Origin of the sequence: Aeromonas sp. R7-4, assembly GCF_040908055.1 — a bacterium.
GTDB lineage: Bacteria > Pseudomonadota > Gammaproteobacteria > Enterobacterales > Aeromonadaceae > Aeromonas > Aeromonas sanarellii.
In genome coordinates this window covers 1-113,363 of sequence record NZ_JBFODA010000067.1, presented here as the reverse complement: position 1 = coordinate 113,363, position 113,363 = coordinate 1, and the positions used below count along the sequence as shown (strand labels likewise).

The window sequence follows — 113,363 nt, the reverse complement described above, 5'->3', positions numbered from 1 at the left end:
ACGCCACCTCCATCAATCCGGTCGACACCAAGGTGCGCGCTCCCAAGGACAAGGTTGAAAGCAGCCCCCGCGTCCTGGGCTGGGACGCCGTGGGGGAAGTGATCGCCGTCGGCAGCGACGTCACCCTGTTCAAGACGGGCGACCGGGTCTGGTACGCGGGCGACATCAGCCGCCCGGGCAGCAACAGCGCCCTGCAACTGGTGGACGAGCGCATCGCCGCCCTCGCACCCCGGACCCTGAGCGACACCCAGGCCGCCGCCCTGCCGCTCACCGCCATCACCGCCTGGGAGGCCCTGTTCGAGCGCATCGGCCTGAATCTTGAGAGCCAGGGGCGCCTGCTCATCATCGGCGGCGCAGGTGGGGTCGGTTCCATCGCCATCCAGCTGGCCCGCCAGCTCACCAATATGGAGGTGATCGCCACCGCCTCGCGGCCTGAAACCCGGGAGTGGTGCCTGGCCATGGGCGCCCACCGGGTAGTGAGTCATCACAAGCTGCAGGCAGAGCTGGCCGCCCTTGGCATCAGCCAGGTGGACGCCATCTTCTGCACCAATGCCACCGAACAGCACTGGGACGCCATGGCGAGCCTCATCCGCCCCTTCGGTCACATCTGCACCATCGCCGAATCCAGCGAGCCCTGGGACCTGGCCCGGCTCAAGCCCAAGAGCGTCACCTTCAGCCAGGAGTTCATGTTCACCCGCTCCCTGTTCCAGACCCCGGACATGATCGAGCAACACCACCTGCTCGGCCGGGTCGCGGCCCTGGTCGACGAGAGGGTGCTCAAGACCACCCTCACCAGGACGCTGCCCGAGCTGACCCCCGCCACCCTGGCGCAGGCCCATCGCGAGCTGGAGGCCGGCCGCATGGTGGGCAAGCTGGTGATCGACATGAGCGGTTTCGATCGCTGAGGCAGTGCAAGGCCGGGCTTGATAGCCTCTATTCCCTTATGGGTAAAAAATGCACCATCATGGGGTGAAATCACCAGTGACAAGCCCCAAGAGTGCACAGCTGCGGCAGGCCCTGCCCCCAGATAGCGGGGCTTTCCCGGCAAAAATCATAAAAAAAGGGGCCATCCCGTTGGGATGGCCCTAAAAAACCTGAACGTTGGGGTAACAATCACACACATATCCTTATGCAGGACATATCCATCTTTGCAGATAGCGTGCCAATACCTTATTTTTACCGCCAATTCGCCGATATTCCCCGCCTTTCCATAAAAAAAGCCACCCGAAGGTGGCTGAAAAAAGATGACGGAACTTCATAGAGCAAAGCATTCAGCGGGAACAAGTTGCTTCCCGTCACCCAGTAGGGAATACACTAATCGTGCCAACTTGGCAGAAGTGCCCTCCTTCCCCATGCCGCCACGGGCAGACCACGACAGCACAGGCCCATGATGGTAGAATCCCGCGGTTTCACATTTATGAAGAGTCGACGCCATGCCCTGGATACAAATTCGAATCAACGCCACCGCCAAGACCGCGGACAAGGTGAGCAACATGCTGCTGGGGCGTGGAGCCCAGGCGGTGACCTTTATGGATGCCAAGGATGTGCCCGTCTATGAACCCATGCCCGGCGAGACCCCGCTCTGGGGCGAGACCGAGGTAATGGGGCTGTTCGACGCCGAAACCGACCCGGCCCCCACCATCGCCTTCTTCCAGCAGATCTTCGGTGAGGATGTGGGCTACAAGGTCGAGCAGCTGGAGGACAAGGACTGGGTGCGCGAATGGATGGATCACTTCCACCCCATGCAGTTCGGCGAGCGGCTCTGGATCTGCCCGAGCTGGCGCGACGTGCCCAACCCCGATGCGGTCAACGTCATGCTGGACCCGGGCCTGGCCTTCGGTACCGGCACCCACCCCACCACGGCGCTCTGCCTGCAGTGGCTGGACGGGCTGGATCTCGCGGGCAAGACGGTGGTGGACTTCGGTTGCGGCTCCGGCATCCTCGGCATCGCCGCCCTGAAGCTCGGCGCAGCCCGGGTCATCGGCATCGACATCGACCCGCAGGCCATCCAGGCGAGCCGTGACAACGCGATGCGCAATGGCGTCGCCGATCAGATCGAACTCTATCTGCCGGCGGATCAGCCGCAAGATGTCGAAGCAGACGTGGTGGTCGCCAACATCTTGGCCGGCCCGCTGCGCGAACTGGCCCCGCTCATCGCCGGCCACGGCAAGCCCGGCAGCCTGATGGCGCTCTCCGGCGTGCTGGAGAGCCAGGCCCAGGAGCTGGAGCTCATCTACGGCCAGTGGTTCGACATGGACCCGACCGCGGTGAAGGAGGAGTGGTGCCGCCTCTCCGGCCGCAAGCACGGCTAAGGGCGGCGCCCGCCATCAGGGCGGCAAGCGGGCATGTTTATCAAACAAGAGCACCGGACGGTGCTCTTGTTGTATCTCCCCTTTGCCCACTCTGGGGGATGGCTCACGCCTCTCTGGCCGCTGAGGGATTAACATCGAGCGTCCCCATCATAGAGGCCCAGTCATGACCGAATACCAGAAGATGATCAGCAGCCAACCCTACAACTGCATGGCGCCGGAGCTGGACGCCTTGCGCCGGGAGACGGCGCGCCTGTATCGCCGCTTCAATCAGGCGGAAGATGAGGCTGAACAGCGGGCACTGCTGGCGGATCTGGTTGGCGAGCTGGCAGAGAACGCCTTCATCTGCCCACCCCTCTACTGCACCTATGGCCGCCACATCCACCTGGGCAAGGGCTCCTACATCAACATGGGCGCCACCCTGCTGGACAACGCCCCCATACGCATCGGCGCCAACGTCATGATCGGGCCGAACGTGCAGATCTATACCGCCGCCCACGCGCTGGACGCCGATGAGCGCATCCAGGGAGTGGAGACGGCGCTGCCGGTCACCATAGAGGACAGGGTCTGGATAGGCGGCGGCGCCATCCTGCTGCCCGGAGTCACCCTGGGGCGGGAGGCCATCGTCGGCGCCGGATCTGTGGTGACCAGAGACGTACCGCCCGGCGCCCGGGTGGTGGGCAACCCGGCCCGGGTGCTGACAGCCAGGGCAAAGCACAGCGCCCAGTAACCCCCATCACGCTGATCTCAAGACCGCGCCATCTGTCAAAAGGGTTGCCCGCCAAAAAGCGCAGATAAAAATAAAGCTCGATGTCATCAAGACCGAGCGGGTTTGTAAAAGGGCTTGCTTGCCGGGGCTACGAGACGAATGGAGCCGACACCTGAAAAGCGCGGATAAAAATGAAGCCCAATGTCACCGGGACGTTGGGCTGTAAAAAGGTGCTACGGAATTGCGACTCTCATCGCAGAAAATTAGAAGGGGTCACCTTCTAAACTGGCACTGGGATAATAGCGGGGCGCAAACGTTTTACATAGCGTAATCAACCGGGATTGAGAAGAACCTCTCACTATTTAAAAAATGTTCGTCCGGCCCCCTTCTCCCCCCTTGGCAAGCGCCCAATTATCAGTACAGCCTGATGCCGATGCGAAGAAACAAAAAAGCCCTGAATAATCAGGGCTTTTTTGCATTTATCCTGACTCAGAAGCGGCGCACGAAGTCCGCCATCGGCAGTTCGCGCAGCTTGCGGGCCTCCAGCATGGGGGTGCCAAGGTAGAGGAAGCCCACCAGCTGGTCCTCGGGTGCCAGCCCCAGTCCGGCGTTGATCTGCTGATCGAAGATGAACCAGCCCGAGCGCCAGATACCGTTGAACCCCTGGGCCTGGGCCGCCATCTGCATCGCCATCAGGGCGCAGCCGGCGGAGAGCTCCTGCTCCAGTTTCGGCACCTTGGGGTGCACCTGATAGCGGGTCGCCACCGCGATCACCAGGGGGGCGCGCAGGGGGGCGGCACGGCTCTTCTCGATGCCATCCTCGTCCTCGCCGCGGGCACGGGCCGCCTCGGCCAGCAGAGAGCCCAGTCGCTCCCGTCCCTCTCCCTCGAACAGGATGAACTGCCAGGGGGTCAAGGTGCCGTGATCCGGCGCCCGCAGCCCCGCCTTCAGGATGTTGTCGAGCACCTCGCCGCTCGGGGCAGGCTCGGTCAGGCGGCCACAGGAGTGGCGATTGAGTAACAGATGGAGGGCGTCCATGGGCAGTTCCTTGTCAAAGGCGATGATGGCGCTACCTTAGCACAGCACCGGATGAAGAAAACCCCTGGGTCTCAGGGGTTTGTCGCGATCCCATGGGGTTGTGCAGCCACCGGTGACAGGGTGGAGAGCGGTCAAATGACGGCTGCCAGCTCGGCCCCTTGCCGGATGGCTCTCTTGGCATCCAGCTCGGCGGCCACGTCCGCCCCGCCGATGATGTGTACCGGCTTGCCCGCCGCCTGCAGGCCGGCCTGCAGCTCCTTGAGGGGCTCCTGCCCCGCGCAGACGATCACCTGATCCACCGGCAGGCACTGCTTGGCCTCACCCACCTGGATGTGCAGCCCCTGGTCGTCGATGCGCAGGTACTGCACCCCGGAGAGCATCTGCACCCTGCGGTTCTTGAGCACGGTGCGGTGGATCCAGCCTGTGGTCTTGCCAAGGCCGTCCCCCACCTTGCTCTCCTTGCGCTGGAGCAGCCAGATCTGGCGCTCGGGGGCGTCGATCTCGGGTTTGATCAGACCGCCGCGCTCGCCGAGCTGCCGGTCGATGCCCCACTCCTTGAGCCAGTGATCCCGCTGCTGCACCGCCTCACCCTCGGCTCGCTTCTCCACCAGATATTCCGCCACGTCGAACCCGATACCGCCGGCCCCGATCACCGCCACCTTCTCGCCCACCGGCTTGTGATCTCGCAGCACGTCCAGGTAACTCAGCACCTTGGGATGCTCGATCCCCGGGATGTTGGGGGTGCGCGGGCGGATGCCGGTGGCGAGGATCACCTCGTCAAAGCCGCCGCCGAGCAGGCTCTCGGCGCTCTGGCGCTGACCCAGATAGAGCTCGACACCGCACTTCTCCAGCCGCCTGGCGAAGTAGCGCAGGGTCTCGTGGAACTCCTCCTTGCCCGGGATCTGCTTGGCGAAGTTGAACTGGCCGCCGATCTCGCTCGCCTGATCGAACAGGCTCACCTGATGGCCGCGCTCGGCGGCGTAGCAGGCGAATGCCAACCCCGCCGGACCCGCCCCCACCACAGCCAGCTTCTTGGGCTGGGGCACCCGGCCGAAGGTGAGCTCGGTCTCGAAGCAGGCTCGCGGGTTGACCAGACAGGAGGCACGCTTCTGCTTGAACACGTGATCCAGGCAGGCCTGGTTGCAGGCGATGCAGGTGTTGATCTCGTCCGCCCTGTCTTCGGCCGCCTTGATGACGAACTCGGGATCCGCCAGGAAGGGGCGCGCCATGGAGACCATATCCGCCTCGCCCCCCGCCAGGATGCGCTCCGCCACCTCCGGCGTGTTGATGCGGTTGGTGGTGATGAGGGGCACGGTGAGATGCTTCTTCAGCTCGGCGGTCACCCAGCTGAAGGCGCCGCGCGGCACGCTGGTGGCTATGGTGGGGATGCGGGCCTCGTGCCAGCCGATGCCGGTGTTGATCAGGGTCACCCCCACAGCTTCCAGCGCCTTGCCCAGCGCAATCACCTCTGCCAGGGTCGAGCCCTGCTCCACCAGATCCAGCATGGAGAGGCGGAAGATGATGATGAAATCCGGGCCGACCCGCTCGCGGATGGCGCGCACTATCTCCACCGGGAAGCGCATCCGGTTATCAAAGCTGCCGCCCCAGCCGTCGGTACGCTTGTTGGTGCGCTCGCAGATGAACTGGTTGATGAGATAGCCTTCCGACCCCATCACCTCCACGCCGTCGTAACCCGCACTCCTGGCCAGGGCTGCCGTGGTGGCGAAGTCGCGGATGGTGCCGCGGATCTGCCGCTCGCTCATGGCGCGGGGCTTGAACGGGGAGATGGGCGCCTTGAGTGCGCTCGGCGCCAGGCTGAACGGATGATAGGCGTAGCGGCCGGCATGGAGGATCTGCAGCGCTATCTTGCCCCCTTCCCGGTGCACCGCCTCGGTCACCTTCCTGTGCTTGGCCACCTGCCAGGGGAAGCTCAGCTGGGTGCCATGGGGCACCAACCGCCCCCGCAGGTTGGGGGCGATGCCGCCGGTCACGATGAGACCGACCCCGCCACGAGCCCGCTCGCCATAGAAGGCGGCCAGCTTGTCAAAGCCCCCCTTCTCCTCTTCGAGGCCGGTGTGCATGGACCCCATCAATACGCGGTTGCGCAGCCGGGTAAAGCCGAGGTCGAGGGGGGTCAGCAGCGTGGGATAACGGCTCATCATGAACTCCTTGTCGGGGCCGGGCTGGAGGCACCCCGCCCTGATCCGGCCATCGCCCAAGGCCAGGGCGACGTCGGCAGGATGGGCGTGTGGCTCACGGGGCCTCCAGTTAATTTTTTGTTATCAAACTGGGGCTAGAGTAAAGAATCAAAAATTCTTTTTCAAACAATTGTTTGGACATTTTTTCAGCGAACAGCCGTGTTCCGAAGGCGGGGCAGGCGATCGTTGCCAAGGGGAAATGGCAATTAACGGTGCAACTGGTTAATAATGCCCTTCTCTACCCATTAACAGGGCGACAACGCAGCCATGTCTATTTTCAAAGGTCTGGGGTGGCTATTTCGCAGCCTCTGGCGTCTGCTCAACTTTACCCGGTTGATGCTGGTCAACCTGCTGTTTCTGCTCGTCGTGCTGGTCATCGCCTTCAGCGTCGGCCAGAGCGAGACCCCGGACACCCCCATCGAGGGTGCCCTCACCCTCAACCTCTCCGGCGTGCTGGTGGAGCAGCGCACTCAAACCGATCCGACCGTGCAACTGCTGCGGCAGATGGACAGCAGCGACGAGCAGCCGAGCGAGATAGTGCTCTCCGATCTGCTGTGGGCCATCAAGAGCGCCGGGGATGACGATCGCATCAAGGCGCTGGTGCTCAAGCCCCAGGGACTGCAGGGAGCCAGCCTCTCCAAGCTGCAGGAGGTGGCAGCCGCCATCGACACCTTCAAGGAGAGCGGCAAGCCGGTCATCGCCATGGCCGACTACTACAGCCAGGGAGCCTACCTGCTCGCCGCCCACGCCGATCACGTGCTGCTCAACCAGAGCGGTGCCGTGCTGATCGAGGGCCTCGGCGTCTACCAGACCTATTTCAAGTCGGCGCTGGAGAAGCTCAACGTCACCCCCCACGTGTTCAAGGTCGGCACCTACAAGTCCTTCGTCGAACCCTATACCCGGGACGAGATGTCCCCCGAGAGCAAGGAGGCGAACCAGCGCTGGCTGGATCAGCTGTGGCAATCCTATGTGGCGGACGTGGCCGAGCAGCGGGAGATCGAGCCCGATGCGGTCGCACCCAACAAGGATCACTTCCTCGAGCTGCTGCGCAAGGCCGGTGGCAACGCCGCCAGCTACGCCCTCGACAACGGCCTGGTGGATCAGCTCGCCACCCGCGACGAGATGACCCAGGCGGTGATCAAGGAGGTGGGCGAGAGCGATGATCACGGCTGGAAGGGGGTGGGCCTCAAGGAGTACCTGGCCGCCATTCCGGAGCAGTATCCCCAGAGTGGCAAGGATGAGGTGGGCCTCATCACCGCCAGCGGCGCCATCATGGACGGCGTGCAACCCGCCGGCACCATAGGGGGCGACAGCCTGGCCGATCTGCTGGCCGAGGCCCGCCGCGACGACCAGGTGAAGGCCGTGGTGCTGCGGGTCGACAGCCCGGGGGGCAGCGCCTTCGCCGCCGAACAGATCCGCGCCGAGCTGCTGGCCCTGAAACAGGCGGGCAAGCCGGTGGTCATCTCCATGGGCAGCTACGCCGCCTCCGGTGGCTACTGGATCTCCGCCGATGCGGACAAGATCTTCGCCTCCCCCACCACCCTCACCGGATCCATCGGGGTGTTCGGCATGTTCGCCACCATCGACAAGGCGCTCTCCCAGTACGGGGTGCATACCGACGGCGTGGGCACCACGGACTTCGTGGGGATCGGGTTGACCCGGGCCCTGCCTGAGCACGTGGGCGAGGCCATCCAGCTCAGCGTGGAAGACACCTATCAGCGCTTCGTCGGCCTGGTGGGCAAGGGCCGCGGCCTGAGCCCGGAGGAGGCGGAGAAAGCCGCCGAGGGCCGGGTCTGGACAGGTCGGGATGCCAAGGATCTGGGACTGGTGGACGAGTTCGGCAATCTGGACGACGCCCTCAAGGCCGCCGCCGAGCTCGCCAATCTCAAGCGCTGGCAGGTCACCCCCATAGCACCGGAAGAGTCCGCCCGGGACAAGTTCCTGCGCGAGCTGTTCGACAGCAGCGCCCGCATCCTGGCCCCGCACCTGCAGAGCTGGCTGCCCGCAGGCTTTGGCAAGGCGCTGCTGGAGATGAACCGCGGCCTGGATCCCCTGACCCGCTTCAACGATCCGCAGGGCACCTATGCCTTCTGCCCGGTCTGTGTCCAGTGACATGACTCCCCATAAAAAAACCGCCCTCGGGCGGTTTTTTTATGGGCGAAGAGAAGAAAGCCTCAGGCCAGCAGGCCGGACTCATGCCAGCGGTGCAGCTCGGCCAGCACCCGGGTCTCCCGCACCGTCCACTGGGGACAGGGGCCGGCCAGCTGGGTCTTGTTGGTCTGCAGGGCCTCGGCCAGGGCGAACCAGCCCGGGGCGAAGCCGAGGCGGATCTCGTAAGGCTGGGGACAGGGCTCGCTCCACCCCTCCCCCACCCGGCAGAGGTAATAGGACGATCGGATGCAGTAGGCGTCGTAGTCCGGCTCGCGGGCGGCGCGGTACTCCCGGGTTTCTCCCAGCAGGGGCCCCACCTCCAGCAGCTCGGCACCGCACTCTTCCCGCAGCTCACGGGCCAGGGCGGCACCGTGGCACTCCCCCGCCTCGACGCCGCCACCGGGGAACATGAGATCGCCGTTGACGCTGGAGTGCACCAGCAGCAGCCGATCGCCGCGCAGCACCACGGCCCTCACCGTGCTCCGCTCGAGCACCCGCCCCTCGCACTGGATCCGGCCGTGCACGAGGCGAATGTCGAAGGGGTGGGCCCACTCCCGGGCTTCTGACAGGGGCGGGATCATGGGGCCTGGTAGCTCCCCTGCTCGAGCGCGCCGACGATGGCGGCGGCCTGTTCGTCCAGCTGCTCCTGCCGCGCCTTGCCGATGGCGTGATAGAGGCCGAGCCGGGTGGAGGAGACCTCGGGGCTCTCCTGGAAGGACTCGCTCACCTTGCCCCACAGGTAGGCCTGGTCAAACGCCTTCTGCCCCATGTAGAGGGTGCTGAGGGCGGTGAGGATCCGGCTGTTGACCCTGTCCCCCTCCCCGTAGAGGGAGAGCGCATGGTGCATCAGCGTGATGGCCTTCTGTGGCTCGCTCTTGGCATAGATGCCTCCCAGGGCCAGTTGCAGTTCGGGCTCCTCGAGGGCGGGGGTGCCTTCCAGCGCCAGGAAGTCGGCCCGGGCCTGGGGATTGGTATTGTTGGTCCAGTGCCAGAGCAGCAGATAGGGATCCCGGGAATTGCGGGTCTGGGCATCCAGCTGCTCCAGCTGGGTGCCGGCGGCCAGCATGCCCTCCACCCGGGGGCTCTTCTGCTCGCGGGCCCGCTTGTACTCGATGTTGGTGGAGTGCTCGGCGCACTGCAGGTAGCGCTCCAGTCCGCGCATCAACTCGTACTGGCGCCTGTCCGTCCCCTCTTCCTGCAGGCGGTAGCGGGCGCGGATGACGTCGCTGCGCTCGTGGCGACACCAGCCGTCGTCCACCAGATCCTCACACAGGGCCGGGGATTGGGAACAGATGTTGTGGATCCTGTCGTCGTCGCAGGCCGTCAACGTCAGGCAGCAGGCGAGGGAGAGCAGTAACGGACGCTGTGGGAATAGGGTCATGGTTCACGTCTGGTCGGTAACAATCGCAACCCGCCCTGGCCACCGCCAACTAGCAAACAGGCTACATATCCATTACAATGCGCGCGCCGTATAAGGCCGCGACTGCAGAATAATATAACGAAACCATCAGCCCTACACTGATCTGCATTCGACGAATTTCAATTTGCCCAGGCAACTTGCTTCAACAACGTGAAATAAAGGATCTGGTTAATGACCCACGAGCACTACTTGCAGGCGTGGCAGGAGAGCCAGGAGCTCGCCGAAGCCATGCAACCCTTGATAGGCCGCCTCTACCGCCAGCAAGGGGTAGAGATCACCATCTTTGGCCGCCCCCTGCAAAACGCCTCCACCATCGACATCCTCAAGGCCCACCGGGTCGTTCGCCGCCACCAGGGCACCCCCCTCCCCATCCAGCACAGCTTCCCCCTGCTGCAAGCCATGGTCGCGCTGAACCCGACCGCCGCCGAAGTCGATCTCGGCAAGCTGGCGGTGGGTTACTGGCAGGATCATGAGGACGAGGCGGGCATCGAGGACTATCTGCGCGCCAAGCTGGCTCCGGCCCTGAACCGGGCGGGCGTGCCCGCTCCGACCGACGTGGTGCTCTACGGTTTCGGCCGCATCGGCCGCCTGCTGGCCCGGCTGCTGATCGAGCGCACCGGCGCCGCCAACTCCCTGCGCCTGCGCGCCATCGTGGTGCGCGGCGGCCGGGACGGGGATCTGGAGAAGCGCGCCAGCCTGCTGCGCCGCGACTCGGTGCACGGCCCCTTCAACGGCTCCATCGAGGTGGATGTGGAGCGCAGCGCCATCATCGCCAACGGCACCTTCATCCAGGTGATCTATGCAAACAGCCCGGCCGACATCGACTACACCGCCTACGGCATCGATAACGCGCTGATCGTCGACAACACCGGCGTCTGGCGTGACGAGGCGGGCCTGTCCGAGCACCTCAAGGCCCGTGGCGCCGCCCGGGTGCTGCTGACCGCCCCCGGCAAGGGGGAGATGAAGAACGTGGTGTTCGGGGTCAACCACGAGGTGATAGGCCCGGATGACAAGATCATCTCCGCCGCCTCCTGCACCACCAACGCCATCACCCCTGTGCTCAAGGTGATGCAGGACAGGTACGGCATCCGCCACGGCCACGTGGAGACGGTCCACTCCTACACCAACGATCAGAACCTCATCGACAACTATCACAAGGGCGAGCGCCGCGGTCGCAGCGCCGCCCTCAACATGGTGATGACCAGCACCGGCGCCGCCAAGGCGGTAGCCAAGGCGCTACCGGAACTCAAGGGCAAGCTGACCGGCAACGCCATCCGGGTGCCGACCCCCAACGTGTCCCTGGCCATCATCAATCTGTCCCTGGAGCAGGCGACCGACCGGGAGAGCCTCAACGCCTATCTGCAACAGATGGCGCTGAGCTCGGCCCTGCATCGCCAGATCGACTTCAGCGCCAGTACAGAGCTGGTCTCCTCCGACATGGTGGGATCCCGCTTCGCGGGCATTGTCGACTCCCAGGCCACCATCGCCGAGGGGGATCACTGCGTGCTCTACGTGTGGTATGACAACGAGTTCGGGTACAGTTGTCAGGTAGTGCGGGTGATGGAGCAGATGGCCGGCGTAGTCCGCCAGGATCTGCCGGTCTGATCCCGCAGTTTATGGCTCAATAGTTCAAGGAGAGGCCGGATGTCGTTTCAACAGGGTGAGTTTTTGCAAGCAATCAGGCAGATGCCCGAAGAGGTGTACGAGCGGCTCAAGACCGCGGTCGAGCTCGGCAAATGGCCGGACGGCAAGCCCCTCACCGAGGAGCAGAAGGCCACCTCCCTGCAGGCCGTGATGGCCTGGCAGGCGATGCACCTTGAAAACCCCGAGCACATGAACATTGGCCGTGACGGCGAGATAGTGATGAAGAGCAAGAGCGAGCTCAAGCGCCAGTATCGCGACGAGGAAGAGATAGTCCGTATCGAGATCAGTCACAGAGCCTGACCTGCCCGCAACAACTACAGAGGGGAGCCAACATGGCTCCCCTCTCTCTTTGCGCCGTGCAGCAAGCTTTACCTTCAGGGGGTCAGCTCCCCACGCAGCGACTGTTGCATCAGCTCGCGGATGCGCGGGGCCGGCAGATCCTGGCTCAGCAGGAAGTGCAGCTTGGTGAGCGCCGCCTCGGCGGTCATGTCAAAGCCCGAGATGACCCCGGCCCGGGAGAGGGCGTTGCCGGTGGCATAGCCCCCCATGTTGACCTTGCCGTGCAGGCACTGGCTCAGGTTGACGATGATGACGCCCCGGGCCGAGGCCTCGGAGAGCAGCGCCAGCATGGCCGGGTTCTGCGGCGCATTGCCCACCCCGAAGGAGAGCAGGATCAGCGCACGCACCGGCTGCTGCAGGATGTTCGCTATCACCTCCGCCGAGATCCCCGGGTAGAGGGTCACCACACCGATGGGCTGGGGGGTGATGTCGTGCAGCACCAGGGGGCGATCGGAGGGCATCCCCAGCTCACCGGCCTCCAGGGAGATGGCGATGCCGGCGTTGAGCAGCGGCGGGTAGTTCGGCGAGTCGAAGGCGTGGAAGCCGTCGGCGTGCACCTTCTTGCTGCGGTTGCCGCGATAGAGCTGGTTGTTGAAGAAGAGCGTCACCTCGTGGATCGGGTAGTTGGCCGCGATGTAGAGGGCGTTCAGCAGGTTCTGCTGACCGTCGGAGCGCAGCTCGGCGAGCGGGATCTGGGAGCCGGTGATGATCACCGGCTTGTGCAGATCCTCGAGCATGAAGGAAAGCGCCGAGGCGGTGAACGACATGGTATCGGTGCCGTGCAGGATGACAAAACCGTCGTACTGCTCGTAGTTGCCTTTAATGTCCTCGGCGATGCGCTGCCAATCCGCCGGCGTCATGTCGGAAGAGTCGATGAGGGGAGCATATTCGTGGATATGGTAATCCGGCATTTCCGGTCGATGGAACTCGGGCATCCGCGCCAGACAGTCTTCCATGAAGCCCGCCATCGGCACATAGCCGTGGTCGGAACGCTGCATCCCTATGGTGCCGCCTGTGTAGGCGATGTAGATGGACTTCTTCACACCCTCTCCTCTTTGTGGACTGGAAACCGGCAAATCATGTTGGGGCTCAACCGACACGTTCCCTCGTCACGCCCAGCATCCTGGTGCGGACAGGGGGAAATATGGGGCATCAGCCGCGTCCTTCACTTTCTGCTTCCCCCTGCGGGCTGGAAACGGGCGAATTATAAAGAGTGTCGCCCCAAATGACAGCCGAGACTGTATCACCGCCCTTCGCAGCGGGCTCCGCATGGCAGTGTTAAATTCCATGTTAACGTCTTGTTTTAATCATTAATGTGATGAACATGGATATAAACGATGTTTTTTGCTAATATCCGCCGGATTTCTCAAGAATCTCATCTGAACGCCCGTCGCTGACGGGCTCGTATCGTTCCCATTTTCGCGTGGGACGGGGCCCAGGCCCCCTCTGTAATTGGCGCCTTCGCCACTCTGTTTCATCCCGGCTGGATCTGTGCGTCTTTCTCGCCAAAGACACAGCCGATCAACATGGGAGTACCGAATGCTACAACTTGATTCTTACACCACCCTGGTCGCCGCCACTCTGGTGCTGCTGCTCGGCCGTCTGCTGGTCAACCGGATCGGGCCGCTGCGCACCTTCAACATCCCCAAACCCGTGGCCGGTGGCCTGGTGGTCGCCCTGATCCTGCTGCTGCTGCGCTCCACCCTGCAACTGGAGGTGCAATTTGACACCAGCCTGCAGACCCCGCTGATGCTGACCTTCTTCGCCTCCATCGGTCTCTCCGCCGATCTCGCCAGCCTCAAGCGCGGCGGCAAGGCGGTGCTCACCTTCCTGCTGGTGGTCACCGGCCTGCTGCTGATGCAGAACAGCCTGGGGGTGGGTCTGGCTACCCTGCTGGGTCTGGATCCCCACATGGGGTTGCTGGCCGGTTCCATCACGCTGTCCGGCGGCCACGGCACCGGGGCCGCCTGGGGCTCCATCTTCACCGAGAAGTACGGGGTGCAGTCCGCCGCCGAGCTCGCCATCGCCTGCGCCACCTTCGGTCTGGTGCTGGGGGGGGTGATCGGCGGCCCCGTGGCCCGTCATCTGGTGAAGAAGGTGCAGGTGCCCGGCGAGGAGCACAACCGGGACGACGCTCCCCAGGGCTTCGAGATGCCGGACATGGAGCGGCCGCTGACCACCTTCAGCGTGATCGAGACCCTGGCGCTCATCGCCATCAGCCTGAAGGGGGGCGAGATGCTCTCCGCCTACCTCAAGGGCGGCGCCCTGGAGCTGCCGGTCTTCGTCTGCGTGCTGTTCGTCGGCGTGCTGCTGCGCAACGTCCTGACCCTGCTGAACTGGCACGAGGTGAGCGATCGGGAGGTCTCCCTGCTCGGCAACGTCAGCCTGTCGCTCTTCCTGGCCATGGCCCTGATGAGCCTGAAGCTGTGGGATCTGGCGAGCCTGGCCCTGCCCATCTTCGTGCTGCTGGCGGCCCAGACGGTGGCGATGGCGCTCTACGCCGTGTTCATCACCTTCAGGGTCATGGGCAGCAACTACGACGCGGCCGTGCTGGCGGCGGGCCACTGCGGCTTCGGCCTCGGCGCCACCCCCACGGCGATTGCCAACATGCAGGCCATCACCCAGCGCTTCGGCCCGTCCCACATGGCGTTCCTGGTGGTGCCCATGGTGGGGGCCTTCTTCATCGACATCATCAACGCCGTGGTGATCAAGCTGTTCCTGGCTCTGCCCTTCCTGTAATTCCCGTCCTCTCAGACGCAATAGGCACAGGAACCCTCAACCCGGGGGATTCTGATGACCGAGGCCCCCTCTTTTTGCGAAGAGGGGGCTTTTTGCGTAATAGGAGTCAGACAGCGACCGCCTTGATCACCTTCCACTACTATTGGCTTACGACGTAGTCAATATGAGGTGATGTGGTGAGACTCAACAGTCTGCGCAATAAAGTGTCTCTCTATCTTCTGCTGCTGATCTCATGCGCAGCAGCCATCAGCTATGGCGTCAGCACGACAGTACTCTCTGCCAATACCCGGATTCTAAACGAGCATAATCAGCAAGCAGCCCTGGATCGTGCCCAGCTGTACATTGAATCCATGCACAAGAGCCTCATGATCAGCACACGAGACTATGCCGAATGGCGAGACTCCATTCGCTTTATCCATGGCAACTTGCCCACTTATCTCGACGAGAACTTCAACGCGGGAACACTGGATAACCTCAATGCCCACTTTGTCCTGTTCATCAGACCGGATCACTCGCTCTATCGTGTAATCGGTAGAGGGGGAGCGACCTACGTGACGCTGGGCAACACCCACCCCATCTGGTCCAAAACGCAGGACTATCTCACCCGCTACTGGTCATCACCAGGCACACGGGGATACACACTGAACGGCTGGTATCAAGAGCACCCCATCCTGCTAGCGGTTCATCCTGTTCACGACCCTGATGCCACCAACCCGCAGCTGGAGGGCTGGATAGCCATGATCCGCCAACTTGATGGGACAGGCGTGCAACAGATCCGGGACATGACCAAGCTGGACATCGAGTTTCTCCGAGATACAGGGGGGGCCCCCCTTGCCGAGCAGCGCGCTCTGCCAGACAGCGAGAATACCAATCGGCTCATACTGCGCATCCCCCCAGATCACCAATTGCTGACGCAACAGCGGCTCAGCAATCGCATGCTACTCATCAACTCAACCCTGCTCCTGATCGCCGCCGGCCTGGGCACTATTACCATTTATGAACGAATGGTGATGCGTCGGCTCACCATTTTTATCCGCCTGGCCGAGCAATACAGCAGCCTGCAGCCAACAAGCAAACATTGGCCTCTATCGGGTAACCCCGAGTTCGATACTCTGGCCAAGGCGCTCAATAGCATGGTGGAGCAGCTCCGACTCTCGGAGCAGGCCCTCTACGATGAGGCCAGACGCGATGGGCTGACCCAATTGGGCAATCGGAAATTTTTGAGCGAGCAGCTCAATCAGCATCCCTGCCTGCTCACCAAACATGACCGTTGCCGCATTGCCTTGCTGATGATCGATCTGGACGATTTCAAGACCCTCAATGACAGCCTGGGACACGAGACAGGGGATCGGGTCTTGCTAACCATCGCAGAACGCCTCAAGCAGGTGATTCGTGGTGAAGACATGCTGTTTCGCATAGGTGGTGACGAATTTGCCATCATCACCAAGATGGTCAGAGAGGAAGAGGGCGCCATTTCGCTCGCCGAGCGTCTGATGTTCACTATATCCGGCCAGCAAATCGAGTAGGGAGGGCGAAAAATCCAGGTCGGAGCCTCCATCGGAATCGCTTACGATGATGGTGCCATGAGCGCAGATGAGCTCATCCGGAACGCCGACCTGGCCATGTACGATGCCAAGCAGGCGGGCAAACATTGCTACCGCTGTTATCGGGATATACTGCATCAGCAGCTTTCACAGCGCATGCAGCTGGAACAGGCATTGCGGGAAGCGTTGCAACTGCGGCAATTTGAGGTCTGGTATCAACCCATAGTGGATGTGGAAGGTGGCAGCGTCGCCATGGTGGAAGCCCTGTGCCGCTGGCCCACCCCAACGGGGTTCTGTCCCCCCAGTGTATTTATCCCTCTGGCAGAACAGGCCGGACTGATCATCCCCCTGGGTAAGTGGATTGCCGACCAGGCGATGGGAACGCTGCGTGAACTGAGATGCGCCTACCCCGACCTGAACATCAACATCAATCTGTCGGTGCTGCAATTGATGGAGCCAGAGCTGGTGACACAACTCGCCGAGCTGGCCGATCGTCATCAGTTGCCGAGGAACGCCATCCATTTTGAACTCACGGAGAGTCTCTTTGCCGAGAATCACGGTCGCTTGGAAGATCAACTGCTGGCACTGAATCAAGCGGGATTCAAAATCCATCTTGATGACTTTGGCACCGGTTACTCCTCCCTGGAGCGCTTGCTGTCCCTGCCTATCGATGCGATCAAACTGGACTACAGCTTTACCCAGACGCTGCTGAAAGGGGATGAAAGGCTCGTCAAGGCGGCGCTTTTACTGGGACGCGAACTGGAGATGCCCGTCATTGCGGAAGGCGTCGAGACCGAGGAGATGCGCGTGCAACTCTACCAGTTGGGGTGCCATTTGATGCAAGGCTACCTGTTCGCGCATCCCATGAACAAAACCGATCTGACTCATTGGCTTGAACTAAAAGCTGGCAGGCCCCCCGCCTGATTGACAGAGACCTGCACCCAGCGGATGCCTTCGCTCGCTGGCGTCCCCAGGCGAGCACGCCAGGCACAACTGGCGTTTCGCCGCAAGCAGCGTTGACGACATACCCGCAGCCCCTGACGAACAAGCCCCGCGCTCTCTCGAGTGCGGGGCTTGTTTATGTCAGCTCGAACAGGCTGCGACTGGCGTCTTACAGGATAAAGGTCGACACCTGCTTGTTCAGGTCGGTGGCCCGCCCCTTGAGGTTGTGCGCCTGATCCAGGTCGCGCATGGCGGCGGCGGTGATCTCGTCGCTCACGTCCTTGATGGCGGTGGTGTTCTGGGTGATTTCGCCGGTCACCTGGGTCTGCTCCTCGGCGGCGGTGGCGATCTGGCCCGCCATGTCGGAAATCAGCGAGACGGCCTGGGTGATCTCTTCGAGCGCGGCGGCGGCAGCATCGGCGTCTTTCACGCTGTTGTCCGCCAGCCCCTGGCTGGTCTGCATCAGGCTCACCGCGCGGGCCGTGGTCTGTTGCAGCGTCTCTATGGTGGACTGGATCTCCTGGGTGGAGTCCTGGGTGCGGCGGGACAGCACCCGCACCTCGTCCGCCACCACGGCGAAGCCGCGACCCTGTTCACCGGCACGGGCCGCCTCGATGGCCGCGTTCAGCGCCAGCAGGTTGGTCTGCTCGGCGATGCCCTGGATGGTGGAGAGGATGCCGGAGATGGCCTGAGCGTGGCGACTCAGCTCGCCGATGACGCCGGTGGCCTGACCCACTTCCTCCGCCAGGTTGTTGATGGAGTGGCGGGTCTGGTTCACCAGCATCTTGCCCTGCTCGCTGCTCTGGGCGGATTGCTGGGCGGCGGCGGCGGTGTTCTCGGCGTTGCCGGCGATCTCCATGGTGGCGCTCGCCATCTCGGTGACGGCGGTGGCGACCATGGTCACCTCCTGCTGCTGGCGCTGCAGCTCTTCCACCGCGGCCTGGTTGGTCACCAGGCTGCGCTCCGCATCGGCGTTCAGCTCGTTGGCGAGCTGGCGGATGTTGCCGATCAGCTGGTGCTGGCTGCCCACGAAGCGGTTGAAGCTGTTGGCGAGCTGGCCCACCTCGTCGTTGGCGTCGATCTTGATGCGCTGGGTCAGATCGCCGTTACCGTCGGCGATGCGGGCCAGGGCCTGGGAAACCTTGGTGAGGGGGCCGAGCAGCAGGCTGACCAGCCAGGAGATGGCGAGGATACTGCCCACCAGCACCAGCAGGGCCAGGCCGAGCTGGGTCATCAGCAGGGAGGAGAGCGGCGCCTCCAGGGTCGCCTTGTCCAGCACCAGCACCAGCTCCCAGTCGGTGTTGGGGATATCCACCGCCCACAGCAGCTTGTCACGGCCCTCGTTGTCGAAGTAGGCCGGCACCAGGCTGTTGCCGCTCTTGCTCTGCTCGATCAGGGCGTTGGTCAGATCGTTGTCGATCTCGCTGGCCGGCTTCATCGCCTTGGCCGCGTCCTTGTAGGCGATGACGGTGCCGTCCTTGTGCATCAGGATGGCGAAGCCGTCCGCCGGCAGGGCCATCTTGGTGACGTCCTCCACCAGGGAGGCGATGGAGAGGTCGCCCCCCACCACGCCGCCCTGGGCCGGCTGGGCCAGGGTCACCACCAGGATGTTGTAGGCCACGTCCAGGTAGGGCTTGGTGACTATCATGCCGCCCTTGGCCATGGCTTCCTGATACCAGCCACGGGAGCGGGGATCGTAACCGTCGCGGTTGATGGAGGGGTCGGAGTCGTGCATCTTGCCGCTGCCCTCGCCGAAATAGGTGAGCTGGAAGCGGCCGGAAACCTGGGCCTGTTGCAGGGCGTTGAGGGGCTCGGGGCCGGCCTTGTTGCCAAGGGCCTGGATCACGTCACGGCGCGCGGCGAGCCAGTCGCTGACGCTGGCCGCCTGCTGGCTGCCAAGACGCTGCACCTGTTCCTGACTGCCTTGCAGCAGCAGGGACTTCTGACTGGTATAGCTCTGCCAGGAGAGCAGCAGGATCACCAGGGAGAGGGCGATGACCACAGACAACAGTATCTTCTGCTTGAGTGATAGGTTTTTCATCGTGTTTTCTTCTTGTGGGGTCAGGAACAGGATTGCTCGAGTGCACGGCACTATATGTTGTTAGCGGCCAGTCAGAGCAAAACTGAAGCTGAGAATGGCGCCACGGACGATATTTTGCCCGGAAATGAAGAAAATGGCCTGGGAAATCGGCGACGGAAGGCGACCGGGGCCAGCCAACCCTGTTTATTCCTTCTGCAATTGGCTAGAATATCCCGTTTTTAAATCACATCGACCCCGAGAGTTTTCACGATGTTTGAAGTCAATCCTGTATTAAACAAGCTTAAGGAGCTGTCTGAGAGGACCGAGCTGCTTAGGGGGTACCTTTGACTATGACGCCAAGAAAGAGCGTCTAGAAGAGGTCAATGCCGAGCTGGAACAGCCGGATGTCTGGAACGAACCCGAGCGCGCACAGGCGCTGGGCAAGGAGCGCGTCTCCCTGGAGAACGTGGTCAGCACCATAGACGTCTTGACACAAGGTGTTGAGGACGTCGAGATGCTGGTCAGCCTGGCGGTCGAAGGGGAAGACGAAGAGACCTTCAACGAGGCCGTGGCCGAAGCCGACGAGCTCGAAACCAAGCTGGTGGATCTCGAATTCCGCCGCATGTTCTCCGGTCAGCACGACGGCTCCGACTGCTACATCGACATCCAGTCCGGTTCCGGCGGCACCGAGGCCCAGGACTGGGCCAACATGGTGCTGCGCATGTACCTGCGCTGGGGCGATGCCCACGGCTACAAGCCCGAGCTCATCGAATGCTCCGAGGGCGACGTGGCCGGCATCAAGTCCGCCACCATCAAGTTCACCGGCGAGTATGCCTTCGGCTGGCTGCGCACCGAGACCGGCGTCCATCGCCTGGTCCGCAAGTCACCGTTCGATTCCGGTGGCCGTCGTCACACCTCGTTCTGCTCCGTGTTCGTCTACCCCGAGATCGATGACGACATCGAGATCGAGATCAACCCGGCCGACCTGCGCATCGACGTCTACCGCGCCTCCGGTGCCGGTGGTCAGCACGTCAACCGGACCGAGTCCGCGGTGCGTATCACCCACATCCCGACCGGCGTGGTGGTGCAGTGCCAGAACGACCGTTCCCAGCACAAGAACAAAGATCAGTGTATGAAGCAGCTGAAGGCCAAGCTCTACGAGCTGGAGATTCAGAAGCAGAACGCCGAGAAGCAAGCCCTCGAAGAGACCAAGTCCGACATCGGCTGGGGCAGCCAGATCCGCTCCTACGTACTGGATGACTCCCGTATCAAGGATCTGCGCACCGGCGTCGAGACCCGCAACACCCAGTCCGTACTCGACGGCGACTTGGACAAGTTTATCGAAGCCAGCCTGAAATCAGGCCTGTAAACAGAGCAGCAGGAATCACCATGTCTGAACAAACCACCACCCCGGAAGTCGACCAGACTCTCGAACTGAACAACGAGATGACTGAGCGTCGCTCCAAGCTGGCCGCCTTGCGCGCCCAGGGCAACCCCTTCCCCAACGACTTCCGTCGTGACAGCCTGTCCGGCGATCTGCACGCCGAGTTCGGCGACAAGAGCGCCGACGAGCTGGCGGCCTTGAATAAACGGGTGAAGATTGCCGGTCGCATCATGACCCGCCGGATCATGGGCAAGGCTTCCTTCGCGACCCTGCAGGACATGGCTGGCAAGATCCAGGTCTACGTGACCCGTGACGACCTGCCGGAAGGCTTCTACAACGAGCAGTTCAAGAAGTGGGATCTGGGGGACATCGTCGGCGTCGAGGGCACCCTGTTCCGCACCAACACCGGCGAGCTCTCCGTCCACGTCGGCGAGATCCGCTTGCTGACCAAGGCGCTGCGCCCCCTGCCCGAGAAGCACAAGGGCCTGACCGACCAGGAAGCCCGCTGCCGCCAGCGCTACCTGGACCTGATCGCCAACGAAGAGTCCCGCAAGACCTTCGTGACCCGTACCAAGGTGGTGGCCGGCATCCGCAAGTTCCTGAACGACAAGCGCTTCATGGAAGTGGAAACCCCCATGATGCAGGTCATCCCCGGTGGCGCCTCCGCTCGCCCCTTCATCACCCACCACAACGCGCTGGACATCGACATGTACCTGCGTATCGCGCCTGAGCTCTATCTGAAGCGTCTGGTGGTCGGTGGTTTCGAGCGTGTCTACGAGATCAACCGCAACTTCCGCAACGAAGGCATCTCCGTTCGCCATAACCCCGAGTTCACCATGCTCGAGTTCTATATGGCCTACGCCGACTACATCGATCTGATGGATCTCACCGAAGAGATGCTGCGCACCCTGGCGCAGGACATCCTGGGCGACACCAAGATCCGTTACGCCAAAGAAGGCGAAGAGGGCCTGACCATCGACTTCGGTCAGCCGTTCCAGCGCCTCTCCATGGTGGACTCCATCCTGAAGTACAACCCGAGCGTGACCCGTGACGATCTGGCGACCCTGGAGAAAGCCACCGCCGTCGCCAAGGGCCTGAAGATCGAGCTGATGAAGAGCTGGGAGCTGGGCCACGTGATCACCGCGATCTTCGAAGAGACCGTGGAGCACATGCTGCTGCAACCGACCTTCATCACCGAGTACCCGGCCGCCGTCTCTCCCCTGGCCCGCCGCAACGACCAGAACCCGGACGTCACCGACCGCTTCGAGTTCTTCATCGGCGGCCGCGAGCTGGCCAACGGCTTCTCCGAGCTGAACGATGCGGAAGATCAGGCCGAGCGCTTCCAGGCCCAGGTTGACCAGAAGGCCGCAGGGGACGACGAAGCCATGTTCTACGACGCCGACTTCGTGACCGCGCTGGAGCACGGTCTGCCGCCCACCGCCGGTCAGGGCATCGGTATCGACCGCCTGGTGATGCTGTTCACCAACAGCCACACCATCCGCGACGTCATCCTGTTCCCGGCCCTGCGTCCGCAGAAGTAAGTGTGATCCCCGCCGGGCTCCCTCCCGAGCGCGATCACAATGGAAACGCCCCGCACTGCGGGGCGTTTTTTTATCTCCGATGATCCAGGGCGGGCTGCCCCGGCTTTATATCGCCGGCGGCAACAACCACACCCCCTGCCACAGGGTCAGCGCCCGGCCCGCCATCAGCACCCGCTCCCCTTGCAGGATGAGCCTGAGCTCTCCGCCTCTGGCCGAGATCTGGCGCGCCTTGAGCCGCATCTTGCCGAGCCGCTCGGCCCAGAAGGGCACCAGGGCGCAGTGGTTGGAGCCGGTCACCGGATCCTCGTCCACCCCGACCCAGGGGGCGAAGTAGCGGGAGACAAAGTCGTCCTCCTTCCGGCTCGATGGCGCCGTCACCATGATCCCCCGCCCCGGCAGCGCCCGCAGGGCGTGAAAATCCGGTGTGAGCGCGCGGACCGCCTCCTCGCTGGCCAGCTCAAGCAGGAACTTGGCCCCCGCAGCGAAACTGTGGACAGGCTGGCAACCAAGAGCCGCCCAATAGGCGGGATCCAGCTCGAGGGGCGCCAGGGAGATGCGGGGAAAATCGAGCCAGATCCACTCCCCCTCCCGCCGGGCCAGTAGTTCGCCACTGCGGGTCGCGAAGCGGATGGGGAGCTCCCCGGGCACCTCCCCCGTCTGCCACAGCACGTGGGCCGCCGCCAGGGTGCCATGGCCGCACAAGTCCACCTCCACTTGCGGGGTGAACCAGCGCAACCCATAGTGCCCCTCTCCCAGCCGGGTCAGAAAAGCGCTCTCAGAGAGGTTGAACTCCGCCGCCATGGCCTGCAGCTCGGCGTCGGGCCGTGTCTCCCCCAGCACCACCACGGCGGGGTTGCCTCCGAAGGGGTGATGGCTGAAGGCGTTGACATGATAGAGACGGGACATGGTTGCTCCTTGGGGCATGAGTTATCCCCGGGAGAGGGGGCTCGGCAAGGCCATTTTTATATCACGGGCGCCCCGGGGCTGAGATGGATTTTGGCTTTATAAATTCATAAATCGCATAAAGAAGATATTTTTATTCTTTGTTGTTATTCATTACACCCCTTACCCTGACCAAAAATCAGACCATGGAAGACATGTGTGATGCCATTGACAGCCCCCACCCTGAGCCCGCTCTCTGACGAGCAGCAGCGCCAGCTCAACCAAGTTCTCTCCACCCTCAATACCCAGCAACTGGCCTGGGTCAGCGGTTATCTCTACGGCCTCTCCCAGGCGGGCGTCCAGCCCGTGGCGGCCGCAGGCGCAGAAACCGCGGCCCCCGGCGGCAGCCTGACCATCCTCTACGGCTCCCAGACCGGCAACGCCAAGGGCGTGGCCAGCGCCATCAAGGCGCAGGCCGAGGCCCGCGGCCTGCCGGTGACCCTGACCTCCATGGCGGACTACAAACCCAAGCAACTCAAGAAAGAGACCCACCTGCTGGTGGTAGTGAGCACTTACGGGGAGGGGGAGCCCCCCGAGAGCGCCGTCGATCTGTTCGAGCAGCTCAAGAAGGGCAAGGTCGGCAAGCTGGACGGCCTCAGGTTCGCCGTGCTGGGGCTGGGTGACAGCTCCTACGAGTTCTTCTGCCAGACCGGCAAGGATTTCGACGGCTTCCTGTCAAAAGCCGGTGGTGAGCGCATTTATGAGCTTGCGAGCCTGGATGTGGATTATCAGGATGCCGCCAAGGCCTGGGGCGAACAGGCCGTTGCGGCGGTCGCCGCCACCCTGTCCGCAGGCGCCGCGACCGCCAGCGTGGCGGGCGCGGTGCAGGCCGCCGTCGGCCACAGCCAGTACCACAAGGAGAACCCCTTCCCGGCACGGCTCTCGGTGAACCAGAAGATCACCGGCCGCGACTCCACCAAGGACATCCGCCATATCGAGATCAACCTGGAAGAGTCCGGCATCACCTATCAACCGGGAGATGCGCTCGGTATCTGGTTCGACAACGACGCGGATCTCGTGGGAGAAGTGCTGGCCCTGGCCGGTCTGACCGGTGACGAGGCCACCCCCCATGGCAACCTGAAGGACGCCCTGACCCGCCACTACGAGCTGACCCGGCTGCACGGGGGCTTTATCACGGGCCTCGCCGAGATCGCGGGCAACGCGGCACTGAAGGATCTGGCCGGTGACAAGGCCCAGATCAACGCCCTGGTGGCCAGCGCCCAGGTGGTGGACGTACTGAAACGCTTCCCGGCTTCCTTGAGTGCCGATCAACTGATCGCGCTGCTGCGCCCCCTCACTCCCCGCCTCTACTCCATCGCCTCCGCCCAGAGCGAGGTGGAAGAGGAGGTACACCTGACCGTCGGCGTGGTGCGCTACCCGCAGGAAGATGGCACTGTGCGCTCAGGCGGCGCCTCCTCCTATCTGGCGGACCGTCTGCCGGAAAATGCCGAGGTACGGGTCTTCGTGGAGCACAACGACAATTTCCGCCTGCCGCAAAACCCCGACACCCCCGTCATCATGGTGGGTCCGGGCACCGGCATCGCCCCCTTCCGCGCCTTTATGCAGGAGCGGGAAGCCCAGGGGGCAGAGGGCAAGAACTGGCTCTTCTTCGGCAACCCCCACTTCACCCAGGACTTCCTCTATCAGGTGGAGTGGCAGCGTTATGTGAAATCGGGCCTGCTGTCGAAAATTTCCCTGGCCTTCAGCCGGGATCAGGGCCACAAGATCTATGTACAGGACAGACTGCGCGAAGCCGGGCTCGAGCTCTACCAGTGGCTGGAAGCAGGCGCTCACTTCTATGTGTGCGGCGACGCCAACCACATGGCGAAGGATGTGCAGGAGGCCCTGCTGGATGTGATTGCCGAACACGGCCACAAGAGCCGTGAGGAGGCGGAAGAGTATCTGAGCGAATTGCGTCGTGCCAAACGTTATCAAAGGGATGTCTACTGATGAGCAAAAAAACGATTCCGGGACCGGTCGAAGGGCCGCTCTCCGACAACGAGCGCCTCAAGCGCGAGAGCAACTTCCTGCGCGGCACCATAGCCGAGGATCTGCAGGATCCCCTCACCGGTGGCTTCAACGGCGACAACTTCCAGCTGATCCGCTTCCACGGCATGTACCAGCAGGATGACCGCGACATCCGCCCGGAGCGCGCGGCCCAGAAGCTGGAGCCCCTGCACAACGTCATGCTGCGCGCCCGCCTGCCGGGCGGCATCATCACCCCGGCCCAGTGGCAGGTGATCGACAAGTTCGCCGAAGAGCACAGCCTCTACGGCAGCATCCGCCTGACCACCCGCCAGACCTTCCAGTTCCATGGCGTACTCAAGCGCGACATCAAGCTGATGCACCAGACCCTCAACAGCACCGGCATCGACAGCATAGCCACCGCGGGCGACGTGAACCGCAACGTGCTGTGCACCAGCAACCCGGTGGAGTCCGAGCTGCACCAGGAGGCCTACGAGTGGGCCAAGAAGATCTCCGAACACCTGCTGCCTAAGACCCGCGCCTATGTGGAGATCTGGCTGGACGGCGAGAAGCTGGGGGGTGACGAGGAGCCGATCCTGGGTTCCACCTACCTGCCGCGCAAGTTCAAGACGACGGTCGTGATCCCGCCCCACAACGACGTGGATATCCACGCCAACGATCTCAACTTCGTGGCCATTAGCGATCACGGCAAGCTGGTGGGCTTCAACGTGCTGGTGGGCGGGGGTCTCGCCATGACCCATGGCGACACCAGCACCTACCCGCGCAAGGCGAGCGACTTTGGCTTCATCCCGCTCTCTCACGTGCTGGAAGTGGCGGCCGCCGTGGTCAGCACCCAGCGCGATTGGGGCAACCGGGTCAACCGCAAGAACGCCAAGACCAAGTACACCCTGGAGCGCGTCGGCGTCGAGGCTTTCAAGGCCGAGGTGGAGAGCCGCGCCGGCATCCAGTTCGGGCCGGTTCGCCCCTATGAGTTCACCAGCCGTGGCGATCGCTTCGGCTGGGTGGAGGGGATCGACGGCAAGCACCACCTCACCCTCTTCATCGAGAACGGCCGCCTGCTGGACTTCCCGGGCAAGCCCCTCAAGACCGGCATGCTGGAGATCGCCAAGGTGCATCAGGGTGACTTCCGCCTGACCGCCAACCAGAACCTCATCATCGCGGGCGTGCCTGCCGGTGAGAAGGCCCGCATCGAAGCCCTGGCGCGCCAGTACGGCCTGCTGGATGACGGCGTGAGCGAGCAGCGCAAGCAGTCCATGGCCTGCGTGGCCCTGCCCACCTGTCCGCTGGCGATGGCCGAGGCCGAGCGCATGTTACCCGCCTTCGTCACCGACATCGAGGGCTTGCTGGCCAAGCACGGTCTGGCGGATGACGCCATCATCTTCCGGGTCACCGGCTGCCCCAATGGCTGCGGTCGCGCCATGCTGGCGGAAGTGGGGCTGGTGGGCAAGGCGCCGGGACGCTACAACCTGCACCTGGGGGGCAACCTCGAGGGGACCCGCATCCCGCGCCTGCATCTGGAGAACATCACGGAGCCGCAGATCCTGGCGGAGCTCGACACCCTGATCGGCCGCTGGGCCAAGGATCGCAACCCGGGCGAGTGCTTCGGCGATTTCGTCATTCGCGCCGGCATCATAGCCCCGGTCATCGACTCCGCGAGGGACTTCTATGCAGCCTGAGCAGACTGGTACAGCCCGGCTGGCGCGCACCGCCGACGGCCGGCTCGACCTTGACGCCCTGCTGGCCCTGAGCCGCGAGGAGCAGACCGAGGCGCTGGCCCCCCTCAACCGGGAGCTGGACGCCATGAGCGCCCCCGAGCGGGTGCGCTGGGCCCTGGCCAACCTGCCGGGGGAGCATGTGCTGTCGTCGAGCTTCGGCATCCAGGCGGCGCTCATGCTGCACCTGGTGAGCCGCGAGCGGGCCGACGTGCCTGTGGTGCTGACCGATACCGGTTATCTCTTTCCCGAGACCTACCGTTTCATCGACGAGCTGACCGAGCGTCTCGCCCTCAACCTCAAGATCTATCGGGCCGAACTCAGCCCGGCCTGGCAGGAGGCCCGCTTCGGTCTCCTGTGGGAGCAGGGGGTGGAGGGGATCACCCGCTACAACCAGCTCAACAAGGTGGAGCCCATGGACCGCGCCCTGAACGAGCTCGGTGCCCGCACCTGGTTCTCGGGCCTGCGCCGGGAGCAGTCCGGCAGCCGGGGCAAGCTGCCGGTGCTGGCCATCCAGCGCGGCCGCTTCAAGTTCCTGCCGGTGATCGACTGGAGCAACAAGGACGTCTTCTACTACTTCAAGGAGTTCGACCTGCCCTACCACCCGCTGTGGGAGCAGGGCTACCTGTCGGTCGGCGACGTGCACACCACCACCAAGTGGGAGCCCGGCATGAGCGAGGAGCAGACCCGCTTCTTCGGCCTCAAGCGCGAGTGCGGCCTGCACGAAGAGAACGGCGAGAACGACGGCTCCGGCATCTGAGCCCGACCTTCGTCCATAAAAAAACGCCCGGCCAGTGCCGGGCGTTGTCGTCTCTGGCCGGCGCACTCAGCACCGTTGCCAGGTCTCGAAGCGATAGGGATGGGGGTTCTTCTCGTCAGCGGGATGGGTCTCGCTCTCCACGAGCAGCCACTGCTCGTCGTCGAACGCCGGGAAACGGGTGTCCCCTGCCACCGCCAGATCGATGCGGGTCAGATAGAGCCTGTCGGCCTGGGGCAGCAGCTGGCCATAGAGGTGGCCACCACCTATCACCATCAGCTCCTCTGGCGACTCGGCCTCAGATAATGTGGCCAACACCTCGTCGATGGATGAAAAAACCTCTATGCCGGGCGCTTTGAATCCCGGATTACGGCTAATGACCAGGTTGCGACGCCCGGGCAGCGGGCGGCCGATGGACTCGAAGGTCTTGCGCCCCATCAGCACCGGCTTGCCCAGGGTCACCCGCTTGAAGTGGGCCAGATCGGCCGGCATATGCCAGGGCATCTGGTTGTCCAGACCGATCACGCGATCGTGGGCCATGGCGGCAATCATGGAAATTTTCATGGTGTCGGTCTCTTGCACCCTGACTCAGACAATGGGGCGATTACGGTACACGACCAGGGAGGGTATCGCCAGCCCGAAGCTCAATGCTCCTACTATAAAGATAGCCTTCAAGCCGTTCTCCACCGCGCTCTGGAGCAGTTCCATGGTCACCCCGGAGATGTTGAGCTCCACTATGGCGATCATGGTCTTGAACGCATAGCTGCCCGGGATCATGGGGATGATGGAGGCGACGCTGAACACCGGGCGTGGCGCCAGCAGACGGCGCGACCAGTAGACACAGACAAAGCCGACCGTGGTCGCCGCCGCCAGGGTGGCCCACTCGATGGGCATGCCGTAGTGGATGAGCAGGGTGCGCAGGCTGTGGGCCAACGCGCCCCCCATGGCGCAGTATTTCAGCATCCGTGGCGGCACGTTGAACAGCATGGCAAAGCCCACCGCCGGAATCGCCGACCAGAAGGCATCCTTGGCCAGCAGCCAGAGCAGATCCATCATGCCTTTCCTCCTTGAATGCGGCCGACCGACGTCGCCAGCGTGATATTCGGCGCCTGATGCAAACCCCTCATACCTTCCACCCCCAGATACCGGTGACCGACATGGCCAATATGATGCCGATGGCGGCACTGATGGTGAGCAGGGTCGCCGTGCCCCAGCGGGCCAGCCCCATGTTGAAGTAGCCCTTCACCATGTCGGAGACCGCGTTGATGAGCGGGAACCCCGGCACCAGCAGCAGCACGCTGGCCGCCATGGCGAGATAGGGTTGCTCGCCCCAGCCAAAGAAGGTGGCGCTGGAGGAGAGCAGTGTCGCAATGAAGCCGGTGGCGGCGAAGTTGATGAGCGGGCTGTGGTGATGGCGGGCGATCAGCTGGCGCACCCGCATCGCCACCGAGGCCGAGAAGCAGGTCACCAGGAAGATGGGCCAGTCACCGCCGAACAGCAGGCTGAAGGCGCCGCAGGAGAGGCCCACCATGGGCACCACCAGCCAGGGGTGGTAATGGAACGGCGTGATGGCCTCCAGCCGCTGGCGCACTTCCCGCGCGCCGATCAGCGCCTTTTCCGTCATGATGCAGATGCGCTGGATCTCGCACACCACCTGCATGTTGATGCCGTGCTCCCGCACCCGGCGCGTGGTGGTGACGCAACTGCCACGATAGAGGCTGGTGAGCACGATGGCGCTGGAGGAGATGGCCATCTCGACGCTCTCCAGCCCCAACGCCATGCCGAGCCGGACCGTGGTCTGCTCTATGATGCGGCTCTCGGCCCCAAACTGGGCCAGCATCTGGCCCGCCTTGACGATGATCCGGGTGATCTCCGTCTGCTGCTCCCGCGACAGCTCCCTTCCTGGTGTGATGCTGCTCATGATCCCTTTGAGTGTTAGCAAGATGGAATATGCCGAGATATTACCCCAAACGTGATATTTCTCCATCCCTATCTGCCGCACCACCGGCCTTGCGGGTATTAATTCAATGGGCGCTGCGGATTTGCAGCAAATAAAAAACAAATCGCCCAGGTTGCTTAACACCGGGCGATCTTCATTAAAGAGTGGAGGGGAATATATATCCGGCGGGTGACCAGGCGTTATTTTTCTTTGCGGTAGGTCGCAAGCTGGACAACATTATTTGGCAACGGGTTATCCTGCGTTTCGGCCGATGATTCGTTCTGCAGCTGAATGAGATGGTGGCGCATGGCATGGACGGATTCGTGCATCATATTGGCAATGCGGATGCAGCTGTCCATATTGTTCTTGGCGAGACGGCGCTGACAGTCGATGCGAAATTGCAGGCCTCGCAACCGCCGCTGCTGCTCCGGTCCCACCTGGGCGATCAGGGCATCTATCTGCTGGTGCAGCAGCGCATCGAGCCGTTTCGGGTCGGCCAGGGCCCAGTGCTTCAGGGTGTCGAAATCGGGCAGCTCCATGTCTCCTCCTGGCTGGACCTGTGGTGGTGGCACGGCACCGCCGGTGCATCACTCCTTCACTGTCCATAGGAAAGGTTATATAGGATGGCGATGAATTTGGGTCAGTCAGCTCCGAGCCACAGGAGTCCTTTTTTCCGGAGAAGGGGGCGTCTTGCCGGGGAGGAATTCATTTATTCCTTATGATTCATGAAATTGTTTTCAATCTGCCTGCGTCAGTTTTTTTATAAAATTTAAAGTCGTTTATAGCCACTCTTATGCTCTATTCATCGGTGCAACATAAATAGTTTTTCGTTCGAATCTCGGCCTGAATGACTCGACCTCCCGCCTCCACCCGGTGGTTTAACATATCTCACTGATTATGTTATTTTATTTTCCACTTATTAGGACAACCAAGAGCAGACCATGAGCAAGGCAAGAATCGGTATCGTCACCGTCAGCGATCGCGCCAGCGCGGGCATCTACGAAGATCTCTCCGGCAAGGCCATCATAGACACGCTGAACGCCTATCTGACCTCGGCGTGGGAGCCCGTCTACCAGGTGATCCCGGACGAGCGGGACCAGATCGAGGCAACCCTGGCTCGGCTGGTCGACGAAGAGCAGTGCTGCCTCGTCGTCACCACGGGTGGCACAGGGCCGGCCAGGCGGGATGTGACCCCGGAAGCGACCGAAGCGGTCTGCGATCGCATGATGCCGGGCTTTGGCGAACTGATGCGGGCAGAGTCCCTCAAGTTCGTGCCGACCGCCATCTTGTCGCGCCAGACCGCCGGCCTGCGCGGCAGCTCCCTCATCGTCAACCTGCCGGGCAAGCCCAAGTCCATCCGCGAGTGCCTGGACGCTGTCTTCCCCGCCATCCCCTACTGCATCGATCTGATGGAAGGGCCCTATCTCGAGTGCGACGAGGCGGTCATCAAGCCGTTCCGTCCCAAGAAATAAGCCACTCTCTCCATGACATGAACAAGGTGGACGAAAGAACCGACCACCTTGTTTTATGGTCTCGCGCCGCGCCCTGCCCGCTACTTCCTGCCATAGACCTCGACGCCGGCCTTGCTCCCTGACGAGTTGCCGTAGACCTCTATCTTCTTGATGCAGAGCCGGCTGCCGAGGGACTTCCACCCAGACTCCTGACCCTCTTTCAGGTTCCTGTCAAAGTGCAGGGTCTTGCTGCGGTCGTTGCCGTAGATCACCTTGACCCTGTCCAGGGTCAGATCCCGCCTCGCCTTCACCATGAGCGACTTGACGGGTCGACAGATGACCATGGGGATAGTGGCCGGATAATCCCCCACGCCCAGCAGCAGTGTCTTGCCAAGGCGAATATCATCATCGGCCAGGGCCGGCGTGGCCAGCATCAGCAGGGAGAACGAGAGCGCGACCAGGCCGGGCGCGTGAGCTTGACGAGGGTGTGAAATGGACATGATGCCTCCTGAAAATGGAGGCATCTTAATGAGCCGAACCTAAACCCAGGCTGTACTGGAGCTGAACCCAAACTGGACCAGGGCTGAACGGGCGCCTCCCCGTCAGGCCCAGCGCTTGAAGATGAGGGAGGTGTTGATGCCACCAAAGGCGAAGTTGTTGGACATCAGGTACTCCACATCCAGCATCCGGCCACCGCTGCGGACATGGTCCAGGGGGGCGCAGGCCGGATCCGGTTCGTTCAGGTTGAGGGTCGGGGCGAACCAGCCCTCGGCCATCATCTCCAGGGAGAGCCAGGCCTCGATGGCGCCGCAGGCCCCCAGGGTATGGCCGAAATAGCTCTTGAGGGAGGAGATGGGCGTCCGGTCGCCGAACAGGGCGGCGGTGGCATGACTCTCGGCGATATCGCCGCGCTCGGTGGCCGTGCCATGGGCGCTGATGTAACCGATGTCCTTGGGTTCGAGGCCGGCATCCGCCAGCGCCAGCGCCATGCAGAGCTGCATGGTCTCCTGTTGGGGCTGGGTCACATGGGCCGCGTCGCAGTTGGTGGCAAAGCCCACCAGCTCGGCGATGATGTGGGCACCACGCGCCCTGGCGTGCTCCAGCTCCTCCAGGATCAGGGTCCCCGCCCCCTCGCCGATCACCAGGCCATCCCGGTCCCGGTCAAACGGCCTGGGACTGAGGGACGGGGTGTCGTTCATCTGGCTGGTGGCGAACAGGGTATCGAACACCACGGCCTCGGACGGGCACAACTCTTCGGCCCCCCCGGCGACCATCACATCCTGATAGCCGTGCTTGATCGCCTCATAGGCGTAGCCTATGCCCTGGCTGCCCGAGGTGCAGGCACTGGAGGTGGGAATGACCCTCCCCCGCAGACCGAAGAAGAGCCCGGTATTGACCGCCGCCGTGTGCGGCATCATCTGCACATAGGTGGTGGCCGTGATGCTGGCGGTGGTCTTGTCATTGAGCATGGCGCCAAAGGCGCTGATGGGGGCCGTGCTGCCGATGGAGGATCCATAGGCAATCCCGGTGCGCCCGCTGGTCAGCACCGGATGGTCGAGCAGCCCCGCCTGCGCCAGGGCCAGCTCGGTGGCCACGGTCGCCAGCTCAGAGACCCGCCCCATGGCCCGGGTCTTCTTGCGCGGATAGCGGGCCGGCAGCACAAAGTCCGCGATGGGGGCCGCCAACCGGGTATTCAAACCCTCATAGACGGCCCACTCCGGCATGGCGCGCACGGCGTTGCGCTCCTCCCTGAGGCGGGGCCCCACGCTCTGCCAGTCATTGCCAAAGGCGGTCACGCCGGCCATGCCGGTGACGACGACACGCTTCATGCTGCTACTCTCCATCCGTTCCCCTTCACCGGGTCAACCCGTCTCATGTCCCCCCTCATACCAGGCCTCCGTTGATCGAGATGACCTGGCGGGTGACGTAACCTGCGATGTCCGACATCAGATAGGAGACCAGCCCCGCCACTTCGTCGGCCTGCCCCATCCGCTTGAGGGGGATCATCTTCAGCGCTTCCGCCTCCACCTCGGCATTCACCATGCCGGTGTCGATGAGGCCGGGGGCCACGCAGTTCACCGTGATCCTGCGCTTGGCCAGCTCCAGGGCCAGGGCCTTGCTGGCCCCTATGATGCCCGCCTTGGCCGCGCTGTAATTGACCTGGCCCCGGTTCCCCATGATGCCGGAGACCGAAGAGAGGGTGACGATACGACCGCCCCGACGCAGCCCTATCATGGGCATGATGCAGGGTTTGAGCAGGTTGTAGAAGCCGTCAAGGTTGGTGTGCACCACCCCGTCCCACTCCTCGTCGGTCAGGGCCGGGAAGGCGCCGTCACGTATGACGCCGGCGTTGCAGACCACCCCGTAGTAGGCGCCGTGAGCCTCGATATCGCCCTCCAGCCGGCTGCGGCACAGCTCCCTGTCCGAGATATCGAACTGGATGAGGCGCCCCTGCCCCCCCGCGGCCGTCAGCTCACTCAGGGTACCTTCGGCCCCTTCCCGATCGCTGTGATAGTGCACCACGACATGAAAGCCATCGGCGGCCAGCCTCAGGGCGATGGCGCGACCTATGCCCTTGCTGGCACCGGTCACCAGTACGGTGGAATTCATCCTCACTCCCTCTTCAAAAAAACAGACAATTCGACGGTTGCATGCAATCAACCCCGCCAGGAACGCATCTGTCCTGCTATCCAAGCAGGGTCGACAACGCTTCATCGCCCGGCAGATAGGTGCTGAGCCTGGCCTCGGCGCAGGGCAGATCCCCGCACAGGATCCGGCACTCGAAGCTCGCCATGCCGCCATCCTCCAGCAGGCATTCGGCCTCGATGACGAGCCGCTCACCGGCCGCGAAGCTCGGCACCCGGCACTGGTACTGTCGGCTGCCGAGCAACATGCCGATGCGCACCGGCTCCCCCCGCGCCCTGGCCCGCATCCCGGCCCAGGCGGCTATGGTCTGGGCCATCAGCTCAAGACCCACCCAGGCGGGCAGATTGCCCCGCTCGTCCAGCAACAGGCCGTGGCGCTCACCGATCCGGGTCTCGCAGCGCACTCTGGCTCCCTGGTAGTCCAGCAGCCGGTCCAGCAGCAGCATGGGAGCCTGGTGGGGCAGCAACTCGGCGATGGTGATCTCGTTCATGCTTCTTTCCCCTGATCAATCGGCACGGTACGCCCCAGCAGCAGGCTGGCGTTATTGCCGCCGAAGGCGAAGGAGTTGGACAGCACCCTGGCCACTGGCCTGCCACGACCGGAAGCCACGCCGGCCTGCACCAGCGCGATGGGCGCCAGGGCGGGATCCCGCTCGCCCCCCTGATGAGGCAGGGCCAGTCCCTGCTCCATCAGCAGGCAGCAGAGCGCCGCCTCGATGGCGCCCGCCGCTCCCAGGGTGTGGCCGGTCAGCATCTTGGTGGAGCTGCAGGGCGCCGTCCCTTTTCCGCCAAACAGACGGGCCAGGGCCTGGCTCTCCATCTCGTCGTTGAGCCGGGTCGCGGTGCCGTGCAGGTTGATGTAGTCAAGGTCGGCGGCGCCGAGCCCGGCCTGGCGCAGCGCCATGGCCATCGCGGCTTCGGCCCCGATCCCCTCCGGATGAGGGGCCGAGATGTGCCAGGCATCGGAGGATTCACCGGCACCGAGCAGGGCCAGTTCGGCGTGCTCCCGGGTCAGCAGGAAGAGGGCGGCCCCCTCCCCGATGTTGATGCCCCGCCGCTCGCGGCCAAAGGGGCGACAGCACTCTAGGCTCAGAGACTCCAGGCTGTCGAAGCCGTTGAGGGTCAGCCCGCACAGGCTGTCCGCCCCCCCGACGATGACCGCATCCGCCAGCCCGCTCATCAACAGCCGCTGAGCGCTGATGAAGGCGCGGGCGCTGGATGAACAGGCGGTGGAGAGGGTGTAGGCGGGGCCGGTGAGGCCCAGATGACGGGCCAGAAACTCGCTCGGCGAGCCCAGCTCCTGCTGGCGGTAGTCAAACCCCGCCGGCAGCGGTTGGCCCGAGTGCATGGCCGCGACGGCGACCTCGGCCTCGGCGATCCCCGAGGTGCTGGTGCCGAGCACGATGGCGATGCGATCCGCGCCCAGCCGGCACTTGAGCCCGTCGAGGGCGGGCTGGATCTGGGCAAGGGCCGCCAGCAGCAGGCGGTTGTTGCGCGATTCATAGGCACAGAGCGCCGCCGGGATGGCGGGCAGTTCGGCGTGCACCCGGCCGACCGGGGTGAGCCGGCCATCGCTCAGTACGGCCCGTTCACCGTCGAGGGGGGTGATGCCGGCCTGCTGCCAGCGGGCCAGGGCCGCAGACACGGCCGCCTTGCCCTCCCCCAATGCGCAGATCAGGCCATAACCCTGGATATAACAGGGGGCAACGGGAGCCGCGCCTTTCACGTTCAGATTCATGGGGCCAGCCTCTCCATCTGCAACTGGTAATCGAAGGCGTGCTGGATGAGCCGCACCGGCTCGCGCTCCCCGGCGATCAGGCGGTAGTGGATCTCGCTCACCAGCTTGCCATTGGGGTCGGTCAGACGCCGCACCATGCCGTCATCCTCGAGGCGCCAGCCTGCCGGCAACCTGGGCTGCCAGGCGGCGATGGGCCAGTAGCTCAGCATCACGTCGGCGAGCACCTGGGTCACCGGCGGCAGGGCGGTACCGCCGAGCAGCGCGGCGAGCCGCTCGGTGTGAATGGTCTCGCCGTCATAGCTGAGCCGGAACAGGCGGATCCCGCTCGGGGTCAAGCCTGCCAGGGCGAGCCGGTGGCCGTCGGCCTCCAGCACGGTCAGCAGCTGATGATCTCCCCCCTTGCTGTGGGCACTCAGCAGTTGCTGGCGATAGAGGGGCTGGGCGCGTACCGGTGCCGGCAGCAGCACACTGGTGCCCGGGGCCAGATAGGCGCGGTTCTCGGGCACGGGCTGGCTGGCGCAGGCGCCGAGCAAGAGGGCGAACAACAGGGGCAAGAGCTGCTTCATGATGAGTCCTGCAGCGCTGTGGTGAATGGTGGTCATCGCCGCTCCAGCACCAGTGGCGAGAGCAGAAACGCGATAAAGATGCCGCCGCTCAGCACCAGGCCGAAGCCCGCAATGGCCGAGGTATGGCTCAGGGCCAGCAGGCCGAACGACAGCTGGGTGGTCAGGTTGGCCAGCAGGATGGCGAACATGGTCGAGCGCTGGCGCAGGGGATCTTCGCCGCTGTAGGCGAAGAAGAGGCTGTAGTCGATGCCGATGCCGAAGATGAGGCTCATGGCCAGCACCCCGAACAGGGTGAGCGGCTGACCGCAGGCGGCCAGCAGGGCCAGGCCTGCCCCCAGCGAGAAGCCGCTGATCAGCAGGATCCGCAGGCTCTTGCGCCAGCCGAACCTCACCCACAGCAGCACGCCCACCAGGGCGATGGCCAGCAGCAGCAGTTCGGTCAGCTTGACGCGGTAGTGGGCAAACAGCTGGCTCCACTGGCCACGCTGATCCTGCCAGAAGACCCCCTCCTGCCCCTCGGCCAGGGCCGCCACTGCCGCCCCGTCCGTCACCCCGTAGACCGGCAGCCAGAGCGCGACCCGACCATCTGGCAAGCCGCGCCAGAGCAGCCGGCTCCCCTCGCTGACGGGACTCCCGAGCCAGTGCGCCGGAGTCAGGGGATGCCAGGGGCGAGGCTCGGCCCTGGCCGGCACCCCGGCCCGGTTGAGCCGCGCCACCACCTCGGGCAGCAGACGGGTGAGGGCGGCGTGATCCGCCCGCTGCTGCGCCAGGGAGGGCAGCCACTGGGCCAGCGAGACGAATCCCGCCAGCTGGCCAGCGGCCCTGGCCTCGGTCAGCTTCTGGCTCATGGCCTCGAGGCGCTGCAGGGCGGTCTCCCCATCTTTCGCCGTCACCAGGAAGCCGGTCATGCCCCCCTGCTGGCCGGTGAGCTGCTGGATCTGCCGCTCCTGGACCTGCAGCTCGGTGGGCAGGGGTTGCAGTCGGGCGATGTCGTCGTCGACCTCCAGCCGGCTCAATCCCGCCCCGATCAGGATCAGGCAGAGCAGCGGCACGCCCCGGCGCAAGGCGGGCCACTCGCGCCACCAGCTGAGCCAGAGCGCCATCGGCCCCAGCACGCGCGCCTCCCGCCGGGGCAGGTCACCGAGCCAGAGCGGGAACAGGCAGAGCACGGTAATGAACGAGGCCGTCAGCCCCACCAGGGCGCAGAGCGCCATCTGCTGCAAGCCGGGGAAGGGGGCGAGCCAGAGCAGGCCATAACCGACCAGGGTCGCAAACAGTGCCATCGAGAGGCTGGGCAGCAGGCGGGCGCGGGTCTGGTGCGGGCTCTCCTGCTGGCCGTGCAGGCGCCGCTCGGTCAGGAAGTGGATGCCGTAATCTATGATGCCCACCAGGCTAGAGCTGATCACCAGGGTGAAGATGTGCACCTCGCCAAACCACAGCACCACGGCCAGTACCCCCCAGGCGAGGCCGATGGCGATGGGCAGCAGGGAGATCCAGAGCGCCCGGTACGAGCGAAACGCCAGCCACATCAGCAGCAGAACCCCGACCGTGGAGCCCAGCCCTATGGTGGAGATGTCTTGCTGGGCCAGGTCGCTGGCGTGCTGACTGTAGAAGAGGGTACCTCGGCGCAGCAGCTCCAAGCCGGGATATTGGCTCTTGAGGCCCTGCTCCGCCGCGTCGAGGCGGCTTAGCAGCTCGGTATTGCGAGCGAGGTCGAAGGCCGACAGATCCAGCTCGGCCCGCAGCAGGAACCACTGCCTGCCGGCCCCATCCTCGCTCAGCAGCCAGCCATGGTCGAGACGCAGGGGGCTGGCAACCTGGCCCTGCACCCCGGCCCGGACCAGCAGCAGGGGGTCGGCCTGCCACTCGGCGCGGGAGACGCCGCCGAAGGGGCTGTAGATCTGGCCGAGCACCCACTGGCTCCAGGCCTCCGGCCCCGCCGCCAGCCGGGCCCGGCTGCCCTCGTCGAGGCGCTGCCAGGCATGGTCATAGAGAAACCCTTGCCAGACCGAGGCCAGTTCAGGCTGGGCACCGCGCACCGCACTGAGCTCGGGCAAGGCGTTCAGGGTCTTGGCCCACGCCTGCGCCGCGACGCGGCCATCCTGCCCCGCCGGCAGGCTCAGCATCCAGACCAGCTGCCTGTCGAGCTGGCGCAGCAGGCCCTCACGCAGGGCCGGATCCAGGGTGGCGCGCTCCTCGTGGGGCAACAGGTCCATCAGGCTGGTGTTGATCCGGCCCTGGGAGAGCTGCCAGCCGAGCAGCGCCAGGGCCAGCAGGCTGAGCAGCAGCCAGCAGCAGGAGAAGCGGCGCCAGGTCGGCTCGCTCCAGCCCCGGACAGAGGATGTGCGTTCGGCAGCAGATGCGGCGGGCTGTTCAGGGAGCAAAATGGGTCTGCTCCTCGGCAGATAGGGGCAGCGTCACCCTCTGCCAGTGAGAGAAGCGGATGCGGGTCTCGTCTCCCTGGCGATCGGCGATCACCAGCCGCTCCAGCTGCTTGCCGCCGCTCAGGGTCAGGCTGGCAAACACCTTGTCGAGCGGCGCCACCTGCGGCGTCAGCACCAGGCTCCAGCCCTGCTCGCCGGACTGGAAAGCGAGGGCGAAGTAGCGGGTCAGCGTCTGCTCGTCCGAACCGAACAGGGCCAGCATCATGCTGCTGAACTGGAGCAGCTGGGGATTGTCGATCACCTGGACAGGGCCCTGCCCCACCTGCTGGCTCATGCGCTTGGCGGTCAGGCTCAGGGCCAGCTCGAAGGGCTGCAGCTGATGCCACCAGAGCCCCTGACCCCGCACCAGCAGCAGCTCGCCACTGGATGTCAGGGGCCGGGCCAGCCCTTCCACCTGCTTCTCCTGCTCGAAGCGGGCTCGCTGGGCGGGCTCGGCACTCAGCAGCTCGCGGACCTCCGCCTGGGTCATGGGCAAGGCCCATGCGACCATCGGCATCATCAGCCACAGGCAGGCACAGATCCAGCCTCCTATTCCTCTGAGCCAGCGCCTCATTCGATCACTCCCAGCTTGTCGAGCAGTACCCTTGGAGAGGCGAGACACATCTCGCCGCTCTCCTTGTTCACCGCCACCTGGATGCTGTAGCCCTTGCTGGTGCGAGTGCCCGTCTTCGCATCGAACAGTTGGTACTCGATCTTGAGGCGATTCTGGTATTCGCACAGCCGCGCCTCGACCCGCACCTTCTGACCGAAGCGCAGGGGGGCCATGTACTTGAGGCGCAAGTCTATGATGGGCCAGTGGTAGCCGGAGGCCTCCATCTGGGGATAGTTGTAATCGATAGTCTCCAGCAGGGCGCAGCGGGCCAGCTCGATGTAGCGCACGTAATGGCCGTGCCAGGCCACCGCCATCATGTCCACGTCGTGGAACGGGATCTCCACCTCTATGCTGTGGCTGATCATCCAGGGTTCAGTTGACATGTTTCAGCTCTCCATAAAGCGGATAATGACGCCCCTGCAGGCGGGCGATCAGGGCCCTGAGCTCCTGCTCCAGCGGCCTGTCCTCCACCAGCGCCGGGTGATCTTCTCGCACCGCCTGCACCATCTCCCGCAGGGGTTGGCTCAGTGCCTCCAGCCCAGAGTGCTGCAGGCCCAGGCGCAGCTCGACCCCCTGCACCGCCGCCAGCAGGCAGGCGGCCCCCACCTGCTCGGTCAGGGTCAGCACCCGCAGCGCATCCCGCGCCGCTATGGTGCCCATGCTCACCTTGTCCTGGTTGTGGCACTCGGTGGAGCGGGAGAAGACGCTGGCGGGCATGGTCAGCTTGAGCGCCTCCGCTGTCCAGGCGGAGACCCCTATCTGCACCGCCTTGAAGCCGTGGTTGATCATGCGCCGCTCGCCGCTGGCGCCGGACAGATTGCTCGGCAGGCCGCCGTTGAACTTGACGTCCACCAGCTGGGCCAGCTGGCGGTCGAGCAGATCGGCGAGGTTCGCCACCGCCGTCTTCATGCTGTCCATGGCCATGGCGATGTGGCCGCCGTAGAAGTGACCGCCGTGCATCACGTGCTCGAAGTCGCCGTCGATGAGCGGGTTGTCGTTGGCGCTGTTGAGCTCGTTCTCGATGAGCTGGCGCCACCAGGGCAGGCTGTCGGCCACCACGCCGATGACGTGGGGCGCGCAGCGCAGGGAGTATCTGTCCTGCAGCCGGTCGCTGTGGCGCGGCAGCTCGCCGCTTCGCAGATCGGCCCGCAGCCAGGCGGCGATATTCTGCATGCCGGGGTGCGGCTTGGCCGCGAACAACCGCTCGTCGAAGTGGAAGGCGTTGCCCTCCATGGCGACGCTGACCAGGGCGGTGATCCGGGTCGCCAGCCGCATCAGGTACTCGGTGCGGGCATAGGCGAGGCAGGCGAGCGCCGTCATCACCGAGGTGCCGTTCATCAGGGCCAGCCCCTCTTTCGGACGCAGCCGCAGCGGCATCACCCCCAGTTCGCCATAGACATCCGAGGAGCTGGCGAGCCGGCCGTCCCGATAGAGCTCACGCTCCCCCACCAGCACGGCGGCCACGTAGGAGAGCGGGGTGAGATCGCCGCTGGCCCCCACCGACCCCTCCTGCGGGATGCGCGGGATCAGATCCTGCTCCAGCAGCCAGCAGAGCCGCTCCAGCAGTGCCGGGCTGACGCCGGAGACCCCCTGGGCCAATGAGCAGAGGCGGGTCGCCAGCACGGCGCGTCCGGCCGCGACGCCGAGATCCTCCCCCAGGCCGCAGCCGTGGAAGCGGGTCAGGTGCAGGGGCAGCTCGGTCACCAGGGTGGGGGGCACGGCCCGGGTCACGGAGTCGCCGTAGCCCGTGGTCACCCCATAGATGACTCCCTCCTCCGCCAGCAGGCGATCGAGGAAGTCGGCGCCACGCTGGACGCGGGCCATAAAGGCGGGATCGGCGTTCAACGCCGGGCGGGCGCGGCGCTCAGCCAGGGCCACCACCTGCTCTATGGTGAGCCGTCCAGCCCCGAAGGTGACCTGGGGAGAGGGAGTATCACTGTTCATCATGGGTCAGCTGCCAAAAATCGAAGAAATTGAACCAGTCCAGCGGCGCGTGCAGGCAGTGGTGCTGCAAGCGGTCTGCATAGGCCTGTACCCAGTGGCGCAGGGCCGCCTCCCGTTCGGCGCGGGGCAACAGCAGCCGCTCGGCGAAGGGCTCGAAATGGACCCTAAAACGCCCCTGCTCCTTGAGGCCGAACATCAGATAGACGGGGCAGGCCAGGACGCTGGCCAGGGCGAAGGGCCCCAGCGGGAAGGGGGCGGGCGCGCCGAGGAAGTCGGCCCAGACCACCCGCTTCTCCCGGGTCACCGAGGTACGGTCCCCGACGATCACCACCCACTCCCCCGCCTCTATCTTCTCCTTGAGCAGGATGGCGGTGTCGGCCCCCATCTCCTGCACCTGGATGAGATTGATGCCGGCATCCGGATTGACCTGCCTGAGCAGGGCGTTGAAGCGGGCCGCGTGGCGGGTGAACACCAGGGCATTGATGCGCACCTGGCCGTCCCGGGTGCCGAGCGCCCGGCACAGCTCCAGATCCCCGAGATGGGAACCGAGCAGCAGCAAGCCGCGCCCGCTGGCCAAGGCCGCCTCGTGGTGCTCTCGCCCCACCAGCTCGACCCGCTCCCGGGGGATGTCGCCGCGCCAGCCCGCCAGCTTGTCCAGCGCCGCCTCGCCAAAGCGCAGGAAGTGCCGGAAGCTCGTTCTCGGCCCGGGGGGCAGGGCCACCTGCTGGCTGGCCGCGAAGGCTTCCAGCCTCTTCAGATACTGCTCGGACGCCGCCCGCTGGCGGCGACCGGTCAGCCAGAAATAGCCGATGACGGGGTAGAGCAGCGCCTTGAAGCCCGTCCGGCCCAGCAGCCGATAGCTGGCCAGCATGATCTGCAGGCCCAGCAGCGAGCCCCGCTCCGGGGTACGTGACCAATGTCGTTTACCCCAGGCCAACCAGCCTTCTGACCTTGCGCAGAGCCCCCCCATTTTCGGCGTGCGCGACCAGTGCCGCCTGCCCTGCTGCCAGAGCCGGACCGGCACGGCAGGCAGCTTGCGGACCCCATCCCAGAGCAGGCGGCACACCAATCGGGTGTGCATCCAGGAGATGTCCACGTTGTCCCGCCAGAGCCGAAAGTGCGAGCTGCCGTCTTCAGGATAGATGACCCGGGTCGGCACGAAGCGCATGGGCACCCCGCGCCAATGGAGGCGCACCATCACCTCGGTATCGAAATCCATGCGCCGGCCGAGGCGCACCTCGTCCAGCAGGGCGCAGCTGGTTGCCAGGGGGTAGACCCGAAAGCCGCACATGCTGTCCTGTATGGTGAAGGAGAGGGTCTCTATCCAGACCCAAACATGGGTGATGTAGCGGCCATAGAGACGTCCCCTGGGCACGGAGTCATCGTAGAGGGGTTTCCCCGAGACCAGGGCATCCGGCTGGCGTTCGGCCTCCGCCAGCAGGCGCGGCACGTCCGCGAGGCAGTGCTGGCCATCCGCGTCTATCTGCACCCCGTGGCTGAAGCCCAGGGCCCGTGCGGCCATGAGCCCGGTTGCCACGGCGGCCCCCTTGCCGAGGTTGCGATCGTGGCGCAACAGGGTCAGCCACGCCCCATGTTCCTCGGCCAGGGCATCCAGGGCGGCGGCAGCACCGGGCTCGCTGCCATCGTCGATCAGCAGGCAGGGCAATCCCAGGGGGTGCAGCTCGGCCAGCACCCCGGCCAGGGGGGCAGAGTGGTTGTAACAGGGGATGATGAGGCAGGGCTTCAGGGACATAGCCGCACCCGACCGCTGCTGGCATGCTCGTCCCCGAGCCGGTAACTGAACAGCAGCTGGCCCTTGTCGGCCTGCCAGCAGAGGTGCAACTCGCACTCCTGACCCGGGCGCAACGGCCTCTGGAATTTCAGCTGGTTCATGCCGGCGAAGCTCCCCACCAGGCCTGGCAACTGGCGGCCATAGTGCATGGCCCAGTGCACCTGCACCACACCGGGCAACAGGGGCGCGCCCGGGAAGTGGCCGCGAAACCAGGGCAGCTCGGGGTCGAGACGCAGGCGCAGCACCAGATCGCGCCCCTGCCAATGCTGCTCGAGCAGGGTGGGCAGCCCACTTATCTGCATGGCGCCTGCCCGCTGGCTGAGTGTTCCATCTGGCCCAAGGCGGGCTCTTTGGCATTGATGTCCATGGGTGCCTTATCGAATAATGCTCTCAACTGCCCCCAGGGGCGCTTCCCCTGGCTGTTGAGGGGCAGCTCGGGCAGCAGGCGCAGCCGGCGCGGCAGGGCGACCGGCTCAAGCCAGGGCCTAAGTTGCTCCCGCAGGGCGATGAGGAAACGACCTGGCCCCAGCGCCTGCCACTGGATCAGTCCCGCCTCGGTCAATACCAGCACGGCACCGAGCTGCTGCCTAGTCGCCACGTTCATAGGCAACACGGCCGCCTCCCGCACCCAGGGCAGTGCCCGCAGCCGCTCCTCCACCTCCTCGAGGGAGATGCGTTTCTCTTCGAGCTTGATCACCCTGTCCCCCCGCCCGATCAGATGAAAACCGGACTCGCACAGACGAATGCGATCGGCACAGAGCAGGGGGGCGCCATCCGGCAGGTAGGGGGATCTCAGCAGCAGCTGGTCGTCTTCTCCCAGCGCGATCGCTATGCCCGGCATGGGTTGCCAGGGGGTGTCGGCCTCCTGACTCTGGCGCCAGGCGATGCCGCCGGTCTCGCTGCTGCCAAACACCTCCACCGGCAGTTGGCCGAGGAGTTGCTCGCACCGGGACGCATCTGCCGGCGCCAGGGGGCCGCCGGAGGAGACGACGAGACGACAGCCCGTCGCCTTGAGTCCGGGGTCGAGCCGGCTGAGAAGCGCCGGAGAGGCGATCAATGCCCACAGGCCAGGCTGTGCGCTCAGTTGCTCGGGGTAGAGCGTCAGGGTACGGGCGAAGGGCACGCGCAGGATGAGCGGCAGCAGGATGCGAAACAGCAGGCCATAGATGTGTTGATGACTGACGCTCGCCAGCAGGCGGGCCCCCGCCAGCGGCTCGCCCCAGAGTCCGATCAACACCCTCAGCTCGGCATCCAGCTGGTGCCAGGTCTTGGGGATCGCCTTGGGCTGCCCCGTCGAGCCCGAGGTGAACAGGGTCAGTCGCAGGGAGACGGGGGCAGGCCAGCGTGCGGTCGACGGCGCCTCGGCCGCGGTGGACAGGGGCAGATGCAACCAGGGGACGGCACTCCCCTCCCCCAGGGTCTGGCTATCGGTCAGCACCCCATCGAACCCGGCACTGAGCTCGGCCAGGGCGGCCGGCCGCTGATGACCGGGCAGGATGGCCTCCCGTCCCGTCAGGGCGCAGGCGAGCAGGGCCTCTGCAAACAGCAGACTGTCCTCGAAGCAGAGCGCCCAGCGCCGGGCGGGCAGGCTCGCCAACCGGGTGGCCAGCCGTTCGGCCCCCAGACGGAGGGCACCGAAAACGGCATCCCCTTGCGGACCAAACGCCACTACCTCGTCGTCGGCTCGCGCCCAGATGGCGGCGAGCAGGTTCGCTGGCGCCATCATGCTGCGAAACACCGTTTGACTCGGCGACGCACCAGGTACTCCCCCGCCATCAGCAACCCCATCAGCAGATAGCTGACGAGGCCGTTATAGAGGCTCCAGAGGGCGAGATCCCCGTACCAGACGGTGGCGACAGCCAGGCCACCGTTGAGCACGAAGAAGCCGCACCAGACCTGGGTCACGGTACGGGTATAGCGCACCCCGGCCGGCGGCAAATCGGGTTCTTGCAGGCGCGCGAGGCGCTCCACCAGGCTCATGGGCTGGGTCAGGCTCCAGCCAAACAGACAGAGCAGTGCCAATGAGACGGCGATGGGGTAGTAGAGCAGCCAGTGCTGGGCCGAGAAGAGGGCGCTCAGGCTCGTCAGCAGCAGGCCGACGCAGGCCAGCAGGCGACCGAGCAGCAACCACTCGCGCCGCGGGGCTGACCCGGGCAGGAGGCGCAGGGCGAAGGTGACCATCAGGATCACGAGCAAGGCGGAGCCACCCCAATGGGTCAGCCCCCAATACACCGCCAGGGGATAGACCAGCAGCAGACCGCCCGCCAGCAGGGAGAGCAGGCGCATCATGGCAGCAGATCAGCCATGGTTCATCAGACGATCGACCGCCTCGACCACATCGGCCACGCTGCGCACCGACTTGAACTCTTCGGGCTTGATCTTCTTGCCGGTGAGTTTTTGCAGGTGCACCACCAGATCGATGGCATCTATGCTGTCGAGCTCCAGATCCTGGTAAAGCTGGGCATCCAGGGTCACGGCGTCTTCATCCACCTCGAACAGCTCGACCAGGGTCGCCTTCACCTTGGTAAAAATGTCGTCTCTATTCATCACGATATCTCCTCGATGGCGGGATCAGGCCTGGGACTGAACCAGGGCAGCCAGGGCCTCGACACTGGCGAAATGGCGACGGGTGTCCGCATCGTCGGCGGAGAGCACTATGCCGTAACGCCCCTTGATGGCCAGTCCCAGCTCCAGCGCATCGATGGAATCCAGACCCAGTCCGTCGCCAAACAAGGGAGCCTGGTCGTCGATGTCATCCGGGGTCAGCCCCTCCAGATTGAGGCTGTCGATGATGAGTTGCTTTATCTCTCGTTGCAGGTTTTGCATTGCGCTTCCATAGGCTGTCATGGGGTCCCGGGTTGCAGGACCTGGGTAAGAAATCGGGTTAGCTGGCGGGCGGCCAGGCCACTGCTCTGTTCGCCGTAGCCCCACCCGGTGGCCGCGATCTGTGGCAAAAACTCCAGGGTAAAGATCGGCTTGCGCTGCGGGACATGGAACCACTTGTCCTGCTTGGTGAGAAAGCGCTCGCTGCAGTGAATGCGCACGGGCTGCAGTGTCACTTGGCCGCGCAAGGCAAGCTGGGCGGCACCCCGCTGCAACCGGATGGGTTCGCCCGGCGTAGTGCGGGTACCTTCCGGAAAGATCAGCAGCAAGCCACCGCGGCGTACCCGTTCGATGCACAGTGGCAACAGTTGTTCCGCTTCCCCGTTGGGAATGTAGTCGGCGGCACGCACCACGCCACCGAGGAAAACATTATGCCACAAAGCCCGCTTGACGATGCAGTCGCACACCGGCAGCTCGGCCGCCAGGATCACGTAGTCGAGCAGGCTGGGATGGTTGGCGACGATGAGGGCCCCCTGCAGGGCAGAGGGCATGCCGCTGACCCTGTAGTCCAGCACCCCCAACCTCTTGAGCATGCCCATAAACAGCCGGAAGCTCTGCTTGATGCTGGCCTGCGCCAGGATGCGACGCCGCTCCCCGCGCAGGCAGATGGCCAGCAACGGAAACCAGCACAGACTGAGCAGGAGCCCACCCAGACCGAACAGGGTAAAGCCGAGGGCGGTCCCCATCAGCCGCCAGAGCCGATTCAGCTGCGTCGCCATGACCACTCCCGGCGCCCATCGCTCAGCAGGCATGCGGGTTGTTGCAAAAGATGTGCGCGCCAGAATGCCAGGGGCTGGGCCAGCTCGGGGTTCCGCCCGGCTTCCCGTTGCCCCTCGCAGCGCCAGCGTTCGACTGCGTGTTCATCTTCGCCACGCCCCAGCACCAGCGCCACCGCATAAGGCGCCGTGGCAGGGAGCCAGGCTTGATGAAACGCCGGGATCTCCCCCTCGAACGCCACCAGCAGCACCCGTTCACCGCCGGCATGCAGGTTGGCGATCGCCTCGGTCAATCCGGCCATCAGGCCCCCTTCTCCTGCGGCAATGGAACTCATGGGCAGGGCCGCCTTGCCCTGGATGGAACAGAGCCCGGCCGCGGTGTTGTGCACCGACATGGAGAAATCCGTGGGGGAAAGCGGCTTGCCGGCCGCCAGGCCCTGTAGCAGCGCCATGGAACGCGCCAGCTCCCCATGACGACTGACGAAGATGGCGCTGTCGATGGGGTGGCGACCCAGCATATCCAGACCGAGTTGTACCGCGAGGCGGGCGCCCGCACTGAGGCGGCGCGCCATCATCATGGGGATCAGGGGGGTAAGGGGCAGCGCGGGAGTGACCTGGGGCCACTGTACCTCTCTGGCCCACTGTTGCCATTGACCGGCCTGCTCCAGTCCAGGAGAGAGCGCCTGCGCATCAAGGAGTGAAAATGAGAGCATGATAGCGGCGTTCTGTCCTTTTTTGGCGCGGGAATTCATTAGATATAATAAATGAGTTGTTCAATGTCGGCATAAAAATATGCCGCAAACAATAACCAACTTGTTATCAGTATTAACTTTTTGGCATGGTAACATTATTTTTTAAAAAAGTAGATCCCCTCACATATCACTTATTGCATCAGACCATATTTTATTGAAAATATCATGACAATGATGTCTCATTGCCTGGCTTATTGCATTTAGCACCGGAGAATAATAATGAATTGGATCACAAAATCGGGGTTGGTACTCGGCGCATTCCTGCTCGTCGCCTGCTCCACCAGCAAGCCGATACAGAATCTTCCTGCCAACCAGGTGAATTTCAATTTGAGCGAAGAACAGGTTGGTAATGCCATCATCAACGGTGGCATCAGCAAGGGCTGGGTGATGAAAAAAGAACAGCCAGGTGTTATTCGCGGTCAATTGAACGTGCGCCAGCATCAGGCGGTGATCAATATTCCTTATACTGCTCGTGATTACTCTATCAATTATGTCAGCAGCATCAATCTGGATGACGATGGCAAAGGTGCCATCCACCGCAGTTATAATCGCTGGATCCTGGGGCTGAATCAGGCCATCCAGATCGAACTGTCCCGCGCCGGCACCCAATAACCAGAGACAGGACCGCCATTGAAACACTACCAGTGTGAGCAATACAACGCCCTCGATGCCATCAGCCAGGCTCAGCGCATCGCCTTCGCCCCCATGCTGTTTCAGGCGAGCTGGTGCCTGCGGGAAACCGGGGTGCTCGCCTATCTGGAGAGCCGAGGCAAGACGGGGGCCACCACGGCCGACATCGCCAGCCACTGCGGGCTCAGCGAATATGCGGTGGCGGTGCTGCTGGACATGGGGCTGGGTGGCGGTGTCTGTCATCTGGCCGGAGAGCACTATGTGCTCGGCAAGGTGGGCAAGTACCTGCTAAACGACCCCATGACCCGGGTCAACATGGACTTCACCCAGCACGTCTGTTACCAGCCGCTGGCCCAGCTGCTGGATGCCATTCGCGAGGGCAGGCCGGAGGGGCTCAAGGTGTTCAGCCCCGATTGGGAGACCATCTACCCCCATCTGGATGAGTTGCCTGAACCTGCCCGCGCCAGCTGGTTCTCCTTCGATCACTTCTACTCCGACTGGGCATTCCAGCAGGCGCAGGATCATGTGCTGAACTACGCGCCACGCTGCCTCTATGACGTCGGGGGCAACACGGGCAAGTGGGCTCTCTCCTGTGCGGCCAGGGATCCTGAGCTCAGTGTCACCATTCTGGATCTGCCGGAGCAGCTCGCCCTGGCCCGGCCCAGGATAGAGGCTGCGGGTCTGGCAGACCGGGTCCGTGGTCACGGGGTCAACATGCTGGAGGCCGAAGGCCACCTGCCCGGGGAGGCCGACATCTGGTGGATGAGCCAGTTCCTCGACTGTTTCAGCCACGAGCAAATCGTCACCATCCTCAAGCGCATTCGTCAGCACATGAAACCGGGAGCCAGGGTCTGCATTCTGGAGCTCTTCTGGGACAGGCAGAGTTTCGAGGCCGCCAGTTTCTGTCTCAACGCCACCTCCCTCTACTTCACCGCCATCGCCAACGGCAACAGCCGCTTCTATCACTCCAAGCAGATGTACCAGTGCCTGCGTGAGGCCGGCTTCCACGTGGAGGCCGAGCACGAGATCCCGGGCCCGGGTCATACCCTGCTGGTTGCCCAACCTCTGCCTGCGCGGCCATAATGGCCCATCGATAATGGATGGCATACATCAGGAAAGGAGCGACCCATGATGCGCAATGGCCGGATATGGCTGGTGCTCGGGCTGGCCCTGGGGGCGGTGACGACCGGCTGCACCCACATCAAGGAGGCGGGCAGAACCGTGGGCCATACCACCAGAGACGTGACCCGCGAGATTGGCCACACCACCCGGGATGTGGCCCGAGAGATAGGCCATGGTACCCGGGATACCGTCAAGAAAGTGGGTGACGAGATAAGCAAATGACAACAGGGGCCCAGGCCCCTGTTGCGTTATCTGTGATTCGGAATCACCACATGGCCATCAGCCGGAACTCCATGGTCTCTTCCTGTCCGTCCGGCAGCGTGGCGAAGAAGTCGAGCCCGGTCTGCTCCTCCACCGCATCCACCGTCACCCTGCAGTCCGCCAGCCGGCTGGCCGACACCTTCTGCTGGGACAGGCCCGGCCCATCGCTGTGATGGGCATGCCTGCCCCGGCAACAGAGGACTGCTTCTTACGTCGGGAGAGGTGTGGGGGTGGCATCGTCGACGCCGGGAAATAGTGCGTGCTTGTTTGTTCAAGATCAAAGGGGTCAATCAGAACGACTCTAGAATCAGCCCGTTATTTATTTGGAACGGCATGAAAGGCGATTCACCACCACGGGCAGGCGTTATTAATTCATCGACATACTTCCCATGAATTAATACGCCACCTTGCCAGATGAAATATTTGAGCCCATTCATTTCACGCCAAAAATGCAACATAACAACCAGCCTTCCATAACAAATAACCGGGTCTGATCCTTGGTACCCCGTATTCAGACAATGCCATTGATGATGCCTTCTTGTGTGAAGGCAAGAAATGGCCGTGCTTTTCAATCAAGATAAGGATGCATGATGAGAAAGTCCCTGTTGGCCACCGCCCTGCTGCTCTGCCCCGCCGCCTTCGCCGCCACGACGCACTGGGGATACAGCGGTGAAGCCGGTCCGGCGAAATGGGCCAGCCTGACCCCGGAATATGGCCAGTGTGCGGGCAGCAACCAGTCGCCGGTCAACCTCGCAGGCCTGGTGGAGGCCGAACTGGCGCCCCTGCAGTTCCACTACCGGACGGGTGGCAAGACGCTGGTCAACAACGGCCACACGGTGCAGGTCAACTATGCCCCCGGGAGCGCCCTGGAACTCGACGGCATGCGCTTCGAGCTCAAGCAGTTCCACTTCCACGCCCCCAGCGAAAACCTCATCGAGGGCAGGTCCTACCCCCTGGAGGGTCACCTGGTCCACGCCAACGCCAAGGGGGAGCTGGCGGTGGTCGCCGTGATGTTCGAACCGGGCTGGGCCAATGCCGCCCTGAGCCAGGCCTGGCAGGCGCTGCCAGCCAAGGCGGGGGAGAGTCACGAGCTCAAGGAAGGGGTCTCGGCAGAGGCACTGCTGCCCGCCCAGCACGACTACTACCGCTTCAGCGGGTCGCTGACCACCCCGCCCTGCTCGGAAGGGGTGCGCTGGCTGGTGATGAAGGAGCCGGTGCAGGTGAGTCAGGCGCAGATCGACGCCTTCAAGGCGGTGATGCACCATCCCAACAACAGACCCGTCCAGCCCCTCAACGGGCGACTGGTGCTGCAATAAGGTTGTATGTCACCGATTTGCGCAATAAAAAGAGGGCCTATCGGCCCTCTTTTGCATCTTCCGCAAAGGTGTTTACAAGCTGGCAGCGATGCGTGCCCCCAGCGCGGCGTTGTTCAACACCAGCTGGATGTTGGAGGCCAGGGAGTTGCCACCGGTCAGCTCGCACACCCGGGCCAGCAGGAAGGGGGTGGAGGCCTTGCCCTTGACCCCCTGCTCGTCCGCTTCCTTCAGTGCCTGGGCAATGGCTGCGTCTATGTCCGCCTTCGGCATCGCAAACTGGGCCGGGATGGGGTTCGCCACCACGGCGCCGCCCGCCAGCCCCAGCTCCCACTTCAGGCGCAGCGCCTCGGCGATCGCCGCCGGGGTATCGAGGCGGTAATCCACCTTGAAGCCGCTCTCCCGGGTGTAGAAGGCGGGCAGCTCCTCGGTCTGGTAGCCGATGACCGGCACCCCCAGGGTCTCCAGGTACTCCAGGGTCAGACCGATGTCGAGGATGGACTTGGCGCCGGCGCAGACCACGGCCACCGGGGTCTGGGCAAACTCCTGCAAGTCGGCGGAGATGTCGAAGCTCTCCTGGGCGCCGCGGTGCACGCCGCCGATGCCGCCGGTGGCAAACACCCGGATCCCGGCCATGGCGGCCACTATCATGGTGGAGGCCACCGTGGTGGCCCCCATCCCCTTGTTCGCCAGCACGAAGGGGATGTCACGGCGGCTGCACTTGATGGCGGCGTGGCCGGCCTTGCCCAGCGCCTCCAGGGCCCCCGCATCCAGGCCTACCTTGAGACGGCCGTCGATGATGGCGATGGTGGCCGGCACGGCGCCGTTGTCCCGCACCACCTGCTCCACCTGGCGCGCCGTCTCCACGTTCTGCGGATAGGGCATGCCGTGGGAGATGATGGTGGACTCCAGGGCAACGACGGGTTTGCCGGCGGCAAGAGCTTCGGCGACGACCGGTTGGATATCGAGGTAAGCGTTCAACATGGGTACTCCTCCAGCATGCGTTCAACGGCGGCCTTGGATAGGCCGGAAAAGACGGTATCGGAACAATTGACGGTGAGGGCGGCGCAGCCGAGGGCGAACCGGGTCGTCTCGACTATGTCCTGCTCCTGCAACCAGGCGTGGGCCAGCCCTGCCATGAAGGCATCGCCGCCGCCGGTCACGTTGACGACCGGGCTGCCGAGCACGGGCAGATGGCCCTGGCACGCCCCGTCGCTATAGAAGATCCCCTGATCGCCGAGGCTCAGGAAGAGCCGCTGCACCCCGGCGCGGTGGAACCAGGCCGCCGCCATGGGCCAGGTGTCGGGCCCGCCGATGGTGAAGCCGCACAGCTGCTCCGCCTCGGTGCGATTGGGTTTGAGGGTGTGGATGCGGTGCAGCCAGGGGCGGATCTTCTCCACCTTGGCCACCGACACTGTGTCCACGAAGATGATGTGCTCCCCCTGGCGCTCGAACAGCCAGTCAAGGGTGTGGGTCGCGAGGTTGGTGTCGAGCACCCAGAGCCGGGCCGCACCGAGAAAACCGCTCAGGGGGGCAAGCCGGGCCGGGGTGAGCTGCTCGATGATCCCCATGTCGTTGACGGCGCAACTCATCTCGCCGCTGCCATCGTGCAGGCTGAGGTAGCAGGAGGTCGCCTGCCCCTCCAGCACCAGCACCTGGCGCACGTCGACGCCGGCGCGCTGGCTCACTTCCAGCAGGTGGTGGCCGTATTGATCGTTGCCCACCGCGGTCAGCAGCCGGGTGTCGGTACCGAGGCGCGCCAGGTTCTCGGCGATGTTGCGCCCCACCCCGCCGGCCGAGGTACGCACCTTGCCGGGGTTGGAGTCGCCGATGCGCAGGTTGTCGTGGCTGCAGCCGCAGATATCCATGTTGGCGCCGCCGATCACCACGGCGTAGGGGCCTTCTCGCAGCACATAGCCGCGCCCCTGCACATAGCCCTGGCGCATCAGGCTGGAGATATGGCTCGCCAGCGCCGAGCGACTGATGCCGAGCCTGTCCGCCAGCTCCTGCTGGGCAATCATGGGGTCCTGGCGCAGCAGGGCGAGGATCTCTTGCTCACGTTCCGTCATAGACAAACATCCAGTTACAAACGTTTGTCCATTATCATCGAGAAACGTTTTCCCGCCACGATTGCGTGCAAGAAATGTCGGGTCAGCCACAAAAAAATCACCGGGCAAGCCCGGTGATCCCTGATGTCGATATGCGCAGCCCGCTCAGTCCAGCCGCACCCAGACCTCGCTCCCCTCCAGACGCACCGGCCAGCAGGCGACGCTCAGGGCCGGATCGTCCAGACAGCGACCGTCCATCAGGGCGTAGCGCTGCTTGTAGAGGGGCGAGGCGACCACGGGCTCCCCACCGGCATCCCCCACCAGGCCGCGCCCCAGCACGGCGACGCCGGCCAGGGGGTCCACCCCGTCCAGGGCATAGACATGCTCCCCGAGGCGAAACAGCGCCAGCACCCGCCCCTCCAGCCAGGCGCTGCGCCCGGCCTGCTCCGGCAGCGCCGCCAGCTCGCATACCCGATGCCAGGCCCCGGTCGCTGACTGCAAGGCCTCTTCTTTTATGTCGCTCATACCACCTCCTTGCTGCTGATGGCGGGCGTGCAACCCGTTGCCCCCGCTCATACCACCTCCTTGATAGCGATATCCGGCACCCATTGCCCCCGCTCCTCACGGCGCGGCGGCGTCTCGTCCTCGGGTCGGTTGACGAAGGCCTCGAACAGCTTGAGCTTGTCCGGATCCGCCAATGTGCTCTTCCACTCGCACTGCCAGGTGCCGACGATGTCACTCATCATGGCCTCCAGCTCGGCGCCGATGCCGAGCCTGTCCTCGATGATCACCGACTTTAGGTAGTCGAGCCCCCCTTCCATGTTCTCCATCCAGACCGAGGTACGTTGCAGCCTGTCCCCGGTGCGCACATAGAACATCAGCAGCCGATCGATGTAGCGGATCAGGGTCTGCTCGTCCAGATCGGTGGCAAAGAGGTCCGCGTGGCGCGGCCGCATGCCGCCGTTACCACACACATAGAGGTTCCAGCCCCGCTCGGTGGCGATGACGCCGATGTCCTTGCTCTGGGCCTCGGCGCACTCCCGGGTGCAGCCGGAGACCGCAAACTTCAGCTTGTGAGGGGCCCGCAGCCCCTTGTAGCGATGCTCCAGGGTCTGGGTCAGGGTCATGGAGTCCTGCACCCCGTAGCGACACCAGGTGGAGCCCACGCAGGACTTCACGGTGCGCACCGACTTGCCGTAGGCCTGACCGGTCTCAAAGCCCGCTGCCACCAACTCGCCCCAGATGGCGGGCAGCTGGTCGACCCGGGCGCCGAAGAGATCGATGCGCTGGCCGCCGGTGATCTTGGTGTAGAGGCCGTACTTGCGCGCCACCTCCCCTATGGTGATGAGGCCCTCCGGGGTGATCTCCCCCCCCGGGATGCGCGGCACCACCGAATAGGTGCCGTCCTTTTGCAGGTTCGCGAGGAAAGCGTCGTTGGTATCCTGCAGGCCACGGTGCGGCTTCTCCAGCACGTGCTCGTTCCAGAGGGACGCCAGGATGGAGGCCACCGTCGGCTTGCAGATGTCGCAGCCCAGCCCCTGGCCATGCTTGTCGCGCAGCGCCTCGAAGCTCTTCAGCTCGCCCACCCGGGCCAGGTGATAGAGCTCCTGACGGCCGTAGGCGAAGTGCTCGCACAGCCCCTTGTCCGCCTCGACGCCAAGGTCTGCCAAGGTCTGATCCACCACCTGCTTGAGCAGGTTGCCGCAGCCGCCGCAGCCGGTGCCCGCTTTGGTGCAGCTCTTCACCGCCGAGAGCTCGTGATTGCCCGCCCGAACGGCGGCCACCACGTCCCCCTTGCTGACGTTGTGGCAGGAGCAGAGGATGGCGCTGTCCGGCAGCACCAGGGGCGCCGGAGCGGCCCCTGCCTCCCCCACCAGCAGGGAGAGCGGCGGCTGGGGCAGCGCCACCCCGTTCTGGTAGTACTGCAGCAGCCGCTCATAATCGGCCCCGTCTCCCACCAGGATGGCGCCGAGCAGGCGGTTGCCCTCGCCGTCGGTCACCAGCTTCTTGTAGATGCCCTTGACCCTGTCCAGCAGCAGCAACTCCTGGGCGCCGGCGGTGCTGGCGTGGGCATCGCCGATGGAGCCCACGTCCACCCCCATCAGCTTGAGCTTGGTGGACATGTCGGCCCCGATAAAGCGGGTCTCGCCGCCGCACAGACTGGCCACGGCGGCCCGGGCCATCTGGTAGCCGGGAGCCACCAGGCCGAAGATGCGCCCCTGCCAGAGCGCGCACTCGCCGATGGCGAGGATGGCGGGATCCGAACTGTGGCAGCCGTCGTCGATGCAGATGCCGCCGCGCTCCCCGACGTCCAGCCCCGATTGCCGGGCCAGGGCGTCGGCGGGTCGAATACCGGCGGAGAACAGCAGCACGTCGGTCTCAATGTGGGAACCGTCCTTGAAACGCAGGCGATGACGGGCCTGCTCCCCCTGCTCTATGCACTCGGTGGCCTTCTCCACCAGCACCTCGACCCCGAGGGCCTGGATCTTGTCCCGCAGCACGGCGCCGCCGCTCTCGTCGAGCTGCACCGGCATCAACCTGGGGGCGAACTCCACCACCTGGGTCTTGAGCCCGAGCAGGCGCAGGGCGTTGGCGGCCTCCAGCCCGAGCAGGCCGCCACCGATGACCACGCCGCTGCGGGCCTGGGCGCAGGCATCGCGGATGGCAGCGAGATCTCCCAGGGTGCGATAGACGAAGCAGCCCTCCCGCTGATGGCCGGGGATGGGGGGCACGAAGGGGACCGAGCCGGTCGCCAGCACCAGGCGGTCGTAAGGGAACTGCTCGCCGTTGGCCAGCGTCAGGGTGCGGGCGGCCCGGTCTAGCACCTCCACCTCGGCCCCCAGCCGCAGCGTTATGCCGTGCTCTTCATACCAGGCGGGATCCGCCATGCGCAGGGCCTGGGGCGCCTTGCCGCCGAATACCTCGGACAGGTGCACCCTGTCGTAGGCGGCGTCCGGCTCGGCGCCAAACACCGTCACCTGGAAGCGCGTCAGCCCGCCGGCCGCCACCAGCTGCTCGACGAAGTGATGCCCGACCATGCCGTTGCCCACCACCAGCAGCCGCTGCTTTTCGGTCTTGTCGGCGGAACCGCTGTTCTGGCAATCGATCAGATCCCTGCCGTCCCCTGTCATCCACTGTATCTCTTTGTCAGTCATGTCTCTCTTCCTTGAATCCGGCGGGCTCAGGCGCGCAGCTTGCTGCGCACCTGCCCGGCTGCCTTGAGGGGGGTCACCTTGCGCTGCTTCTCGTAGAGGAAGCGCAGCACCTGCTGGCGCAGCTTGTGGTAGTGGGGGTCATCCGCCAGGGCGACCCTGTCCCTGGGCCTTGGCAGGTCCACGGTCAGGATCTCCCCGACCGTGGCGCTGGGGCCGTTGGTCATCATGACGATGCGATCGGAGAGCAGCACCGCCTCGTCCACGTCGTGGGTGATCATGATGACGGTGTTGCCAAGCTCCGCCTGGATCGCCATCAGGGCATCCTGCAGATGGGCCCGGGTCAGGGCATCGAGGGCGCCGAACGGTTCGTCCATCAGCAGCACCTTGGGGGAGAGTGACAAGGCGCGGGCGATGCCGACCCGCTGCTTCATGCCCCCCGACAGCTCGTGGGGCATCTTCCGGCTGGCGTGATCCATCTGCACCAGTGAGAGGTAGTAGTCCACCCGCTCCGCCACCGCCCGCTTGTCAGACTCCACCTGGGCCACCGCCAGCGCCACGTTCTGCTGGACGCTGAGCCAGGGCAGCAGCGCATGGTTCTGGAACACCATGGCCCGCTCGGGCCCCGGCCCCGCCACCTCGCGGCCATCGAGGATGATGCCCCCCAGGGTCGGCTCCAGCAGCCCGGCCACCAGGTTGAGTACCGTGCTCTTGCCGCAGCCCGAGTGACCGATGAGGGAGACAAACTCCCCCTTCTCGATGCGCAGGTTGACCCGGCTCAAGGCCTCGAAGCGCCCCTGCTCCGTCTCGAACGAGATGCCGAGGTCGCTTATCTCCAGATAACTCTTCATTGGCTCTTCTCCTGCCTGAATAGAAATGTGGTTAACGCAGCACCTGGCGCTTGTCCTGAAGCAGGACCACTGCTGCAGGGCCTGTGCTGCCTCGGTTGCCCGCGGGCGCTCCTAGCGCAATACCTGGCGCTTGTCCCAGGACAACCACTGCTGCAGGGCCAGCATGCCCCTGTCCAGGGCACAGCCGATGAGGCCTATGGTGATCACCGCCACCATGATACGGGCCAGGGAGGACGAACCGCCGCTCTGGAACTCGTCCCACACGAACTTGCCGAGCCCCGGGTTCTGGGCCAGCATCTCCGCCGCGATCAGCACCATCCAGGCCACCCCCAGCGACAGGCGCAGGCCGGTGAAGATCATGGGCAGGGCGCCGGGCAGCACGATGCGCCGCACATGGGTCAGGAACGACAGGCGCAGCACCCGGCTGACGTTGTGCAGATCCCGGTCCAGCCCCGCCACCCCGACTGCCGTGTTGATCAGGGTCGGCCAGAGGGAACAGAGGGTCACCGTCAGGGCCGACGTCAGGAAGGACTTGGCGAGCCAGGGGGTGGGGCTGGCGTAGAGGGCGCTCACCACTAGCGTGATGAGGGGCAGCCAGGCCAGCGGCGACACCGGCTTGAGCAGCTGGATCACCGGGTTGGCGGCGCGATAGAGCCCCTGGTTCATGCCGAGCAGCACCCCGCACGGGATGGCGATCAGGGTCGCGAGGCCAAAGCCGCACAGCACGGTGAGCAGGCTGGTGGCTATCTGATCGAAGAAGGTGGGGCGTCCTGTGTAGGGGCGCAGCTTCACCTCGGCCGCCGGATCCTCCGCCAGCCTTGCCGCATTGCGCGCCTGCTGGCGCTCGAGGAAGGCCGCCGCCTTCTCCCGCTCCTGCAGATGCTCCTGCCCGAGGGACCAGAGCTGGCTGGCGGTGGCGAGCGGCCCGGGCAGGGTGCCCAGACTGGTCTGCACCTGGCTCGCCCCCCACTGCCAGAGGCCGAGGAAGAGCAGCACGCCGAGCAGGGGCTGCACCATGACTTTCCAGTTGACGGCTTTCAAATGGATGAGGGGCCACGTGTGTCGTTTCATTGCGTTCTCCTTGCTCATTGCACCCGCTCATCGCCCTTGAGGCCGATGGCGAACTGCTGCAGATAGGCGTTGGGGTGGCGGCCGTCATAGATGAGGCCGTCGATGAAGCCATCCTGGGGGCCGCGATAGCCCTGCTCGCTGGCAAAGTCGGGGAAATCCTGCGCCTTGAGCTTGCCCTCGGCGATGAGGGCCTCGGCGGCCTGGCGATAGACGCCCGGTTGATAGACCGCCTTGGCCACCTGCTCGAACCAGGCGTCCGGCTTGGCCTCGGGGATCTGGCCCCAGCGCCGCATCTGGGTCAGGTACCAGATGGCATCCGAGTAGTAGGGATAGGTGGCGTGGTGGCGGAAGAAGACGTTGAAATCCGGCACCTGGCGCTTGTCCCCCCTGGCGTACTCGAAGGTGCCGGTCATGGAGCTCGCGATCACCGCCTCGTCGGCCCCCACGTACTCGGGTTTGGCCAGCATCCTGGCCGCCTCGCGCCGGTTGCCGTTGTCGTCTGCATCCAGCCACCAGGCCGCCCGCAGCAGCGCCTTCACCAGCCGGACATGGGTGTTGGGGTGGCGCTCGGCCCACTGCCGGGTGACGCCGAACACCTTCTCCGGGTTGTTGCGCCAGATCTCGTGATCCGTGATGACGGGCACCCCTATGCCCCTGGCGACCGCCTGCTGGTTCCAGGGCTCACCCACGCTGTAGCCGGCGATGGTGCCCGCCTCCAGGGTGGCGGGCATCTGGGGCGGCGGTGTCACCGAGAGCAGCACGTCCGCCTGACGCTGGCCCGAGTTGTCGCCGAGTGTGGGCGCATAGAAGCCGGGGTGCAGGCCGCCTGCGGCCAGCCAGTACCTGAGCTCGTAGTTGTGGGGGGAGACGGGGAACACCATCCCCATGTTGAAGGGCTTGCCCGCCTGGCGGTAATCCGCCACCACGGGCTTGAGGGCGGCGGCGCTCACCGGCGGCGGCACCTGGCCCGCCTGCGGCCTGGGCAGCTGGGGCGCCATGGCGGCCCAGACGCTGTTGGCCACCGTGATGGCGTTGCCGTTGAGATCCATGGCGAAGGCCGTCACCAATTCGGCCTGGGTGCCGATGCCGATGTGGGCCGCCAGGGGCTGACCCGCCAGCATCTGGGCGCCGTCCAGCTCGCCGTCTATCACCCTGTCCAGCAATATCTTCCAGTTCGCCTGGGCCTCCAGGGTGACGTAGAGTCCCTCGTCCTCGAAATAGCCCCGCTCGTAGGCCACCGCCAGCGGTGCCATGTCAGTCAGCTTGATGAAGCCGAGCCTGAGCTCCTCCTGCTCCGGGGCTCCCAGTGCCAGCACCGGCAGCGACAGCGCCGCCAGCAGCAGCCCCGCACATCCTTGTCGTCCGTTCATTCCAGTCCCTCACTCGGTTCACTCTTCCCGGCGGCCACGCCACGCTCCTGGGAGTTGCAGCGCCACCTCGTTGCAGCGCTGCGACCCGAAAGGCGAGTCGCGACCAAAAAAAAGCCCCACCGATCCGGGATCGGTGGGGCTTCTTTGCCCTGTTGCGGAGGAATGGCCGGATGGCCCTTCCCTGTCCGCTGTCTCTTCACTTGCTATCGTGTATTCGGTTATTCACTTTCCGTGCCAGCTCTGCCAGTGCCCGCCAGACGGGCTTTCGCCCCTCCAATCCCGCCCTCGCCACCCCCAATTTGCCTCAATTAGGCGCAGTTGCACCAAAACGGTTGGCCACCAGGACGCTCAGGCGGGCAATGCCAGCAACAGCTGCCGCGCCAGCTCCCCCAGGCTCAGGTGACGGCTCATGGCGGTGCTGCGCATCAGGCGATAGGCCTGTTCCTCGTCCAACCCCTGATGGCGCATCAGCCGCCCCTTGGCCTGCTCGACGAGCCGCCTCTCCTCCAGCTTCTGGCGCAGCTCGCTCTCGGTCTGCATCAGGGCCTGCACCATGGCGAGCTGGCTGCGGGCCAGGCGCAGCCACTGCTCCACCGGCTCCCGCTCGCCGCAAGGGTGGGGCACCAATAGCACACCCTGCCGCAACAGGGCGAGCTGGGTGTCTCCCCCCAGCCGCTCGCAGAACAAGAGGCGCGGCAGGCCGGGCCAGAGGGAGAGGCCGAGGCGCACCTCGGCGCCGAACTGTCGGCAGCTGACGAGCAGGGCGTCCCCCTGCTCCATCGGGGTCAGCAACTGCCGGGTATCGAGGATCCTGGGCTGATGACCGTAGTGGCTGACCAGCAGGGCCAGCCGATTGGCCTGACCGGGATCATCGGCGTGGATCAGCAGGCGGGAAGCGGGGCCGTCCTGACCCCGGGTGGAAAGAGTAGTCATGGCGCTCCTTGCCAACGGCTATCGCAACTTGTCTGCTGCCAATGCCGCAACATGAAGGCCAACTCTTTGAATCTACCTCCTTTTTATCTATCAGGAGGTAGTGGGGGTAGAGGGTGGATATCGGCTCAGGCGACCCGATCCAGCGCCTCCGTCAGCAGACCTTGCAGCTCGGCGCGCAGGCGCACCACCTCCCCCACGATGATCAGCACCGGGCTCTGGCCGAGCAGGGCCAGCGCGGCCTGCGCCAGCCCGTCCAGCGTGGTCTCGTGCACCTGCTGGCGGGCGCTGCACCCGGCCACCACCAGGGCCACCGGCACATCCAGTGAGGCCCCCGCCGCCAGCAGCCCCTGCCGGATCTGGGCCGCCCGCTCCAGCCCCATGTAGAACACCAGGGTGTGGCCGGCCCGGGTCAGCCCCTGCCAGCCCTGATAGTCGCGCTCGTCCATCAGGTGCCCCGTCACCAGGGTCAGGGAGCGGGCCAGTCCCCTGTGGGTCAGGGGGATGAAGGTGCTGGCGGCGCACCCCAGGGCCGCCGTGATCCCCGGCACCAGCTCGGCGGCGATGCCGTGCCGGGCCAGGTGCAGCGCCTCCTCGCCGCCACGGCCGAACACCAGGGGATCCCCCCCCTTGAGGCGCACCACCCGCTTGCCGGTGCGGGCCAGGGCCAGCAGCAGGGCGTTGATCTCCTCCTGGGTCGGGCTCGGCTCGCCGCAGCGCTTACCCACGTCGAAGCGGGCCGCCCCCTGGGGAATGCGGGCCAGGATCTCGCTCCCCACCAGGCGGTCATAGACCACCACCTCCGCCGCCTCGATGCGTTGCAGGGCGCGCAGGGTCAACAATTCGAGGGGGCCGGGGCCCGCTCCCACCAGACTGATTTGGCTCATCTCAGGCTCCTTGTGTCCTGGCATCGCACTAAGCGGATGCCAGGAAAACATGTTTGATCAACAACTTGTCTATCTCGGGCAGGCAGGTACCGCAGTTGCTGCCGCAGCCGAGCAGGGCCTGCAGCCCCGCCAGCTCGCTCACCCCCTGCCGGGTGATGGCATCGACGATGCGCTGCTCCGATACCCGCAGGCAGGAGCAGACCAGCCGGCTCTCCCCGGCCAGGGCCTGACTCAGGGTCTGGCTCAGGGCCCCCGCCTGGAGCGGCGTGCCGAGCAGGCTGGCCAGCAGATCGACCTTGATGTCCGGGCGCCGCTCCCCCATCAGCAGGATGCCTTCGATGCGATCCCCGGCCAGGGCCACGGCGAGCCAGCCCTCTTTCAGGGGCAGCCTGAGCCAGTGCCCCTCGGCCCCCAGCCGTTGCCACAGGCGCTCGGGGCTCTCTGACCAGGAGGCCAGCAGGGTGCAGTTGCCCTCGGGCAGGGGGCGCCTGGCCCACCAGTCCACCCCCTCGCGCCAGTCATGGCGGCCGCACCAGAGCCCCTGCCAGCGGGTGGGCTGCGCCCTGGCCTGCACTCGCCCCTGCTTGAACATGGGCTGGCCCGAGAGGGGATCCACCACGGCGGCGATGAGACGGTTGACCGCCCCCTGGCTGCACTGGCTGTCGGTCCAGTGCATGGGCAGGAAGGCCTCCCCCTCCCTGAGCCCCTCGTCCAGCCCGACCAGCAGCAGCGCCTCCCCGAGCGCGTTGCAGAGGCGCACCAGATCCCCCTCCCTGGCGCCGAGCGCCAGCAGGCTGGCGGCCCCCACCCGCACCCTGGGCCAGGGCTCGGCCTCCTGCAACCTGGGCACGTGACCGGTGCGGGTCATGGTGTGCCACTGATCCCGCAGCCGCCCGCTGTTGAGGAGCAGGGAGACAGCCCCTGCAAGCGGGGGCGTTTCTGGCTGCTCGGGGAAGCGCTGGGCCAGGGGCAGCAGGCGGGCCCGGCCATCCGGGGTGGCAAAGCGCCCGTCCTCGAACAGGCGATCACGCCCTTTGGGCCAGCGGGCATTGACGGGCCAGCGCAGGGGGGCCAGGGCCTCGAATTCGGCACGGGTGAGACCCGCCAGCCCCGAAATGTCGAACTGGCGGGATCCGTCGTTTTCAAACCCGGAGAGGGCGGCATGCTCGCAGAAGATCTCGTGCTCGTGTTCATAGGCGAACCCCTCGCCAAAGCCGAGCCGGCGGGCGAGCCGGGTCAGGGCCCACCAGTCGGGCCTGGCCTCCCCCGGCAGGGGCAGGAAGGCGCGCTGGCGACTGATGGTGCGCTCGGAGTTGGTGACGGTGCCGCTCTTCTCCCCCCAGGCGGCGGCAGGCAACAGCAGGTGGGCGAGGCGCGCCGTGTCGGTGTTGGCCGTCACCTCGGAGACCACCAGCAGCTCGCAGCGGCTCAGGGCCTCGCGCACCCGGTTGCCGTCCGGCAGGGAGACCGCCGGGTTGGTGCCGAGCACCCAGAGCGCGCGGATCTCCCCCCGATGCACCGCCTCGAACAGCTCGACGGCCTTGTGCCCCGGCCCGCGCACCATGGTCGGGCTCCCCCAGAAGCGCTGTACCCGATCGCACTCGGCCTCGCCAAAGCCCATGTGGGCGGCGAGCTGGGTCGCGAGCCCCCCCACCTCGCGCCCGCCCATGGCGTTCGGTTGCCCCGTCATGGAGAAGGGAGCCGCCCCCGGCTTGCCGATGCGGCCGCACATCAGGTGGGCGTTGAGGATGGCGTTGGCCTTGTCCACCCCCTGGTTGGACTGGTTGATCCCCTGGCAGAACAGGGTGACGGTTTTGGGGGTGCGGGCAAACAGCTGGTAGAAGCCGAGCAGATCGCTGCGGGAGAGACCGCAGCTGCGGGCCACCTCGTCCAGTTGCCAGGCGGGGTCGTCCAGCGCCGCCGCCAGCGCCTCGAAGCCGCTCACATGCTGCGCCACATAGGCCTTGTCCCAGCCGTCGCAGTCGAGCAGGTAGCGGCACAGACCGTTCCAGAGCGTCACGTCGCTGCCGGGCTTGAGCGCCAGGTGCAGATCCCCCTGCTCCGCCGTCATGGTGCGGCGGGGATCCAGCACCACCAGCCTGAGCTCGGGGCGCCGCGCCCGCGCCTGCTGCAGGCGACGGAACAGCACGGGATGGGTCCAGGCTGTGTTGGCGCCGGTCAGCACCACCAGATCGGCGAGCTCCAGATCCTCGTAGCAGGCGGGCACCAGATCCTCCCCGAAGGCGCGCTGGTGAGCCACCACGGCCGACGACATGCAGAGCCGGGAGTTGGTGTCCACATTGGCACTGCCGAGGTACCCCTTCATCAGCTTGTTGGCGACATAGTAATCCTCGGTGGTGAGCTGGCCCGACAGGTAGATGCCGATAGCCTCAGGCCCGGACTCTGCCATGATGGCGGCCAGGCGTTCCGCTAGGGTGTCCAGGGCCTCCTCCCAGCCGATGCGCTGCCCCATCCAGCGCGGATAGAGCAGGCGATCGGGAAAGGCCAGGCTCTCCAGCAGGCTGGCCCCCTTGACGCACAGGGCGCCGCCGTTGGCCGGATGCTGCTCATCCCCCTGCAACTGCCAGTTGTCGCCCTCCCGGCTCAGCCGGATGCCGCACCCCACTCCGCAATAGGCACAGGTGGTCTTCATTCCCTTGCTCCTTGTCATGTGTCTGACGAGGGGCCCATAAAAAAGCGTCCGCCCCCCCTGCGGGGACGGACGCCATTGTCCGGATGCCTCATCGTCTTGTATGGGAAAGTAACTGCAAACCCCGCGCCAGGATGCAAGGGGCGCCGCCATTGCGCGTCAGCGTGCCGGGCTGCGCCGCCACGGTGCAGCCGCCCCCTTGTTGGGCCCGCTGGACGGGAATGCGCCCCACGGGCTGGGCAAGGGGTCCACCGAGGGTATAATGCGCCGCCACACAGGAGAACGAGATGAAAGTGTCAGGTTACGGCGCCGCAGAGCGGGTCGATGCGCGGCCGGATGCGGCCCCCGAGTATTGCGCCATCGGGCTGGTCAACCCCAAGTCACCGGAGAACGTGGGGGCCGTGATGCGGGCCGCCGGCTGCTATGGGGCAGACGAGGTCTACTACACGGGGCAGCGCTTCGAGCTGGCGCGCCGCTTTGCCACCGACACCAAGCAGATGGTGGAGAAGATCCCCCTGCTCGGGGTCGAGGAGCTGCTGGCGTTCGTCCCCGAGGGCTGTACCCCTGTGCTGGTGGATCTGATCGAGGGGGCCACCCCCCTGCCGGACTATGTACACCCGGCGCGGGCCTTCTACATCTTCGGCCCTGAGGATGGCACCCTGGAGCCCGCCCGCTTCGCGGCGGTGAAGGAGGTCATCTATGTGCCGACTCAGGGTTGCATGAACCTGGCCGCCTCGGTCAACGTGATCCTCTACGACCGGCTGGCCAAGACGCTGAGATCGGGAGGCTGAGGGCAGAACAAGGAGGTGATCTACGTGGCCACAGCACGGCTGCATGAACCTGACCGCCTCGGTCAACGTCATCCTCTACGACCGGTTGGCCAAGACGCTGAGATTGGGAGGCTGAGGACAGAACAAGGAGGTGATCTACGTGACCATAGCATCAGGGTTGCATGAACCTCGCCGCCTCGGTCAACGTGATCCTCTACGACCGACTGGCCAAGACGCTGAGATCGGGAGGCTGAGGGCAGAACAAGGAGGTGATCTACGTGACCACAGCACGGCAGCATGAACCAGGCCGCCTCGGTCAACGTAATCCTCTACGACCGGCTGGCCAAGACGCTGAGGGCGGAGGCTTGAGCAAGAGGGTGCGCTACGTGGCAAACATGGCGCTAGGGTAACGGCTTGCGCGCCCTCGCCTCCTGCTCCCGGATAAAGTCCCGGAAGTAGTCGTAGAGCCGGTGTTTCCGATAGATCTGTGCCAGCTTCCCCTGCCTTGCCAGGGTGCGCATGCCGGGATCCCAGAGCCCGTGCAACTGCCTGCCCCGCTCGTTATCGGCGAAGATGGGGTAGGTCGGGATCCAGCGCAGGAAGACCTGGGCCAGTTCCGGAGGGAGGGAGCCCTTGGGATAGAGGACGCCGGCGGTCAGGTAGTAGCGGTAGCGCCCCTTGACCAGCAGTTGCAGCGCCATCTCATGGCTGTCTATCTCGTGCCAGCGCATCGGCACCGGGATGAATTTGTCGAAGGCCCAGCCCCGCAGCCAGAGCACCTCCTGCTCCTTCAGGCTGGCCTCCCCCGTCCACAGCGGCAACCAGCGCTTCTGCATCACCACGGTCACGTCGTCGGCCGAGTCCGGATAATCCGGCTGATGGACGCCGTCCACCTCCTCCCGATAGACCCCCATCGCCATGTCGCCCCCCTTCTGCACCACCGCCAGCGCCCGTTTATAGGGCACCAGGTGAGGCTGCACCACATAGCCTTCTGGCTCATAGATGGCGCGCACCAGGTCCAGGTAGATCCCGCTGCCATCCCTCTGGCAGAAGCCGGGCCAATCATCGCAGTAGACGTGCAGGGTGTCGGCCCGCAGGGGCCAGACGATCAGAAGGGAGCACAACAGGAGCAGACGAACCATGGGTTTCCTCGGTGGTATGGCCATCGGCGGTGCTCACCGCAGACGGCCCGTTCAGGCTTACAGATAGCATAGAAAACTGCCGTGCCAACCGACATTTTCCTGATTTTGCGAGCGGGTCGAGGGTTATTGCCACCCCCTCAGGTATCATGAGAAACAAGATTCATTAGTAGCCCAACCAGAGGGGAGTTTCTCATGCCAACCATCAAATCCCTGCTCTGCCCCGTCGACTTCTCCGACATGTCCAGGGCCGTGCTCGACTACGCCGTCTTCATGGCCAATACACACCAGGCCGAGCTCAAGCTGGTCCACGTGGTGGATCAACTGCACGGCTTCGACAGCTACAAGATCCTGCACATGACCGCCATCGAGATCACCCACGAGATGGAGCGCCAGGCCAAGAACCAGCTGAAAGAGCTGGTGGCGCTGCTGCCCATCCCTGCCAAGTTCGAGGTGCGCTTCGGCCGCGCCGCCGACGAGATCGTCCTCCAGGCGAAGGAGGACAAGGTGGATCTGGTGGTCATGGGCAGCCACGGCCGTTCCGGCATCAGCCATCTGCTGGTGGGCAGCGTGGCCGAATCCGTAGTGCGCCACGCCCCCTGCCCGGTGCTGGTGGTGCGCAAATAATCCCCGCCTGATGCGCGAAGGCCAGCACGAGCTGGCCTTTTTGCCATCTGCGCCCTCTCAACCGTGGGCATAGATGACGCTGCCCCCCTTGATGGTGTCGATGATGGCCCTGGACTGCTCCCGCGGCAGGGCGGGGCAACCCCAGCTTCTGCCCAGCTTGTCAAATTTGCGCAGATGCTTCGGGCTCGCATAATCCGCCCCGTGCACCACGATGGCCCGCTTGCGGGCATTGCTGTTCTTGCCTGGGCTGAGCCCGTCGAGGCGCAGGGAGTAGCCGTGCTTGCCCTGATAGGTTTCGGCGGTGCGATAGACCCCGAGGGAGCTCTGCCGGGAATTCATCTGGTTGGAGAACTGGCGGGCGGCCAGCTCCCCGGAGTTGCGGCCGTGGCTCACCCAGGTGTGGTAGAGCAGCTTATGGCGCTTGACGTCGATGACGAACAGCCGGCGCATGGTCGAGGGCTTGCTGTAGTCGATGATGGTGAGGATGGGCTTGCGCTTGTGGCGTACCTTCTGGTAACCGTCCAGAGCCTGGCGAAATACCTGCTTGTCGAGCTTGCCCGCCAGGCCCAGCTGGCGATAGAGATCCTGATCCCAGCTGGCGTGACTGGCTCCGCTGAACCAGAGCGCTCCCAGCAGCAGTGGCAGGCTCAGCCAGAGTCGGCCGCACCACGCCCTCCAATCCTGTCCCTTCATCCTTGAAGTCGCTCCCCTTGCTGTCGGTGACCTGACGCCCCGAGTGACACCGCATCCTGCAGGATAGTTATATGCAAGCCCTTGATTGCGAGCAATAAAAAACCACAAAAATGCCGACCCGAGTCGGCATTGCATGGATTGTTGCGCACACCCGCCTCAGGCACGGCTGAGATAATCCGCCTGCCCCACCCACTTGTAGCTGGTTAGCTCGGTCAGCCCCATGGGGCCGCGGGCGTGCAGCATCTGGGTCGAGACCGCCACCTCGGCCCCGAGGCCGAACTGGCCGCCGTCGGTAAAGCGGGTGGAGGCGTTGACATAGACCGCCGCCGAACCGGCACCGTTGACGAAGCGTTCGGCGTTGGCGAGGGAGTTGGTCAGGATGGCATCGGAGTGGCCGGCGTTGTGCTCGCGCATATGGGCCAGCGCCTCGTTGACATCGGCCACCAGCTTGACCCCCAGGGTCAGCCCCAGCCACTCGGTGTCGAAATCTTCCGGGCCCGCCTCGCACAGGTTGTCACCACCGGCCAGCAGCGCCATGGCATTGGGGGCCCCCACCAGGGTCACCTTGCGCTCGTTCATGAGCGCCACCAGCTGCGGCAGGAAGGTGGCGGCCACCTTCTCGTGCACCAGCAGGGTGTCGAGGGCGTTGCAGGCGGAGGGGCGCTGCACCTTGGCGTTGTCGATGACCGCCAGGGAACGCACCAGGTCGGCGCTCTCGTCCACGAAGATGTGGCTGATGCCGAAGCCGCCGATGATCACCGGGATGGAGCTGTTCTCCTTGCACATCTTGTGCAGGCCGGCGCCACCGCGGGGGATGATCATGTCCACGTAGCGGTCGAGGCGCAGCAGCTCGCCCACCAGAGCCCGGTCCGGGTTGTCGATGTATTGCACCGCCGCCTCGGGCAGGCCGGAGGCCGCCAGCGCATGCTGGATCACCCGCACCAGCTCCAGGTTGGAGTGGAAGGTCTCCCGGCCGCCGCGCAGTATGCTGGCGTTGCCGGTCTTGAGGCAGAGGCTGGCGATGTCGATGGTGACGTTGGGACGCGCCTCGTAGATGACGCCGATGACGCCGATGGGCACCCGGCGACGAGAGAGGCACAGGCCGTTCTCAAGCACCCGGCTGTCGATCTCGGCGCCGACCGGATCGTCCAGGGTGATCACCTTGCGCACGTCCGCGACGATCCCGGCCAGACGCGCCGGGTTCAGCAGCAGGCGATCCAGCATGGCCTCCGTGAGCCCCGCCTCGCGCCCGGCGGCGATGTCCTTCTCGTTGGCCGCCAGGATCTGGGCACTGCGTGCCTCCAGCTCGTCGGCGATGGCCGCCAGCGCCCGGTTCTTCTGCGCCGTGCTGACGGTCGCCAGCTGATAGGCGGCCTCGCGGGCCGCCAGCCCCATTTTCTCCAGACTCATAGCCTTATCCCTTTTTCTTTCATTGGGACTGCTCATAGCAGCACCATATCGTCTCTGTGAATGGCCACGGCCCCGTAGCCGTACCCTAGCACCTGTTCGATCTGATCCGAGTGTACCCCGCGCAGTTTCTCCAGCTCGACGTGATCGTAGCGGCAGATGCCGCGCGCCAGCTCGCTCCCCTTGGGATCCAGGATGCGCACCACCTCGCCCCTGGCGAAGTCGCCCTTCACCGCCGTGATGCCCTTGGGCAGCAGGCTGGAGCCCTTCTCCTGCATGGCGGCCACGGCCCCCTGATCCACCTGCACCTCTCCGTGCGGAGGGGGGCCCGCCAGGATCCAGCTCTTGCGCCCTTCCAGCGGTGAGGCCAGGGCCGGGAACAGGGTCCCCACCCGCTCCCCTGCGGCGAGACGGCCGATCACTTCCGGGATCTGGCCGGTGGCGATCACCACGTCCACCCCGGCCCGGCGGGCCACGTCGGCCGCCTGCAGCTTGGTGGCCATGCCGCCGGTCCCGAGGCCACTGACGCTGTCACCGGCGAGGGAGCGCAGGGTGTCATCTATGGTCTGCACCTCTTCGATGAGCTGGGCATCCGGGTTGGTGCGCGGATCGGCGGTGAAGAGCCCCTTCTGATCGGTCAGCAGGATCAGCAGATCGGCGTCTGCCAGGATGGCGGCACGGGCGGAGAGGTTGTCATTGTCCCCCACCTTGATCTCGGCGGTGGCCACGGCGTCGTTCTCGTTGATGACGGGAATGATGCGGTGATCGAGCAGGGTACGCAGGGTATCGCGGGCATTGAGGTAGCGCTCCCTGTCTTCCAGATCGGCGCGGGTCAGCAGCATCTGGCCGATGTGCAGCCCGTAGAGATTGAACAGGTCCTGCCACACCCGGATGAGCTGGGTCTGGCCGACCGCCGCCAGCATCTGCTTGTTCGGCAGGGTAGGCGCCAGCGGAGGATGGCCCAGGTGTTCACGACCGGCGGCGATGGCCCCCGAGGTGACCAGGACGACACGGTGTCCGTGTCGATGCAAGGCGGCACACTGCCTGACCAGCTCCACCATGTGGGCACGGTTGAGCCGGGCAGATCCCCCGGTGAGCACGCTGGTGCCCAGTTTGACGACTATGGTTCTGTTTTCCATGGGAACGAAGGGTTAGAAAAGTAAGGAATCCCTTTATACCCACGGCCCTGTTGCCCTGCAAGGCAATTAAGCCTGCCGGGTTGCAAGGGCAAGAGAGAAGCGGCCCCGCGCCAGTCAGACAGGGGGCCGGGAGATCAGGCCGCCGTCACGCTCAGCTCGGCGGTCACCTGGTCGGCGGGTGACAGGGTGCACTCCAGCTGGGCCAGCTTGCCGCTGATGAGCTTGTAGAAGTGATGGAGAGTGCGCTCCACCTCGGCCTGGTGCTTCTTGGGCAGCGGTTTGTCGAGCCAGACCCCCTCCGCATTGTAGAAGCCGACCTGATAGTGGTAGCTGAAGTGGTGATCCTCCTGCTCCAGCACCAGCCACCAGCCCCAGAACTCCCGCTTGTCCGGCGCCGGCTTGGCGCTGACGCAGACGGACAGGCAGTCGAAGCGGTAGCGCCCCTCCTCGCACAGATCTTCACGCAAATAGGGGCCAATGGCCGCGAACTGCCGCAGCAATCGCTTGTAGGTCACTCTCTCTGACATGCTGAACCTCCCTGTTGAACAAGCCATACCATCACATGGTGATGTTACATTTTTAGTTTTATATCATGTACATAAGTGCTTTTTCAGCCAATCGACCGTCTCTTTCAGCGCCTCGTCATACACCTCGAGCAGCGGCTGCTTGTCAAACACCACCGCCTTGCCGTTGCGACTCGCAGCGGCCAATGCCCGGACATCCTGCTCGGGGCAGATGAAATCTTTCTTGTGACCGATGCTCAGGATGGGCACAGAGGTGCGGCTCCCCAGCAGCCCCTGGGTCTTGAGGGAGAAGACCTGGCACTTGGTGCGCAGCAGATCCCACTGGCCAGCATCGGCCCCCAGCCGGTTTGCCAGGCCGTCGCGCATCATGCGGGGGCAGCGAGCAAACAGCTCCTGGTTGGTGAACACCTGATTGATGCCGGCACCGATGCAGACCACGGTCCTGAGCTTGAAGGGCTCGACGAAGGCGAGGCGGGCCGCCACATTGCCGGCCAGGCGGAAACCCACCATGGCGATGCGCTGGTGATCGACCCAGGCCACCTCGGCGAGGTAGCCCAGCACTGCCTGGTGCAGGCGGCTGGTGTCCTGCACCAGCGGCCAGTGCTCGGCATAGCCGGTCCCCGGCATGTCCAGGGACAGCATGCCGATGCCGTGGGGCTCGAGGCACTTGAAGTAGAAGTTGAGAAAGTCGACCTGAAGGGAGTCGATGCCACCGCTGACGATGACCAGGGGCACCGGCTTGTCGGTGGTGGGCAGGTGCAGATAGCCCTGGATGGTCTTGCCGCGGAACGGGACCTGCAGCTCCTTGAGCGGCACCTTGAACAGGCGTCCGGCCTCGCGATAGGCCATGTTGCCGAGCAACTGGGCCTGATCCGCCAGCTCGTCGTGCTTGAGGTGGGGGTAGCTCGCGATGGAGTAGTAGCGCACCGCCTTGAGCAGATGCTTCAGGGCGCTGGCCGATTCCCCCTGGGCCACCAGCTCGCGCCCCCGGTTGAAGTAGCGACCGGCCAGCTGGCTCCACTCATAGACCCAGTTGCCGGGCACATAGCCCTTGATGGTATCCAGGTAGCGCTCGTGGCTGCGCTCCCCCTGCCCCATGGCGATCTGGGCCAGGGTCTGTTCCACCTCCACCGGATCCGCCCCCTGCCAGGCCCAGGTCGGCCGACGCAGCAGGCGATACCAGCGGGGGGAGAGGGCACCGTCGATAAAGCTCTCGGTCAGCGAGCCATCGTGCTCGTCAACTGGGCTGGAATTGGAGATTTCGGAGGTTTCCAATACCTTTTTGACCCGGGTGAACAGCTTTTCCGTCAGGTTGGTATCGTCGTTTGGTTCCAAGATGGCGGCTCTTCTGTCGCAAACAATGCTCCATCTTAACCACTTTTCAGGGCGGGCAGCCACACCTGAAACGCATCGGGCCCCAAAAGGGGCCCGAGTGGATCATTGATGCCTCAGGGAGCCAGACGCGGCGACCGGTCGAGGCAGGGCAATGATCAGGCTTCGTCGCAGATAGGCTTGGCGAATTCCAGCGCCATGTCCCAGGGCTGTTCGATCCAGGTGTCCTGCGGGATGGCGACTTCGAAGTCATCCACCAGGGGCTCCCCCATGGGTTTGGCGAAGATGGTGATGAACTTGGCCTTGGGATAGAGCTCGCGGATCGCCTTGGCGGTACCGCCGGTGTCCACCAGATCGTCCACCACCAGCCAACCTTCGCCGTCACCGGCCGTGGTGGCCGCCTTGACGACCACCAGTTCACGCTGGTTGTCGTGGTCATAGCTGGAGATGCAGAGGGTTTCGACGTTGCGAATGCCAAGTTCGCGGGCCATCAGGGCCGCAGGTACCAGACCGCCGCGGCTGACGGCGATGATCCCTTTCCACTGGCTGACAGGCAGTTGACGACGGGCCAGACGGCGCGCTTCACGTTGCAGGTTATCCCAGGATACGTAGAACTTTTTTGGCATGCTATCGATCTCAACGAGTTATAAAGCAATCACTTAAGAGGCAAGGACCCCGGCAGACACAGGGGATCCGGTCAATTCTGGCGCTCCGTTTCCCGAATTTTGCTTGCACGTCTGCCGCCTCAGGGCTGGCGCCTCGGTGGCAGACACGGATGCAATGAACGCAGGGATTGGAGGTAGCTGGCGGCCATGTCGGGCAGGATCCCGCACTCGGGCCGGCTGTTGGGCCGGTATGATAGCACCCTTTGTCGATAAAAAGAGTGGCAAACGTATGCGAAAAGCAGGAAAAGTCGGCCATCTCCCGCCGTTCAGGCTACACGGGGAACAGGTTTTCGCCAGCAGGGTGTCCATTCGAGCAGCTAATTTCCGAATGCCGGACAAAAAAATAGCAGGGGAGGATGGGGTCCTCACTCCTGCTGCTCTTGGGTTGCCTGTCTGCCTCAGCGGCGACTGGCGTAGGGATTCGGGTAGTTGAAGCCCTGGGTATAGAGGGATTGGGCAAACCAATAGGTTGAATTGCTGCCTGACATCATGAACTCCTGATTGCTTAACAAGTTACGTACCTTAATGCGGGTTCAAATCCTTGAACGGACACTCGGTTCCATGGAGGCGCACTTGCTTTGCTTCGGTTCCCTGGAGGCATTGATTGTCATCCTGACAAGTGGGCTGGCCACGGCGGCTAATTTACCATTCGGCGCCGAAATGACAATGTTTTTGTGATGCGCATCACAAATCTCATCTTGTGCTGATTCAACGAGGCGGGACAGTGAAGTGCGCCATGTCGACGCCCTTTGCCAGCACAAGCAGACCGCTATTTGCGCTGATCGCTCACATTTTTGCGTGATTGACTGTATTATCGTTGTCCTCTTCCCAGGCCCGCAGATGGGGCCCCGACAATTTCCATGCTGGTAAGGAGTCCCGACGTGGCACAGCTCAGTTCTCTGTCTCCCAAGTTGATTTGGCAATTCTTCGAGCAGATCTGCTCCATCCCCCACCCCTCCAAGCACGAAGCCCAGCTCAGCGCCTGGATAGTGCAGTGGGCCCAGGGAGAAGGCCTGGCGGTCAAACAGGACGCCGTCGGCAACATCATCATCAAGAAACCGGCCACGCCGGGGATGGAAAACCGCAAGGCCGTGGTGCTGCAAGCCCACATCGACATGGTGCCCCAGGCCAACGCGGACACCCAGCACGACTTCACCAAGGATCCCATCGATGCCTACATCGATGGCGAATGGGTCACCGCCCGCGGCACCACCCTGGGTGCCGACAACGGCATGGGCATGGCGGGTTGTCTGGCCGTGCTGGCCGACAAGAGCATCAAGCACGGCCCGCTGGAAGTGCTGCTGACCACGGACGAAGAGACCGGCATGACCGGCGCCTTCGGTCTGGAAGCGGGCTGGCTGGAGGGCGAGATCCTGCTCAACACCGACTCCGAAGAGGATGGCGAGGTCTACATGGGCTGCGCCGGCGGGGTGGATGCCAATATCCGCTTCCCCCTGGAGCGGGTCGCCGCCGCTGAAGGCGAAGGCTTCGAGCTGCAGGTCAAGGGGCTGCGCGGCGGTCACTCCGGGGTCGACATCCACCGCGGTCGCGGCAACGCCAACAAGCTGCTGGTGCGCCTGCTCAAGGCCGCCGAGCCGCTCGGCCTGCGTCTGGCCGAGATCCACGGTGGCACCCTGCGCAACGCCATCCCGCGCGAGGCCCGCGCCAGCCTGCTGGTGCCCGCCGCCAGCGTCAACGAGTTCAAGGCCCTGGTCGACCGTTACACCGGCATCTATCAGAGCGAGCTGGCCGCTACCGAAGCCAACCTGACCGTGCTGCTCACCGCCCGGGACAAACCGGCCCAGCTGATGAGCGAAAGCCTGCAGTCCCGCCTGCTGGACGCCCTGATGGCCTGCCCGAACGGGGTGATGCGCATGAGCGACGCCATTCCGGGCGTCACCGAGACTTCCACCAACCTGGGCGTCATCAAGACACTCGACGGTGAGGTGTACGTGCAGTGTCTGATCCGCTCCCTCATCGATTCCGGTCGCGAGAGCATCGAGCAGATGACCCGCTCCCTGTTCACCCTGGCCGGCGCCAGCTGCGAGTTTACCGGCGCCTACCCGGGCTGGGCACCGAACGTGGACTCCCCTGTGATGGCACTGGTGCGCAGCAGCTACCAGACCCTGTTTGGCGAGATGCCGAACGTCATGGTGATCCACGCCGGCCTGGAATGCGGCCTGTTCAAGAGCGCCTATCCGGACTGGGACATGGTCTCCTTCGGCCCGACCATCCGCGGTGCCCACGCGCCGGGCGAGAAGGTGCACATCCCGGCGGTCGAGCGTTTCTGGCAACTGCTGGTCCACGTGCTGGAACATATCCCCGCCAAGTAAACAGCCGCGTCACCTCGACAACAAAGATGCCCCGCCCCGTGCGGGGCATCTTTTTGGCTGCCCCTCCCGGCCTGCCAGTTTTTGCCCAGCCTTCGCCCTCCCAACCGCGACCCGGGCTTGAAATCGTATCCATAAGCAACCCTGCTTTTGAAAACCTTTTCCATGATTTGTGTAAATTTACAACACAAAAAGTTGATCCAGGTCACAGAAGGCCATAGGATCAAACCGTGACCCAGGTCACACGCAACCGATGAACACCAACCGATGAGGTGAATATATGTTTGAGAACCTGGCAGTGCTGTTCCACCTGAAGGGTGCAACCAGCAAGAAAGGCGTCGAAGAGAAAGACACTTATGCGCCTGCAACCCGCAACTACTACTTCCGCTATGGCGCCTGATGTCGTCCGTCCGGAAGTTGAAGTTAGCAACGTAATAAAACTACAAAACAATCCAGCAATCCACACAACAGCCACCCCTTCGGGGCGCTGTCCTGCCCGGGCCAGATGTTCCACGGCCAAACCTGAACTCCAACCATGAAGATGGGGCCAGCAGGCCCCATTTTTTTATTGCTTGTCCCCCGTGCCATCTTGCTGCGATGCGGGCACCGGCATCATATCGCCTTTCCCAGCGGCACCGCCTCCGCCGGGGCCAGGGGGAAATGGCAGGCCACCTGATGAGCCGCACCGCCGCACGGCTCCAGATCGGGTGACGTGGTGCGGCACAACTCAGTCGCATAGGGGCAGCGCTGATGGAAGTGGCAGCCGCTCGGCGGCGAGATGGGGGATGGCACGTCCCCGGTCAGCAGGATGCGCTGGCTGCGCCTGCGGGGATCCGGCACCGGGATGGCGGAGATCAGCGCCTGGGTATAGGGGTGACGGGGGGCCAGATAGAGCTGCTGGGCCTCTGCCAGCTCGACGATCCGGCCCAGATACATGACCGCAATCCTGTCGGAGATGTGCTTGACCACCGACAGGTCGTGGGCGATGAAGATGATGGCCAGGTTCATCTCCCGCTGCAGGGTGAGCAGCAGGTTCACTATCTGGGACTGCACCGAGACGTCGAGGGCCGACACCGCCTCGTCGCACACCAGCAGCTTGGGCTTGAGGGCGATGGCCCGTGCGATGCCGATGCGCTGGCGCTGGCCTCCCGAGAACTCGTGGGGATAGCGATCCGCCGCGCTGCCGGGCAGCCCCACCTTGTCCAGCAGCTCCTGCACCCATGCACGCCGCTGTTCGGCGTTGCCCTTGCCGTGGATGATGAAGGGCTCCTCCAGGATCTGCCCCACGGTGTGGCGGCCGTTGAGGGATTCTGCAGGATCCTGGAACACGACCTGCATCTCCTGGCGCAGGGAGCGCATCTCCCTGGGCGAGAGGTGGGTGATGTCGCGCCCCTCGAAGGTGATGGAGCCGGCGGTCGGCTCGAACAGCTTGAGCAGGGAGCGCCCCAGGGTGGACTTGCCGCACCCCGACTCCCCCACCAGGCCGAGGGTCTCCCCCTGCCGGAGATCGAAGCTGATGCCATCCACCGCATAGACGGTGTATTGCTTGCGCAGGAAGCCGCCGCCCATCTTGAAGTGCTGTTTCAGATCCCGTATGGACAACAAGGTGCTCATGACGCTCTCCCCCCACCGCTTGGGAGGCACAGTGGCGATGCCTCTGCCCCGCAGAAGGACGGAGCCCCGTCCCGTACCGGCAACACACGACTCATATGCTCAACTCCTTCCAGTGGTGACAGGCCACGGCGTGGCGATCGCTCAGCTGCTCGGTCACCGGTATGGTCTCCACGCACAGTGCGGTGGCATGGGGGCAACGGTTGGAGAAGCGGCACCCCGCCGGCATCTCGTGCAGGGCGGGCACCTGGCCCTTGATGGTCTTGAGCAGGCTCTTTGGCACATCTTCGAGGCGCGGGATCGAGGCCATCAGACCATGAGTATAGGGATGCCGCGGATGGTCAAACAGCTCGTAGATGTCGGCCCGCTCCACCGCCCTCCCCGCATACATCACCACCACCTCGTCGCACAGCTCCGCCACCACCCCGAGATCGTGGGTGATGAAGATGATGGCCATGCCGGTCTGGGCCTGCAGCGCCTTCATCAGATCCAGGATCTGGGCCTGAATGGTGACGTCCAGCGCCGTGGTCGGCTCGTCGCAGATGAGCAAGTCGGGCTCGCAGGCGAGCGCCATGGCGATCATCACCCGCTGGCGCATGCCCCCCGACAGGTTGTGGGGATAGGCCGAAAAGCGCTGGACGGGCTCCGGGATCCCCACCTTCTGCAGCATGGCGATGGCGGCCTCCCGGCGCTGTGCCTTGCTGTAGTCCGGCCTGTGCAGGTGAAACACCTCCATCAGCTGATCCCCGACCGTCTGCACCGGGTTGAGCGCCGTCATGGGCTCCTGGAAGATCATGGAGATGCGGTTGCCGCGCACCCTGTACATCTGATCCGGTGCCAGCGTGAGCAGTTCCTCCCCCTGAAAGCGGATGGAGCCTGCCACCACCTGCCCATGGGGCCTGGGCAGCAGCCCCATGATGGCGAGCGAGGTGACGCTCTTGCCGCAGCCGGACTCGCCGACGATGCCCAGGGTCCTGCCCGGCGCCACGGAAAAACTTACCCCGTCGAGCACCTTTATCTTGCCGTCGTCGACGGCGAACTCCACCTCGAGATCCCGCACCTCCAGGATGGGGGCCTGGCGCGGATCCTCATGATGCCTGGCACCGAAAATGGGGGCCTGTGTGTTGGGCATGACTGCTGCTCCCTTCTCAACCACATCAATGACGTGCATAGGTCTTGTCGATCAGCGTGACGGGGGCGAGCGCCTCCCCCTCGGCCTTGGCCTTCCGGGTCTCTTCCTTCACCTTGGGATCGATCCAGAGCAGGCCGCCGCTGCTGTGGGGGTAGCCATCCATGGGCCAGTAGAGCAGATCCGGCGTGTTTCGGGTGGCGGGCACCTCTGGCAGCATCACGTGGCGCCAGCTGCTGGCCCGCACATAGTTGAGCTGGACGCCGGGCACGAAGATGGCGAGATCATAGATGCGCTGCTGGATCTGACGGGAAATCCCGGCCCGCTTGGCCATGTCGAACTCGACGTTGTAGGCGTCGATCAGGGTATCCAGCTCCTTGTCCGCCACGTTGAACAGGTTGTTGGTCTGGGGCTTGTTGGCGTTGTCCGAGTGGAAGGACTCCCAGTATTGCGGGTAGAGACCGCCGCCGCCCCAGCCGAGCCAGGCCGCCTCGTGCTTCTTCTCCAGCATCACCTTGAAGCCGGTGGCGCCGTCCACCAGGTTGAGCTCCAGATCCAGGCCCGCCTTCTTGGCCTCTTCTTTCAGCACGGTCAGCCGCTTGGAGTGCTCCTGGCTGGTGTAGGTGAGCGCCAGGGTCAGCCGCTCCCCCTTGTCGTTCTGCAGTATGCCGTCCGGCCCCGGCTTGCCGTAGCCCCCCTTGGCGAAGTACTCCCGCGCCTTAGCGATGTCGTAGGCCCGCTCCGGCAGCGTCATGTCGGTGAACTCGCCAAAACCCGATCCGAAGGTGGTGGCCCTGTCGTAGTCGCCGCGCAGCACCGTCTCGATCATCTTGTCGAGGTTCATGGCGTGCTGGATGCCGAGCCGCACGTTGATGTCCGCCAGCTTGGGATGGCTGACGTTGAGGTGTATCCCCTGCCCCCCCTGCTTGGTGTCGGTCATGGCCATCACCTTCTGCACATAGCCCTTCTTGTACTCCGGGGTGACCGCCTTCTCATGCCACCAGTTCGGCAGGATCATCTCGAAGGTGTCCAGCTCCCCCTTCAGGAAGTGACGGAACGCGATGTTGTGGTCGCGGATCACCTGCACCTTGATGGTGTCGATGTTGAACCTGTGCTGGTTGTAGCGATCGTCCTTTGCCCACCACTCCTTCTGCTTGCTGAAGGTGACGGACTTGCCCTTCTTCACCTCGCTCATCACATAGGGGCCCGTGGTGGGCACCACGGCCCAGTTGTACTGCTTCACCCAGTTCGGGCCCATCTTGTAGTAGTGCTTGGGCTGGGGCCACAGCTCCGTGGTGTTGAGGAGATCCAGCTTGGCCTTGCGGCTGCCCGCCTTGACCAGGATGGTGTGGTCGTCGATCTTCTCCACCGCCACCACTTCGGTGGTGTAGTAGTTGTTGAACCAGGGCCCCTTGATGTCCTTGGAGCGCATCATCTCGTAGCCGAAGGTGTAGTCATCGGCGGTGACCGGCTTGCCGTCCGACCATTTGGCGCGGGGATCCAGCTTGAAGTAGACGGTCTGGCTGTCCGGCGCTATGGCCCAGGCACTCGCGAGCGAGGGGATGGGGTTGCCCGTATTGGGGTGAAAGCTGATGAGCCTCAGCTGGTTGTCCTGGATGAAGGAGCGGAACGAGCCGTTGGAGTCGGGCCCCACGGTGCGAAACGTCAGCGGGAAGCTGTCGACGAAGAGGTTGAGGGTGCCGCCGGGCAGCGCCTTGGGCGAGGCGAACACGGGGTCGGTGTCGTTGGTCTCCCACTTGAGATCCGCAGGCAGGCTGGCCGCCCACACCCAGGTCCCGTTCACCAGCAGAAAAATAGCACCTATCCATTTGATTTTATTGTTCATGTTTGACTTCCTGGTCATGCCCCTGCACTGGGGGCTTATTCATCAAGGGTTCTGTCAACGCGGCCCGGCATGGCGCCGCGCCTCACTGATAACGGGTAAATTTGCGCGGATCGAACGCCTCCCGGATGGCCTCGCCGATGAAGGAGACCATGATGAGCACCAGGCTCACCGCCGCCACCACCGAGCTCACGATCCAGATGGCATCCAGGTTGTTGATCCCCTGGGAGAGCAGCTCCCCCCAGCTCGGGGTCGGCGGCGCCAGGCCGAAGCCCAGATAGTCCAGCGCCGTCAGGGTGGAGATGTTGCCCACCACGGCAAACGGCGCCAGGGTGACGATCATCATCAGGGTGTTGGGCAGAATGTGGTGGAAGATGATGCGCCCCGTGCCCGCCCCCTGGGCCCGCGCCGCCATCACGTAGTCCCGCGCCCGCTCCTTGTAGGTGAGGGTGCGCATGTACCAGGTGATCCCCATCCAGCCGAACAGCACGTTGATGCCGACGAAGAGGCCAAAATTCGGCTTGGCCAGGGAGACCAGGATCATGATGACGTAGAGGAAGGGCACCTGGGACCAGATCTCGATAAAGCGCTGCAGGATGAGATCGAAGCGGCCGCCGAGGAAGCCCATCATGCAGCCGATGCTGACCCCGATGACATAGCTCGCCACCAGCGCGATGAAGGCGAAGCCGATGGCGATGCGAAAGCCGTAGACCAGCCGTGCCAGCACGTCGCGACCGCTGGTGTCGGTGCCGAGGAAGTGGCGCTCCGCCAGGCTAGGCGCATAGGGCGGATAGGCCTCCTCCTTGAAGTCCTGCTCATAGGGGTTCCAGGGCACCAGGGGCAGCAGCACCCAGTCTCCCTTGTCCTCTTGCTCCAGCTTGGCTTGCAGTTGGCGGTAGTTGGTCTCGTACTCGTAGTCGAGCCCGAAGTGCTGCCCCGGGATCACGTCGCCATAGGTGGGGAAGTAGAGCTCCCCCTGATAGCTCACCGCCAGCGCCCGGCTGTTGACCAGGAGCTCCGCCAGCAGGGAGATGATCACCAAGACCGAGAAGATGACAAAGGAGTAGTAACCGCGCTTGATGGACTTGAAGCGCTTGAGTTTTTTCAAGGTAACCGGATTGAGCTGCATGGTTATTCTCCAAACCGCACGCGGGGATCCACAGGAGGTGCAACGCAGATATCGGAGACGATAGGGCGTGACATCGGCATGAGAAGAGAGATCAGATTCATGCTCAGTCTCCAAATCTGACACGGGGGTCAACCAGGGCCACGCAGATGTCGGAGACGATGTTGCCCACCAGCATCAGCATGGAGGTGATGGCCAGTATGCCCATGACGGTGGGGTAATCCCGCTCCACGATGGCCTCGTAGCCGAGCAGGCCGATGCCGTCGATGTTGAAGATGGTCTCGATGAGGAAGGAGCCGCCGAAGAAGACGGTGAGCACGGACCCCAGGTGGCTCGCGATGGGGATCAGGCTGTTGCGCATGGCGTGGTCGGTGACCGCCTTGCGAAACGGCAACCCCTTGGCCACGGCGGTGCGCACGTAGTCCGCCGACAGGTTCTCCATCAGGCTGTTCTTCATGGTCATGGTGAGGATGGCAAAATCCCCGATGGCGTAGGCGATGAGGGGCAGCAGGGCGTGGGCGAAGAGGGTGCGGATCTGATCCCAGCGGCTCTCCATGTACTCGAAGTCGTCCCCCGGGAAGCCCCCCATGGGCAGCCACTCCAGATGGAAGGCGAAGACGGTGATGAGGAAGATCCCCACCACGTAGGCGGGCAGCGCATAGGCCATGTAGATGAGCATGGAGCTCAGCGAATCGAAGCGGCTGTTGTGCCTGAGCGCCTTGGCCACCCCGAGCGGGATGGAGACGGCATAGCTCAGCAGAAAGGTCGCCAGCCCGAAGAAGGCGGTCACCGGCAGCCGCTCCTTGATGAGATCCCACACCGGCTCGTAGTAGCGGGTCGACTCGCCGAGATCCAGCACCGCCAGCTTCTGCAGCCACTCCCAATAGGCGATCAGCATGGGCTTGTCGAGGCCGTAGAAGGCCTTGAGCTCCTCGATCTGCTCGTCGGAGAGCGCCTGCGCCCCCTTGCTGCCGCTGGAGCGGCCGGACTCGTTCTGCGAGACCTGGGCCTGCAGCAGCATGCGCTCGACCGGACCACCCGGCACGAAACGGGTGATGGTGAAGACGAGCAGGGTGATCCCGAGAAACGTCGGGATGATCAGAAGCATCCGACGTAAGAAATACGACAGCATGTGGAACCTCGTCCTTGTTGTTCTTTTATGGCCAGTCACATCCGGTGACAGGCCTGTCCTTCCTGGCATTACTCACTGAATTGACTGGCATTGGCAGACAATCCGGCCTGGTCACTGTAAAAGCTCTGCAACAAAAATCAAGTAGAACCAAGCCAGCGATCATGGCATCCCTCCCGCAGCATATCTCGCCGATGATTTTTTTCAAAAAAACCAACTTCAATATAAAAAACTGCTACGCCATCCTCTTTAACTTGTTTTTAATTATTAAAAAATTAATTACACATCCGTTTAAAGAATTGCAAAACACAATAAAAACAACAAGATAAAAACCAATCACCGCTCTCTTTATTTTACCTGTAGAAGAAGAGGGATATATCCATGGAGATCAGACCAGCTCAAAACGGCCTCCCGCAGAAAGGCAGATGAATATACTGAAAAAGTATGGATTAACGATATTGAGCCTGGCGAGACAGGCGAGTTATCGATAAGTTCAAAAATAATAAATAAAATTGCAAAGATCGAAATTAACAACATCTTTACACAATCTTGATTGATATTTTCGGAACAAAACGCCAAAAACAATCCATCAATCATAGATAGTCATCTGATTCCCTGCTTCATCCCCATCCTCGCCGCTCCATTTGACGTCCGTCATCAAACCTTGATAAGCCTTACGCACCGCTCCAACGAGGGCGGTAATGGAAGCAAACAAAAAACAATCAGGAAGGATACTAGCCATGCTTAGGAAAAGCAGACTCTCTGCTGCCGTAGCGTTTGCCTTGGCGAGCGCGGCAGTTGTGGCCACCCCTGTCCTGGCCGAAGAGGGCCAGAACGTCGAAAAACTGCAAAAAATCAAGGTTACCGGCTCGCGGATCTCCCGGGTCGACGTGGAGGGGGCCACCCCGGTCGTCTCCGTGACCAAGGCAAAGATCGAGCAGTCAGGTCAGCAGACCGTCGCCGATTACCTCAAGCAAGCCTCCTACAACTCCTTTGGCGGCGTCTCCCCGGCCTCCGGCAGCTCCTTCCAGTCCCAATCCACCGTCGGCCTGCGCGGCCTGGGTTCAGAGCGCACCCTGGTCCTGCTGAACGGCAAGCGGGTGGCGGGCTCCCCCACCATGGGTGGCACCTCCATCAACCTCAACACCATCCCCATGGCCGCCGTTGAACGGGTCGAGGTCAACCTGGACGGCGGCTCCGCCATCTACGGTTCCGACGCCATCGGCGGCGTCATCAACGTGGTGCTCAAAGAGGGCTACGAAGGCCTGACCTTCCAGGGTCGCCTCGGCTCCCCGACCGAAGAGGGCGGTGACGAGAAGAGCGGCTCCATGGTCGCGGGGATCAATGGCGAGAAGGGCTCGCTGATGGCGGTCTACGAGCACGACAAGAAGGACGTGATCTACAGCCGTGATCGCGACTATCTCGCCAAGCAGGGCAACGATGCCCCCAGCCCCTATGGTCGCAACGTGGAAGGGATCACCGGCCTCGATGCCAACGGGGATCCCATCTGGAAATACGGCCCCCTGGCCGGCGCCACCAATGCCGACGGCACCTGTAAAGAACCCTTCATCGGGTTCGAGGGCGGCTGCAACTTCAACTATGGCCAGGTCGCGGCCACCACCGCCTCCCGCAGTCGTGACACCCTCTACGTGAACGGTCGCTACCACATCAACGACACCGTCGACTTCGTGCCGCAGCTCATCGGTTCCCGGGTCGAGAGCTTCGGTCGCTTCGCCCCCGCCGCCGGCGCCTTCACCATAGATCCGGCCAACCCGAAGAACGCCCAGTTCTTCACCGACAACGGCCTGGATGCCGCCGCCACCCAGGGTCTGGGTGAGGCAGCCTACGCCTACTACCGCTTCAGCAACGTCGGTCCCCGCGACAACTACGTGACTGACGTGACCGGCAGCATGAACCTCGGCTTCGAGGGCACTGTCACCACGGAAAGTGTCGGCGACATGCAGTGGAACGCCGGCTACATGTACTCCAAGACCGACAACAAGGAGAACGGCACCGGCTACGTGCTGAAGTCCGCCGCCCAGCAGGCGGTTGCCGACGGCAAGTTCGTGGGGGGCGAGTTTGACGCCAATACCACGGCCTCCATGGCCGCCGACACCAGCCGCCGTTCCACCATGGACTTCTACCAGTGGTACGCTGGTGTCCAGTGGGACATGGGCGAGCTGCCGGCCGGTCCGGTCAGCTGGTACGCGGGCGCCGAGTACAACGACTGGGTCTACAGCGACAAGTACGATGCCCAGTCCGAGGCCGGCAACATCATCGGCTCCGCCGGCAACTCCTCCGGTGGGGTGCGCGACGTGACCGCCGCCTACATCGAGTCCCTGGTGCCCATCACCGAGCAGGTCGAGCTGAACGTGGCCGGCCGCTTCGATGATTACAGCGACTTCGGCAGCGCCTTCTCGCCCAAGGCGAGCCTGCGCTACCAGCCGCTGGACAACCTGATGCTGCGTACCTCCTGGTCCCGCTCGTTCCGCGCCCCCAGCCTGAGCGATCTCTACGCGGCAGATTCGGAGTCCGCCGACTGGGCCAAGGACTATGTCTACTGCGAGGCGAACGGCATCTCGGCCGCCGACTGCCCGAACCGCCAGTACACCACCACCCGCACCGCCAACGAAAATCTGAAGGAAGAGACCGCGGATACCTGGAACTTCGGGGTGGCCTACAGCCCGCTGGACGACCTGAACCTCTCCCTGGACTACTACACCATCAAGATCGAGGACGTGATCCAGCTGAACTCCCTGCAGTCCGTCATCTATGACGAGCTGAACAACGGCGGCTCCAGCAACATAGTCCGCAACAGCCAGGGCAAGATCAGCAGCGCCATCGCCCCCATGGTCAACCTCGGCACCCTGAACACCAGCGGCCTGGATCTGAAGCTGGATTACCGTTACGACCTGAACGCCGCCACCATCCGCTACGACCTGGGCGGTACCTACATCCTGGAGTACAAGGAAGGTCTGTACGCCGGTGGCCCCGTCATCGACAAGATCGGCCAGAACGGTCTGCCGCAGCTGCGCTTCAGCTCCGGCGTGGGCGTCAACGTTCCCCAGTGGTGGAACATGGATACCTACCTGAGCGCGAACTACATCGACTCCCAGAGCCAGGACTACATCGCCGACACCGGTGAGGAAGTGGGTCACATAGCGTCCCAGACCACCTGGAACCTGAACGTCGGCGTGGATGCCCCCTGGGATGGCAAGATCCAGGTCGGGGTGAAGAACATGTTCAACGTGGGCCCGTCCCTCGAGAGCGATGGCTTTACCTATGACGAGGATCTCTACAGCATCGACGGCCGCATCTACTACCTCGACTACAGCCAGAAGTTCTAATCCACCAGCAGATGACAAGCCGGCCCGGTCGGGCCGGCTTTGCCCCATGCCCCAAGGAAGTTACGGAGATAGGGTAATCCTATGAAAACAAGGACAATTACAATGAAGAAAGCGCTCCTCGGCAGCCTGGTTTCGGCTGCCTTGCTGACCAGCTTCAATCTGAGTGCCGCCACCGCCGGTCAGGCCGTGGACGCTCAAGCCGCCACCGACAATGCCTCCAAAGTTTCCCAGCAGAAGATCGACAGCTACGCCGACTCTGCCGAGTCAGCCCTGGCCCAGTACAAGGCCGCCCTGCGCCAGGTCGACAGCCTGCGCACCTACAACGAGCAGGTGGGCAAGATGGTCGAGTCCCAGAGTGCCGAGCTCGCCTCCATGCAGAAGCAGATCGCCCAGATCGACCAGACCAGCACCGAAGTGGTACCCCTGATGCTCAAGATGATCGACTCCCTCGATCAGTTCGTGGCCCTGGACCTGCCGTTCCAGAAGGTCGAGCGGGAGGACCGCGTGGCGGCCCTGACCGATCTCATGAACCGGGCCGACGTCACCATCTCCGAGAAGTACCGCAAGATCCTCGAGGCCTACCAGATCGAAGAGGGCTTCAGCCGCACCATCGAAGCCTACAAGGCGAGCCTGGACAAGGATGGCGGCGAGAAGACCTACGAGTTCCTGCGCGTGGGTCGCATCGCCCTGCTCTACCAGTCCCCGGATGGCAATGAGACCGGCATGTGGAACAAGAAGACCCGCCAGTGGGAGGAGCTGCCCCAGGAGTATCGCAGCGCGGTTGAACAGGGCCTTCGCATCGCCAAGAAGCAGGCACCTCCCGCCCTCATCAAGCTGCCGGTTCAAACTGCGGAGAAAGCATCATGAAAGGAATCAAACTTGCCATCGCCTCGCTGATCGCGGGCGCCACCCTGGTCACCCTGCCGGTGACCGCCGCCGAGAAGCCGGTGGATCTCAATGCCCTGCTCAATCAGGTCAAGGCCGCCAGCACCAGCGAGTCCCAGCTCAACAAGGAGCGGGAAGCCCGCTTCCTGGCCGACAAGAACGAGCAGACCGCCCTGCTGGCCAAGGCCAAGGCGGAGCTGGCCGCCGAGGTTGCCAAGGGCGAACAGCTCAAGGCCACCTTCGATGCCAACGACAAGCAGCTCACCGAGCTGACCGAGACCCTGCGCCAGCGCTCCGGCAACATGGGCGAGATGTTCGGCGTGCTGCGCCAGTTCGCCGGTGAGTTCAAGGGGATCTTCAACGCCTCCGCCCGCCGGGTCGAGCATCCTGAGCAGACCGCCCTGCTGACCCGTCTGGCCGAGAGCAAGGAGCTCCCCTCCAGCGATGACCTGACCGCCTTTTGGACTACCACCCTCAGCCGCATGGTCGACGGTGGCAAGGTGAGCCAGATCCCGGCGACCGTGGTCTACGGCGAGGGCAACCAGGCCGAGAAGACGGTCACCCAGATCGGCGAGTTCAACACCGTCTCCGAGGGCAAGTACCTCACCTTCGTGCCGGAGACCGGCAAGTTCGAACAGCTGCCACGCCAGCCCGACAAGGCGGTACTGGAGCCCGTGGCCGACTTTGAGCAGGGTGACGGCAGCGTCAAGCCCGTCTTCATCGATCCGTCCCGCGGCGTGATCCTCTCCCTGCTGGTGCAGTCCCCGACCCTGAAGGAACGGATCGACCAGGGGGGTGAAGTGGGTTACGTCATCATGGTGCTCGGCGTACTCGGGACCCTGCTGGCCCTGTTCTGCGGTGCCCGCCTCTCCCTCATCGGCGGCGCCATGCGCAAGCAGCTGAAGTCCGAGCAGGTCATCAAGGGCAACCCCATCGGCGAGATGCTGGTGGCCTACCAGGAGCACCGCGGTGACAACATCGAGGATCTGGAATCCAAGCTCGACGAGATCATCCTGCGCAACGTGCCCAAGTTCGAGAAGGGCATCAGCATCATCAAGCTGATCGCCTCGGTCGCCCCGCTGCTGGGTCTGCTGGGCACCGTGGTGGGGATGATCGCCACCTTCCAGGCCATCACCCTGTTTGGTACCGGCGATCCCAAGCTGATGGCGGGCGGCATCTCCGAGGCCCTGGTCACCACCATGCAGGGTCTGGTCGTGGCCGTGCCCATGCTGTTCCTCTACACCATAGTGCAGACCCAGAGCCGCCGTCTCATCCAGGTCCTGGAAGAGCAGAGCGCCGGCTTCGTCGCCCGCTATCAGGAACGCCTGCACGCCGCCAAGGCCGCAGCCTAAGGAGTCACCCATGTGGTTCTGGTTGATTGAAGAAGTCGAGTCGGTCCGCCGGTTTCTGGGATTGGGGGGCGACGTGCTGGTCGCCCTGTTCTTCCTGACCCTGATGATGTGGGCCCTGCTGCTGGAGCGCTGGTTCTACTTCAGGGCGGTCTACCCCAAGCAGGTGAAGCAGACCAAGGCCGCCTGGCTGGCCCGCACCGATCACCTCTCCTGGTCCGCCAAACAGATCCGCCGCGAGCTGGTCTCCCGGGTCGCCATGGCGGTGGACAAGGGGATGCCGGTCATCAAGGTGCTGATCGCCCTCTGCCCGCTGATGGGGCTGCTGGGAACCGTGGTCGGCATGGTGCAGGTGTTCGACACCCTGGCCATCACAGGCACCGGGTCGCCGCGCGCCATGGCCTCGGGGATCTCCAAGGCGACGGTGCCGACCATGGCGGGCATGATTGCCGCCCTTTCCGGCCTGTTTTTTGTCAACCAGCTCGATCACAAGGCCAAGTTGGCGGTGCAGAAGCTGGAAGACAACCTGAAACACGGCTGATGCAGGATGCACATCCCCGGCAGGCTCTGGCCCGCCGGGGCACAGAACAAGCAAGGAGTTTTTTGCCATGAGAAAACGTCACAGCGACAGCGGTGCGGACGAGGCGGCCATCGATTTGACCCCCATGCTGGACATAGTGTTCATCATGCTGATCTTCTTCATCGTCACCACCTCGTTCGTCAAGGAGTCCGGCGTGGAAATCAACCGCCCGAGCGCCAGCACGGCCGAGACGGTGAAGAAGGGGAACATCATGGTCGCGGTCCGCGAGAACGGTCAGGTCTGGGTCGACAAACGGGTCGTCGAGGTGGGCGCGGTGCGCGCCAACATCGAGCGGCTGCGGGCGGAGAACCCGGAGAGCGCCGTGGTGATCCAGGCCGATACCGAGTCCCGTTCCGGGCTGGTGGTCCAGGTCATGGATCAGATCCGCATGGCCGGTGTCCAGAACATCTCCATCGCGGCAAGCAAGAGCAGCTGATGCCGGAGCGAGCCCTATGAGATACCTGATATCGTTGGCGGTCTCCTGCGTGGTGGTGTTCTTCCTGTTCCTGGGAATGAACAAGCTCATCACGCCGGATCACCGGGAGCTGACGGAGAGGGAGGACGTCACCATGACCGACTTCATCCGCCTCAAGCCTCAGGAGACCCTGCAAGAGAAGCAACGGGAACTGCCCAAGCCGCCGCCCCCGAACCGCCCGCCTCCCCCTCCCGAGATGGAGGTGGCGAGCACGGACAGGCCGCAGATGGAGAGCTCCCCCATGGACATGCCCAAGCTCGACATCCCGGTCAACATCGGTGGTGGCAACGCCCTGGGTGCCTACAGCACCGGCGGCGGTGGTGGCGGCATGGGTGGCAACAACGGCGCCATCCCGATGGCGACCTTCGAGCCCATGATGCCCCGCAAGGCGGCGCTGGCCGGCCTCGCCTCCGGCAAGGTGCTGGTGGAGTTCACCGTCACCGAGCGCGGTACCGTGAGCAACATCCGCATCGTCAAGGAAGAGCCCCGCAGCTATGACCTCGGCAAGGCGGCGCGCCAGACCATAGCCAAGTGGACCTTCAAGCCGGCCATGGTGGACGGCAAGCCGCAGCCCAGTCGCATGCAGCAAGAGATCGAGTTTGCGACCAACTAAGGAAGGTGGCGATGAAAAAGTTACACACCCTGATCCTCGCCCCGGTGGCCATGGCGGTGCTGCTCAGCACCGCCAGCTGGGCCGCCGAACAACCCGCCCTGTCTGACCGCGCCTACCGCGCGGTCAACAAGGCCCAGGCGTTGATCACCGAGAAGAAATACGGCGAGGCCAATGCCAAGCTGCAGGAGGCGCTGTCCGGCGCAGGCGAACGGGTCTACGACAAGGGGGTCATCTTGCAGACCCTGGGCTTCGTGGCCGCCCAGCAGGAGAAGTACGGTCAGGCGACCAAGTACTTCGCCGACGCCATCGCCACCGGCGGCCTGCCGCCCCCGGTGGCCCAGCAGGTGCGCTACAACCTGGCCCAGCTCTATATGGCGGAGGGCAATTACCAGGGGTCGATCAAGACCATGAAGGAGTGGTTTGCGAACCTCGGCAAGGACGAGAAGCCGACCCCGCACGCCTACATCACCCTGGCCAACGCCCATGTGCAGCTCAAGCAGTACCGGGAAGCCATCCCGGCGGTGGATCAGGCCATCAAGCTCTCCGCAGGCAAGGCGCCTGAGTCCTGGTACCTGCTGAAGATGGCGGCCCACTACGAGCTGAAACAGTACAAGCCGGCCACCGAGGTGCTCACCGCCCTGGTGGACAGATACCCGGAGAAGAAGAAGTACTGGACCCAGCTCTCGGCCATGCACATGCAGGCGGGCAACGATGCCAAGGCCCTGGCGGCACTGGAAGGGGCCTACAACCTCGGCATGCTGACCGAGGCCAACGAGTTGCAGCGTCTGGCCAACTACCTCGCCTTCGCCGGCATTCCCCACCGCGCCGCCCGCGTGATGGAGAAGGCCATGAAGGAGGGGACCATCGAGAGCACCGCGGCCAACTACAAGACGCTCGCCAACTACTGGCATCAGGCCAAGGAGCTGGACCCGGCCATCGACACCCTGGCCAAGTCCTACAAGCTGGCCCCCAATGCCGAGCTGCAGCTCAAGATGGCGCGCATGATGATCCAGAGCAAGCGCTACCAGGATCTGGTGGCCTTCGCCGCCAAGCCTGCCGCCAACGCCAGCGGCGAGCAGCGGGCGGATCTGAAGTTCCTAACCGGGGTCGCCTATTTCGAGCAGCAAAAGCCCAAGGAGGCGCTCAACGCCTTCACCCAGGCCGCCCAGAACGGCAACGTCAGTGGTCGCGCCACCCCCTGGATCAGCTTCTTGAAAGAGCAGCAGGGCGGCGCCGTCACTCAATAAACCGGCACGCCATGGACAAGAATCCGCCCATGGCGACTGCCCATTCACAATGGGGTTCGCCCCGCAGATTGCCTTGGTGGCAATTGGCCGCTCTTCGGAGCGGTCTTTTTTATGGCACCTCCCCTGCCCTTTTCCCCCTCCTTCTCCTTATATAAGGCACAAAAAAATCCGGAGCCTGGGCTCCGGATTGGGTCGTTGCGTTGAGAGGGGATTGCCCCCTCAACCTGTCATCAGTAGCTGCACACCAGCTTCCAACTGCCGTCACCCGCTCTGAGTTCGCTGCTGGTACAGCAGCCGGGACAACTCAGTAGTTGCACACCAGCTTCCAACTGCCGTCACCCACTCTGAGTTCGCTGCTGGTACAGCAGCCGGGACAACTCAGTAGTTGCACACCAGCTTCCAACTGCCGTCATCCGCTCTGAGTTCGCTGCTGGTACAGCAGCCGGGACAACTCAGTAGTTGCACACCAGCTTCCAACTGCCGTCGCCCGCTCTGAGTTCGCTGCTGGTACAGCAGCCGGGACAACTCAATAGTTGCACACCAGCTTCCAACTGCCGTCACCCGCTCTGAGTTCGCTGCTGGTACAGCAGCCGGGACAACTCAGTAGCTGCACACCAGCTTCCAACTGCCGTCACCCGCTCTGAGTTCGCTGCTGGTACAGCAGCCGGGACAACTCAGTAGTTGCACACCAGCTTCCAACTGCCGTCACCCACCTTGGGCTCGCTGCTGGTCCACCAGTTGGCCTGCCACACCCCCTTGTTGTGGGTCATGCGGTCGTTGCCGTTGGCGTGATCCCCGCGCGGCCAGGCCGGATAGGCGTTGTAGTCCGCCGGGTTGACGTTCTGGCTGGCGCAGGTGGTGCCACCGCTGCCGCCGTCCCCCCCACTGCTGCCCAGCACCGCCTCGGCCAGGGCCGGGAAGTCGGACTTCAGGCCTATGGTCTGGCTGCCGGCAATCAGGCGCATGCCGCTCGGCACGCCGGCGGCCGGCAGGTAGTAGGTCATGGCCACTTCCACGTCGGTGCCCGGCGCCCAAGCCTTCCAGGCCGGCAGCGTCAGGGCCACCTTGTGGAAGTCCTTCTCGCTCGCGATGCCGTCCGAGTTCTGGTTGCCGCCGCTCTCCACCACCTTCAGCCCCATGCCGCTCTGGTCGGTGATGGTGTCGGAGGTGGAGGTGGGCACCAGGAACTCGATGCGGGTGCCGCCCGGAATGGTCTGGGTCGACCTGTTGGTGAGCTTCAGGGTCGGGTTGATCGGGTAGTTGGAGTCCCCTTCCTTGAAGCCGGAGAGGCTCACGCCGATGTCGAGCTGGGCGGCCGGGGCCGGCAGATCGTTCTGCTTCAGGGCCGCCTTGTCGGCCTTGCTGAACTTCTCGTAGGCGAGGCTGGTGAGGGTGCTGCCCATCACGTACTCGTTCTTCGCGGCGTCGAAGTCATAGTCCCCCGCCATCTCCCAGAACATGACGCCGCCCAGGCCGCGCTTGACGATGTAGTCGAGCTTGTGACCCATGGACTCTTCATCTTCGGTGGAGAGGAACACCTTCTTCTGCTCGTTCCAGAGCCAGGGCGCATGGGCCTTGTCGTCGTAGTAACGCACATACTGGCCTTGCATCACGTGGGCCGGGTTGTTGGGATCCAGACCCCAGGCCTGACCGTAGCTCGGCAGAGTGGTGATGCCGAGGCTGGCCGCGTGCTCCAGGTTCTTGGCGTGCCACATGGGCACGGCGCCCCCGCCTATCTCCTTGCCGTTCTTGTCAAGGTCGTGCCAGATGTTGTCGATGCCCACAGCCCCGTTGCCGCACGGAATGGTGCTGCCACCGGTGCCCGGCTGGCAATCGCTCTGGCTCGGCAGCGCCGCCTTGCCACCCAGACCGTGGGTGCCACCGGTGACCCCCTGCCAGCCACGGGTGTAATAGGGCACCCCTATGTTGATCTTGCCCGCCGCCAGGGCACCACGGAAGTAGTGGGCCGCCCAGGCGGAGTTGAGATAGCCGATGCCGCCAAACTGGGCCTGGGTGTAGACACCCCACTGGGACAACTCGGGATCCGCCTTGTTGTCGAACAGGGCGGCGTTGTGACCGACGAAGTGGTTCCAGGCACCGTGGAAGTCATAGGTCATCAGGTTGACGTAGTCGAGGTACTGGGTGACCTGGAAGTTTTCCATGCCGCGCAGCAGGTAGGCCGAGGCCGGCGAGGCGATGGTCAGCATGTACTTGCGACCGTCCTCGGTGCCGGCGCTGTCGAGCTTGTTGCGCAGGGTCTTCATCAGCACTTCATAGTTCGCAAAGAGCTTGCCGCGACACTGGTTGGAGAGCGGGAAGTCGTTGGGGTTGCCCGCATCCTTCATGGAGGTGGGGTACTCGTAGTCGATATCCACCCCATCGAAGCCGTACTGGCGGATGAAGCCTACGGCCGAGTCGGCAAAGGCGTTGATGCCGGCGGTGTTGACCGAGCAGTCGCCCTTGGTGGTGGCGGCGTAGAAGCCGCGGGTATCGGCCCAGCCCCCGACGGAGATGAGGGTCTTCACGTCCGGGTACTGCTTCTTGTACTTGGACAGCAGGTTGAAGTGACCCTGATAGGCGAACTCCGGATCCATCTCGGCGCCCGGCACCCCGTTCCAGGTCAGCTTGGTGGCGGCGTCATCCACCTTGATGGTGTGGCTCTGCTCATCCACCGCCGCGAAGGCGTAGTTGATGTGGGTGATCTTGTCCCAGGGGATGTCGCTCACCAGGTAGGCGGGCAGGCCGTTCTTGCCGGTGCGCCAGGAGGTGAAATAGCCGATGACGCGGCGGCCATGGTCATCCCCCATGCACTCGCTGCCGTCGGCGCGGTAGATCTGGCGCACGTCGCAGGAGAGGTTGCCGCCGGTGGGGGGCAGGGCCGCCTCTTCCACCTGCACGTCCACCTGGGCCGATTCCCCGATCAGGTTCTCCTTGTCGGTCGCCACCAGCTTGAGACCGGCCAGCCCCTTGCTCTGGGGCGTCCAGCTCAGCTGCCAGGGAGCGCTGCTGTCCTCGCCCACCTTCTGGCCATTCACGAAGAGCTCGACCCTGGCGACGTCGTCGTTGGCATCGGTGACATTGCCGATCACGGTGGCGGCGCGGCCCAGGGTCACCTTAGCACCGGCGGCGGGGCTCGCGATGCTCGTCCTGGGTGCCTCGGGCGCCACCACGGCGGCGACCTGGAAGCTCGAATCCGCCTCGCTCAGCACCTTGCCGTCCTTGTCCAGCGCCCGGGCCTTGAGGGCGTGTGCCCCTACCCCGGCGGCATTCCAGCTGGCACCCCAGGGGGAAGCCGTGGCCGTGGCAATCAGGGTGCCGTCGATCAGGTACTCCACCTTGGCCAGCGCCGTGACCGGGCCGCTCAGGGTCACCGCCAGCGCGACGCTTGCCCCTTCGCTGACGCTGCTGCCCACGGCGGGGGAGCCGATGGCGACGACCAGGGCCGGTGGCGGTACCTCGCCGCCATAGAGCTTCCAGGCATCGGCCCAGACCACGCCCACCCCGGGGGCATAGTGGTAGGGCGAGGCGCCGCACCAACCGGAGTAAGGGAATTCCTTGCATTCATAGAGGGCGCCTGCGTTGCTGACGATGTCGCCAGCCTGGTAGGCGGTGCCGGCCTGATAGGCGGGATAGGCGGCCTGCGCCCAGGCAGGGACGGCCGCAAGGGCGACCAGCATGGCAAGCCTGCTGGGCCTCAAGATCTGTTGCATATTGTTGTCATCCTTGTTTTGTCTTGGCTTCAACACCGGGAAAAGCGCAATCGCAACAGGGAACAAGGGAACGACAACAGGCCATGGACGGGCCACAGACCCTCAAGTCACCCCGGGTAGCCCCGCTGTCTGGCCCACGTGGGTCAGATCGGAGGCTTTGCGTCCCGACATCGCTGCCGGTTTGCCCTTTGCCTGGGTTCCGTGAGGAACGGCTCGAGTATAGGAAGCAAGTGACAACGGCTCAATCTTTATTCTCGAAGGAAAATATGTGAATGCCGGCGGCTTCACACTTTTCACCCACCGGACAAATAACAAATAACTCATCAATATCAAACTGTTAGCCATGTCAAAAAATGGCGAATGGCCTCTTTTGTCTCCTTATAATGTGCGCTCCCTCACTGGTCAGAGCAGCCAGAAATGTGACAATGCGCGCCCTTGGCCAAGAGGCCAAGGCTATGGAAACACTGGCAAAAATAAAAAAGGAATCCCCATGAAAGGAACACCTACCCTGCTGTCGCTGGCAGTGGGGCTCGCCCTCGCGTCCCCGCCTCTCCATGCCGCCGGCTTCAGTTGCCCGGCCGACAGTGCCCTCACCCCCATCCCCGCCATCCAGGGCAGCGGCGACAAGAGCCCCCTCGTCCCTGACGATCAGTTCGAAAGCCCCGGCAGCGTCTCGGTCAAGGCGGTAGTCTCGGCTCTGGGGGAGAGCCTCAACAAGGGCTTCTACCTGCTGGATGTGCAGGGGGACGGCAACCCCGAGACGTCGGACGGCATCTTCGTCTACCTCAACGACAAGAACTTCGCCAGCAAGTACCCGGACATCAGGCCGGGCGCCCTGGTCTGTCTGGAGGCCAAGGTCGAGGAGTATCATGGTCACACCCAGCTCAAGCCCCTGTTTGATGGCAGCACACCGCGCCTGACAACCCTGGCCCAGGGCGCCGCCCCCGCCGCCACGGCACTGCGGGTGCTGGAGGGGGAAACCCTGGCCCGGGCCCTGGAGCGTCACGAAGGGATGCGGGTGCGCCTCGATGGGGGCAGCGCCCTCAAGATCAGCCGCAACTTCAGCTACGACTATGCCGCCCGGCGCAACAACCTGGTGCTCGCCCACGGCGCCCCGCTGATGAAGCCGACCCAGCTCCATGTGGCGAGCAGCCCCGAGGCCGTGGCGCTGGCCGAGGCCAACGCCAGCAACCGCGTCTTCCTCGAGTCGGACTTCAAGGCCGCCAACGGCAAGCTGCCCTGGTTGCCGGCCTGGGAGCCGGAGCAGGGTTACCTGCGCATCGGCGATGCCCCGGTCAATCTGGAAGCCCTGGTGGGTTACAGCCATGACGAGTACCGCCTGATAGTGCCCAAGGATCAGCGCATCACGGCGGGGGATCTGCTGCGCACCGACGAGAACGACCGCCAGGGCGCACCGGCCCGCGCCAATGGCACCGACCTGCGCATCGGCAGCTTCAACGTGCTCAACTACTTCACCAGCCACTCCAGCGTGGGGGGCGCTCTCAACGTGCTCTGCGCGGATCAGGCGGACGCGGACAGCGCCAAGGGCTGCAACCGCGGCGCCAAGAGCCTGGAGGAGTTCCAGTTGCAGCGCACCAAGATCGTCAACGCCATCACCGAGATGGACGCCGATCTGCTCGGCCTGATGGAGATGGAGAACAACGGCTTCGACGAGCACGCCGCCCTCCACGATCTGGTGGAGAGCCTCAACGCCCGGCAGAAGGAGGCGAGCAAGCACTACGCCTTCGTCACCCTGCCCAAGGCCCTGCTCACGGAGGATCGATTCTTTGGCGGCGACGCCATCATGGTGGCCATGATCTACCGCCCCGCCCTGCTCACCCCGAGCGGGGATGCCGACGTCATCCCCCTGCCCCAGCAGCGCTACACCACGGGCGGCGTCACCAGGAGCGCCGGTCAGCGGGACTCCCTGGTCCAGCGCTTCACCGTGGCGGGCAGCGACGCCCCCCTGACCCTGGTGGTCAACCACCTCAAGTCCAAGGGGTCGGGCTGCTATGAAAACGGGGATGGCAAGACGGAGCCTGCGGATCTGCAGGGCAAGTGCACCGAGTTTCGGGTGAGCGCCGCCAAGGTGCTGGGGGAGGCGGTGAGCAAGATGCCGGGGCAGGTGCTGCTGGTGGGGGACTTCAACTCCTACGCCAAGGAGGATCCCATCCGGGTGCTGACCGACTATGCGCCGGTCGCGGGGGAGCGCCAGATCCGGTCCGCCTCCCACACCTATATCGGCGATAAGCCCTATGAGAAGATGGGCCAGACGGTGGCCAAGGGTTACGGCCTGGTGGATCTGAACGTCAAGTTCAACCGGGAGAAGGCCATCTCCTACAGCTACGAGGCCGAGCTCGGCACTCTGGACTATGCCCTCGCCAACCCGGCGCTGGCTGACAAGGTGGTGGCGGTGGCCGACTGGCACATCAACTCCTTCGAGAGCAACCTGTTCGAATATGGCAGCGCCTACACCGGCGATCTCATCAAGTCGGACAACCCCTTCAGCGCCTCGGACCACGACCCCGTCATCGTCGACCTCAGGCTCAAGGAAGCGAGCAAGGGGGGTGGCGGGGCCATGGGCGCCCTGCTGCTGGCGCTACTGCCGCTGGCCTGGCGACGTCGTCACGGCTGATGCCGAGCCGGCATGAACCAAAAGCCCGCCGCAGTGCGGGCTTTGTTACGACGAAGAGGAAGGGAAGATGGAGGCGAAAAGAAAAAGGCCACCGCAATGCGGTGGCCTTCTATATGGTGGAGCTACGCGGGATCGAACCGCGGACCTCTTGCATGCCATGCAAGCGCTCTCCCAGCTGAGCTATAACCCCAATATGTATGAATGACGTCTAGCCATTCTGAATTTGGTGGAGCTACGCGGGATCGAACCGCGGACCTCTTGCATGCCATGCAAGCGCTCTCCCAGCTGAGCTATAACCCCAAATTCTTTCTTCATTAGACAACGGGTTCTGGCGGCCGGTTGTCCGTGACTGCAAATAATGGTGGAGCTACGCGGGATCGAACCGCGGACCTCTTGCATGCCATGCAAGCGCTCTCCCAGCTGAGCTATAACCCCACAAAGGTCGGCCTGGGTGATACACACCGCACTGCCCTGGGCACTTCATCTTCAATCAGGAACCTGGTGGAGCTACGCGGGATCGAACCGCGGACCTCTTGCATGCCATGCAAGCGCTCTCCCAGCTGAGCTATAACCCCTTGGATTCCAGATTGTTCGAGGAGAATTTGGTGGAGCTACGCGGGATCGAACCGCGGACCTCTTGCATGCCATGCAAGCGCTCTCCCAGCTGAGCTATAACCCCAACTCACCTCGGCGCTACCAAAGTTATCTCTGGCAACGGAGGCGCATGATAGGCATCGCCCGCTTTGCTGTCAACCCAAAATTCTCGCTCGTTGGAGCGTTTAGTCAAAATTCAGGCAGTTAGCCGGTTTTACCGCCAACCTCGCCGCTATCTCCCTGTTTTACGTCGCAAATCCGCTCGAGGCCAAAATGCGAAGGGCCCCGTCAGGGGGCCCTTCTGGTGATTCACAGCGGCTTACACGGCGGCCATGCGCGCTTCGATGTAGGCCAGCGCGCGATCGATACGAGCAAGGACCCGCTCCTTGCCCACCAGCGCCATCACGGCGTCGGCGATGCCAAGGGGACTGACCCGTACCGGCGAGCCTGAATTATTCGGCGGCCATACGCGCTTCGATGTAGGCCAGCACCCGCTCCTTGCCCACCAGCGCCATCACGGCGTCGGCAATGCCAAGGGGACTGACCCGTACCGGTGAGCCTGAATTACTCGGCGGCCATACGCGCTTCGATATAAGCCAGCGCGCGATCGATACGAGCGAGGACCCGCTCCTTGCCCACCAGCGCCATCACGGCGTCGATCGCCGGGGACTGACCCTGGCCGGTGACGGCCACGCGCAGCGGCATGCCGACCTTGCCCATGCCTTGGCCCAGCTCGGCAGCGGTCGCTTCAATCAGCTCGTGCAGCGCTTCGGTAGTCCAGCTATCCAGTGCAGCCAGCTTGGTTTTGGCCAGAGCCAGCGGCTCGGCCGCGACGCCACGCAGATGCTTCTTGGCAGCAGCTTCATCGATGGCCTCGTACTCTTCGAACAGGTAGCGGCTCTGGGCGGCCATCTCTACAAGAGTGTTGCAGCGCTCGGCCAGCAGGGTCACCACGTCGGCCAGCGCCGGGCCCTTGCGGGTGTCGATCTGCTGGTGCTCCATGTGCCAGGCCAGATGCTTGGCAACATAAGCCGGATCCAGGCTGCGCATGTAGTGGTTGTTCAGCCACAGCAGCTTGTCGGTGTTGAAGGCAGAGGCAGACTTGGAGATGGCATCCAGGCTGAACAGCTTGATCATCTCGTCCAGGCTGAAGATCTCCTGATCCCCGTGGGACCAGCCCAGACGCACCAGATAGTTCAGCAGGGCTTCCGGCAGGTAGCCATCGTCGCGGTACTGCATCACGGAGACTGCACCGTGGCGCTTGGAGAGCTTGGCACCGTCGTCACCCAGGATCATGGAGACGTGGGCAAATTCCGGTACCGGCGCGTTCAGCGCCTTGTAGATGTTGATCTGGCGCGGGGTGTTGTTGATGTGATCTTCACCACGCACCACGTGGGTGATCTCCATATCCCAGTCATCGACTACAACACAGAAGTTGTAGGTCGGCGCACCGTCGGTACGGCGGATGATCAGATCGTCGAGCTCTGTGTTGGCGAACTCGATGCGGCCACGGACGTGGTCATCGAACACCACCGAGCCTTCGGTGGGGTTGCGGAAGCGGATCACGTGGGGCGCATCGGCCGGGTGATCGTGGGCGCCATCCCGGCACTTGCCGTCATAACGGGGCTTCTCGCCGTTGGCCATCTGGCCTTCACGCAGCGCTTCCAGCCGCTCCTTGGAGCAGTAGCACTTGTAGGCGCGACCGTCCGCCAGCATCTCGTCGATCAGCGCGTTGTAGCGGTCGAAGCGCTTGGTCTGATAGTAGGGACCCTCATCCCAGTTCAGCTCCAGCCATTCCATGCCCTCAATGATGGCGTCGATGGCCTCCTGAGTGGAACGTTCCAGATCGGTATCCTCGATACGCAGCACAAACTCGCCGCCCTGGTTCTTTGCAAACAACCAGGAATAGAGTGCGGTACGGGCACCGCCGACATGCAAAAAGCCGGTCGGGCTGGGAGCAAAACGGGTCTTGACTTTCATCTTTAAGCCTTGTGTAGAGGGCCTTGGGCCAATTCGTTAAAAAAACCGTCGCATTTTAGCACCGACAATGACGGATGGGAAAACCATGGAGAGGCAGAGGGTAAAATAGGGGAGAAACAGGTAAAAACCACTGACTTTGAGTGGGATCGCAGAATGTTACCTCTTTTTCCGCTTAGCTAGGCGAGATTGCTGGAGAGATCTCCCGCCCTGCCGATACTTCGGACAACCTTCTACCACACAAGGAACGCAAGATGCAGTTTCGTTCTATCCAGAATCGCATCCTGGTGCTGGCCGGGATCGCCATGACTGCGGCCCTGGTCATCCTGATCCTGCTCAATCAATACTCGGGCCGGCAGACCCAGCAGCTCACCATCAGTTCCAGCCGCGCCGCCCTGCAGCAGGAGGCCTGGCAGAAGGTGAGCGCCAATGCCCGCGCCGAGGCCGCCACCATCACCCAGCTGCTGCAGAAGGGGCTCTCCTACACCCAGCAGATGGCCAGCGTCTTCGCCCGGCAGCAGGAAGGCAAGCTGCCGCTGGATCGCCAGCAGGCCACCGACCTGCTCAAGGCCCAGCTCGGTCTGGAACCCCAGCTCTATGGCGCCTTCGCGGGCTTCGAGCCCAATGGCTTCGACGGCCAGGACGCCAGCTTCGCCGGTCAGACGGCGCTGGGCAGCGACGGCCAGGGGCGCTTCGTCCCCTACTTCTATCGCGACAAGGATCAGATCGGCACGGATCTGTTGCTCTCCATCGAGAAGAGCGACCCGGACGAATTCGGCAATCCCGCCAACGACTACTACGCCTGCCCGCAACGGGAGGGGCGCTCCTGCCTCATCGACCCCTTCAAGGTCGACATCAACGGTCAGCAGGTGCTGGTGAGCACCATCACCACCCCCATCCTGGTAAACGGCCAGTTCAAGGGGATAGCCGCCCTGGATCTGGCGGTGGACTCCATCAGCCGTCAGGCCAAGTCCCTCAACAGCAACATCTATGACGGCAAGGGGGAGACCCTGATCGTCAGCGCCGCCGGTGTCATCACCGGCACCAGCGGCGATGCCGCCCTGCTCGGCAGCCGGGCCGACAAGGTGCTGGGCGACGGCTGGCAGCAGTACCTCAAGCCGGAGGTACAGCGCCAGGAGCTCGACGAGGCGTTTCGTATCTCGGTGCCCATAGCTGTGCCTGGCATGAGCCGCAACTGGGCCATCATAGTCACCCTGCCCTACCAGGTGGTGCTGGCGGGGGCCGACGAGCTGGAAGCCCAGCTCACCGACATGAACCGGGCCGCCATGACCCAGCAGCTGATCGGTGCCCTGCTGGTGCTGGCGCTGGCGCTCGCCACCATGCTGGTGATCGCGCGCAGCATCACCGGCCCCATCCGCCAGATGGTCAGCCTGGTGGATGACATCGCCGACGGCGAAGGGGATCTCACCAAGCGCCTCAACACCCAGTCCCAGGACGAGCTGGGGGCCCTGGCCCGCGGCATCAACCGCTTTATCGACAAGCTGCAGGCGCTGCTCGGCGACGTGCAGAAGACCGCCAGCGAGGTGCATCGCCACGCCGGCGACACCGATCGCATCGCCGGCCAGACCGACACCAACCTGCAGCATCACCAGGCGGAGATGGAGCAGATGCTGACCGCGGTGCAGGAGATGTCCTACGTCAGCCAGGAGGTCGCCACCCACGCCAACAACACTGCCGACTCCGCCAAGCAGGCCCAGAGTGCGGCGGATCAGGGCAAGGTGCGCTTCCAGCAGGTGATCCACTCCATGCACAGGGTCGCCGCCGAGGCGGGCAAGGGCGCCGAAGTGGTGGAGGGGCTGGCCCACGACAGCGAGCAGATCACCAGCATACTCACCGTGATCCAGGGCATCGCCGACCAGACCAACCTGCTGGCCCTCAACGCCGCCATCGAGGCGGCCCGGGCCGGCGAACAGGGGCGCGGCTTCGCGGTGGTGGCGGACGAGGTGCGCAAGCTGGCGGGCAATACCCAGCAGGCGGTGCAGAACACCCAGGAGCTGATCGAGAAGATCCGCCACAGCTCGGCCAACGCGGTCAATGCCATCCAGCAGAGCCAGCAGCTGACCCATCAGGCGGTGGGCGAGGCGGATCAGGCGGAGGCGGCGCTGGACAGCATCTTCCAGGCCATCGCCACCATCAACGACATGACCTACCAGATAGCGTCCGCCGCCGAGGAGCAGAGCTCTGTCTCCGAGACCGTCTCCGGCAATCTGTCAAAAACCAGCGCACTGGCCAACGACATCGCCCGGGACGCCACCAGCACGGCCAACGCCAGCCAGGCCCTGCGTCAGGCGGCGGAGCGTTTGCAGCAGTTGTTGGGACAATTCCGTCTCAACTGATAATTTTCATGCTCTGGACTCTCCCCCTCGGGGGCGAGTCCGTTTACCATAGGCGGCATATTTGCCTGATGGCAGGCAATGTAGTGAGAGGTAAATGCCGTGCCCACCCCGGACCGTCGCCCACGTGGCCATAACAGACGAGCCCAGCAGCGTCGCCAAGACGAATCACAAGGAACCCTGCTCCAACGTATCAACGCGGCTACCCTGCCCCTGCGCCAGCGCCTCGGCCAGGGCATGAGTGGCCTGGGTCAGCGCAACAAGGAGCCAAAGGCGGCCTCGTTCAGACTGGCAAGCCCGCTGCCCCGCAAACACACCATAGGGTTACTGGTGCTGATCCCGCTCTGGCTGATAGTGCTGGCCTGGGAGCCTTCCCCCAGCGCACCGGCGGCCGCCCCGTCCGGTTCCCTTGCTGTGCCACTCGCCGTACCGGCCCAGGCGCTGACCGTGGGCAGCGAGACGGCCGGCAGCGCGCCAGCCGCGACCAAGCCGGTCGAGGAGAAGGTGGACGGCACCTGGCTGCAGCACGAGGTGCAGGCGGGCGAGACCCTCTACTCCATCTGGCGCAAGTTCGAGCTGCCGGGGGCCGAGCTCAGCCGTCTCATCGCCATCGAAGGGCCTGATCGCCCGCTGACCCGACTGCAGTCCGGCAAGTCGGTCTTCATTCTGGTGGACGCCAGCCGCCGCATCCAGCGGGTCGAGATCCGCTCTTTCGGTCAGGCAAACTATCGCTACGACCGCCAGGGGGAAGGGTTCGCCCTCAAGGAGTGAGGCACAGTCAGCCACAGTGCGATCGTGCAGACGGGAGGCCATGGCCTCCCGTTTTTTTGACGTGAAGCATGAAACAAGCCGCTGACTTCACAATACTTTTAGCTTGCTCAAAAAATGAAAAGGGCCAAATTGACAAGGGATCGGGCTCCAGTACAATCGGTCAGGCTTTAGACAGGGATTGTGCTACATGCTACTGGGACAAAGAGACGTGGTCAGTCATGCTTCAACCCCTGGCTTCCAGGCAAATGCAGCCTAACGAGGCTTAGTTTCATTTTGTTATAGATAGGACTTACCACATGTCTGACATTCGCACCGGCCAAGTAAAATGGTTCAACGAAACCAAGGGTTTTGGCTTCATCGAGCAATCCCAGGGACCGGACGTTTTCGTTCACTTCTCCTCCATCCAGAGTGCAGGCTTCAAGACCCTGGCTGAAGGTCAAAAAGTCCAGTTCACTGTGACCCAGGGCAAGAAAGGCCCTCAGGCCGAGAACGTCACCGTTATCTGAGCCGGCACCAGTGAGTCTGTAGGAGGAGCCAAGGCCCCTCCTATTTTTTTGTCCGTCATTTCCCCTCCCCGCACGAACCGCTGCCGCCATCAGCCACTTAGATCTTGCTTGCAGGAAAAGGTGAGCGCAGAGCTGGCCGAAAGCCGCATCCGGCAAAGCATAACGGCGCGATGTGGTGGGCAATGCGAACGGATGATGAGGGCTTCGAGGAGAGATTGGAGTGGGAAACGGAGACTCGAACTCGCGACCCCGACCTTGGCAAGCGCGGATCATGCTCTACCAACCGGGTATGGCAAGCATTGTCTTGGGAAACTGGATGCGCGAACTTGGCGCAGAGAGATTGGATTTGAAGGATCTGACGAGAGATTGGAGCGGGAAACGAGACTCGAACTCGCGACCCCGACCTTGGCAAGCGCGGATCATGCTCTACCAACCGGGTATGGCAAGTATTGTCTTGGGAAACTGGACGCGCGAGCTTGGCGCAGAGAGATTGGATTTGAAGGATCTGACGAGAGATTGGAGCGGGAAACGAGACTCGAACTCGCGACCCCGACCGGGTATGGCAGTCATTGTCTTGGGAAACTGGGTGCGTGAACTTGGCGCAGAGAAATTGGATTTGAAGGATTTGACGAGAGATTGGAGCGGGAAACGAGACTCGAACTCGCGACCCCGACCTTGGCAAGGTCGTGCTCTACCAACTGAGCTATTCCCGCAACAGGATGTCGTCTGCACATGGTTGGAGCGGGAAACGAGACTCGAACTCGCGACCCCGACCTTGGCAAGGTCGTGCTCTACCAACTGAGCTATTCCCGCAACGGAATACCATCTGCAGCACTTCATAAAACAAGCTTGGAGCGGGAAACGAGACTCGAACTCGCGACCCCGACCTTGGCAAGGTCGTGCTCTACCAACTGAGCTATTCCCGCAACGGTATGTCATCTGCACATGATTGGAGCGGGAAACGAGACTCGAACTCGCGACCCCGACCTTGGCAAGGTCGTGCTCTACCAACTGAGCTATTCCCGCAACATGGATTGTCTTGAGGCTGGCGGATGATTGGAGCGGGAAACGAGACTCGAACTCGCGACCCCGACCTTGGCAAGGTCGTGCTCTACCAACTGAGCTATTCCCGCATCGGAATAATCATCTGCACATTTTGGAGCGGGAAACGAGACTCGAACTCGCGACCCCGACCTTGGCAAGGTCGTGCTCTACCAACTGAGCTATTCCCGCAAAACCTGAAAACAGACCGTACAGCATTTGGTTGCTTGCGCTACTGTACGGGAGCCGAATTATAAGAGCAGACATTCCAATTGCAAGGGCTTTTTTGTCTGGTTGCAGCCGTTCGCTCAAAAGCTGGCCGAACTGCCGATTTTAGCAACCGGACGACGGCAACCCCTTGCCTGTCACTCAGATTTTGAAGACGTGGGCGCGGTAGAACTGCAGCTCGGCGATGGATTCGCGGATGTCGTCGAGGGCCTGGTGAGAGCCGCTCTTCTTGAACTGCTCCAGCAGCTCCGGCTGCCAGCGGCGCACCAGCTCCTTGATGGTGCTGACGTCCACGTTGCGATAGTGGAAGAAGGCTTCCAGCTCGGCCATGTGCTTGACCATGAAGCGGCGATCCTGGCCTATGCTGTTGCCGCACAGCGGACTGGTGCGCTCGGGCACCCACTCCCGGATAAACGCCAGCGTTTCGGCGATCGCCCTGGCCTCGTCGTATTCACTCGCCTTGACCCGGGCCACCAGGCCGCTGTTGGTATGGGTGTTGACGTTCCAGTCGTCCATCTTGGCCAGCTCTTCGTCGCTCTGGTGGATGGCGATGACAGGCCCCTCGGCCAGCACGTTCAGGTCCTTGTCGGTGACTATGGTGGCGATCTCCAGTACCACGTTCTGTTCGGGGTCCAGACCCGTCATCTCCATGTCGATCCATACCAGGTTCTGCGCGCTGACTGTCATGATTGCTCTCTTCAGTTGGGAGGAATGGCGGAATTTTGCCAATTTGCATGTATCATACTGGCTTTGGATCTGTTCATAAACCGGCAAACCCCGTGGCAAAGAAAGCAAAACTCAATCTGGGTCAACAAAGGCGCGTCCAGGCCAACCGCGATCGGCGGCTGCAAAAAGAGCACACGACAGTGGTGGATGACACCCTGTTCGGACCCGCCATCGAAGGGGTGGTGATCAGCCGCTTCGGCCAGCATGCGGACGTGGAGGCGAGCGACGGCACCATCCACCGCAGCAACCTGAGGCGCAGCAGCATCAGCAGCCTGGTGTGCGGCGACAAGGTGGTCTGGCGTCCCGGCCTCAATGCCGCCACCGCAGGCGTCATCGAGGCGGTGCATCCGCGCCATTCTGTGCTGACCCGGCCAGACTTCTACGACGGGGTCAAGCCCATCGCCGCCAACATCGACCAGATCATCATCGTCTCCGCGGTGATGCCGGAGTTCTCCACCAACATCGTCGACCGCTATCTGGTGGCGGCGGAAGACGTGGAGATAGCTCCCCTCATCGTGCTGAACAAGGTCGACATGCTGGACGAGGCCGCCCGCGCGCAGGTCGAGCGCCAGCTCGAGACCTACCGCAAGCTCGGCTACGAGGTGCTGCTGGTGAGCTGCGAGAGCGACGAGGGGCTGGACGAGCTCAAGGCCGCCCTCACCGGCAAGATCAGCATCTTCGTCGGTCAGTCCGGGGTGGGCAAGTCGTCCCTCACCAACGCCCTGATGCCGGGGCTGGACGTGCTCACCGGCGAGATCTCCGAAAACTCGGGACTCGGCCAGCACACCACCACCACGGCGCGGCTCTACCACTTCCCGAGCGGCGGCGACCTCATCGACTCCCCCGGGATCCGCGAATTCGCCCTCTGGCACCTGGAAGCCGATCGCATCACCTGGTGTTTCGTCGAGTTCCGCGACTACCTGGGCGGCTGCAAGTTCCGCGACTGCACCCACAAGGACGATCCCGGCTGCGCCCTGCGCACGGCGGTCGAACGCGGCGCCATCAGCGCCGATCGCTTCCGCAACTATCACCGCATCCTGGAAACCATGCAGGAAGCCCGCCACGGTCGCCAACAGGCGCGGCTGTGACCCATTCAACTCATTCCTTAGATGAAGATCATGAGCATCACTGACAACCTGAAAATTGCCGGTCAATACTGTCTGCCCAAACACGCCCTCTCCCGCCTGGTGGGCAAGCTGGCCGCCGCCGAGGCCGGCAACCTCACCACCAAGGTGATCGAGGCCTTTATCAAGCAGTACGGCGTCGACATGAGCGAGGCGCTGCACGAGAATCCGGCCCACTACAAGAGCTTCAACGCCTTCTTCACCCGCGAGCTCAAGCCCGGCATCCGCCCCGTGGTGGAGGACGCCATGACCCTGGCGCTGCCGGTGGATGGCACCGTCAGCCAGCTCGGTCCCATCCAGCAGGGTCGCATCATCCAGGCCAAGGGCCACGACTACAGCGCCCGTGAACTGCTGGGCGGCTATGAGGATCTGGTGGCGCCGTTCAAGGATGGCGACTTTGCCACCATCTATCTGGCGCCCAAGGATTACCACCGCATCCACATGCCGCTGGACGGCGTGCTGGAGAGCATGGTGTTCGTACCCGGCGATCTCTTCTCCGTCAACCCGCTCACCGCCGAGAACGTGCCGAACCTGTTCGCCCGCAACGAGCGGGTGGTGGCCACCTTCCGCACCCCCCACGGCCCCATGGCGCTGGTGCTGGTCGGCGCCACCATAGTCGCCAGCATCGAGACCATCTGGGCCGGCAATATCGCGCCGACCAAGCAAAAGGAAGTGGTACGCTGGGACTACAGCGGCGATGAAGCCATCACCCTGCAAAAAGGCGCCGAGATGGGCCTGTTCAAACTCGGCAGCACAGTCGTCTGCCTGTTTGGCCCGGGCATGCTGGCCGGTTTCGAACCGCACCTGGCCAACGGGGTCACCACCCGCATGGGTCAGCCCTTTGCCACCCTGGCGGCGCAGGCATGAGCGAACAGTCGCCCACTCCCCAGAAGAACAACCCGCTGCACGGGCTGACGCTGGAGGCCATCGTCACCGCATTGGTGGCCCACTATGGCTGGGAAAGATTGGGGCAGGAGATCAACATCCGCTGCTTCACCCAGGACCCCAGCATCAAGTCCAGCCTGAAGTTTTTGCGCAAGACCCCCTGGGCGCGGGAGAAGGTCGAGAGCCTCTACCTCTACGTCCAGCGCAAGCAAGCCACATCGAAGGAATAACGCCATGGCGTTCAAGATTACCTACACCTACAAGAAGCAGGCCAAAGAGATCGGCTACGCCAACGACAAGTTCAACAGCATCTATGATGCCGTGGCCGCCGCCGAGGGCATCGATCTCACCCGCTTCCACGCCATGGAGGAGCAGCTGGCCCAGGTGTGCCGGCGCGACAAGAAGAGCGTGAAGGACTACAGGGAGAACTACTTCAAGGAGCTGGGGTTCTCCAGCATCGTCATCGAACGGGATCCCAAGGAGTAAGCATGCGCACCCTGACTCTGATGGCCGCCTCCCTGCTGCTGGCCGCCTGCAACGGCACACCGCAGGCCCAGATGGTGGGGGCTGACCGCGACGAGCACGGTTGCATCGGCAGCGCTGGCTATCAATGGTCCGAGCTGACCGGCCAGTGCGTGCGGCTGTTCGAGCAGGCGGTGCGGCTGCAATCTCTGGAGGCGGGCGAAACCGGCAGCGCCTTCGTGCTGTTCAACGACGATCGGAGCCAGGCCGAGCTGACCCTGCCGAGCGGCGAGCGGGTTCGCCTGATCCGTCAGGGGGAAGAGGGCGGCTGGTCCTGGCAGGGCGGCCTCTATCAGCTCTATCCCTGGAAGGGCTATGTGCTCAAGTCCGGCGAGCGGGCGCTGTTTCACGGTGACAGCGCACGCTGAGTGCAACTCCCGCGGCAAGCGACAGACACAAAAAAACCCCGTTGCAAGCAACGGGGTTTTTCTTTGGGGCCTGCTCAGTTGCCGAGGGTGGCAAACAGGCTCTGCTCCAGGCTGCCGCGGGAGACACACACCGGGGTGATGGAGGGGGCCAGTACGCGCTCGCCGGAGGACTCGACGAAGTAGAGCTGGGTGTTGCCCTTGACGTTGACGGTCGCCACGCTGTTGTTGCCGCTCTGGGTGATGATCAGGTTGATCTGCAGGTTCGGGTTGCCCAGTGCGACCTTGGACCCCATGGTGCCGCAATCCAGCCACTCCAGCCCCTCGGCCGAGTTCTCGACGTTGGCGGTCATCAGGCCGGAGCCCCGCTGGCTATTCTCGATGTTCAGGCCGTGATCGCCAAACCACTTCTCGGCGCGGGCCCACACCAGATCCACCGGGATCGCCATCTCCTGGGTGTTGTTGGTCGCCTTGGCTACCGGCGGGGTATAGCGGTACTGCTCGCCACCGTTGTTGTCGCTGGCACAACCCACCATCAGCAGGGCCAGTGCTACTCCCACTATCTTTTTCATGCTGCTTCTCTCATCCATATAATCCGGCCATAGGCCAACCGGCGGCTATTATGGCGATCGCGACACAGACTGTCAGCAGGGATCCGCAGAAATGGCAGACTCTTAACCCGTGCTTTACAAAACTTGCCTGTTATCATAGATTTGCTCGAAGTCTCCCCCGTGAGTGCTCCCGTGAATTCTTCGCTCTCCCTGGCGCTGCTGCAGCAGATCATCGACCAGTTACCCATGAATATCTTCTGCCGGGATACAAACGGACGGTACCTGTTTGCCAACAAGGTCTTCGCGAGGGAGGCCGGGTTGCAGCACCCGGATGAGGTCATTGGCAAGTGCGATGCCGAGATGCCCTGGGGGGATGTGTTCCGCGAGGAGGACGATCGCCTGCTGGCCGAGGGCAAGCCCCTGCTGCATCAGCAACTCCATTGCCACAACGGTGCTGCCACCGGCTGGATGGAGATCCACAAGGTCCCCCTCTATGACGGACAGGGTGAACCCATCGCCCTGTTTGCCATGATCAGCGCCATCGACCAGCGCAAGGAGCTGGAGCAGACCTATCGTCAGCAGCAGCTGCTGCAGCGCCGCCTGCTGGACGCCATTCCGGACCTCATTCGCCTCGAGGATCACCAGGGCGTGCTCATCGACTGCAACCAGGCCTTCCTCGACTTCATGGGGCTCGCCGCCAGCGAGGCCCTGGGTCGGCGTGTACCGCCCCGTCTGCCCGTCGAACAGACCCTGGGGCAGGGGGAATACTGCGTGGTGGATGCCCAGGGTCAGGGCCGCCACCTGGAGGTCACCCGGGTCGAGGTACCGGACGACGAGGGCAACTCCCTCGGCATCCTCACCCTGAGCCGCGACATCACCGGGCTGCGCACCACCCAGGCCCAGCTGCAGCAGGAGCAGCACTACGACAGCCTGACCGGCCTGCTCAAGCTCTCCCACTTCCTGCAGACCAGCCGCCATCTCGGCGCCCGCAAGGCCAGCCTGCTGCTGGTCGACCTGCAGCACTTTCGCGAGATCAACGATCGCTTCGGCATCCGCATCGCCGACCGCCTGCTGAGCCAGGTCGCCCGCCGCCTGCAACGGCTGGCACCGCCCCAGTCCCTGCTCTGCCGGGTGGCCGCCGACGATTTCGCCCTGCTGCTGCCCGAGCTCCCCATCTCCCTGGACGAGTGGAGCCGCAATCTGCAACAGGAGCTGATGATCCCCTACCAGGTGGAGGAGCACAGGATCCAGATCCCGGTCTTCCTCGGCATCGCCCATGGCAAGGCCAAGGATGCGGAGCGGCTGCTGAGCCACGCGGAGGCTGCCCTGGCCCAGGGCAAGCGCCAGCAGCAACACTGCACCCTGTTCGACCCCGAGCTGGATGCCAAGCTCAAACGCCGCCAGCTCATCGCCGTCCAGCTGCCGCTCGCCATCAAGTCCGCCGAGCTGACCGCCGTCTACCAGCCCATCATCTGCACCCACAGCAACCGGCTGCACGGAGCCGAACTGCTCTGCCGCTGGCCCCATCCGGAGTTCGGCATGATCTCCCCGGACGAGTTCATCCCGCTGGCGGAGGAGCTGGGGCTCATCGGCCAGCTCGGCCAGCTGATGCTGGAGCTGGGCTGTGCCCAGCTCGCCCGCTGGCAGGTGGCGGCGCCGGATCTGGTGCTCTCCATCAACCTGTCGCCGCTGCAGTTCCGCGACCCCGAGCTCTGCCCGCAGATCTTCGCCTGCATCGAACACCACGGCCTCGCCCCCTGGCAGCTGGAGCTGGAGATCACCGAAGGGGTGCTGATGGAAAACGCCGACGAAATCGAGAGCAACCTGGCCAGCCTGATCGAGGCGGGCTTCCAGCTCGCCATCGATGACTTCGGCACCGGCTACTGCTCCCTGGCCTACCTGCCCAGGCTGCAGGTGGCGACCCTCAAGCTGGACAGAAGCGTCACCCAGGGGCTGGCCACCAACCAGGCCACCACCGCCATAGTGCGCTCCGTCATCGGTCTGGGCCACGAGCTCGGCATCAAAATCACCGCCGAAGGGGTGGAGACGGCGGAGCAACAGGCCTGGCTGGCGCAGGCCGGCTGCGATCGGCTGCAGGGCTACCTGTTCAGCCGCCCCCTGCCCCCCGCGGACTTCGCCCGCAACTACCAGCTGCCGGCCTGATGCGCTACCAACGACAAGGCCACCCTGAGGTGGCCTTGTCGTGTTTGCTGAGGGTGCACAGGCGCACCCGGCGCCCTTACTCCTGGAAGTAGGTGCCCCAGCCGTCGTAATCCACACCGTACTTCTCGAGGATAGGCAGCATCTTCTCGATGTCGGCGACTATGGTCTCCACATCCAGCTTGCACTCCACGGTGGCGTCGAAGCAGAAGATGGTGGCGCCGTCGTCCAGCTCCATCTCCTCGGCGTCGGTCACCTCGAACCCGGCCTTGAACAGATCCACCGCCGCCTTCTCCAGCAGATCGAACTTCTGGCAGGCAAAGTGATGCTCAATCTCATACTCCAGATCCGGATTGCTGCCATCGGCCAGCAATTCGTTGACGATGGCGGCGGTCTCTTCGCGCCACTCTTGCATATTGGTATTCATATAAACCCCAGGCGGTGTTGGATGGAGGTCAGCCCCGACTGGCGGGTGCACCGGACGGCGCCGTCCCGGGTCTCGGGGGGGATGATTGCGGCAAAGCATACCCGCAGAGTGCTGCTGGCTCAATCGGTGGGAGAAGATAACTGCCGGACTCCTCTCCTCCCAGATGGTGGTCCCCCCCAAAAGGGGAAAATCAGTGCAATGCTCCACCCCAAGGTTGGATTCCGATGGATACATCCTTGCCGCTATGACTTTACCTGGTCATTCCCCTGCCCTCTTCACGACAGCCAGGGTTTCCCTCCACCGCCACCCCGGATGACAAATGGGCCGCCTGGCGGTATCAAGGGACGCGGGTGAATCATCACCCGCCCGGAAAAGGAGCCCGCCAGGCTCCTTTCTGATCATGTGAAGGAGCACATAGATAATGCCTAAAAAAACAATAATGAGCCTGCTTGTCGGCTCGACCCTTATGATTGGAAACCAGGCCATGGCCGCCCCGGTCCACGGTCCGTTCGATGCCCCCCTGGCCGACGAGGTGAAGGTGCTGGAGATGCTTAAAAAAAGCGGCCGCATCCCCACCCTGGCCTCCCCCGAGCAGGAGCAGGCGGCCCTCGCCCGCTACTACCGCGAGAAATCGCGGGCCTATCAGGGCAATGGCGGCACCCTGGCGGTGAAAGAGGGCAAGGTGCGCGAGACCATCCTCAAGAAGATCCGCCTCAACGGCACCGCCCGTCCCGGCGATCGGGTGCCCACCCTGCTGCTCAAGGCCATCGAGAAAGAGCACTACCGGGGCCAGATGCGCAAGGACAAGATCCTCGCCATCCTGGTGGACTTCCCCGACTACCCGAAGAACAGCGTGCGCCCCGAGCTCACCAAGATGTACTACCCGGATTACACCCCGGCGCACTACAACGATCTGCTGTTCTCGTCCAAGGGCTATGCCGGCCCGAACGGCGAGCGGTTCATCTCCATGCGCCAGTTCTACGAGCAGCAGTCCGGCCAGAGCTACAGCGTGCGCGGTCAGGTGGCGGGCTGGTATACCGCCGACAGGAACGCCGCCCACTACGGCGCCAACGCCACCCCGGAGAGCATCCGGGAGCTGGTGAAGGAGGCGCTGATCCAGGTGGCAGGAGACCCTGCCATCGATCTGGCGCAGTTTGACCAGGAGGATCGCTACGATCTCAACGGCAACGGCAACCGCAACGAGCCGGACGGCCTCATCGACCACCTGATGATCTTCCACTCCAGCGTCGGCGAGGAGGCAGGGGGCGGCGATCTCGGCGAAGACGCCATCTGGGCCCACCGCTGGAACCTGGGTGCCCCCTACCCCATCCCCGGCACCAGCAGCCCGAGCCAGAACTTCGGCGGCCAGTTTGCCGCCTACGACTACACCATCCAGCCCATCGATGCGGCGGCCGGGGTCTGTGCCCACGAATATGGCCACGATCTGGGGCTGCCGGACGAGTACGACACCAAGTACACCGGCAAGGGGGAACCGGTGGCGACCTGGTCCATCATGTCCTCCGGCTCCTGGGCCGGGGTCATCGGCGGCACCGAGCCGACCGGGTTCTCCGCCTGGGCCAAGGAGTTCCTGCAGGCCTCCCTCGGCGGCAACTGGCTGCACGGCAGCAACGTGCAGCTCGCCGATCTCAGCCCCCGCGGCAACGTCTACATGCTGGATCAGGCCAACGACAAGGGGCGCAACGACGACGTGGTGCGCATCAACCTGCCGGCCAAGCAGATCCCGCTCAACCCGCCCTACGCCGGCCAGTACCAGTACCACGGCGGCAAGGGCAACAACCTCGACAACCGCATGAGTCTCAAGCTGGATCTGAGCGGCAAACAGAGCGCCAGCCTCGGCTTCAAGGCCTGGTATCAGATTGAAGAGGGGTACGATTACGCCAGGGTGCTGGTCAACGGCCAGCCCATCGCGGGCAACCTGACCACCAGCGACGATCCCAACGGCGTCGGCTTCGGGGTCGGCATCACCGGCAACTCCAACGGCTGGACCGATGCCGAGTTCGATCTCACCCCCTGGGCCGGTCAGCAGGTTACCCTCACCCTGCAATACCAGAGCGATGGCGGCGTGGCCGAACACGGGCTGTTCGTGGACGAGCTGCAGATCCTCGCCGATGGCGACACCCTGCTGAGCGATGGGGCCGAGGGCAGCTCCCCCTTCACCCTGGCCGGCTTCGTGAAGAGCAACGGCAACGAGGCCAAGGATCACTACTACCTGGCCGAGTGGCGCAACCACGCCGGGGTGGACAAGGGGCTGGCCCACATCAACGTGGCCGACCAGCTGATGCGCTATGAGCCGGGCATGCTGCTCTGGTACGTGGACAACAGCCAGGCCAACAACTGGGTGGGTGTCCACCCGGGTGAGGGCTTCCTCGGGGTGGTGGATGCGGATCAGCGCACCCTCAAGTGGAGCGACGGTGCCGTGGCCGGCACCCGCTACCAGATCCACGACGCCACCTTCAGCCTGGGCTTCCAGCAGCCGCTCAACCTGAAACACCCGAGCGGCACCCTGCTGCGCGACTTCTGGATCACCCCGAACCGGGTGTTCAAGGATTCCCGCAGCTACCAGAGCAAGGAGATCCCGGATGCCGGTCGCCTGCTGCCCGAATACGGGCTCAAGATCGGCGTCACCGGCCAGGCCCGTGACATGAGCACCGGGCGGATCATCGTCAGCCGCCACTGAGCACGACACTGATGACCAGGGGGCCCAGGGCCCCCTTTTTCGGCGCCGAACAACGCAGTGCGAGGCAGGACAACAGTGCCGATGAAGGGGGGATTGCTCGGTTATCGAGCGAACGACACCGCAATATGCACCCCGTGGTTGACACCTCGGTCCAGAAAGGGTTTAATGCGCGCCGTTGCCCAGATAGCTCAGTCGGTAGAGCAGGGGATTGAAAATCCTCATGACACTTTTAATACCACAGCTCTGGATAGCACACCCCACAAGGCTTCGCTTTCAATGCGAGGCCTTTTTGTTATGCGTCTCTGGTCAATCTTTGGCAAGGTTGCTCACCGAGCTCGGGATTAATAATCCCCGCCCCCTGATCCGCTGCTTCATCTGACAACCGATAGCAAAGTACGCCCCCCTCCCCTGACATGACCCCCACTTCCTACGAACAACGCGTGTCCTCCTTGCCAACTCTGCTTGATACAGGTTGTGTGGCAGGGCGGAGGCACACTTTCTTAAACCTGATTACCCATGATTAGCAGTCAGTTACCACGAACTATACTGATCTTACGTACAGTTATCGAGGTGCGAGATCATGGCCAAAAGCAAAATCCAATTCCAGAAAGGCTACAGCCTGTTTGAGTTTCTCAAGGACTATGGCACTGAGGCTCAGTGCGAAAACGCGCTGTTCACTTGGCGTTTTCCTAACGGCTTTGTCTGCCCTGAATGTGCCAACAAGACCTGTTGTCGCCTGAGAAGGCGGCCACGTGTGTGGCAATGCAATCACTGCCGTCACCAGATGTCATTGACTGGAAACACGATTTTCGCAAACACCAAGCTCCCACTGACCAAGTGGTTTCTGGCAATGCACCTGTTGTCACAAACCAAAACAGGCTTGTCAGCGATGGAGCTAAAGCGCCAGTTGGGCGTCAAATATGACACCGCCTGGATGCTCAAGCACAAGCTGCTGCAAGCCATGAAAGAGTCCGATGACAAGCAGCCCATCAGCGGCATCATTCAGC

General features: G+C 63.8%; 98 protein-coding genes, 11 tRNA genes, 4 pseudogenes and 1 riboswitch (1 of these 114 running past the window's edge). Of the genes and pseudogenes, 45 read left to right on the top strand and 68 right to left on the bottom strand.

The window, feature by feature from the left end; genetic code table 11:
- The 3 genes from AB5Y72_RS19680 to AB5Y72_RS19670 form a co-directional block, all read left to right on the top strand.
- Nucleotides 1-905, top strand: partial view of a zinc-binding alcohol dehydrogenase family protein gene (locus tag AB5Y72_RS19680; RefSeq protein ID WP_325782059.1) — the 3' portion only. 112 nt of this gene lie to the left of the window's left edge; only the last 905 of its 1,017 coding nucleotides appear in the window; its start codon lies off the left edge, out of view; its stop codon occupies nt 903-905.
- Between the two features lie 528 nt (nt 906-1,433).
- Entirely contained in the window at nt 1,434-2,312 is an 879-nt protein-coding gene (prmA, locus tag AB5Y72_RS19675; protein ID WP_219143678.1) for a 50S ribosomal protein L11 methyltransferase, read from the top strand.
- A 163-nt stretch (nt 2,313-2,475) separates the two neighbouring features.
- Entirely contained in the window at nt 2,476-3,039 is a 564-nt protein-coding gene (locus AB5Y72_RS19670) for a sugar O-acetyltransferase (RefSeq protein WP_325782058.1), read from the top strand.
- Between the two features lie 468 nt (nt 3,040-3,507).
- Here AB5Y72_RS19670 and AB5Y72_RS19665 read toward each other — a convergent pair whose 3' ends face one another.
- The gene (locus tag AB5Y72_RS19665; protein ID WP_216989707.1) at nt 3,508-4,056 is read right to left on the bottom strand and encodes an NAD(P)H nitroreductase; all 549 of its coding nucleotides are present in this window, start codon (nt 4,054-4,056) and stop codon (nt 3,508-3,510) included.
- A gap of 131 nt (nt 4,057-4,187) precedes the next feature.
- The gene (locus AB5Y72_RS19660; protein WP_209793275.1) at nt 4,188-6,215 is read right to left on the bottom strand and encodes an NADPH-dependent 2,4-dienoyl-CoA reductase; all 2,028 of its coding nucleotides are present in this window, start codon (nt 6,213-6,215) and stop codon (nt 4,188-4,190) included.
- Nucleotides 6,216-6,521: 306 nt separating this feature from the next.
- Between AB5Y72_RS19660 and sppA the strand changes: the two genes are divergently transcribed.
- Nucleotides 6,522-8,366, top strand: coding sequence for a signal peptide peptidase SppA (gene sppA, locus AB5Y72_RS19655; RefSeq protein ID WP_209793273.1), 1,845 nt, complete (start codon nt 6,522-6,524; stop codon nt 8,364-8,366).
- Nucleotides 8,367-8,428: 62 nt separating this feature from the next.
- Here the strand turns inward: sppA and AB5Y72_RS19650 are convergent, their stop codons facing one another.
- Both AB5Y72_RS19650 and AB5Y72_RS19645 read right to left on the bottom strand, forming a co-directional pair.
- The gene (locus AB5Y72_RS19650; protein WP_209793271.1) at nt 8,429-8,986 is read right to left on the bottom strand and encodes an NUDIX domain-containing protein; all 558 of its coding nucleotides are present in this window, start codon (nt 8,984-8,986) and stop codon (nt 8,429-8,431) included.
- A complete protein-coding gene (locus AB5Y72_RS19645; protein WP_209793269.1) occupies nt 8,983-9,786 on the bottom strand; it encodes a DUF2989 domain-containing protein in 804 nt (267 codons plus the stop codon). Before AB5Y72_RS19645 ends, AB5Y72_RS19650 begins: the two co-directional genes overlap by 4 nt.
- Nucleotides 9,787-9,996: 210 nt before the next feature.
- Between AB5Y72_RS19645 and AB5Y72_RS19640 the strand changes: the two genes are divergently transcribed.
- Entirely contained in the window at nt 9,997-11,430 is a 1,434-nt protein-coding gene (locus AB5Y72_RS19640; protein ID WP_368199490.1) for a glyceraldehyde-3-phosphate dehydrogenase, read from the top strand.
- A 39-nt stretch (nt 11,431-11,469) separates the two neighbouring features.
- Entirely contained in the window at nt 11,470-11,769 is a 300-nt protein-coding gene (locus AB5Y72_RS19635; protein ID WP_368199489.1) for a YeaC family protein, read from the top strand.
- Nucleotides 11,770-11,843: 74 nt separating this feature from the next.
- Here AB5Y72_RS19635 and ansA read toward each other — a convergent pair whose 3' ends face one another.
- Nucleotides 11,844-12,851 carry an asparaginase gene (gene ansA, locus AB5Y72_RS19630; RefSeq protein WP_042079181.1) on the bottom strand — a complete coding sequence of 336 codons (1,008 nt, stop codon included), beginning with the start codon at nt 12,849-12,851 and terminating at the stop codon, nt 11,844-11,846.
- 496 nt (nt 12,852-13,347) lie between these two features.
- On the opposite strand from ansA, the gene gltS reads away from it, so the two are divergent.
- From gltS to AB5Y72_RS19615, 3 genes are all read left to right on the top strand, one after another.
- Nucleotides 13,348-14,547 (top strand): sodium/glutamate symporter, encoded by a 1,200-nt coding sequence (gene gltS, locus AB5Y72_RS19625; protein ID WP_325782052.1) that lies wholly within the window; start codon nt 13,348-13,350, stop codon nt 14,545-14,547.
- 176 nt (nt 14,548-14,723) lie between these two features.
- Entirely contained in the window at nt 14,724-16,073 is a 1,350-nt protein-coding gene (locus tag AB5Y72_RS19620; RefSeq protein WP_368199486.1) for a diguanylate cyclase, read from the top strand.
- A gap of 57 nt (nt 16,074-16,130) precedes the next feature.
- Complete coding sequence (locus AB5Y72_RS19615) at nt 16,131-17,015, top strand: putative bifunctional diguanylate cyclase/phosphodiesterase (RefSeq protein ID WP_368199484.1); 885 nt, start codon at nt 16,131-16,133, stop codon at nt 17,013-17,015.
- Nucleotides 17,016-17,202: 187 nt separating this feature from the next.
- Here the strand turns inward: AB5Y72_RS19615 and AB5Y72_RS19610 are convergent, their stop codons facing one another.
- Complete coding sequence (locus AB5Y72_RS19610; RefSeq protein ID WP_042079179.1) at nt 17,203-19,074, bottom strand: methyl-accepting chemotaxis protein; 1,872 nt, start codon at nt 19,072-19,074, stop codon at nt 17,203-17,205.
- Nucleotides 19,075-19,323: 249 nt separating this feature from the next.
- Between AB5Y72_RS19610 and prfB the strand changes: the two genes are divergently transcribed.
- Together prfB and lysS are read left to right on the top strand one after the other, a co-directional pair.
- Nucleotides 19,324-20,422 (top strand): peptide chain release factor 2 gene (gene prfB, locus AB5Y72_RS19605; RefSeq protein ID WP_157005485.1). Its coding sequence is split into 2 segments (ribosomal slippage): nt 19,324-19,398 and nt 19,400-20,422, totalling 1,098 coding nucleotides; the frame shifts between segments, so codons are not numbered across the junction.
- 20 nt (nt 20,423-20,442) lie between these two features.
- Nucleotides 20,443-21,978, top strand: a complete 1,536-nt coding sequence (gene lysS / locus AB5Y72_RS19600; protein WP_042079176.1) for a lysine--tRNA ligase — start codon at nt 20,443-20,445, stop codon at nt 21,976-21,978.
- A gap of 105 nt (nt 21,979-22,083) precedes the next feature.
- On the opposite strand, the gene AB5Y72_RS19595 is transcribed toward lysS, so the two are convergent.
- On the bottom strand, nt 22,084-22,884 hold the full coding sequence (locus tag AB5Y72_RS19595; RefSeq protein ID WP_368199481.1) for a PhzF family phenazine biosynthesis protein: 801 nt from the start codon (nt 22,882-22,884) through the stop codon (nt 22,084-22,086).
- Nucleotides 22,885-23,082: 198 nt separating this feature from the next.
- On the opposite strand from AB5Y72_RS19595, the gene AB5Y72_RS19590 reads away from it, so the two are divergent.
- From AB5Y72_RS19590 to AB5Y72_RS19580, 3 genes are read left to right on the top strand one after another with little or no spacing between them, the layout of a single operon-like run.
- The gene (locus AB5Y72_RS19590; RefSeq protein WP_368199576.1) at nt 23,083-24,870 is read left to right on the top strand and encodes an assimilatory sulfite reductase (NADPH) flavoprotein subunit; all 1,788 of its coding nucleotides are present in this window, start codon (nt 23,083-23,085) and stop codon (nt 24,868-24,870) included.
- Nucleotides 24,870-26,582, top strand: coding sequence for an assimilatory sulfite reductase (NADPH) hemoprotein subunit (cysI, locus tag AB5Y72_RS19585; protein WP_042079172.1), 1,713 nt, complete (start codon nt 24,870-24,872; stop codon nt 26,580-26,582). Before AB5Y72_RS19590 ends, cysI begins: the two co-directional genes overlap by 1 nt.
- A complete protein-coding gene (locus AB5Y72_RS19580) occupies nt 26,572-27,378 on the top strand; it encodes a phosphoadenylyl-sulfate reductase (RefSeq protein ID WP_042079171.1) in 807 nt (268 codons plus the stop codon). The genes cysI and AB5Y72_RS19580 overlap by 11 nt, the downstream gene beginning before the upstream one ends.
- Nucleotides 27,379-27,444: 66 nt before the next feature.
- Here AB5Y72_RS19580 and folA read toward each other — a convergent pair whose 3' ends face one another.
- The 4 genes from folA to AB5Y72_RS19560 all read right to left on the bottom strand — a co-directional run bounded on the left by folA (nt 27,445) and on the right by AB5Y72_RS19560 (nt 29,853).
- Nucleotides 27,445-27,939, bottom strand: a complete 495-nt coding sequence (gene folA / locus AB5Y72_RS19575) for a type 3 dihydrofolate reductase (RefSeq protein ID WP_368199479.1) — start codon at nt 27,937-27,939, stop codon at nt 27,445-27,447.
- 24 nt (nt 27,940-27,963) lie between these two features.
- Complete coding sequence (locus AB5Y72_RS19570; RefSeq protein ID WP_042079168.1) at nt 27,964-28,431, bottom strand: threonine/serine exporter family protein; 468 nt, start codon at nt 28,429-28,431, stop codon at nt 27,964-27,966.
- A 67-nt stretch (nt 28,432-28,498) separates the two neighbouring features.
- Nucleotides 28,499-29,296, bottom strand: a complete 798-nt coding sequence (locus AB5Y72_RS19565; protein WP_042079167.1) for a threonine/serine exporter family protein — start codon at nt 29,294-29,296, stop codon at nt 28,499-28,501.
- Nucleotides 29,297-29,514: 218 nt separating this feature from the next.
- Nucleotides 29,515-29,853, bottom strand: coding sequence for a DUF3135 domain-containing protein (locus tag AB5Y72_RS19560; RefSeq protein WP_042079166.1), 339 nt, complete (start codon nt 29,851-29,853; stop codon nt 29,515-29,517).
- A gap of 402 nt (nt 29,854-30,255) precedes the next feature.
- On the opposite strand from AB5Y72_RS19560, the gene mog reads away from it, so the two are divergent.
- The gene (mog, locus tag AB5Y72_RS19555) at nt 30,256-30,786 is read left to right on the top strand and encodes a molybdopterin adenylyltransferase (RefSeq protein ID WP_042079165.1); all 531 of its coding nucleotides are present in this window, start codon (nt 30,256-30,258) and stop codon (nt 30,784-30,786) included.
- Between the two features lie 80 nt (nt 30,787-30,866).
- Here the strand turns inward: mog and AB5Y72_RS19550 are convergent, their stop codons facing one another.
- The 18 genes from AB5Y72_RS19550 to AB5Y72_RS19465 form a co-directional block, all read right to left on the bottom strand.
- Entirely contained in the window at nt 30,867-31,205 is a 339-nt protein-coding gene (locus tag AB5Y72_RS19550; protein ID WP_244462969.1) for a DUF2541 family protein, read from the bottom strand.
- 162 nt (nt 31,206-31,367) lie between these two features.
- Nucleotides 31,368-32,594 carry a beta-ketoacyl-ACP synthase gene (locus AB5Y72_RS19545; protein WP_368199476.1) on the bottom strand — a complete coding sequence of 409 codons (1,227 nt, stop codon included), beginning with the start codon at nt 32,592-32,594 and terminating at the stop codon, nt 31,368-31,370.
- A gap of 55 nt (nt 32,595-32,649) precedes the next feature.
- Nucleotides 32,650-33,375, bottom strand: a complete 726-nt coding sequence (locus tag AB5Y72_RS19540) for a 3-ketoacyl-ACP reductase FabG2 (RefSeq protein WP_325782042.1) — start codon at nt 33,373-33,375, stop codon at nt 32,650-32,652.
- A gap of 76 nt (nt 33,376-33,451) precedes the next feature.
- A complete protein-coding gene (locus AB5Y72_RS19535; RefSeq protein WP_209793244.1) occupies nt 33,452-33,901 on the bottom strand; it encodes a hotdog family protein in 450 nt (149 codons plus the stop codon).
- The gene (locus tag AB5Y72_RS19530; protein ID WP_368199474.1) at nt 33,898-35,148 is read right to left on the bottom strand and encodes a beta-ketoacyl-[acyl-carrier-protein] synthase family protein; all 1,251 of its coding nucleotides are present in this window, start codon (nt 35,146-35,148) and stop codon (nt 33,898-33,900) included. The genes AB5Y72_RS19535 and AB5Y72_RS19530 overlap by 4 nt, the downstream gene beginning before the upstream one ends.
- Nucleotides 35,145-35,714, bottom strand: a complete 570-nt coding sequence (locus AB5Y72_RS19525; RefSeq protein WP_325782040.1) for a DUF3261 domain-containing protein — start codon at nt 35,712-35,714, stop codon at nt 35,145-35,147. The genes AB5Y72_RS19530 and AB5Y72_RS19525 overlap by 4 nt, the downstream gene beginning before the upstream one ends.
- A 32-nt stretch (nt 35,715-35,746) precedes the next feature.
- Nucleotides 35,747-38,098 (bottom strand): MMPL family transporter, encoded by a 2,352-nt coding sequence (locus tag AB5Y72_RS19520; protein WP_325782039.1) that lies wholly within the window; start codon nt 38,096-38,098, stop codon nt 35,747-35,749.
- The gene (locus AB5Y72_RS19515) at nt 38,088-38,648 is read right to left on the bottom strand and encodes an outer membrane lipoprotein carrier protein LolA (RefSeq protein ID WP_244462968.1); all 561 of its coding nucleotides are present in this window, start codon (nt 38,646-38,648) and stop codon (nt 38,088-38,090) included. Before AB5Y72_RS19515 ends, AB5Y72_RS19520 begins: the two co-directional genes overlap by 11 nt.
- A 59-nt stretch (nt 38,649-38,707) precedes the next feature.
- Complete coding sequence (locus AB5Y72_RS19510; RefSeq protein ID WP_219143655.1) at nt 38,708-39,133, bottom strand: thioesterase family protein; 426 nt, start codon at nt 39,131-39,133, stop codon at nt 38,708-38,710.
- Nucleotides 39,123-40,697 carry an aromatic amino acid ammonia-lyase gene (locus tag AB5Y72_RS19505; RefSeq protein ID WP_325782038.1) on the bottom strand — a complete coding sequence of 525 codons (1,575 nt, stop codon included), beginning with the start codon at nt 40,695-40,697 and terminating at the stop codon, nt 39,123-39,125. The genes AB5Y72_RS19510 and AB5Y72_RS19505 overlap by 11 nt, the downstream gene beginning before the upstream one ends.
- Nucleotides 40,684-42,441, bottom strand: a complete 1,758-nt coding sequence (locus AB5Y72_RS19500) for a glycosyltransferase (protein WP_325782155.1) — start codon at nt 42,439-42,441, stop codon at nt 40,684-40,686. Before AB5Y72_RS19500 ends, AB5Y72_RS19505 begins: the two co-directional genes overlap by 14 nt.
- Nucleotides 42,438-42,788 carry a 3-hydroxyacyl-ACP dehydratase FabZ family protein gene (locus tag AB5Y72_RS19495; protein WP_042079157.1) on the bottom strand — a complete coding sequence of 117 codons (351 nt, stop codon included), beginning with the start codon at nt 42,786-42,788 and terminating at the stop codon, nt 42,438-42,440. Before AB5Y72_RS19495 ends, AB5Y72_RS19500 begins: the two co-directional genes overlap by 4 nt.
- Nucleotides 42,779-44,212, bottom strand: a complete 1,434-nt coding sequence (locus AB5Y72_RS19490; protein ID WP_325782036.1) for an AMP-binding protein — start codon at nt 44,210-44,212, stop codon at nt 42,779-42,781. Before AB5Y72_RS19490 ends, AB5Y72_RS19495 begins: the two co-directional genes overlap by 10 nt.
- A complete protein-coding gene (locus tag AB5Y72_RS19485) occupies nt 44,209-44,775 on the bottom strand; it encodes a hypothetical protein (RefSeq protein WP_325782034.1) in 567 nt (188 codons plus the stop codon). The genes AB5Y72_RS19490 and AB5Y72_RS19485 overlap by 4 nt, the downstream gene beginning before the upstream one ends.
- Nucleotides 44,776-44,784: 9 nt before the next feature.
- Entirely contained in the window at nt 44,785-45,033 is a 249-nt protein-coding gene (locus tag AB5Y72_RS19480) for an acyl carrier protein (protein WP_042079155.1), read from the bottom strand.
- A 24-nt stretch (nt 45,034-45,057) separates the two neighbouring features.
- The gene (locus AB5Y72_RS19475) at nt 45,058-45,312 is read right to left on the bottom strand and encodes a phosphopantetheine-binding protein (protein WP_042079154.1); all 255 of its coding nucleotides are present in this window, start codon (nt 45,310-45,312) and stop codon (nt 45,058-45,060) included.
- Nucleotides 45,313-45,329: 17 nt separating this feature from the next.
- Nucleotides 45,330-46,088, bottom strand: a complete 759-nt coding sequence (locus AB5Y72_RS19470; RefSeq protein ID WP_325782031.1) for a lysophospholipid acyltransferase family protein — start codon at nt 46,086-46,088, stop codon at nt 45,330-45,332.
- Complete coding sequence (locus AB5Y72_RS19465) at nt 46,073-46,798, bottom strand: beta-ketoacyl synthase chain length factor (protein WP_042079189.1); 726 nt, start codon at nt 46,796-46,798, stop codon at nt 46,073-46,075. The genes AB5Y72_RS19470 and AB5Y72_RS19465 overlap by 16 nt, the downstream gene beginning before the upstream one ends.
- 258 nt (nt 46,799-47,056) lie before the next feature.
- Here AB5Y72_RS19465 and AB5Y72_RS19460 point away from each other — a divergent pair, with 258 nt between their 5' ends.
- Genes AB5Y72_RS19460 through AB5Y72_RS19450 form a run of 3 tightly spaced genes read left to right on the top strand, consistent with a single transcriptional unit; the run spans nt 47,057 to nt 48,811 of the window.
- Entirely contained in the window at nt 47,057-47,449 is a 393-nt protein-coding gene (locus AB5Y72_RS19460; RefSeq protein WP_042079152.1) for a hypothetical protein, read from the top strand.
- Nucleotides 47,450-47,467: 18 nt separating this feature from the next.
- Nucleotides 47,468-48,550 carry a methyltransferase gene (locus AB5Y72_RS19455; protein ID WP_216989685.1) on the top strand — a complete coding sequence of 361 codons (1,083 nt, stop codon included), beginning with the start codon at nt 47,468-47,470 and terminating at the stop codon, nt 48,548-48,550.
- Between the two features lie 45 nt (nt 48,551-48,595).
- Complete coding sequence (locus tag AB5Y72_RS19450) at nt 48,596-48,811, top strand: hypothetical protein (RefSeq protein WP_042079149.1); 216 nt, start codon at nt 48,596-48,598, stop codon at nt 48,809-48,811.
- Nucleotides 48,812-48,854: 43 nt separating this feature from the next.
- On the opposite strand, the gene AB5Y72_RS19445 is transcribed toward AB5Y72_RS19450, so the two are convergent.
- Nucleotides 48,855-48,989, bottom strand: a complete 135-nt coding sequence (locus AB5Y72_RS19445) for a DNA/RNA non-specific endonuclease (protein WP_244462966.1) — start codon at nt 48,987-48,989, stop codon at nt 48,855-48,857.
- Between the two features lie 451 nt (nt 48,990-49,440).
- On the opposite strand from AB5Y72_RS19445, the gene AB5Y72_RS19440 reads away from it, so the two are divergent.
- Complete coding sequence (locus tag AB5Y72_RS19440; RefSeq protein ID WP_042079148.1) at nt 49,441-50,166, top strand: carbonic anhydrase; 726 nt, start codon at nt 49,441-49,443, stop codon at nt 50,164-50,166.
- A 72-nt stretch (nt 50,167-50,238) separates the two neighbouring features.
- On the opposite strand, the gene AB5Y72_RS19435 is transcribed toward AB5Y72_RS19440, so the two are convergent.
- The 10 genes from AB5Y72_RS19435 to AB5Y72_RS19390 all read right to left on the bottom strand — a co-directional run bounded on the left by AB5Y72_RS19435 (nt 50,239) and on the right by AB5Y72_RS19390 (nt 63,125).
- Nucleotides 50,239-51,147 carry a pseudouridine-5'-phosphate glycosidase gene (locus AB5Y72_RS19435; protein ID WP_322129958.1) on the bottom strand — a complete coding sequence of 303 codons (909 nt, stop codon included), beginning with the start codon at nt 51,145-51,147 and terminating at the stop codon, nt 50,239-50,241.
- Complete coding sequence (locus tag AB5Y72_RS19430; protein ID WP_042079146.1) at nt 51,141-52,232, bottom strand: PfkB family carbohydrate kinase; 1,092 nt, start codon at nt 52,230-52,232, stop codon at nt 51,141-51,143. The genes AB5Y72_RS19435 and AB5Y72_RS19430 overlap by 7 nt, the downstream gene beginning before the upstream one ends.
- A 144-nt stretch (nt 52,233-52,376) precedes the next feature.
- Nucleotides 52,377-52,736, bottom strand: coding sequence for a nitrite reductase small subunit NirD (gene nirD / locus AB5Y72_RS19425; RefSeq protein ID WP_325782029.1), 360 nt, complete (start codon nt 52,734-52,736; stop codon nt 52,377-52,379).
- A gap of 47 nt (nt 52,737-52,783) precedes the next feature.
- A complete protein-coding gene (gene nirB / locus AB5Y72_RS19420; RefSeq protein ID WP_325782028.1) occupies nt 52,784-55,366 on the bottom strand; it encodes a nitrite reductase large subunit NirB in 2,583 nt (860 codons plus the stop codon).
- A 26-nt stretch (nt 55,367-55,392) separates the two neighbouring features.
- Nucleotides 55,393-56,214 (bottom strand): ABC transporter ATP-binding protein, encoded by an 822-nt coding sequence (locus tag AB5Y72_RS19415; RefSeq protein WP_323881724.1) that lies wholly within the window; start codon nt 56,212-56,214, stop codon nt 55,393-55,395.
- A 111-nt stretch (nt 56,215-56,325) separates the two neighbouring features.
- Nucleotides 56,326-57,285 (bottom strand): ABC transporter permease, encoded by a 960-nt coding sequence (locus AB5Y72_RS19410; RefSeq protein ID WP_216989679.1) that lies wholly within the window; start codon nt 57,283-57,285, stop codon nt 56,326-56,328.
- A gap of 14 nt (nt 57,286-57,299) precedes the next feature.
- Nucleotides 57,300-58,655 carry a CmpA/NrtA family ABC transporter substrate-binding protein gene (locus tag AB5Y72_RS19405; RefSeq protein ID WP_264786896.1) on the bottom strand — a complete coding sequence of 452 codons (1,356 nt, stop codon included), beginning with the start codon at nt 58,653-58,655 and terminating at the stop codon, nt 57,300-57,302.
- A 348-nt stretch (nt 58,656-59,003) separates the two neighbouring features.
- Nucleotides 59,004-59,588 (bottom strand): ANTAR domain-containing response regulator, encoded by a 585-nt coding sequence (locus tag AB5Y72_RS19400; protein WP_160837605.1) that lies wholly within the window; start codon nt 59,586-59,588, stop codon nt 59,004-59,006.
- A 125-nt stretch (nt 59,589-59,713) separates the two neighbouring features.
- Nucleotides 59,714-60,472, bottom strand: coding sequence for a uroporphyrinogen-III C-methyltransferase (gene cobA, locus AB5Y72_RS19395; protein ID WP_210557458.1), 759 nt, complete (start codon nt 60,470-60,472; stop codon nt 59,714-59,716).
- Nucleotides 60,473-60,500: 28 nt separating this feature from the next.
- Nucleotides 60,501-63,125, bottom strand: a complete 2,625-nt coding sequence (locus AB5Y72_RS19390) for a nitrate reductase (RefSeq protein ID WP_216989678.1) — start codon at nt 63,123-63,125, stop codon at nt 60,501-60,503.
- A gap of 284 nt (nt 63,126-63,409) precedes the next feature.
- Between AB5Y72_RS19390 and AB5Y72_RS19385 the strand changes: the two genes are divergently transcribed.
- The 4 genes and pseudogenes from AB5Y72_RS19385 to AB5Y72_RS19370 all read left to right on the top strand — a co-directional run.
- Nucleotides 63,410-63,913: an RNA methyltransferase gene (locus tag AB5Y72_RS19385; RefSeq protein WP_245195949.1), complete on the top strand. Its 504-nt coding sequence runs from the start codon at nt 63,410-63,412 to the stop codon at nt 63,911-63,913.
- Nucleotides 63,914-63,922: 9 nt separating this feature from the next.
- Nucleotides 63,923-64,028, top strand: a pseudogene (locus AB5Y72_RS19380) (TrmH family RNA methyltransferase); the annotation flags it as partial.
- A gap of 12 nt (nt 64,029-64,040) precedes the next feature.
- A pseudogene (locus tag AB5Y72_RS19375) lies at nt 64,041-64,146 on the top strand (RNA methyltransferase); the annotation flags it as partial.
- 9 nt (nt 64,147-64,155) lie between these two features.
- A pseudogene (locus AB5Y72_RS19370) lies at nt 64,156-64,261 on the top strand (TrmH family RNA methyltransferase); the annotation flags it as partial.
- 32 nt (nt 64,262-64,293) lie between these two features.
- Here AB5Y72_RS19370 and AB5Y72_RS19365 read toward each other — a convergent pair.
- Nucleotides 64,294-65,034, bottom strand: coding sequence for a hypothetical protein (locus AB5Y72_RS19365; RefSeq protein WP_042079135.1), 741 nt, complete (start codon nt 65,032-65,034; stop codon nt 64,294-64,296).
- Nucleotides 65,035-65,226: 192 nt separating this feature from the next.
- On the opposite strand from AB5Y72_RS19365, the gene AB5Y72_RS19360 reads away from it, so the two are divergent.
- Nucleotides 65,227-65,658 carry a universal stress protein gene (locus AB5Y72_RS19360; RefSeq protein WP_042079134.1) on the top strand — a complete coding sequence of 144 codons (432 nt, stop codon included), beginning with the start codon at nt 65,227-65,229 and terminating at the stop codon, nt 65,656-65,658.
- A gap of 57 nt (nt 65,659-65,715) precedes the next feature.
- Here the strand turns inward: AB5Y72_RS19360 and AB5Y72_RS19355 are convergent, their stop codons facing one another.
- From AB5Y72_RS19355 to gpt, 6 genes are all read right to left on the bottom strand, one after another.
- Nucleotides 65,716-66,351, bottom strand: a complete 636-nt coding sequence (locus AB5Y72_RS19355; protein WP_216989676.1) for a murein L,D-transpeptidase catalytic domain family protein — start codon at nt 66,349-66,351, stop codon at nt 65,716-65,718.
- 156 nt (nt 66,352-66,507) lie between these two features.
- The gene (locus AB5Y72_RS19350) at nt 66,508-67,761 is read right to left on the bottom strand and encodes a glutamate-5-semialdehyde dehydrogenase (protein WP_325782026.1); all 1,254 of its coding nucleotides are present in this window, start codon (nt 67,759-67,761) and stop codon (nt 66,508-66,510) included.
- A 32-nt stretch (nt 67,762-67,793) separates the two neighbouring features.
- Nucleotides 67,794-68,897 (bottom strand): glutamate 5-kinase, encoded by a 1,104-nt coding sequence (proB, locus tag AB5Y72_RS19345; protein ID WP_042079131.1) that lies wholly within the window; start codon nt 68,895-68,897, stop codon nt 67,794-67,796.
- A gap of 134 nt (nt 68,898-69,031) precedes the next feature.
- A complete protein-coding gene (crl, locus tag AB5Y72_RS19340; protein WP_209793200.1) occupies nt 69,032-69,424 on the bottom strand; it encodes a sigma factor-binding protein Crl in 393 nt (130 codons plus the stop codon).
- Between the two features lie 63 nt (nt 69,425-69,487).
- Nucleotides 69,488-70,756 carry an esterase FrsA gene (gene frsA / locus AB5Y72_RS19335; RefSeq protein WP_042079129.1) on the bottom strand — a complete coding sequence of 423 codons (1,269 nt, stop codon included), beginning with the start codon at nt 70,754-70,756 and terminating at the stop codon, nt 69,488-69,490.
- A gap of 155 nt (nt 70,757-70,911) precedes the next feature.
- Entirely contained in the window at nt 70,912-71,379 is a 468-nt protein-coding gene (gene gpt, locus AB5Y72_RS19330) for a xanthine phosphoribosyltransferase (RefSeq protein WP_209793199.1), read from the bottom strand.
- Between the two features lie 920 nt (nt 71,380-72,299).
- On the opposite strand from gpt, the gene AB5Y72_RS19325 reads away from it, so the two are divergent.
- The gene (locus AB5Y72_RS19325) at nt 72,300-73,751 is read left to right on the top strand and encodes an aminoacyl-histidine dipeptidase (protein WP_325782025.1); all 1,452 of its coding nucleotides are present in this window, start codon (nt 72,300-72,302) and stop codon (nt 73,749-73,751) included.
- A gap of 609 nt (nt 73,752-74,360) precedes the next feature.
- On the opposite strand, the gene AB5Y72_RS19320 is transcribed toward AB5Y72_RS19325, so the two are convergent.
- The 5 genes from AB5Y72_RS19320 to AB5Y72_RS19300 form a co-directional block, all read right to left on the bottom strand.
- Entirely contained in the window at nt 74,361-75,362 is a 1,002-nt protein-coding gene (locus tag AB5Y72_RS19320; protein ID WP_216989674.1) for an ABC transporter ATP-binding protein, read from the bottom strand.
- A gap of 91 nt (nt 75,363-75,453) precedes the next feature.
- Nucleotides 75,454-76,491, bottom strand: coding sequence for an ABC transporter ATP-binding protein (locus tag AB5Y72_RS19315; protein ID WP_368199469.1), 1,038 nt, complete (start codon nt 76,489-76,491; stop codon nt 75,454-75,456).
- 25 nt (nt 76,492-76,516) lie between these two features.
- A complete protein-coding gene (locus tag AB5Y72_RS19310; RefSeq protein ID WP_368199467.1) occupies nt 76,517-78,334 on the bottom strand; it encodes an extracellular solute-binding protein in 1,818 nt (605 codons plus the stop codon).
- An 82-nt stretch (nt 78,335-78,416) separates the two neighbouring features.
- The gene (locus tag AB5Y72_RS19305) at nt 78,417-79,460 is read right to left on the bottom strand and encodes an ABC transporter permease (RefSeq protein WP_368199465.1); all 1,044 of its coding nucleotides are present in this window, start codon (nt 79,458-79,460) and stop codon (nt 78,417-78,419) included.
- A gap of 103 nt (nt 79,461-79,563) precedes the next feature.
- A complete protein-coding gene (locus AB5Y72_RS19300; protein ID WP_042079122.1) occupies nt 79,564-80,589 on the bottom strand; it encodes an ABC transporter permease subunit in 1,026 nt (341 codons plus the stop codon).
- A 14-nt stretch (nt 80,590-80,603) separates the two neighbouring features.
- Here AB5Y72_RS19300 and AB5Y72_RS19295 point away from each other — a divergent pair, with 14 nt between their 5' ends.
- From AB5Y72_RS19295 to AB5Y72_RS19260, 8 genes are all read left to right on the top strand, one after another.
- Nucleotides 80,604-80,915, top strand: a complete 312-nt coding sequence (locus AB5Y72_RS19295; protein WP_368199464.1) for a hypothetical protein — start codon at nt 80,604-80,606, stop codon at nt 80,913-80,915.
- Between the two features lie 411 nt (nt 80,916-81,326).
- On the top strand, nt 81,327-83,933 hold the full coding sequence (locus tag AB5Y72_RS19290; RefSeq protein WP_042079121.1) for a TonB-dependent siderophore receptor: 2,607 nt from the start codon (nt 81,327-81,329) through the stop codon (nt 83,931-83,933).
- A 102-nt stretch (nt 83,934-84,035) separates the two neighbouring features.
- Entirely contained in the window at nt 84,036-84,800 is a 765-nt protein-coding gene (locus AB5Y72_RS19285) for a DUF3450 domain-containing protein (RefSeq protein ID WP_042079120.1), read from the top strand.
- Nucleotides 84,797-86,170: a MotA/TolQ/ExbB proton channel family protein gene (locus AB5Y72_RS19280; protein ID WP_216989670.1), complete on the top strand. Its 1,374-nt coding sequence runs from the start codon at nt 84,797-84,799 to the stop codon at nt 86,168-86,170. The genes AB5Y72_RS19285 and AB5Y72_RS19280 overlap by 4 nt, the downstream gene beginning before the upstream one ends.
- Nucleotides 86,171-86,180: 10 nt before the next feature.
- Entirely contained in the window at nt 86,181-86,708 is a 528-nt protein-coding gene (locus tag AB5Y72_RS19275) for a MotA/TolQ/ExbB proton channel family protein (RefSeq protein ID WP_042079118.1), read from the top strand.
- A 67-nt stretch (nt 86,709-86,775) separates the two neighbouring features.
- The gene (locus AB5Y72_RS19270) at nt 86,776-87,183 is read left to right on the top strand and encodes a biopolymer transporter ExbD (RefSeq protein WP_005327075.1); all 408 of its coding nucleotides are present in this window, start codon (nt 86,776-86,778) and stop codon (nt 87,181-87,183) included.
- Between the two features lie 16 nt (nt 87,184-87,199).
- On the top strand, nt 87,200-87,835 hold the full coding sequence (locus AB5Y72_RS19265) for an energy transducer TonB (protein WP_209793187.1): 636 nt from the start codon (nt 87,200-87,202) through the stop codon (nt 87,833-87,835).
- 11 nt (nt 87,836-87,846) lie between these two features.
- Nucleotides 87,847-89,082: a tetratricopeptide repeat protein gene (locus tag AB5Y72_RS19260; RefSeq protein ID WP_325782020.1), complete on the top strand. Its 1,236-nt coding sequence runs from the start codon at nt 87,847-87,849 to the stop codon at nt 89,080-89,082.
- Between the two features lie 674 nt (nt 89,083-89,756).
- Here AB5Y72_RS19260 and AB5Y72_RS19255 read toward each other — a convergent pair.
- On the bottom strand, nt 89,757-92,759 hold the full coding sequence (locus AB5Y72_RS19255; RefSeq protein ID WP_325782154.1) for a glycosyl hydrolase family 18 protein: 3,003 nt from the start codon (nt 92,757-92,759) through the stop codon (nt 89,757-89,759).
- Nucleotides 92,760-92,904: 145 nt separating this feature from the next.
- Nucleotides 92,905-92,988, bottom strand: a riboswitch (cyclic di-GMP riboswitch).
- 294 nt (nt 92,989-93,282) lie between these two features.
- Here AB5Y72_RS19255 and AB5Y72_RS19250 point away from each other — a divergent pair.
- A complete protein-coding gene (locus AB5Y72_RS19250; RefSeq protein ID WP_325782019.1) occupies nt 93,283-95,427 on the top strand; it encodes an ExeM/NucH family extracellular endonuclease in 2,145 nt (714 codons plus the stop codon).
- A 114-nt stretch (nt 95,428-95,541) separates the two neighbouring features.
- Here the strand turns inward: AB5Y72_RS19250 and AB5Y72_RS19245 are convergent.
- From AB5Y72_RS19245 to gltX, 6 genes are all read right to left on the bottom strand, one after another.
- Nucleotides 95,542-95,617 (bottom strand) — tRNA-Ala (locus AB5Y72_RS19245).
- A 34-nt stretch (nt 95,618-95,651) separates the two neighbouring features.
- Nucleotides 95,652-95,727, bottom strand: a tRNA-Ala gene (locus tag AB5Y72_RS19240).
- 59 nt (nt 95,728-95,786) lie between these two features.
- Nucleotides 95,787-95,862: transfer RNA gene (locus tag AB5Y72_RS19235), tRNA-Ala, on the bottom strand.
- Nucleotides 95,863-95,926: 64 nt separating this feature from the next.
- Nucleotides 95,927-96,002: transfer RNA gene (locus tag AB5Y72_RS19230), tRNA-Ala, on the bottom strand.
- Between the two features lie 28 nt (nt 96,003-96,030).
- A tRNA-Ala gene (locus AB5Y72_RS19225) sits at nt 96,031-96,106 on the bottom strand.
- A 479-nt stretch (nt 96,107-96,585) separates the two neighbouring features.
- Nucleotides 96,586-98,001 (bottom strand): glutamate--tRNA ligase, encoded by a 1,416-nt coding sequence (gene gltX, locus AB5Y72_RS19220; protein WP_325782018.1) that lies wholly within the window; start codon nt 97,999-98,001, stop codon nt 96,586-96,588.
- A 251-nt stretch (nt 98,002-98,252) separates the two neighbouring features.
- On the opposite strand from gltX, the gene AB5Y72_RS19215 reads away from it, so the two are divergent.
- The 3 genes from AB5Y72_RS19215 (at nt 98,253) to AB5Y72_RS19205 (ending at nt 101,629) form a co-directional block, all read left to right on the top strand.
- Nucleotides 98,253-100,355, top strand: coding sequence for a methyl-accepting chemotaxis protein (locus AB5Y72_RS19215; RefSeq protein ID WP_368199460.1), 2,103 nt, complete (start codon nt 98,253-98,255; stop codon nt 100,353-100,355).
- 99 nt (nt 100,356-100,454) lie between these two features.
- Nucleotides 100,455-101,123 (top strand): LysM-like peptidoglycan-binding domain-containing protein, encoded by a 669-nt coding sequence (locus tag AB5Y72_RS19210; RefSeq protein ID WP_042078011.1) that lies wholly within the window; start codon nt 100,455-100,457, stop codon nt 101,121-101,123.
- A gap of 296 nt (nt 101,124-101,419) precedes the next feature.
- Nucleotides 101,420-101,629, top strand: coding sequence for a cold-shock protein (locus AB5Y72_RS19205; RefSeq protein ID WP_005297820.1), 210 nt, complete (start codon nt 101,420-101,422; stop codon nt 101,627-101,629).
- 637 nt (nt 101,630-102,266) lie between these two features.
- Here AB5Y72_RS19205 and AB5Y72_RS19200 read toward each other — a convergent pair.
- From AB5Y72_RS19200 to orn, 7 genes are all read right to left on the bottom strand, one after another.
- A tRNA-Gly gene (locus AB5Y72_RS19200) sits at nt 102,267-102,342 on the bottom strand.
- Between the two features lie 24 nt (nt 102,343-102,366).
- Nucleotides 102,367-102,442 (bottom strand) — tRNA-Gly (locus AB5Y72_RS19195).
- A 37-nt stretch (nt 102,443-102,479) separates the two neighbouring features.
- Nucleotides 102,480-102,555, bottom strand: a tRNA-Gly gene (locus AB5Y72_RS19190).
- Between the two features lie 24 nt (nt 102,556-102,579).
- Nucleotides 102,580-102,655: transfer RNA gene (locus AB5Y72_RS19185), tRNA-Gly, on the bottom strand.
- A 31-nt stretch (nt 102,656-102,686) separates the two neighbouring features.
- Nucleotides 102,687-102,762 (bottom strand) — tRNA-Gly (locus tag AB5Y72_RS19180).
- A gap of 24 nt (nt 102,763-102,786) precedes the next feature.
- Nucleotides 102,787-102,862 (bottom strand) — tRNA-Gly (locus tag AB5Y72_RS19175).
- Nucleotides 102,863-103,039: 177 nt separating this feature from the next.
- Nucleotides 103,040-103,585 carry an oligoribonuclease gene (orn, locus tag AB5Y72_RS19170; protein ID WP_368199459.1) on the bottom strand — a complete coding sequence of 182 codons (546 nt, stop codon included), beginning with the start codon at nt 103,583-103,585 and terminating at the stop codon, nt 103,040-103,042.
- Nucleotides 103,586-103,677: 92 nt separating this feature from the next.
- Here orn and rsgA point away from each other — a divergent pair, with 92 nt between their 5' ends.
- From rsgA to AB5Y72_RS19145, 5 genes are read left to right on the top strand one after another with little or no spacing between them, the layout of a single operon-like run.
- A complete protein-coding gene (rsgA, locus tag AB5Y72_RS19165; protein WP_368199458.1) occupies nt 103,678-104,712 on the top strand; it encodes a small ribosomal subunit biogenesis GTPase RsgA in 1,035 nt (344 codons plus the stop codon).
- 30 nt (nt 104,713-104,742) lie between these two features.
- Nucleotides 104,743-105,615 (top strand): archaetidylserine decarboxylase, encoded by an 873-nt coding sequence (gene asd, locus AB5Y72_RS19160; protein WP_325782014.1) that lies wholly within the window; start codon nt 104,743-104,745, stop codon nt 105,613-105,615.
- Complete coding sequence (locus tag AB5Y72_RS19155) at nt 105,612-105,863, top strand: VF530 family DNA-binding protein (RefSeq protein WP_042078015.1); 252 nt, start codon at nt 105,612-105,614, stop codon at nt 105,861-105,863. The genes asd and AB5Y72_RS19155 overlap by 4 nt, the downstream gene beginning before the upstream one ends.
- 4 nt (nt 105,864-105,867) lie before the next feature.
- Complete coding sequence (locus AB5Y72_RS19150) at nt 105,868-106,119, top strand: DUF2960 domain-containing protein (RefSeq protein WP_161469749.1); 252 nt, start codon at nt 105,868-105,870, stop codon at nt 106,117-106,119.
- A gap of 2 nt (nt 106,120-106,121) precedes the next feature.
- Entirely contained in the window at nt 106,122-106,523 is a 402-nt protein-coding gene (locus AB5Y72_RS19145) for a hypothetical protein (protein ID WP_325782013.1), read from the top strand.
- A 74-nt stretch (nt 106,524-106,597) separates the two neighbouring features.
- Here AB5Y72_RS19145 and AB5Y72_RS19140 read toward each other — a convergent pair whose 3' ends face one another.
- Nucleotides 106,598-107,092: a hypothetical protein gene (locus AB5Y72_RS19140; protein WP_042078021.1), complete on the bottom strand. Its 495-nt coding sequence runs from the start codon at nt 107,090-107,092 to the stop codon at nt 106,598-106,600.
- Nucleotides 107,093-107,263: 171 nt separating this feature from the next.
- On the opposite strand from AB5Y72_RS19140, the gene AB5Y72_RS19135 reads away from it, so the two are divergent.
- Nucleotides 107,264-109,234 carry a putative bifunctional diguanylate cyclase/phosphodiesterase gene (locus AB5Y72_RS19135; protein ID WP_368199457.1) on the top strand — a complete coding sequence of 657 codons (1,971 nt, stop codon included), beginning with the start codon at nt 107,264-107,266 and terminating at the stop codon, nt 109,232-109,234.
- A 76-nt stretch (nt 109,235-109,310) separates the two neighbouring features.
- Here the strand turns inward: AB5Y72_RS19135 and rraB are convergent, their stop codons facing one another.
- Nucleotides 109,311-109,646 carry a ribonuclease E inhibitor RraB gene (gene rraB, locus AB5Y72_RS19130; protein WP_042078026.1) on the bottom strand — a complete coding sequence of 112 codons (336 nt, stop codon included), beginning with the start codon at nt 109,644-109,646 and terminating at the stop codon, nt 109,311-109,313.
- A gap of 433 nt (nt 109,647-110,079) precedes the next feature.
- On the opposite strand from rraB, the gene AB5Y72_RS19125 reads away from it, so the two are divergent.
- Together AB5Y72_RS19125 and AB5Y72_RS19120 are read left to right on the top strand one after the other, a co-directional pair.
- A complete protein-coding gene (locus AB5Y72_RS19125) occupies nt 110,080-112,356 on the top strand; it encodes an immune inhibitor A domain-containing protein (protein WP_325782011.1) in 2,277 nt (758 codons plus the stop codon).
- A 580-nt stretch (nt 112,357-112,936) separates the two neighbouring features.
- Nucleotides 112,937-113,363 (top strand): annotated as a pseudogene (locus AB5Y72_RS19120) (IS1595-like element ISKpn3 family transposase); the annotation flags it as partial.

Excerpts from the sequence above, each read along its gene's own strand:
- prmA (WP_219143678.1), top strand. The coding sequence starts at position 1,434 with ATGCCCTGGATACAAATTCGAATCAACGCCACCGCCAAGACCGCGGAC.
- AB5Y72_RS19670 (WP_325782058.1), top strand. The coding sequence starts at position 2,476 with ATGACCGAATACCAGAAGATGATCAGCAGCCAACCCTACAACTGCATG.
- AB5Y72_RS19665 (WP_216989707.1), bottom strand. The coding sequence starts at position 4,056 with ATGGACGCCCTCCATCTGTTACTCAATCGCCACTCCTGTGGCCGCCTG.
- AB5Y72_RS19660 (WP_209793275.1), bottom strand. The coding sequence starts at position 6,215 with ATGAGCCGTTATCCCACGCTGCTGACCCCCCTCGACCTCGGCTTTACC.
- sppA (WP_209793273.1), top strand. The coding sequence starts at position 6,522 with ATGTCTATTTTCAAAGGTCTGGGGTGGCTATTTCGCAGCCTCTGGCGT.
- AB5Y72_RS19650 (WP_209793271.1), bottom strand. The coding sequence starts at position 8,986 with ATGATCCCGCCCCTGTCAGAAGCCCGGGAGTGGGCCCACCCCTTCGAC.
- AB5Y72_RS19645 (WP_209793269.1), bottom strand. The coding sequence starts at position 9,786 with ATGACCCTATTCCCACAGCGTCCGTTACTGCTCTCCCTCGCCTGCTGC.
- AB5Y72_RS19640 (WP_368199490.1), top strand. The coding sequence starts at position 9,997 with ATGACCCACGAGCACTACTTGCAGGCGTGGCAGGAGAGCCAGGAGCTC.
- AB5Y72_RS19635 (WP_368199489.1), top strand. The coding sequence starts at position 11,470 with ATGTCGTTTCAACAGGGTGAGTTTTTGCAAGCAATCAGGCAGATGCCC.
- gltS (WP_325782052.1), top strand. The coding sequence starts at position 13,348 with ATGCTACAACTTGATTCTTACACCACCCTGGTCGCCGCCACTCTGGTG.
- AB5Y72_RS19615 (WP_368199484.1), top strand. The coding sequence starts at position 16,131 with ATGAGCGCAGATGAGCTCATCCGGAACGCCGACCTGGCCATGTACGAT.
- AB5Y72_RS19610 (WP_042079179.1), bottom strand. The coding sequence starts at position 19,074 with ATGAAAAACCTATCACTCAAGCAGAAGATACTGTTGTCTGTGGTCATC.
- lysS (WP_042079176.1), top strand. The coding sequence starts at position 20,443 with ATGTCTGAACAAACCACCACCCCGGAAGTCGACCAGACTCTCGAACTG.
- AB5Y72_RS19595 (WP_368199481.1), bottom strand. The coding sequence starts at position 22,884 with ATGTCCCGTCTCTATCATGTCAACGCCTTCAGCCATCACCCCTTCGGA.
- AB5Y72_RS19590 (WP_368199576.1), top strand. The coding sequence starts at position 23,083 with ATGCCATTGACAGCCCCCACCCTGAGCCCGCTCTCTGACGAGCAGCAG.
- cysI (WP_042079172.1), top strand. The coding sequence starts at position 24,870 with ATGAGCAAAAAAACGATTCCGGGACCGGTCGAAGGGCCGCTCTCCGAC.
- AB5Y72_RS19580 (WP_042079171.1), top strand. The coding sequence starts at position 26,572 with ATGCAGCCTGAGCAGACTGGTACAGCCCGGCTGGCGCGCACCGCCGAC.
- folA (WP_368199479.1), bottom strand. The coding sequence starts at position 27,939 with ATGAAAATTTCCATGATTGCCGCCATGGCCCACGATCGCGTGATCGGT.
- AB5Y72_RS19570 (WP_042079168.1), bottom strand. The coding sequence starts at position 28,431 with ATGATGGATCTGCTCTGGCTGCTGGCCAAGGATGCCTTCTGGTCGGCG.
- AB5Y72_RS19565 (WP_042079167.1), bottom strand. The coding sequence starts at position 29,296 with ATGAGCAGCATCACACCAGGAAGGGAGCTGTCGCGGGAGCAGCAGACG.
- AB5Y72_RS19560 (WP_042079166.1), bottom strand. The coding sequence starts at position 29,853 with ATGGAGCTGCCCGATTTCGACACCCTGAAGCACTGGGCCCTGGCCGAC.
- mog (WP_042079165.1), top strand. The coding sequence starts at position 30,256 with ATGAGCAAGGCAAGAATCGGTATCGTCACCGTCAGCGATCGCGCCAGC.
- AB5Y72_RS19545 (WP_368199476.1), bottom strand. The coding sequence starts at position 32,594 with ATGAAGCGTGTCGTCGTCACCGGCATGGCCGGCGTGACCGCCTTTGGC.
- AB5Y72_RS19540 (WP_325782042.1), bottom strand. The coding sequence starts at position 33,375 with ATGAATTCCACCGTACTGGTGACCGGTGCCAGCAAGGGCATAGGTCGC.
- AB5Y72_RS19535 (WP_209793244.1), bottom strand. The coding sequence starts at position 33,901 with ATGAACGAGATCACCATCGCCGAGTTGCTGCCCCACCAGGCTCCCATG.
- AB5Y72_RS19530 (WP_368199474.1), bottom strand. The coding sequence starts at position 35,148 with ATGAATCTGAACGTGAAAGGCGCGGCTCCCGTTGCCCCCTGTTATATC.
- AB5Y72_RS19525 (WP_325782040.1), bottom strand. The coding sequence starts at position 35,714 with ATGAAGCAGCTCTTGCCCCTGTTGTTCGCCCTCTTGCTCGGCGCCTGC.
- AB5Y72_RS19515 (WP_244462968.1), bottom strand. The coding sequence starts at position 38,648 with ATGGTCGCATGGGCCTTGCCCATGACCCAGGCGGAGGTCCGCGAGCTG.
- AB5Y72_RS19510 (WP_219143655.1), bottom strand. The coding sequence starts at position 39,133 with ATGTCAACTGAACCCTGGATGATCAGCCACAGCATAGAGGTGGAGATC.
- AB5Y72_RS19505 (WP_325782038.1), bottom strand. The coding sequence starts at position 40,697 with ATGATGAACAGTGATACTCCCTCTCCCCAGGTCACCTTCGGGGCTGGA.
- AB5Y72_RS19495 (WP_042079157.1), bottom strand. The coding sequence starts at position 42,788 with ATGCAGATAAGTGGGCTGCCCACCCTGCTCGAGCAGCATTGGCAGGGG.
- AB5Y72_RS19490 (WP_325782036.1), bottom strand. The coding sequence starts at position 44,212 with ATGATGGCGCCAGCGAACCTGCTCGCCGCCATCTGGGCGCGAGCCGAC.
- AB5Y72_RS19485 (WP_325782034.1), bottom strand. The coding sequence starts at position 44,775 with ATGATGCGCCTGCTCTCCCTGCTGGCGGGCGGTCTGCTGCTGGTCTAT.
- AB5Y72_RS19480 (WP_042079155.1), bottom strand. The coding sequence starts at position 45,033 with ATGAATAGAGACGACATTTTTACCAAGGTGAAGGCGACCCTGGTCGAG.
- AB5Y72_RS19475 (WP_042079154.1), bottom strand. The coding sequence starts at position 45,312 with ATGCAAAACCTGCAACGAGAGATAAAGCAACTCATCATCGACAGCCTC.
- AB5Y72_RS19470 (WP_325782031.1), bottom strand. The coding sequence starts at position 46,088 with ATGGCGACGCAGCTGAATCGGCTCTGGCGGCTGATGGGGACCGCCCTC.
- AB5Y72_RS19465 (WP_042079189.1), bottom strand. The coding sequence starts at position 46,798 with ATGCTCTCATTTTCACTCCTTGATGCGCAGGCGCTCTCTCCTGGACTG.
- AB5Y72_RS19460 (WP_042079152.1), top strand. The coding sequence starts at position 47,057 with ATGAATTGGATCACAAAATCGGGGTTGGTACTCGGCGCATTCCTGCTC.
- AB5Y72_RS19450 (WP_042079149.1), top strand. The coding sequence starts at position 48,596 with ATGATGCGCAATGGCCGGATATGGCTGGTGCTCGGGCTGGCCCTGGGG.
- AB5Y72_RS19440 (WP_042079148.1), top strand. The coding sequence starts at position 49,441 with ATGAGAAAGTCCCTGTTGGCCACCGCCCTGCTGCTCTGCCCCGCCGCC.
- AB5Y72_RS19435 (WP_322129958.1), bottom strand. The coding sequence starts at position 51,147 with ATGTTGAACGCTTACCTCGATATCCAACCGGTCGTCGCCGAAGCTCTT.
- AB5Y72_RS19430 (WP_042079146.1), bottom strand. The coding sequence starts at position 52,232 with ATGACGGAACGTGAGCAAGAGATCCTCGCCCTGCTGCGCCAGGACCCC.
- nirD (WP_325782029.1), bottom strand. The coding sequence starts at position 52,736 with ATGAGCGACATAAAAGAAGAGGCCTTGCAGTCAGCGACCGGGGCCTGG.
- nirB (WP_325782028.1), bottom strand. The coding sequence starts at position 55,366 with ATGACTGACAAAGAGATACAGTGGATGACAGGGGACGGCAGGGATCTG.
- AB5Y72_RS19415 (WP_323881724.1), bottom strand. The coding sequence starts at position 56,214 with ATGAAGAGTTATCTGGAGATAAGCGACCTCGGCATCTCGTTCGAGACG.
- AB5Y72_RS19410 (WP_216989679.1), bottom strand. The coding sequence starts at position 57,285 with ATGAAACGACACACGTGGCCCCTCATCCATTTGAAAGCCGTCAACTGG.
- AB5Y72_RS19405 (WP_264786896.1), bottom strand. The coding sequence starts at position 58,655 with ATGAACGGACGACAAGGATGTGCGGGGCTGCTGCTGGCGGCGCTGTCG.
- AB5Y72_RS19400 (WP_160837605.1), bottom strand. The coding sequence starts at position 59,588 with ATGACTACTCTTTCCACCCGGGGTCAGGACGGCCCCGCTTCCCGCCTG.
- cobA (WP_210557458.1), bottom strand. The coding sequence starts at position 60,472 with ATGAGCCAAATCAGTCTGGTGGGAGCGGGCCCCGGCCCCCTCGAATTG.
- AB5Y72_RS19390 (WP_216989678.1), bottom strand. The coding sequence starts at position 63,125 with ATGAAGACCACCTGTGCCTATTGCGGAGTGGGGTGCGGCATCCGGCTG.
- AB5Y72_RS19385 (WP_245195949.1), top strand. The coding sequence starts at position 63,410 with ATGAAAGTGTCAGGTTACGGCGCCGCAGAGCGGGTCGATGCGCGGCCG.
- AB5Y72_RS19365 (WP_042079135.1), bottom strand. The coding sequence starts at position 65,034 with ATGGTTCGTCTGCTCCTGTTGTGCTCCCTTCTGATCGTCTGGCCCCTG.
- AB5Y72_RS19360 (WP_042079134.1), top strand. The coding sequence starts at position 65,227 with ATGCCAACCATCAAATCCCTGCTCTGCCCCGTCGACTTCTCCGACATG.
- AB5Y72_RS19355 (WP_216989676.1), bottom strand. The coding sequence starts at position 66,351 with ATGAAGGGACAGGATTGGAGGGCGTGGTGCGGCCGACTCTGGCTGAGC.
- AB5Y72_RS19350 (WP_325782026.1), bottom strand. The coding sequence starts at position 67,761 with ATGAGTCTGGAGAAAATGGGGCTGGCGGCCCGCGAGGCCGCCTATCAG.
- proB (WP_042079131.1), bottom strand. The coding sequence starts at position 68,897 with ATGGAAAACAGAACCATAGTCGTCAAACTGGGCACCAGCGTGCTCACC.
- crl (WP_209793200.1), bottom strand. The coding sequence starts at position 69,424 with ATGTCAGAGAGAGTGACCTACAAGCGATTGCTGCGGCAGTTCGCGGCC.
- gpt (WP_209793199.1), bottom strand. The coding sequence starts at position 71,379 with ATGCCAAAAAAGTTCTACGTATCCTGGGATAACCTGCAACGTGAAGCG.
- AB5Y72_RS19320 (WP_216989674.1), bottom strand. The coding sequence starts at position 75,362 with ATGAGCACCTTGTTGTCCATACGGGATCTGAAACAGCACTTCAAGATG.
- AB5Y72_RS19315 (WP_368199469.1), bottom strand. The coding sequence starts at position 76,491 with ATGCCCAACACACAGGCCCCCATTTTCGGTGCCAGGCATCATGAGGAT.
- AB5Y72_RS19310 (WP_368199467.1), bottom strand. The coding sequence starts at position 78,334 with ATGAACAATAAAATCAAATGGATAGGTGCTATTTTTCTGCTGGTGAAC.
- AB5Y72_RS19305 (WP_368199465.1), bottom strand. The coding sequence starts at position 79,460 with ATGCAGCTCAATCCGGTTACCTTGAAAAAACTCAAGCGCTTCAAGTCC.
- AB5Y72_RS19300 (WP_042079122.1), bottom strand. The coding sequence starts at position 80,589 with ATGCTGTCGTATTTCTTACGTCGGATGCTTCTGATCATCCCGACGTTT.
- AB5Y72_RS19290 (WP_042079121.1), top strand. The coding sequence starts at position 81,327 with ATGCTTAGGAAAAGCAGACTCTCTGCTGCCGTAGCGTTTGCCTTGGCG.
- AB5Y72_RS19285 (WP_042079120.1), top strand. The coding sequence starts at position 84,036 with ATGAAGAAAGCGCTCCTCGGCAGCCTGGTTTCGGCTGCCTTGCTGACC.
- AB5Y72_RS19280 (WP_216989670.1), top strand. The coding sequence starts at position 84,797 with ATGAAAGGAATCAAACTTGCCATCGCCTCGCTGATCGCGGGCGCCACC.
- AB5Y72_RS19275 (WP_042079118.1), top strand. The coding sequence starts at position 86,181 with ATGTGGTTCTGGTTGATTGAAGAAGTCGAGTCGGTCCGCCGGTTTCTG.
- AB5Y72_RS19270 (WP_005327075.1), top strand. The coding sequence starts at position 86,776 with ATGAGAAAACGTCACAGCGACAGCGGTGCGGACGAGGCGGCCATCGAT.
- AB5Y72_RS19265 (WP_209793187.1), top strand. The coding sequence starts at position 87,200 with ATGAGATACCTGATATCGTTGGCGGTCTCCTGCGTGGTGGTGTTCTTC.
- AB5Y72_RS19260 (WP_325782020.1), top strand. The coding sequence starts at position 87,847 with ATGAAAAAGTTACACACCCTGATCCTCGCCCCGGTGGCCATGGCGGTG.
- AB5Y72_RS19255 (WP_325782154.1), bottom strand. The coding sequence starts at position 92,759 with ATGCTGGTCGCCCTTGCGGCCGTCCCTGCCTGGGCGCAGGCCGCCTAT.
- AB5Y72_RS19250 (WP_325782019.1), top strand. The coding sequence starts at position 93,283 with ATGAAAGGAACACCTACCCTGCTGTCGCTGGCAGTGGGGCTCGCCCTC.
- gltX (WP_325782018.1), bottom strand. The coding sequence starts at position 98,001 with ATGAAAGTCAAGACCCGTTTTGCTCCCAGCCCGACCGGCTTTTTGCAT.
- AB5Y72_RS19215 (WP_368199460.1), top strand. The coding sequence starts at position 98,253 with ATGCAGTTTCGTTCTATCCAGAATCGCATCCTGGTGCTGGCCGGGATC.
- AB5Y72_RS19205 (WP_005297820.1), top strand. The coding sequence starts at position 101,420 with ATGTCTGACATTCGCACCGGCCAAGTAAAATGGTTCAACGAAACCAAG.
- orn (WP_368199459.1), bottom strand. The coding sequence starts at position 103,585 with ATGACAGTCAGCGCGCAGAACCTGGTATGGATCGACATGGAGATGACG.
- asd (WP_325782014.1), top strand. The coding sequence starts at position 104,743 with ATGAGCATCACTGACAACCTGAAAATTGCCGGTCAATACTGTCTGCCC.
- AB5Y72_RS19155 (WP_042078015.1), top strand. The coding sequence starts at position 105,612 with ATGAGCGAACAGTCGCCCACTCCCCAGAAGAACAACCCGCTGCACGGG.
- AB5Y72_RS19150 (WP_161469749.1), top strand. The coding sequence starts at position 105,868 with ATGGCGTTCAAGATTACCTACACCTACAAGAAGCAGGCCAAAGAGATC.
- AB5Y72_RS19145 (WP_325782013.1), top strand. The coding sequence starts at position 106,122 with ATGCGCACCCTGACTCTGATGGCCGCCTCCCTGCTGCTGGCCGCCTGC.
- AB5Y72_RS19140 (WP_042078021.1), bottom strand. The coding sequence starts at position 107,092 with ATGAAAAAGATAGTGGGAGTAGCACTGGCCCTGCTGATGGTGGGTTGT.
- rraB (WP_042078026.1), bottom strand. The coding sequence starts at position 109,646 with ATGCAAGAGTGGCGCGAAGAGACCGCCGCCATCGTCAACGAATTGCTG.
- AB5Y72_RS19125 (WP_325782011.1), top strand. The coding sequence starts at position 110,080 with ATGCCTAAAAAAACAATAATGAGCCTGCTTGTCGGCTCGACCCTTATG.